This window comes from Kribbella sp. NPDC104218 (genome assembly GCF_055584105.1).
Window position 1 is genome coordinate 893,728 of record NZ_JBVJMQ010000001.1, and the last position, 107,857, is coordinate 1,001,584.

The 107,857-nt window shown below is 69.2% G+C and carries 114 protein-coding genes, 4 tRNA genes and 1 pseudogene (1 of these 119 cut by a window edge); 50 read left to right on the plus strand and 69 right to left on the minus strand.

The window, feature by feature from the left end:
- Positions 1-16: 16 nt before the first annotated feature.
- From rplL to ACZ6ZD_RS04240, 8 genes are all read right to left on the minus strand, one after another.
- Entirely contained in the window at positions 17-406 is a 390-nt protein-coding gene (gene rplL / locus ACZ6ZD_RS04205) for a 50S ribosomal protein L7/L12 (protein WP_171674876.1), read from the minus strand.
- A gap of 59 nt (positions 407-465) precedes the next feature.
- Positions 466-1,083: a 50S ribosomal protein L10 gene (gene rplJ, locus ACZ6ZD_RS04210; protein ID WP_465668176.1), complete on the minus strand. Its 618-nt coding sequence runs from the start codon at positions 1,081-1,083 to the stop codon at positions 466-468.
- A 212-nt stretch (positions 1,084-1,295) separates the two neighbouring features.
- Positions 1,296-2,489 (minus strand): MFS transporter, encoded by a 1,194-nt coding sequence (locus tag ACZ6ZD_RS04215; protein WP_465668178.1) that lies wholly within the window; start codon positions 2,487-2,489, stop codon positions 1,296-1,298.
- A gap of 71 nt (positions 2,490-2,560) precedes the next feature.
- Positions 2,561-3,007, minus strand: a complete 447-nt coding sequence (locus tag ACZ6ZD_RS04220) for a PIN domain-containing protein (protein ID WP_465668180.1) — start codon at positions 3,005-3,007, stop codon at positions 2,561-2,563.
- Positions 2,997-3,266 carry a type II toxin-antitoxin system Phd/YefM family antitoxin gene (locus ACZ6ZD_RS04225; protein ID WP_465668182.1) on the minus strand — a complete coding sequence of 90 codons (270 nt, stop codon included), beginning with the start codon at positions 3,264-3,266 and terminating at the stop codon, positions 2,997-2,999. Before ACZ6ZD_RS04225 ends, ACZ6ZD_RS04220 begins: the two co-directional genes overlap by 11 nt.
- A 61-nt stretch (positions 3,267-3,327) precedes the next feature.
- Positions 3,328-3,744, minus strand: a complete 417-nt coding sequence (locus ACZ6ZD_RS04230) for a RidA family protein (RefSeq protein ID WP_465668184.1) — start codon at positions 3,742-3,744, stop codon at positions 3,328-3,330.
- 3 nt (positions 3,745-3,747) lie between these two features.
- Positions 3,748-4,482 carry an IclR family transcriptional regulator gene (locus ACZ6ZD_RS04235; RefSeq protein WP_465668186.1) on the minus strand — a complete coding sequence of 245 codons (735 nt, stop codon included), beginning with the start codon at positions 4,480-4,482 and terminating at the stop codon, positions 3,748-3,750.
- Positions 4,479-5,447 (minus strand): sugar kinase, encoded by a 969-nt coding sequence (locus ACZ6ZD_RS04240; protein WP_465668188.1) that lies wholly within the window; start codon positions 5,445-5,447, stop codon positions 4,479-4,481. Before ACZ6ZD_RS04240 ends, ACZ6ZD_RS04235 begins: the two co-directional genes overlap by 4 nt.
- A gap of 140 nt (positions 5,448-5,587) precedes the next feature.
- On the opposite strand from ACZ6ZD_RS04240, the gene ACZ6ZD_RS04245 reads away from it, so the two are divergent.
- From ACZ6ZD_RS04245 to ACZ6ZD_RS04255, 3 genes are read left to right on the plus strand one after another with little or no spacing between them, the layout of a single operon-like run.
- Entirely contained in the window at positions 5,588-6,886 is a 1,299-nt protein-coding gene (locus ACZ6ZD_RS04245) for a type III PLP-dependent enzyme domain-containing protein (protein ID WP_465668190.1), read from the plus strand.
- A gap of 1 nt (position 6,887) precedes the next feature.
- Positions 6,888-8,480 (plus strand): N-acyl-D-amino-acid deacylase family protein, encoded by a 1,593-nt coding sequence (locus tag ACZ6ZD_RS04250; protein WP_465668192.1) that lies wholly within the window; start codon positions 6,888-6,890, stop codon positions 8,478-8,480.
- 12 nt (positions 8,481-8,492) lie between these two features.
- On the plus strand, positions 8,493-9,128 hold the full coding sequence (locus ACZ6ZD_RS04255) for a bifunctional 4-hydroxy-2-oxoglutarate aldolase/2-dehydro-3-deoxy-phosphogluconate aldolase (protein ID WP_465668194.1): 636 nt from the start codon (positions 8,493-8,495) through the stop codon (positions 9,126-9,128).
- Here ACZ6ZD_RS04255 and ACZ6ZD_RS04260 read toward each other — a convergent pair.
- The 3 genes from ACZ6ZD_RS04260 to ACZ6ZD_RS04270 are packed head-to-tail and all read right to left on the minus strand — an operon-like array spanning position 9,121 to position 11,662.
- Positions 9,121-9,759: a hypothetical protein gene (locus ACZ6ZD_RS04260; RefSeq protein ID WP_465668196.1), complete on the minus strand. Its 639-nt coding sequence runs from the start codon at positions 9,757-9,759 to the stop codon at positions 9,121-9,123. The genes ACZ6ZD_RS04255 and ACZ6ZD_RS04260 overlap by 8 nt on opposite strands.
- Positions 9,759-10,403, minus strand: a complete 645-nt coding sequence (locus ACZ6ZD_RS04265; RefSeq protein WP_465672614.1) for a response regulator transcription factor — start codon at positions 10,401-10,403, stop codon at positions 9,759-9,761. The genes ACZ6ZD_RS04260 and ACZ6ZD_RS04265 overlap by 1 nt, the downstream gene beginning before the upstream one ends.
- 5 nt (positions 10,404-10,408) lie before the next feature.
- Positions 10,409-11,662, minus strand: coding sequence for a sensor histidine kinase (locus ACZ6ZD_RS04270; protein WP_465668198.1), 1,254 nt, complete (start codon positions 11,660-11,662; stop codon positions 10,409-10,411).
- Positions 11,663-11,796: 134 nt separating this feature from the next.
- Here ACZ6ZD_RS04270 and ACZ6ZD_RS04275 point away from each other — a divergent pair, with 134 nt between their 5' ends.
- Positions 11,797-12,321, plus strand: a complete 525-nt coding sequence (locus ACZ6ZD_RS04275) for a hypothetical protein (protein ID WP_465668200.1) — start codon at positions 11,797-11,799, stop codon at positions 12,319-12,321.
- Here the strand turns inward: ACZ6ZD_RS04275 and srmL are convergent.
- On the minus strand, positions 12,276-13,394 hold the full coding sequence (gene srmL / locus ACZ6ZD_RS04280) for a PheS-related mystery ligase SrmL (RefSeq protein WP_465668202.1): 1,119 nt from the start codon (positions 13,392-13,394) through the stop codon (positions 12,276-12,278). The genes ACZ6ZD_RS04275 and srmL overlap by 46 nt on opposite strands.
- A gap of 195 nt (positions 13,395-13,589) precedes the next feature.
- On the opposite strand from srmL, the gene ACZ6ZD_RS04285 reads away from it, so the two are divergent.
- Positions 13,590-14,624: an alpha-hydroxy acid oxidase gene (locus tag ACZ6ZD_RS04285; RefSeq protein ID WP_465668204.1), complete on the plus strand. Its 1,035-nt coding sequence runs from the start codon at positions 13,590-13,592 to the stop codon at positions 14,622-14,624.
- 56 nt (positions 14,625-14,680) lie between these two features.
- Here the strand turns inward: ACZ6ZD_RS04285 and rplA are convergent, their stop codons facing one another.
- The 5 genes from rplA to ACZ6ZD_RS04310 form a co-directional block, all read right to left on the minus strand.
- Positions 14,681-15,403: a 50S ribosomal protein L1 gene (gene rplA, locus ACZ6ZD_RS04290; protein WP_171674891.1), complete on the minus strand. Its 723-nt coding sequence runs from the start codon at positions 15,401-15,403 to the stop codon at positions 14,681-14,683.
- 82 nt (positions 15,404-15,485) lie between these two features.
- Positions 15,486-15,917, minus strand: coding sequence for a 50S ribosomal protein L11 (gene rplK / locus ACZ6ZD_RS04295; RefSeq protein WP_132411459.1), 432 nt, complete (start codon positions 15,915-15,917; stop codon positions 15,486-15,488).
- 9 nt (positions 15,918-15,926) lie between these two features.
- Positions 15,927-17,036: a transcription termination/antitermination protein NusG gene (gene nusG, locus ACZ6ZD_RS04300; protein ID WP_465668207.1), complete on the minus strand. Its 1,110-nt coding sequence runs from the start codon at positions 17,034-17,036 to the stop codon at positions 15,927-15,929.
- Positions 17,037-17,115: 79 nt separating this feature from the next.
- Positions 17,116-17,358: a preprotein translocase subunit SecE gene (secE, locus tag ACZ6ZD_RS04305; RefSeq protein WP_171674893.1), complete on the minus strand. Its 243-nt coding sequence runs from the start codon at positions 17,356-17,358 to the stop codon at positions 17,116-17,118.
- 55 nt (positions 17,359-17,413) lie between these two features.
- A tRNA-Trp gene (locus ACZ6ZD_RS04310) sits at positions 17,414-17,486 on the minus strand.
- Positions 17,487-17,788: 302 nt separating this feature from the next.
- Between ACZ6ZD_RS04310 and ACZ6ZD_RS04315 the strand changes: the two genes are divergently transcribed.
- The 4 genes from ACZ6ZD_RS04315 to ACZ6ZD_RS04330 all read left to right on the plus strand — a co-directional run bounded on the left by ACZ6ZD_RS04315 (position 17,789) and on the right by ACZ6ZD_RS04330 (position 24,846).
- The gene (locus ACZ6ZD_RS04315) at positions 17,789-18,982 is read left to right on the plus strand and encodes a pyridoxal phosphate-dependent aminotransferase (RefSeq protein ID WP_465668209.1); all 1,194 of its coding nucleotides are present in this window, start codon (positions 17,789-17,791) and stop codon (positions 18,980-18,982) included.
- Positions 18,983-19,045: 63 nt separating this feature from the next.
- Complete coding sequence (locus ACZ6ZD_RS04320) at positions 19,046-22,270, plus strand: S8 family serine peptidase (protein ID WP_465668211.1); 3,225 nt, start codon at positions 19,046-19,048, stop codon at positions 22,268-22,270.
- Positions 22,271-22,330: 60 nt separating this feature from the next.
- Positions 22,331-23,365 (plus strand): adenosine deaminase, encoded by a 1,035-nt coding sequence (locus ACZ6ZD_RS04325; protein WP_465668213.1) that lies wholly within the window; start codon positions 22,331-22,333, stop codon positions 23,363-23,365.
- A gap of 110 nt (positions 23,366-23,475) precedes the next feature.
- Positions 23,476-24,846: a TrpB-like pyridoxal phosphate-dependent enzyme gene (locus tag ACZ6ZD_RS04330; RefSeq protein WP_465668215.1), complete on the plus strand. Its 1,371-nt coding sequence runs from the start codon at positions 23,476-23,478 to the stop codon at positions 24,844-24,846.
- On the opposite strand, the gene ACZ6ZD_RS04335 is transcribed toward ACZ6ZD_RS04330, so the two are convergent.
- A complete protein-coding gene (locus ACZ6ZD_RS04335) occupies positions 24,843-25,343 on the minus strand; it encodes a hypothetical protein (protein WP_465668217.1) in 501 nt (166 codons plus the stop codon). The genes ACZ6ZD_RS04330 and ACZ6ZD_RS04335 overlap by 4 nt on opposite strands.
- Positions 25,344-25,584: 241 nt before the next feature.
- Between ACZ6ZD_RS04335 and ACZ6ZD_RS04340 the strand changes: the two genes are divergently transcribed.
- From ACZ6ZD_RS04340 to ACZ6ZD_RS04350, 3 genes are read left to right on the plus strand one after another with little or no spacing between them, the layout of a single operon-like run.
- Entirely contained in the window at positions 25,585-26,961 is a 1,377-nt protein-coding gene (locus tag ACZ6ZD_RS04340) for a hypothetical protein (RefSeq protein WP_465668219.1), read from the plus strand.
- A complete protein-coding gene (locus tag ACZ6ZD_RS04345) occupies positions 26,951-27,589 on the plus strand; it encodes a 2'-5' RNA ligase family protein (RefSeq protein WP_465668221.1) in 639 nt (212 codons plus the stop codon). The genes ACZ6ZD_RS04340 and ACZ6ZD_RS04345 overlap by 11 nt, the downstream gene beginning before the upstream one ends.
- On the plus strand, positions 27,582-28,244 hold the full coding sequence (locus ACZ6ZD_RS04350) for a hypothetical protein (protein ID WP_465668223.1): 663 nt from the start codon (positions 27,582-27,584) through the stop codon (positions 28,242-28,244). Before ACZ6ZD_RS04345 ends, ACZ6ZD_RS04350 begins: the two co-directional genes overlap by 8 nt.
- A gap of 5 nt (positions 28,245-28,249) precedes the next feature.
- Here ACZ6ZD_RS04350 and ACZ6ZD_RS04355 read toward each other — a convergent pair whose 3' ends face one another.
- From ACZ6ZD_RS04355 to ACZ6ZD_RS04370, 4 genes are all read right to left on the minus strand, one after another.
- Complete coding sequence (locus ACZ6ZD_RS04355) at positions 28,250-30,124, minus strand: peptidase M16 family protein (protein ID WP_465668225.1); 1,875 nt, start codon at positions 30,122-30,124, stop codon at positions 28,250-28,252.
- An 81-nt stretch (positions 30,125-30,205) separates the two neighbouring features.
- The gene (locus tag ACZ6ZD_RS04360; RefSeq protein WP_465668226.1) at positions 30,206-31,225 is read right to left on the minus strand and encodes a UDP-N-acetylmuramate dehydrogenase; all 1,020 of its coding nucleotides are present in this window, start codon (positions 31,223-31,225) and stop codon (positions 30,206-30,208) included.
- Entirely contained in the window at positions 31,222-31,629 is a 408-nt protein-coding gene (locus tag ACZ6ZD_RS04365) for a MaoC family dehydratase (RefSeq protein WP_465668228.1), read from the minus strand. The genes ACZ6ZD_RS04360 and ACZ6ZD_RS04365 overlap by 4 nt, the downstream gene beginning before the upstream one ends.
- On the minus strand, positions 31,626-32,048 hold the full coding sequence (locus ACZ6ZD_RS04370) for an FAS1-like dehydratase domain-containing protein (RefSeq protein ID WP_465668230.1): 423 nt from the start codon (positions 32,046-32,048) through the stop codon (positions 31,626-31,628). The genes ACZ6ZD_RS04365 and ACZ6ZD_RS04370 overlap by 4 nt, the downstream gene beginning before the upstream one ends.
- 80 nt (positions 32,049-32,128) lie before the next feature.
- Between ACZ6ZD_RS04370 and ACZ6ZD_RS04375 the strand changes: the two genes are divergently transcribed.
- The gene (locus tag ACZ6ZD_RS04375; RefSeq protein ID WP_465668232.1) at positions 32,129-32,875 is read left to right on the plus strand and encodes a (2Fe-2S)-binding protein; all 747 of its coding nucleotides are present in this window, start codon (positions 32,129-32,131) and stop codon (positions 32,873-32,875) included.
- 66 nt (positions 32,876-32,941) lie between these two features.
- On the opposite strand, the gene rpmG is transcribed toward ACZ6ZD_RS04375, so the two are convergent.
- From rpmG to ACZ6ZD_RS04445, 14 genes are all read right to left on the minus strand, one after another.
- On the minus strand, positions 32,942-33,109 hold the full coding sequence (gene rpmG, locus ACZ6ZD_RS04380; protein ID WP_131361122.1) for a 50S ribosomal protein L33: 168 nt from the start codon (positions 33,107-33,109) through the stop codon (positions 32,942-32,944).
- 38 nt (positions 33,110-33,147) lie between these two features.
- Positions 33,148-33,221, minus strand: a tRNA-Met gene (locus tag ACZ6ZD_RS04385).
- A 50-nt stretch (positions 33,222-33,271) separates the two neighbouring features.
- A tRNA-Thr gene (locus ACZ6ZD_RS04390) sits at positions 33,272-33,344 on the minus strand.
- Between the two features lie 125 nt (positions 33,345-33,469).
- On the minus strand, positions 33,470-34,513 hold the full coding sequence (locus tag ACZ6ZD_RS04395) for an LLM class flavin-dependent oxidoreductase (RefSeq protein ID WP_465668234.1): 1,044 nt from the start codon (positions 34,511-34,513) through the stop codon (positions 33,470-33,472).
- On the minus strand, positions 34,510-35,289 hold the full coding sequence (locus tag ACZ6ZD_RS04400) for a DUF1684 domain-containing protein (RefSeq protein ID WP_465668236.1): 780 nt from the start codon (positions 35,287-35,289) through the stop codon (positions 34,510-34,512). The genes ACZ6ZD_RS04395 and ACZ6ZD_RS04400 overlap by 4 nt, the downstream gene beginning before the upstream one ends.
- The gene (locus ACZ6ZD_RS04405) at positions 35,286-36,392 is read right to left on the minus strand and encodes an LLM class flavin-dependent oxidoreductase (protein ID WP_465668238.1); all 1,107 of its coding nucleotides are present in this window, start codon (positions 36,390-36,392) and stop codon (positions 35,286-35,288) included. The genes ACZ6ZD_RS04400 and ACZ6ZD_RS04405 overlap by 4 nt, the downstream gene beginning before the upstream one ends.
- Entirely contained in the window at positions 36,382-38,262 is a 1,881-nt protein-coding gene (locus ACZ6ZD_RS04410; protein ID WP_465668240.1) for an FAD/NAD(P)-binding protein, read from the minus strand. The genes ACZ6ZD_RS04405 and ACZ6ZD_RS04410 overlap by 11 nt, the downstream gene beginning before the upstream one ends.
- Positions 38,259-39,575, minus strand: a complete 1,317-nt coding sequence (locus tag ACZ6ZD_RS04415; RefSeq protein ID WP_465668242.1) for an NtaA/DmoA family FMN-dependent monooxygenase — start codon at positions 39,573-39,575, stop codon at positions 38,259-38,261. The genes ACZ6ZD_RS04410 and ACZ6ZD_RS04415 overlap by 4 nt, the downstream gene beginning before the upstream one ends.
- Complete coding sequence (locus ACZ6ZD_RS04420; RefSeq protein ID WP_465668244.1) at positions 39,575-40,654, minus strand: LLM class flavin-dependent oxidoreductase; 1,080 nt, start codon at positions 40,652-40,654, stop codon at positions 39,575-39,577. The genes ACZ6ZD_RS04415 and ACZ6ZD_RS04420 overlap by 1 nt, the downstream gene beginning before the upstream one ends.
- The gene (gene ssuE / locus ACZ6ZD_RS04425; RefSeq protein WP_465668246.1) at positions 40,651-41,706 is read right to left on the minus strand and encodes an NADPH-dependent FMN reductase; all 1,056 of its coding nucleotides are present in this window, start codon (positions 41,704-41,706) and stop codon (positions 40,651-40,653) included. The genes ACZ6ZD_RS04420 and ssuE overlap by 4 nt, the downstream gene beginning before the upstream one ends.
- Before the next feature lie 7 nt (positions 41,707-41,713).
- Positions 41,714-42,670, minus strand: a complete 957-nt coding sequence (locus tag ACZ6ZD_RS04430) for an ABC transporter substrate-binding protein (protein ID WP_465668248.1) — start codon at positions 42,668-42,670, stop codon at positions 41,714-41,716.
- Positions 42,671-42,677: 7 nt separating this feature from the next.
- The gene (locus ACZ6ZD_RS04435) at positions 42,678-43,637 is read right to left on the minus strand and encodes an ABC transporter substrate-binding protein (RefSeq protein ID WP_465668250.1); all 960 of its coding nucleotides are present in this window, start codon (positions 43,635-43,637) and stop codon (positions 42,678-42,680) included.
- 10 nt (positions 43,638-43,647) lie between these two features.
- Entirely contained in the window at positions 43,648-44,400 is a 753-nt protein-coding gene (locus ACZ6ZD_RS04440) for an amino acid ABC transporter ATP-binding protein (protein ID WP_465668252.1), read from the minus strand.
- Positions 44,397-45,287: an amino acid ABC transporter permease gene (locus ACZ6ZD_RS04445; protein ID WP_465668254.1), complete on the minus strand. Its 891-nt coding sequence runs from the start codon at positions 45,285-45,287 to the stop codon at positions 44,397-44,399. Before ACZ6ZD_RS04445 ends, ACZ6ZD_RS04440 begins: the two co-directional genes overlap by 4 nt.
- A 603-nt stretch (positions 45,288-45,890) precedes the next feature.
- Here ACZ6ZD_RS04445 and ACZ6ZD_RS04450 point away from each other — a divergent pair.
- Positions 45,891-46,721 carry a M23 family metallopeptidase gene (locus ACZ6ZD_RS04450; RefSeq protein ID WP_465668256.1) on the plus strand — a complete coding sequence of 277 codons (831 nt, stop codon included), beginning with the start codon at positions 45,891-45,893 and terminating at the stop codon, positions 46,719-46,721.
- A 33-nt stretch (positions 46,722-46,754) separates the two neighbouring features.
- Here the strand turns inward: ACZ6ZD_RS04450 and ACZ6ZD_RS04455 are convergent, their stop codons facing one another.
- From ACZ6ZD_RS04455 to ACZ6ZD_RS04465, 3 genes are read right to left on the minus strand one after another with little or no spacing between them, the layout of a single operon-like run.
- Entirely contained in the window at positions 46,755-47,249 is a 495-nt protein-coding gene (locus ACZ6ZD_RS04455; RefSeq protein WP_465668257.1) for a GNAT family N-acetyltransferase, read from the minus strand.
- 10 nt (positions 47,250-47,259) lie between these two features.
- Positions 47,260-48,354 (minus strand): sensor histidine kinase, encoded by a 1,095-nt coding sequence (locus ACZ6ZD_RS04460; RefSeq protein WP_465668259.1) that lies wholly within the window; start codon positions 48,352-48,354, stop codon positions 47,260-47,262.
- Positions 48,351-49,013 carry a response regulator transcription factor gene (locus ACZ6ZD_RS04465; protein ID WP_465668261.1) on the minus strand — a complete coding sequence of 221 codons (663 nt, stop codon included), beginning with the start codon at positions 49,011-49,013 and terminating at the stop codon, positions 48,351-48,353. Before ACZ6ZD_RS04465 ends, ACZ6ZD_RS04460 begins: the two co-directional genes overlap by 4 nt.
- A gap of 87 nt (positions 49,014-49,100) precedes the next feature.
- Here ACZ6ZD_RS04465 and ACZ6ZD_RS04470 point away from each other — a divergent pair, with 87 nt between their 5' ends.
- Positions 49,101-49,709 (plus strand): M15 family metallopeptidase, encoded by a 609-nt coding sequence (locus tag ACZ6ZD_RS04470; protein ID WP_465668263.1) that lies wholly within the window; start codon positions 49,101-49,103, stop codon positions 49,707-49,709.
- Positions 49,710-49,753: 44 nt separating this feature from the next.
- Here the strand turns inward: ACZ6ZD_RS04470 and ACZ6ZD_RS04475 are convergent, their stop codons facing one another.
- Positions 49,754-50,269 carry a GNAT family N-acetyltransferase gene (locus ACZ6ZD_RS04475; protein WP_465668265.1) on the minus strand — a complete coding sequence of 172 codons (516 nt, stop codon included), beginning with the start codon at positions 50,267-50,269 and terminating at the stop codon, positions 49,754-49,756.
- A gap of 39 nt (positions 50,270-50,308) precedes the next feature.
- Here ACZ6ZD_RS04475 and ACZ6ZD_RS04480 point away from each other — a divergent pair, with 39 nt between their 5' ends.
- The 4 genes from ACZ6ZD_RS04480 (at position 50,309) to ACZ6ZD_RS04495 (ending at position 53,616) form a co-directional block, all read left to right on the plus strand.
- Positions 50,309-50,863: a helix-turn-helix domain-containing protein gene (locus ACZ6ZD_RS04480; RefSeq protein ID WP_465668267.1), complete on the plus strand. Its 555-nt coding sequence runs from the start codon at positions 50,309-50,311 to the stop codon at positions 50,861-50,863.
- Between the two features lie 46 nt (positions 50,864-50,909).
- Positions 50,910-52,094, plus strand: a complete 1,185-nt coding sequence (locus ACZ6ZD_RS04485) for a TerC family protein (protein WP_465668269.1) — start codon at positions 50,910-50,912, stop codon at positions 52,092-52,094.
- A 240-nt stretch (positions 52,095-52,334) separates the two neighbouring features.
- On the plus strand, positions 52,335-53,162 hold the full coding sequence (locus ACZ6ZD_RS04490; RefSeq protein ID WP_465668271.1) for a TrmH family RNA methyltransferase: 828 nt from the start codon (positions 52,335-52,337) through the stop codon (positions 53,160-53,162).
- A 10-nt stretch (positions 53,163-53,172) separates the two neighbouring features.
- Positions 53,173-53,616 (plus strand): VOC family protein, encoded by a 444-nt coding sequence (locus ACZ6ZD_RS04495; RefSeq protein WP_465668273.1) that lies wholly within the window; start codon positions 53,173-53,175, stop codon positions 53,614-53,616.
- Here ACZ6ZD_RS04495 and ACZ6ZD_RS04500 read toward each other — a convergent pair.
- On the minus strand, positions 53,536-54,330 hold the full coding sequence (locus ACZ6ZD_RS04500) for a class I SAM-dependent methyltransferase (protein ID WP_465668275.1): 795 nt from the start codon (positions 54,328-54,330) through the stop codon (positions 53,536-53,538). The genes ACZ6ZD_RS04495 and ACZ6ZD_RS04500 overlap by 81 nt on opposite strands.
- A gap of 149 nt (positions 54,331-54,479) precedes the next feature.
- On the opposite strand from ACZ6ZD_RS04500, the gene ACZ6ZD_RS04505 reads away from it, so the two are divergent.
- From ACZ6ZD_RS04505 to ACZ6ZD_RS04520, 4 genes are all read left to right on the plus strand, one after another.
- Complete coding sequence (locus ACZ6ZD_RS04505) at positions 54,480-55,304, plus strand: alpha/beta hydrolase family protein (protein WP_465668277.1); 825 nt, start codon at positions 54,480-54,482, stop codon at positions 55,302-55,304.
- A gap of 120 nt (positions 55,305-55,424) precedes the next feature.
- Entirely contained in the window at positions 55,425-55,970 is a 546-nt protein-coding gene (locus ACZ6ZD_RS04510) for a P-loop nucleotide/nucleoside kinase family protein (protein ID WP_465668279.1), read from the plus strand.
- 44 nt (positions 55,971-56,014) lie between these two features.
- Entirely contained in the window at positions 56,015-56,698 is a 684-nt protein-coding gene (locus tag ACZ6ZD_RS04515; RefSeq protein WP_465668281.1) for an RraA family protein, read from the plus strand.
- Positions 56,695-57,471 (plus strand): aldo/keto reductase, encoded by a 777-nt coding sequence (locus tag ACZ6ZD_RS04520; RefSeq protein WP_465668283.1) that lies wholly within the window; start codon positions 56,695-56,697, stop codon positions 57,469-57,471. Before ACZ6ZD_RS04515 ends, ACZ6ZD_RS04520 begins: the two co-directional genes overlap by 4 nt.
- A gap of 1 nt (position 57,472) precedes the next feature.
- Here the strand turns inward: ACZ6ZD_RS04520 and ACZ6ZD_RS04525 are convergent, their stop codons facing one another.
- A complete protein-coding gene (locus ACZ6ZD_RS04525) occupies positions 57,473-57,997 on the minus strand; it encodes a YciI family protein (protein ID WP_465668285.1) in 525 nt (174 codons plus the stop codon).
- Positions 57,994-59,118, minus strand: a complete 1,125-nt coding sequence (locus ACZ6ZD_RS04530) for a hypothetical protein (RefSeq protein WP_465668287.1) — start codon at positions 59,116-59,118, stop codon at positions 57,994-57,996. Before ACZ6ZD_RS04530 ends, ACZ6ZD_RS04525 begins: the two co-directional genes overlap by 4 nt.
- Positions 59,119-59,199: 81 nt before the next feature.
- On the opposite strand from ACZ6ZD_RS04530, the gene ACZ6ZD_RS04535 reads away from it, so the two are divergent.
- Positions 59,200-59,643: a GNAT family N-acetyltransferase gene (locus ACZ6ZD_RS04535; RefSeq protein ID WP_465668289.1), complete on the plus strand. Its 444-nt coding sequence runs from the start codon at positions 59,200-59,202 to the stop codon at positions 59,641-59,643.
- On the opposite strand, the gene ACZ6ZD_RS04540 is transcribed toward ACZ6ZD_RS04535, so the two are convergent.
- Together ACZ6ZD_RS04540 and ACZ6ZD_RS04545 are read right to left on the minus strand one after the other, a co-directional pair.
- Positions 59,630-60,418, minus strand: coding sequence for an LLM class flavin-dependent oxidoreductase (locus tag ACZ6ZD_RS04540; protein WP_465668291.1), 789 nt, complete (start codon positions 60,416-60,418; stop codon positions 59,630-59,632). The two genes, ACZ6ZD_RS04535 and ACZ6ZD_RS04540, sit on opposite strands and share 14 nt — an antisense overlap.
- Positions 60,419-60,427: 9 nt before the next feature.
- Positions 60,428-61,183, minus strand: a complete 756-nt coding sequence (locus tag ACZ6ZD_RS04545) for a phytanoyl-CoA dioxygenase family protein (protein ID WP_465668293.1) — start codon at positions 61,181-61,183, stop codon at positions 60,428-60,430.
- Between the two features lie 526 nt (positions 61,184-61,709).
- Between ACZ6ZD_RS04545 and ACZ6ZD_RS04550 the strand changes: the two genes are divergently transcribed.
- Positions 61,710-63,008 carry a hypothetical protein gene (locus ACZ6ZD_RS04550; RefSeq protein ID WP_465668295.1) on the plus strand — a complete coding sequence of 433 codons (1,299 nt, stop codon included), beginning with the start codon at positions 61,710-61,712 and terminating at the stop codon, positions 63,006-63,008.
- Positions 63,009-63,183: 175 nt separating this feature from the next.
- Positions 63,184-63,945 (plus strand): hypothetical protein, encoded by a 762-nt coding sequence (locus ACZ6ZD_RS04555; RefSeq protein ID WP_465668297.1) that lies wholly within the window; start codon positions 63,184-63,186, stop codon positions 63,943-63,945.
- Positions 63,946-64,040: 95 nt separating this feature from the next.
- Here the strand turns inward: ACZ6ZD_RS04555 and ACZ6ZD_RS04560 are convergent.
- A tRNA-Tyr gene (locus ACZ6ZD_RS04560) sits at positions 64,041-64,123 on the minus strand.
- A gap of 83 nt (positions 64,124-64,206) precedes the next feature.
- Between ACZ6ZD_RS04560 and ACZ6ZD_RS04565 the strand changes: the two genes are divergently transcribed.
- Entirely contained in the window at positions 64,207-64,698 is a 492-nt protein-coding gene (locus ACZ6ZD_RS04565; protein ID WP_465668299.1) for a YajQ family cyclic di-GMP-binding protein, read from the plus strand.
- A gap of 87 nt (positions 64,699-64,785) precedes the next feature.
- Positions 64,786-65,721: a phosphotransferase enzyme family protein gene (locus ACZ6ZD_RS04570; RefSeq protein ID WP_465668301.1), complete on the plus strand. Its 936-nt coding sequence runs from the start codon at positions 64,786-64,788 to the stop codon at positions 65,719-65,721.
- Here ACZ6ZD_RS04570 and ACZ6ZD_RS04575 read toward each other — a convergent pair.
- Positions 65,714-66,490, minus strand: coding sequence for a helix-turn-helix domain-containing protein (locus ACZ6ZD_RS04575; protein ID WP_465668302.1), 777 nt, complete (start codon positions 66,488-66,490; stop codon positions 65,714-65,716). The two genes, ACZ6ZD_RS04570 and ACZ6ZD_RS04575, sit on opposite strands and share 8 nt — an antisense overlap.
- A gap of 100 nt (positions 66,491-66,590) precedes the next feature.
- Between ACZ6ZD_RS04575 and ACZ6ZD_RS04580 the strand changes: the two genes are divergently transcribed.
- Genes ACZ6ZD_RS04580 through ACZ6ZD_RS04590 form a run of 3 tightly spaced genes read left to right on the plus strand, consistent with a single transcriptional unit; the run spans position 66,591 to position 68,342 of the window.
- Positions 66,591-67,451, plus strand: coding sequence for a phytanoyl-CoA dioxygenase family protein (locus ACZ6ZD_RS04580; RefSeq protein ID WP_465668304.1), 861 nt, complete (start codon positions 66,591-66,593; stop codon positions 67,449-67,451).
- Positions 67,448-67,729: a hypothetical protein gene (locus tag ACZ6ZD_RS04585; protein WP_465668306.1), complete on the plus strand. Its 282-nt coding sequence runs from the start codon at positions 67,448-67,450 to the stop codon at positions 67,727-67,729. The genes ACZ6ZD_RS04580 and ACZ6ZD_RS04585 overlap by 4 nt, the downstream gene beginning before the upstream one ends.
- Positions 67,730-67,769: 40 nt before the next feature.
- Positions 67,770-68,342: a SecDF P1 head subdomain-containing protein gene (locus ACZ6ZD_RS04590; RefSeq protein WP_465668308.1), complete on the plus strand. Its 573-nt coding sequence runs from the start codon at positions 67,770-67,772 to the stop codon at positions 68,340-68,342.
- 28 nt (positions 68,343-68,370) lie between these two features.
- On the opposite strand, the gene ACZ6ZD_RS04595 is transcribed toward ACZ6ZD_RS04590, so the two are convergent.
- On the minus strand, positions 68,371-69,393 hold the full coding sequence (locus ACZ6ZD_RS04595; RefSeq protein WP_465668310.1) for a lactonase family protein: 1,023 nt from the start codon (positions 69,391-69,393) through the stop codon (positions 68,371-68,373).
- Between the two features lie 85 nt (positions 69,394-69,478).
- Here ACZ6ZD_RS04595 and ACZ6ZD_RS04600 point away from each other — a divergent pair, with 85 nt between their 5' ends.
- Positions 69,479-70,327 (plus strand): arylamine N-acetyltransferase family protein, encoded by an 849-nt coding sequence (locus ACZ6ZD_RS04600; RefSeq protein WP_465668312.1) that lies wholly within the window; start codon positions 69,479-69,481, stop codon positions 70,325-70,327.
- Here the strand turns inward: ACZ6ZD_RS04600 and ACZ6ZD_RS04605 are convergent.
- The 7 genes and pseudogenes from ACZ6ZD_RS04605 to ACZ6ZD_RS04635 all read right to left on the minus strand — a co-directional run.
- Positions 70,308-70,553, minus strand: coding sequence for a hypothetical protein (locus tag ACZ6ZD_RS04605; protein WP_465668314.1), 246 nt, complete (start codon positions 70,551-70,553; stop codon positions 70,308-70,310). The genes ACZ6ZD_RS04600 and ACZ6ZD_RS04605 overlap by 20 nt on opposite strands.
- Positions 70,550-72,001: an NADH-quinone oxidoreductase subunit N gene (locus ACZ6ZD_RS04610; RefSeq protein ID WP_465668316.1), complete on the minus strand. Its 1,452-nt coding sequence runs from the start codon at positions 71,999-72,001 to the stop codon at positions 70,550-70,552. Before ACZ6ZD_RS04610 ends, ACZ6ZD_RS04605 begins: the two co-directional genes overlap by 4 nt.
- Positions 71,998-73,554 carry a complex I subunit 4 family protein gene (locus tag ACZ6ZD_RS04615; protein ID WP_465668318.1) on the minus strand — a complete coding sequence of 519 codons (1,557 nt, stop codon included), beginning with the start codon at positions 73,552-73,554 and terminating at the stop codon, positions 71,998-72,000. The genes ACZ6ZD_RS04610 and ACZ6ZD_RS04615 overlap by 4 nt, the downstream gene beginning before the upstream one ends.
- Positions 73,551-75,314: an NADH-quinone oxidoreductase subunit 5 family protein gene (locus ACZ6ZD_RS04620; protein WP_465668320.1), complete on the minus strand. Its 1,764-nt coding sequence runs from the start codon at positions 75,312-75,314 to the stop codon at positions 73,551-73,553. The genes ACZ6ZD_RS04615 and ACZ6ZD_RS04620 overlap by 4 nt, the downstream gene beginning before the upstream one ends.
- Positions 75,311-75,643, minus strand: coding sequence for an NADH-quinone oxidoreductase subunit NuoK (gene nuoK / locus ACZ6ZD_RS04625; RefSeq protein WP_465668322.1), 333 nt, complete (start codon positions 75,641-75,643; stop codon positions 75,311-75,313). Before nuoK ends, ACZ6ZD_RS04620 begins: the two co-directional genes overlap by 4 nt.
- 1 nt (position 75,644) lies before the next feature.
- Positions 75,645-76,142 (minus strand): NADH-quinone oxidoreductase subunit J family protein, encoded by a 498-nt coding sequence (locus ACZ6ZD_RS04630; protein ID WP_465668324.1) that lies wholly within the window; start codon positions 76,140-76,142, stop codon positions 75,645-75,647.
- 137 nt (positions 76,143-76,279) lie between these two features.
- Positions 76,280-76,495: pseudogene (locus tag ACZ6ZD_RS04635) on the minus strand (4Fe-4S binding protein); the annotation flags it as partial.
- 329 nt (positions 76,496-76,824) lie between these two features.
- Here ACZ6ZD_RS04635 and ACZ6ZD_RS04640 point away from each other — a divergent pair.
- On the plus strand, positions 76,825-77,040 hold the full coding sequence (locus ACZ6ZD_RS04640) for a hypothetical protein (RefSeq protein ID WP_465668326.1): 216 nt from the start codon (positions 76,825-76,827) through the stop codon (positions 77,038-77,040).
- A 111-nt stretch (positions 77,041-77,151) separates the two neighbouring features.
- Here ACZ6ZD_RS04640 and ACZ6ZD_RS04645 read toward each other — a convergent pair whose 3' ends face one another.
- Positions 77,152-78,099: a complex I subunit 1/NuoH family protein gene (locus ACZ6ZD_RS04645; protein WP_465668327.1), complete on the minus strand. Its 948-nt coding sequence runs from the start codon at positions 78,097-78,099 to the stop codon at positions 77,152-77,154.
- Positions 78,100-78,161: 62 nt separating this feature from the next.
- Between ACZ6ZD_RS04645 and ACZ6ZD_RS04650 the strand changes: the two genes are divergently transcribed.
- Positions 78,162-79,346, plus strand: a complete 1,185-nt coding sequence (locus ACZ6ZD_RS04650) for an NmrA family NAD(P)-binding protein (protein WP_465668329.1) — start codon at positions 78,162-78,164, stop codon at positions 79,344-79,346.
- Here ACZ6ZD_RS04650 and ACZ6ZD_RS04655 read toward each other — a convergent pair.
- The 3 genes from ACZ6ZD_RS04655 to ACZ6ZD_RS04665 are packed head-to-tail and all read right to left on the minus strand — an operon-like array spanning position 79,325 to position 81,583.
- The gene (locus ACZ6ZD_RS04655) at positions 79,325-80,068 is read right to left on the minus strand and encodes an NADH-quinone oxidoreductase subunit C (RefSeq protein WP_465668331.1); all 744 of its coding nucleotides are present in this window, start codon (positions 80,066-80,068) and stop codon (positions 79,325-79,327) included. The genes ACZ6ZD_RS04650 and ACZ6ZD_RS04655 overlap by 22 nt on opposite strands.
- Complete coding sequence (locus tag ACZ6ZD_RS04660; protein ID WP_465668333.1) at positions 80,065-80,679, minus strand: NADH-quinone oxidoreductase subunit B; 615 nt, start codon at positions 80,677-80,679, stop codon at positions 80,065-80,067. Before ACZ6ZD_RS04660 ends, ACZ6ZD_RS04655 begins: the two co-directional genes overlap by 4 nt.
- Positions 80,680-80,683: 4 nt before the next feature.
- Positions 80,684-81,583, minus strand: a complete 900-nt coding sequence (locus tag ACZ6ZD_RS04665) for an alpha/beta fold hydrolase (RefSeq protein WP_465668335.1) — start codon at positions 81,581-81,583, stop codon at positions 80,684-80,686.
- A gap of 67 nt (positions 81,584-81,650) precedes the next feature.
- Here ACZ6ZD_RS04665 and ACZ6ZD_RS04670 point away from each other — a divergent pair, with 67 nt between their 5' ends.
- The 5 genes from ACZ6ZD_RS04670 to ACZ6ZD_RS04690 all read left to right on the plus strand — a co-directional run bounded on the left by ACZ6ZD_RS04670 (position 81,651) and on the right by ACZ6ZD_RS04690 (position 87,612).
- Complete coding sequence (locus ACZ6ZD_RS04670) at positions 81,651-83,090, plus strand: purine-cytosine permease family protein (protein WP_465668337.1); 1,440 nt, start codon at positions 81,651-81,653, stop codon at positions 83,088-83,090.
- Complete coding sequence (locus tag ACZ6ZD_RS04675) at positions 83,091-83,783, plus strand: GntR family transcriptional regulator (RefSeq protein WP_465668339.1); 693 nt, start codon at positions 83,091-83,093, stop codon at positions 83,781-83,783.
- A 453-nt stretch (positions 83,784-84,236) separates the two neighbouring features.
- Positions 84,237-84,368, plus strand: coding sequence for a hypothetical protein (locus ACZ6ZD_RS04680; RefSeq protein ID WP_465668341.1), 132 nt, complete (start codon positions 84,237-84,239; stop codon positions 84,366-84,368).
- Positions 84,369-84,388: 20 nt separating this feature from the next.
- On the plus strand, positions 84,389-84,547 hold the full coding sequence (locus tag ACZ6ZD_RS04685; RefSeq protein WP_465668343.1) for a hypothetical protein: 159 nt from the start codon (positions 84,389-84,391) through the stop codon (positions 84,545-84,547).
- 143 nt (positions 84,548-84,690) lie between these two features.
- Complete coding sequence (locus ACZ6ZD_RS04690; RefSeq protein ID WP_465668345.1) at positions 84,691-87,612, plus strand: helix-turn-helix transcriptional regulator; 2,922 nt, start codon at positions 84,691-84,693, stop codon at positions 87,610-87,612.
- Positions 87,613-87,811: 199 nt separating this feature from the next.
- Here the strand turns inward: ACZ6ZD_RS04690 and ACZ6ZD_RS04695 are convergent, their stop codons facing one another.
- The 3 genes from ACZ6ZD_RS04695 to ACZ6ZD_RS04705 form a co-directional block, all read right to left on the minus strand.
- A complete protein-coding gene (locus ACZ6ZD_RS04695) occupies positions 87,812-88,012 on the minus strand; it encodes a hypothetical protein (RefSeq protein ID WP_465668347.1) in 201 nt (66 codons plus the stop codon).
- 232 nt (positions 88,013-88,244) lie between these two features.
- Positions 88,245-88,601 (minus strand): NADH-quinone oxidoreductase subunit A, encoded by a 357-nt coding sequence (locus ACZ6ZD_RS04700; protein WP_465668349.1) that lies wholly within the window; start codon positions 88,599-88,601, stop codon positions 88,245-88,247.
- Positions 88,602-88,611: 10 nt separating this feature from the next.
- A complete protein-coding gene (locus ACZ6ZD_RS04705) occupies positions 88,612-89,442 on the minus strand; it encodes a hypothetical protein (RefSeq protein ID WP_465668351.1) in 831 nt (276 codons plus the stop codon).
- A 214-nt stretch (positions 89,443-89,656) separates the two neighbouring features.
- Here ACZ6ZD_RS04705 and ACZ6ZD_RS04710 point away from each other — a divergent pair, with 214 nt between their 5' ends.
- Together ACZ6ZD_RS04710 and ACZ6ZD_RS04715 are read left to right on the plus strand one after the other, a co-directional pair.
- Positions 89,657-91,621, plus strand: coding sequence for a 2-oxoacid:acceptor oxidoreductase subunit alpha (locus ACZ6ZD_RS04710; protein WP_465668353.1), 1,965 nt, complete (start codon positions 89,657-89,659; stop codon positions 91,619-91,621).
- Positions 91,618-92,691, plus strand: coding sequence for a 2-oxoacid:ferredoxin oxidoreductase subunit beta (locus ACZ6ZD_RS04715; RefSeq protein WP_465668355.1), 1,074 nt, complete (start codon positions 91,618-91,620; stop codon positions 92,689-92,691). The genes ACZ6ZD_RS04710 and ACZ6ZD_RS04715 overlap by 4 nt, the downstream gene beginning before the upstream one ends.
- A 30-nt stretch (positions 92,692-92,721) precedes the next feature.
- Here the strand turns inward: ACZ6ZD_RS04715 and ACZ6ZD_RS04720 are convergent, their stop codons facing one another.
- From ACZ6ZD_RS04720 to ACZ6ZD_RS04730, 3 genes are all read right to left on the minus strand, one after another.
- Entirely contained in the window at positions 92,722-92,973 is a 252-nt protein-coding gene (locus ACZ6ZD_RS04720) for a PIN domain-containing protein (protein WP_465668357.1), read from the minus strand.
- Positions 92,974-93,068: 95 nt separating this feature from the next.
- A complete protein-coding gene (locus tag ACZ6ZD_RS04725) occupies positions 93,069-93,824 on the minus strand; it encodes an HAD family hydrolase (protein WP_465668359.1) in 756 nt (251 codons plus the stop codon).
- A complete protein-coding gene (locus ACZ6ZD_RS04730; protein ID WP_465668361.1) occupies positions 93,821-94,972 on the minus strand; it encodes an alpha-hydroxy-acid oxidizing protein in 1,152 nt (383 codons plus the stop codon). Before ACZ6ZD_RS04730 ends, ACZ6ZD_RS04725 begins: the two co-directional genes overlap by 4 nt.
- 107 nt (positions 94,973-95,079) lie before the next feature.
- Between ACZ6ZD_RS04730 and ACZ6ZD_RS04735 the strand changes: the two genes are divergently transcribed.
- The gene (locus ACZ6ZD_RS04735; RefSeq protein ID WP_465668363.1) at positions 95,080-96,282 is read left to right on the plus strand and encodes an MFS transporter; all 1,203 of its coding nucleotides are present in this window, start codon (positions 95,080-95,082) and stop codon (positions 96,280-96,282) included.
- Here ACZ6ZD_RS04735 and ACZ6ZD_RS04740 read toward each other — a convergent pair.
- A complete protein-coding gene (locus tag ACZ6ZD_RS04740; protein WP_465668365.1) occupies positions 96,264-96,656 on the minus strand; it encodes a nuclear transport factor 2 family protein in 393 nt (130 codons plus the stop codon). The two genes, ACZ6ZD_RS04735 and ACZ6ZD_RS04740, sit on opposite strands and share 19 nt — an antisense overlap.
- 81 nt (positions 96,657-96,737) lie before the next feature.
- On the opposite strand from ACZ6ZD_RS04740, the gene ACZ6ZD_RS04745 reads away from it, so the two are divergent.
- Positions 96,738-97,985, plus strand: coding sequence for a DUF445 domain-containing protein (locus ACZ6ZD_RS04745; RefSeq protein ID WP_465668367.1), 1,248 nt, complete (start codon positions 96,738-96,740; stop codon positions 97,983-97,985).
- Positions 97,986-98,001: 16 nt separating this feature from the next.
- On the opposite strand, the gene ACZ6ZD_RS04750 is transcribed toward ACZ6ZD_RS04745, so the two are convergent.
- Positions 98,002-98,763 carry a D-Ala-D-Ala carboxypeptidase family metallohydrolase gene (locus ACZ6ZD_RS04750; RefSeq protein WP_465668369.1) on the minus strand — a complete coding sequence of 254 codons (762 nt, stop codon included), beginning with the start codon at positions 98,761-98,763 and terminating at the stop codon, positions 98,002-98,004.
- A gap of 188 nt (positions 98,764-98,951) precedes the next feature.
- Here ACZ6ZD_RS04750 and ACZ6ZD_RS04755 point away from each other — a divergent pair, with 188 nt between their 5' ends.
- Complete coding sequence (locus ACZ6ZD_RS04755; protein WP_465668371.1) at positions 98,952-99,455, plus strand: SigE family RNA polymerase sigma factor; 504 nt, start codon at positions 98,952-98,954, stop codon at positions 99,453-99,455.
- A complete protein-coding gene (locus ACZ6ZD_RS04760; protein WP_465668373.1) occupies positions 99,452-100,867 on the plus strand; it encodes a hypothetical protein in 1,416 nt (471 codons plus the stop codon). The genes ACZ6ZD_RS04755 and ACZ6ZD_RS04760 overlap by 4 nt, the downstream gene beginning before the upstream one ends.
- Here ACZ6ZD_RS04760 and ACZ6ZD_RS04765 read toward each other — a convergent pair.
- Positions 100,852-101,619: a sugar phosphate isomerase/epimerase family protein gene (locus ACZ6ZD_RS04765; RefSeq protein ID WP_465668375.1), complete on the minus strand. Its 768-nt coding sequence runs from the start codon at positions 101,617-101,619 to the stop codon at positions 100,852-100,854. The two genes, ACZ6ZD_RS04760 and ACZ6ZD_RS04765, sit on opposite strands and share 16 nt — an antisense overlap.
- A gap of 137 nt (positions 101,620-101,756) precedes the next feature.
- Between ACZ6ZD_RS04765 and rarD the strand changes: the two genes are divergently transcribed.
- Positions 101,757-102,686 carry an EamA family transporter RarD gene (gene rarD, locus ACZ6ZD_RS04770; RefSeq protein WP_465668377.1) on the plus strand — a complete coding sequence of 310 codons (930 nt, stop codon included), beginning with the start codon at positions 101,757-101,759 and terminating at the stop codon, positions 102,684-102,686.
- Positions 102,687-102,727: 41 nt separating this feature from the next.
- Positions 102,728-104,794, plus strand: coding sequence for a PhoX family protein (locus tag ACZ6ZD_RS04775; protein ID WP_465668379.1), 2,067 nt, complete (start codon positions 102,728-102,730; stop codon positions 104,792-104,794).
- Positions 104,795-104,998: 204 nt separating this feature from the next.
- Here the strand turns inward: ACZ6ZD_RS04775 and ACZ6ZD_RS04780 are convergent, their stop codons facing one another.
- Positions 104,999-105,505, minus strand: a complete 507-nt coding sequence (locus ACZ6ZD_RS04780; RefSeq protein WP_465668381.1) for a hypothetical protein — start codon at positions 105,503-105,505, stop codon at positions 104,999-105,001.
- Between the two features lie 85 nt (positions 105,506-105,590).
- Between ACZ6ZD_RS04780 and ACZ6ZD_RS04785 the strand changes: the two genes are divergently transcribed.
- The 3 genes in view from ACZ6ZD_RS04785 to ACZ6ZD_RS04795 are tightly spaced (at most 10 nt apart) and all read left to right on the plus strand, a layout consistent with a single transcriptional unit that may run on beyond the window.
- Positions 105,591-106,073 carry an RrF2 family transcriptional regulator gene (locus ACZ6ZD_RS04785; protein WP_465668383.1) on the plus strand — a complete coding sequence of 161 codons (483 nt, stop codon included), beginning with the start codon at positions 105,591-105,593 and terminating at the stop codon, positions 106,071-106,073.
- A gap of 10 nt (positions 106,074-106,083) precedes the next feature.
- Complete coding sequence (locus ACZ6ZD_RS04790; protein ID WP_465668385.1) at positions 106,084-106,545, plus strand: cupin domain-containing protein; 462 nt, start codon at positions 106,084-106,086, stop codon at positions 106,543-106,545.
- Positions 106,546-106,551: 6 nt separating this feature from the next.
- Positions 106,552-107,857, plus strand: partial view of an MFS transporter gene (locus ACZ6ZD_RS04795; protein WP_465668387.1) — the 5' portion only. Its footprint extends 65 nt past the window's final position; only the first 1,306 of its 1,371 coding nucleotides appear in the window; its start codon is at positions 106,552-106,554; its stop codon lies beyond the right edge, outside the window.

Consider the following 107,857-nt stretch of genomic DNA (forward strand, 5'->3'; position numbering starts at 1 on the left):
CGGAGCGTAACTGAGGTCACTTGAGCGTGACGGTGGCGCCGGCGCCCTCGAGGGCCTCCTTGGCCTTCTCCGCGGCAGCCTTGTCGACCTTCTCCAGGATCGCCTTCGGGGCGGACTCAACCAGGTCCTTGGCCTCCTTCAGCCCAAGGCTGGTGAGACCGCGCACCTCCTTGATGACCTGGATCTTCTTGTCGCCGGCCGACTCCAGGACGACGTCGAACTCGTCCTGCTCGGCGGCCTCCTCGCCACCACCGGCGCCACCGGCGACCGGGGCAGCGGCAACGGCGACCGGAGCGGCGGCGGTGACGCCGAACTCCTCTTCGAATGCCTTAACGAACTCCGACAGCTCCAGCAGGGTCAGTTCCTTGAACTGGCCGAGGAGCTCTTCGGTGCTGAGCTTCGCCATGATGGCGGTCCTTCCTAACGGTGGATCACTGAAATGGGGTGATGCTGGTGAGATCTGCCTCAGCTGTCAGCTGCGGCGGTCTCCTCGGTGCTCGCCTCGGCAGGTGCGTCGACCGTGTCCTGCACGGTCTCCTCGGCCGCGGCCTCGGGAGCCGCAGCCCCGTCCGCCGGCAGCGTGTCCTGCAGCGCCGCGAACAGGCGCGCGGCCTGCGACAGCGGAGCAGCGAACAGCGACACCGCTTGCTGCGGGGCCGCCTTCATCGCACCTGCGAGCTTCGCGAGGAGGACCTCACGCGACTCCAGGTCAGCGAGCTTGCTGATCTCGTCAGAGCTGAGCGGCTTGCCGTCGAGCACGCCGCCCTTGATGACGAGAAGGGGATTCGCCTTGGCGAAGTCACGCAGACCCTTGGCCGCAACCACCGCGTCGCCCTTGATGAAGGCGATGGCCGACGGACCGGCGAGCAGCGAGTCGAACGACTCCACCCCCGCGTCCTTGGCCGCGATCTTGGTCAGCGTGTTCTTCACCACGGCGTAGTTCACGTCGTCACCGAGCGCAGTCCGCAAGTTCTTCAGCTGCGCCACGGTAAGTCCGCGGTACTCGGTCAGCACGGCGCCGTTCGAGCTACGGAACTCGTCCGCCAGCTCCGCGACTGCGGCTGCCTTGTCCGGCCTCGCCATGGGTTCTCCTTCGATTGGCTTACGCGCCGGAGACCCCTGAAAACGAAAACGCCCCTGCACAGGCGGCAAGGGCGTGAACATACACTCACACTTCTCATCACCTGCGCGGGCCGCCCACCTGAGTGGGACTTTCAGCTACCTAGGGCAGCCACCAGCGGTCTTCGGCAAGATTCATTGTGCCCGACCGCATTGCTGAGACCAAATCGGCGGCCTCAGCCGGTGTTCACCGGTTGCGGCCGGGGCGGGATCCAGCGCTGCATCGCGGCCGCGGCGCCCCACCCGACCCCCGCCATGATGACGATCGCCGGGCCCAGCCCGAGAACCGCCGTCGCACCGGCGAGCAACAACGGCCCGGAGCCGTTGCCGGTGTCGGCGAACAAGCGGAAGGCGCCGAGGAACTGCGCCCGGCCGACGGGTGGTGACGCGTCGGCGCCGAGCGTCATGATGACGCCGGCGCCGAGCCCGTTGCCGACCCCCATCAGGAGGGCGACGGCCGTCAGGGTGGCCGTGGAGTGGGTCAGCGGGAGGAGCAGGTGTGCGGAGCCGAGGACGAACATGGACGGCACTGCTACCCACTTGCGGCCCATCCGGTCCATGATCGAGCCGGCTGGGTAGAACAGGAGCATGTCGACCGCGCCCGACAGCCCGAAGACGATGCTGGTCATCTGCGGGTCCAGGCCGATGTGCAAGGCCCACAAGGGGATGACGACCTGTCGTGACGCTCGGACTGCCCCGACCAGGAGCGCTCCGACCCCGAGGGTGCGCAGAACCGGCAGGTGCTCGCGGATCACGCTCCAGGTGGATTGGGCGGCGACCGGCTGGCTGTCGCGGCGTCGGCGTACGTGCTCGATGTCCGGCAGGCTGACCAGCACGATGCAGGCCAGGGCGGCGCCGACCAGGTGCACCCAGTAGGCGCCGTCCGTACCGAGGAAGCGCATCGCGAACGCACCGAGGAACGGCCCGATGAACGAGCCGATCCGCTGGACGCCGCCCAGCGTGGACAGCGCCCGAGCACGCAGCTCGATCGGCACCGCCTCACTCAGGTAGGCCTGCCGAGCCAGCCCCCACACCGACCCGGCCAGCCCGGTCACCCCGATGGCCAGGGCCAGCATCCACACCGTCGGCGCCAGCAGGCACCCGACCAGGGCGAGCGTGACCAACACGGTCGCACCGAGCATCGCCCGGCGTTCGCCGATCTTGTTGGTCAGCGCGCCAGCCGGCACATCACCGATGACCTGCCCCAACCCAGCCGCCGCAACCACCACACCGGCAACAGCAGGCGACGCGCCCAAATGCGTAGCCGAGACCGCGATGACCGGCGCGATAGCGCCCTGCCCGATCCCGTAGAGCAACGCAGGCACATAGACCGACGGCGCGATCTTGAGCAGGGCCGCCGGACTAGCCATCAGTTGCACCATCGCTGGTTTCCTGCATACAAAAACCCTAACGCCCCACCTCGGAGCCCTCCGGCCGCGGCTCAACCACCGGAATGCGGCACGGGTACCACCGTCAGCAACGTCTCCAGGCCTTTGAAGTCGTCCGGATTGACCGTGAACAACGGCAGGCCTTCGGCCACCGCGATACTCGCGATCATCAGGTCGGCGATGCGACCGCGCGGCGACCGGCCGCCGGAAATGACGGCCGCGCACACCCGGCCGTAGATCCGCGCCGCTTCGGTATCGAACGGAATCGGGTCGAACTCGTTCTCCGCGCGCTGCAGGACGTCCATTCGGGACGCGCGTTCGAGGTGCTCGTCGTACGCGTTCTGCTCATCGTTCCGGCGCACCTGGTGCGGCCCCGCGGACAACTCGGCGAGCGTGACAGCGGTGATCGCCATCTCGTCCGGCAGCGAGCTGGGATCGATCCCCGCCCGCAGGATCACCACATTCGTATCGAGGAGACCCTGCGCGTACTCACCGGCCATAGGAGTCGTCGAGTTCGTGATCGGCGAAGGCGTCCTGATCTGCCCGGAACGCTTCCAGCGAGATCGTCGGCGCGGTCCGCGACATCGCCGCGAACTCTTCGCGCGGGACGAACCTGCGCCTGCGCCGCAAGGGGATCAGCTCGCCGATGCGATGACCATCGCGAGTGACGGTGAAGGACTGACCGCCCTGGACGGCGTCCATGATCTCCTTCGATCGCATGCGCAGATCGCGCTGCGTGATCTCGGATTGCCCACTCATACCTGCAGGGTATCCCGTGGTGCCACGTAGTGCTACATATTGCCACTACGTGGCAGGACGGTCAGCTCAGGACGGCGAGGGCGTCGATCTCGACGAGCATGTCGGGCAGCGGGAGGCCGGTGAAGACGGTGGTGCGCGACGGCAGGACGCCGCTCGGGGTGCGGCCGTCGAGGAACTCGGCGTACGCCTCGTTCATGAGGCCGAAGTCCTCGCGCTTGGTCAGGTAGACGCGCAGCATCAGGACGTCGTCGAAGGTGGCGCCGCCGGCGACCAGGATCGCCTCGATGTTCTGCAGGACGCGGGTGGTCTGGGCCTTCACGTCGCCGACGAAGACGAACTCGCTGGTGGCCGGGTCGACCGAGCCCTGGCCGGACACCTGCAGCACGTTGCCCTTGCGGACGCCCTGCGAGAACACGGGCATCGGAGCGGGCGCGTCGGTGGTGGTGACTGCGGTCTTGTCGGACATCTGGTCGGACACCTCTCAGTTGTAATCGGCGCTGATCGCCTTGGTGGTGGCGAGCAGCTCGGGCAGGAGCTCCAGCACCTGCTCATAGTTCAGTAATACATCTGGCACCGATACGGAGACAGCCCCGACCACACGGCCCGCGTGGTCGACGATCGGCGCACCGATGCAGTTCATGAAGGACTCATGCTCACCCTTGTCCTGACCCCAGCCGTTGGCGCGGACGGCGTCCAGCTCGTCACGCAGGGCATCCGGGCCGGTGAGCGTCTGTGGCGTGTAGGCGTGGTAGTCCAGCGAGGCCAGCACCGCCTCCCGCTGGCGCTTCGGCTGTGCGGCCAGCAACACCTTTCCGACCGCAGTGCAGTGCAGCGCGGCCGGTACGCCGACCTGCGAGTACATCCGCACTGTGCGGACGCTGTCGAGCTTGTCGACGTACAGGGCCTCGCCGTTCTCCCAGGCAGCCAGATGGACGGTCTGTCCGGTCTTCTGGTTCAGCTGGCGCAGATGCGGCGCGGCAACCTCTCGGACGACGTGCTGCTCGCGGGCGGCGTCCGCCAACGCGAACAAGCGGGAGCCGAGGCGGTAGCGATGCTGGTCGTCTCGGCGCACAAAGCGGTCCGCCTCCATCGTGCGCAGGAGGCGCAGCACGGTGGTCTTGTGCACACCGAGCTCGGTCGCGAGCTGGTCGAGCGACCGGTCGCCTTCACCGAGGCTGGCCAGGATCTGTAGGGCTCTCGCGAGGCTCTGACTCATAGCTTGGTCGCCGCCCACTCTTCGTCCGAGCAAGCCAGCAGCCTGGCCTTGAGAGCCGGATCCAGCGGCGCTGCGTGGTCTTGCGGCACCGCAAGTACCGCTGCGGCGTTCAGATGTCCAAGGCGGAGTCGCTGCTGCATCGGGAGGCCTTCGAGCGTGCCAGCCAGGAAGCCGGCCGCGAAGGCGTCTCCAGCCCCGACCGGCTCGACGACCTGCACGGTGAGTGCGGGGACGTCGGTCCGGCCCTCAGGAGTCAACGCCGTCGCTGTATGCGCGTCGTTCTTCACGACCAGCACGCACCGACCGCCGAGCCGCTCATGCAGCTCAACAGGGTCGCTGGTGCCAGCAAACACCAGCGCCTCATCAGCACCGATCAGAACGATGTCTGCAGCCTTCAGCAGCTGCCACAACGGCTCCGGGTCTTTGTTGCGCCAGAGCACCGGTCGCCAGTTCAGGTCCACGCTCAGCGTGTAGCCCCCACTGAGCGCGTTGACCATCGCTGCAGTGTCATCCGACAGCGCTGCGGTAATGCCAGTGGTGTGCACGATGCGCGCCGCGGCAAGTCGCTCGGCCACCTCCGGCCGCTCCAGGAACGCCGGGCTCATCGCGGACGCCGCCGAGCCGGTGCGGTAGTAGTGCATCCGGGAGCGCCCGTCGCGGGTTTCCTTCACGTACAGCGCGGTCGGGCGGTCCGGGTCGAGCTCGACCCCGCCAACCTCGACGCCCCGGCTCTGCAGATCTCGTAGTACCTGCTTGCCGAAACCGTCGTCGCCCAGCCGGGAGACCCAGCTGGTCCGGACGCCGAGGCCGGCCAGCCCACCGGCCACATTGCACTCGGCGCCGCCGACCGAACGGTGGAACGTCTCGACGTCCTCCAGCGGCCCGGCCGCGCCCGCGAGCATGATCATCGCCTCGCCGAGACAGACCACCGCGGCCGGATCCGTCTCGGTGCGCGGGTCGGGCATCTGCGCTCCTGGGGCCGGAGTGATGGGATAGGTGCGAAACCTGTGTCGTTGACGCACGTTTGGGCGTGATGCTACAACCGTCAGGTCAGACTACGCAATGAGCGTTGCGTAGTCTGCAACTCGAACCTCCAGGGGAACCGATGCCTGCTTACGATGCCGACGCCGTCGCCGCGCTTGCCGAGGAGCAGGTGACCCGGCGGGACAGGGTGCTGCCGCCCGCGTTCTGGGGCCGGACCGTCGCCGAGGTGCTGGCCGGCCGGCCCCGACTCTCGCAGCTGCCGACGCCGTTGATGACGCTGTCCGCGCCCGGCGTCCAGCACAACATCGAGACGCTCGCCCGCTGGTGCGCCCAGCACGGCGTCGAGCACGCACCGCACGGCAAGACCACGATGGCCCCCGCGCTCTGGGCTCAGCAGCTCGACGCGGGCGCCTGGGCGATCACGCTCGCCAATGTCTTCCACCTCGGCATCGCGCGCCAGTTCGGCGTCCGCCGGGTACTGATCGCGAACTCCGTGGTCTCCCCGCTCCAGCTGCGCTGGATCGCCGACGAGCTCGCCCGCGACCCGGAGTTCGAGGTGATGGTCTGGGCCGACTCCGTCCGGACGGTCGAGATCATGGAGGCCGCGCGCTCGGCGTACGTCGATGCCGACGCGCGCCCGCTCGACGTCATGGTCGAGCTCGGCGGGCTCGGCGGCCGTACCGGCGCTCGCGGCTTGGAGACTGCAGAGGCGGTTGCCCGCGCGGTCGCCGAGGCGTCGACGCTCCGGCTGGTCGGGCTGGCGGGCTATGAGGGCGCGGTCGGCCACGGCGTCGAGGAGACCGGGCTGGGCGAGGTGCGCGCCTTCCTGCGGGAGATGGCCGCGCTGCACGAGCGGCTGGGCAAGCTGTACGACCCGGAGGTCACTCCGATCGTCACCGCGGGCGGAAGCGAGTACTTCGAGCTGGTCGCCGAGGTCCTCGGGCCGCTGGCCCCGGCCGCGCGCGTCGTCGTCCGCTCGGGCGCCTACATCTCGCACGACGACGGCCTGTACCGCCGGGTCTCACCGCTGGGCGAGTCACCGCGGACGGACGGCGAACAGCTCGTCGCGGCGATGCACGGCTGGATGCGGATCACCTCGCAACCCGAGCCCGGGCTGGCGATCTTCGACGCCGGCCGCCGGGACTTCCCGGTCGACCAGGACATGCCCGAGCCGCAGCTGATCCGGCCGCGCGCGGACGGCGACGTCCCCCTTCCCGCAACCGGGATGGCGGTCACCAAGCTGAACGACCAGCACGGCTATCTGCAGTTCGGCGCGACCGGCGTGCAGATCGGCGACGAGCTCCGGCTCGGGCTGTCGCACCCGTGTACGGCGTTCGACAAGTGGGGTCTGATCCCGCTGATCGACGACCCGGACGCCGCTGATCCCGTCGTCGTCGGCCTGATCCGGACGTACTTCTGAGATGGCCGCCGACCTGTTGATCACCGGCGCGACCGTCCTCGATGGGACCGGCACGCCCGGCGTCACCGCGGACGTCGTCGTGGACGCCGGCCGGATCGCGGCGATCGGCGCCGAACGACCGGCCGCCCGGCGGACGATCGACGCCGACGGGCTGGTCCTCTCCCCCGGTTTCATCGACATGCACGCGCACTCCGACCTGCAGATCCTGGCCACCCCGGACCACACGGCCAAGGTCAGCCAGGGCGTCACGCTCGAGGTGCTCGGTCAGGACGGGCTCTCGTTCGCGCCGATCGACGACCCGGCCCGGGCCGCGATCCGCCGTCAGATCGCCGGCTGGAACGGCGAACCGGCCGACTTCGACTTCTCCTGGACGACCGTCGCCGGCTACCTGGACCGGCTCGACCAGGGCATCGCCTGCAACGCGGCCTACCTCGTCCCGCAGGGGACGCTGCGAATGATGGTCGTCGGCACCGAGAACCGCGCGGCGACGCCGGCCGAGCTGGCTCGGATGAAGGCGCTGCTGGCCGATGCGCTGCGCGAGGGCGCGGTCGGGATGAGCAGCGGCCTCACCTACACGCCGGGGATGTTCGCCAGCACCGACGAGCTCGTCGAGCTGTGCCGCGTCGTGGCGCAGTACGGCGGCTACTACGCGCCGCACCAGCGCTCGTACGGCCGGGGCGCGCTGGACGCGTACGGCGAGATGGTCGAGGTGGCCCGGCAGTCCGGCTGCGCGCTGCACCTCACCCACGCCGTGATGAACTTCGCGCCGAACGCGGGCCGCGGCGCCGACCTGATCGCGATGATCGACAAGGCCCTGGCCGACGGGCTCGACGTCACCACCGACACCTACCCTTACTTGCCAGGGGCAACCACTCTGGCGGCGACGCTGCCGAGCTGGACCGCCGAGGGCGGCCCGGACGCGCAGCTCGCCCGGCTCCAGGAGCCGGCCACCCGGGCCCGGATCGCCCACGAGATGGAGCAGGTCGGCTCGGACGGCTGCCACGGCTGCGTGATCGAGTGGGAGACGATCGAGATCGGCGGCGTCCGCAACCCGGCGCTCGGCCACGTCGTCGGCCGGACGGTCGCGGCGCTCGCCGCCGAGACCGGCAAACCGGCGTCCGACGTCTTCTTCGACCTGCTGGTCGCCGACGACCTCGGGACGTCGATCCTGCAGCACGTCGGCCACGAGGAGAACGTGCGCACGATCATGCGGCACCAGAGCCACACCGGCGGCTCCGACGCGATCCTGGTCGGCGGCAAACCGCACCCGCGCTCGTGGGGCACCTTCCCCCGGTATCTAAGTCGCTACGTGCGCGAGCTCGGCGTCCTCGAGCTGGCCGACTGCGTGCACCATCTGACCGGCCGCGCCGCCCGGCGGCTCGGCCTCACCGACCGCGGGCTGGTGCGCGCCGGCTACCACGCCGACCTCGTCCTCTTCGACCCCGCGACCGTCCACGACACCGCCACTTTCGAGAACCCCCGCCAACAAGCCGAAGGCATCCCGTACGTCGTCGTCAACGGCACCCCCGTCATCGACGACGGCCACCGCACCGACGACCTGCCCGGCCGAGCCATCCGTCGTACCGACGGCTGAGAGGAAACAGCTATGAGCACCCTGGACCTGCTGCGCGCGGACCGCGTCCTGACCGTCGTCCGAGCGCCGGAGATCTCGGACGCGCGAGACCTGTGCGCCGCACTGGTCGCCGGCGGCATCCACGTCGTCGAGCTGACCTACACGACGCCGGACCTGCCGCGGCACCTCGAACGCGCCGCCTCGACGTCCGCCGAGACCGGCGCGGTGGTCGGCGCCGGCACGGTCCAGACCGAGAAGCAGGCCCGGGACGCCATCGACGCCGGCGCACAGTTCCTGGTCACGCCAGGCCAGGGTCTGGAAGCCGCCGCCATCGCCGAAGCCGCGCGGACGGCCGGCGTCCCGGTCGTCCTCGGCGCGTTCACCCCCTCCGAAGTGATGACCGCACTCGCCCTCGGCTCGGACGCGGTCAAGATCTTCCCGGCCCACCACCTCGGCCCCAAGTACTTCAAGGACCTCAACGGCCCGTTCCCCGGCGTCCCCCTCGTCCCCTCCGGCGGCATCAACGCAACCAACGCCCGTGACTACCTGGACGCCGGTGCTCTCGCCGTCAGCGCCGGCACCGACGTCGTCGCCCCGGCCGAGGTCGCGGCCGGCGAGTGGCACACCATCACCGAGAAGGCCAAGGCCTTCATCGCAGCGATCAGCTGACCTCGATGCTGCCGTACCTGGTTCGCAAGTAGAGGCGATGCGGCGCGGCCGGATCGTTGGCCGCTTGGATATCAGTGGTGCCCTCGGCCGCGACCGCATCGATGGCGTACGACGTCCCACTGGGTACCCGCAAGCTGATCGCCCCTTCGCCGGCTCTGGCGGACAGCTGTCGGGGCGGCTCGTCGAACTGCATGGTCAGCGAGCCGCGTCGTCCGTCGACAGAAACCTCCGGACTACGCAGCCGACGCATCGTGACCGATGCCTCTGACTGGACCTGCAGCTTCGTCGCCGGAATTTCGACCGTCAGCTCAACCACGCAGTTTCGGTCCGGACAGCTCGCTTCGATCTCCAGCACACCCCCGACAGTGCGGACGTCGATCCGCGGTCGCTGCGCCCCGTACGTCCCGTCGGCGTGAACCCGAACCTGCTGGTCGTCCCTGCCGACCACTTGCGTCGGAACGGCCGAAACGACCCGAACGCCTTTCGGACCGACCGACGCAGCAGTCCGGTACTCGAACGGCAGTTTCCCACTGATCGCCGACACGGTGACCGCTCCGCCGCCGACCACGAGTAGAAGGAGCGGCACCAGGCCGATCAGCAGCATGCGGCGCTGCGCCGTCGTGACTGTCATCAGCCCTCCAGGAAGCGCAGCACGGCCAGTACGCGCCGGTGCTCGCCCTCGGCCGGTGCCAGCCGCAGCTTGGCGAAGATGCTGCTGATGTGTTTCTCCACTGCGCTCTCGCCGACAACAAGTGCCCTGGCGATACCGGTGTTCGACTTGCCTTCGGCCATCGCCCGCAGTACATCCTGCTCTCGCGGACTCAACGCAGCGAGCGGATCGCTCGTCCGCGAGCGCACCAGCAGTTGGGCGATCACCTCCGGATCGAGTGCGGCGCCTCCGCTCGCGACCCGACGCAGTCCGTCGAGGAACTGGTCGACGTCCGCCACCCGGTCCTTGAGCAGATAGCCGACGCCACCGGGGTTCCCGCCGATCAACTCGCTCGCGTAGCGCTCCTCGACGTACTGCGACAACACGAGGACGCCGGTCCCGGGGAACTGTTCGCGGAGTACGAGCGCCGCCCGCAGTCCCTCGTCGGTGAAAGTCGGCGGCATCCGTACGTCGACCACGCACACGTCCGGCCGGTGCTCGGCGACGGCCTTCAGCAACTCGTCACCGTCGCCTACTGCCGCGACGACTTCGCAGTCCTGCTCCTCCAGCAACCGCACGATGCCCTCGCGCAACAGCACCGAGTCCTCGGCGATCACAACTCGCAAGCTGGTCATGTGCACGGCACCTCCGCGATCAGGACGGTCGGACCGCCCACCGGACTACTGAGACCGAGCCACCCGTCGACACCGGCGACCCGATCGGACAGGCCCTGCAGGCCGGTTCCGCCACCCAGGTGCGCACCGCCCTGCCCGTCGTCCGACACCTCGATCCGCAGGGTGTCACCGACGCGGGTGACGCTGACCTGGGCCTGGGCGGCCCGTGCGTGCTTCGCGACGTTGGTGAGCGCTTCGGTCACGACGAAGTAGGCGATCGACTCCACTGTCAGCGACGGCCGCGGCTCTACGTCGACCGTCACCGACACCGGGACCGGCGACCGCGCTGCCACCGCGGACAGCGCCGCGTCCAGACCGCGGTCGGTCAGCACCGGCGGGTGCAGCCCTCGGGTCAGATCACGGATCTCGGCGATCGCCTGCAGGGCTTCGGCGTGCGCCTGCTCGATCAACGTCCGGACCGCCTGCTCGTCCTGACCGAGCCGATTCTTCGCCCGGCCCAGCGTCATCGCCAGCGACACAAGACGCTGCTGGGCGCCGTCGTGCAGGTCGCGCTCCATCCGCCGCCGCTCGGCCTCGACCGAATCAACCACCTGCTGCCTGCTGGCCACCAGTTTGCTGACCCGCTCGGTCAGCGCACTGGTCTCCGAGCGTCCGAGGAGCTGGCCCGCAAGCCACCCGTCGGCCGCCGACGCCGTCCGCATCAGTAGCGGCGTGACCAGCAGGAGGAAGGCTGCTGCGAGTGCGGCGGCGAACACAGCCCGGTCGGCGCTGGCGACCACGAACGGGCCGAGCTGTGCCCGGCCGGCGGCGAACTTCGCGAAGTACAGCGGTAACCCGATCAGGACCAGCGGGACCGACCATGCGGCCACCAGCAGCCCTCCCCACGCGGTTGCTACCGGCAACAAGAGGGCGAAGTACAGGAACTGCCGCCACAGGTTCGGGTCGCGGACCGCGTGTCGGGCGTCGGCCGGGGGCGTCAGCGCGCGGATCTGCTGGCCGCGAGTGATCCGGGCCCGGGCGCGCTCCCACCCGGCCAGTACGTAGACGCACCGGGCCGCGGCGGCACTCAGCGGGATGCCGATGAAGGCCAGCGGCCAAGCGAGCACCACGACAGCGACCGCAGCCAGCACGAGCACACCGGAGGTCAGCACGACAACGGCGTCCCCGACGAGGTGGACCGTTGCCAGCCACAAGTACGGCGAACGCCACAACTGCCACGGCCGCGTCGGAACAGCGTCGATCGTGCTCACCCCGCCAACCTACGATGCGGATGCGGTCCGGCGGCATCCGGCAAACCCACGGCCGCTACCGGGGGTTAACCCCACCCTGATTCGTGGGGTCGCCACAATGCGCGTCCGGGTGCTGCGAGGTGATGCTCGCTGGCATGACGACTCCACTGACCGTGCACCTCGGGGACGCGATCGACGACCGGGTCGCCGAGGCACTCGACGATTACATCGCCGAAGGCCGCCTCGACGGCCGGATCCGCCCGCGCCGCTCACCAGGCGGCATCGCGGCGCTGGTCTCGGCCGGGGTTGCCGCGGTGCTGTTGCCCTGGTGCCTGATCCTGGCCGCGACCCTACCGAGCAGCTACCAGGTCACGCACTGGAAGCTGACCTGGATCGGCCTCGACGTGGCGATCGCGGCCGCGGCCGGGCTGACGGCGTACCTGCTGCACACGCGCAACAAGTACGCCGTCCTGACCTCGATGGTCGCCGGGACACTGCTACTGGCCGACGCGTGGTTCGACGTCAGCACCGCCGGCGCCGGCTTCGACCACACGCTCGCGTTGTCGATGGCGCTCCTCCTGGAGCTCCCGCTGGCCCTGTGCGCGTGGGCCGTCGCCGTCCGCGAGCTGCGGCGTCAGCCGATCAGTTCGAGGACTGGGCCTTCGTGGAGGGCTCGGTAGACCTTGTCGCGGAGCTGGTTCGCCTCTGCGTCGGTGAGGGTGCGGTCGACTGGCCGGAGGACGAGCCTGACCAGGAGGTTCCGTTGCCCGGGGATGAGCTGGAGCCGTTGCCGGGCGGCCGGTGGGAGTTCGTCGTACGTCGTTTCGCCCAGCACGTCGAGCGATTCGGCGGCGTCCGCGTCCGGGCCGAGCGCATCGCGCACCTTGTCGCCGAGCACCTCCGGCGAGACGTCCGCCGAGGCGCCGACGACGACCGACAGGTCCCGGCGGACCGGCGGCATCGTCGACACCGGTCGGTAGGGGGCCAGGTCGAGCATCTGCTCAGCCACCCGCGGATCGGTCGATCGGAGCAGCCGGATGTCGCGGATGCCCTTGCGCAGCATCAGGAGGCGATCGAGGCCGGGGCCCATCGCGAGGCCGGTCCAGCCGTCGTCCAGACCGGCCTTGCGCAGGATGTGCGGCGCGGCGACGCCGCACTCGCCGATCTCGATCCACTCCTCGTCGAGCAGGACGTCGATCTGGCGACCGTGAATCGTGTAGGGATGCACGGCGGGCACGGTCCGATAGGTCTGGCCGGGCAGCACGGTCTCGACCAGGCGAGCGATCATCTCCTCCAGCTCAGGCTCGCCGAGGGTGACATTGCGGCTGATCCGCCAGAGGTCGAGCTGATGCGGCGTCCCGGTGTGCTGCCAGTCGACGGAGTCCCGGCGGTAGCAGATCCCGGCACAGATCAGCAGTACGTCGGAGACGTCGGACGCGGCCAGCTCCCGCAGCGCCGGCGGGATCATCGCCGAGGTGTGGCTGCGCAACACCTCGGTCGCGGAGGCGTAGCGGGTGTAGCGGGCCTCCCGGGTGACCGCACCGGCGGCGTACCCGAGATTGTCGTAGTTGTCCGCGAGCGGGACGACGGGATGGTCGCGGCGAGTCCAGATCTCGGTGTAGGGCCAGGCGCGGCCGAGCGTCGTCCGGATGGAATCGACGATCAGCTGGACGGCGTGCGGGCCTTGGGCCGGATCGGCCAGGTCGCGCAGGGACAGAGCAGCGTGCAGTTCCTCGAGCGTGAGGGCAGACATGAGTATCTCCAAAGATGACGGTCTCGACGGGGGTCTTCACACCCCGACCGGCCACGGTCACCTCAGGAGAGAGCGCAGCAGCGACTCACCCCGTCGGCACCGTCGTGCCGGCCGGGGCGCAGAAATCGCCGCCCGTACTGCGTCATGGGAAAAGTGTACTGACTCCGGTGTCGTCGTGGTGCGACGATGGGCGGCATGCGATGGATCGACACGTTGGAGGGGGCGGCCGCCGAGAAGTTGCCGGAGGCCGTACATCGTTACTACCGCCAGGGCTCGGCCGGGGGGATCAGCGTCGCGGAGGCGGTGTCGGCGTGGTCGACGTACCGGTTCCGGCCGCGCGTCCTGCAGGACGTCTCGGCGATCGACCTGCGGACGACGGTGCTCGGTACGCCGGTGCAGACGCCGGTGCTGGTCGCGCCGTCGACGCTGCAGCGGCTCGCCGATCCGGACGGCGAGATCGCGATGGCCGACGGGGTGCGGGCCGCCGGATCGCTGCTCGGCGTCTCGAGTAACGCGGGCACCAGGTTCGCCGACCTCGGCGCGACCGGCGTGCCGTGGTGGCTGCAGATCTACATCGTCCGGAACCGCTCGATCACCGAGCAGATGCTGGACGCCGCGGTCGCCGGTGGCGCCAAGGCGATCGTGCTCACCGTGGACACCCCGGTGGTCGGCCGCAAGGAGGACGACGGCCCGGTCGTCTGGTCCTACGTCCAGCCGGGGCAGCTGCGGGTCAACGTGCCCGACGGCGACTGGTCCGACGACGACCTCGACAAGGCCGACGACCTCACCCCGGACGTGATCGGCTGGCTGGCCGAGCGCACCGGCCTCCCCGTCGTGGTCAAGGGCGTCCTGCGCGCGGACGACGCCAAACGAATCGCCGACGCGGGCGCGGCCGGCGTCATCGTCTCCAACCACGGCGGCCGCCAGCTCGACGGCTCCGTCTCCACCGCCCACGCGCTCCCCGAGATCGCCGAGGCCCTGGCCGGCACCACCACCGAGCTCTATGTGGACGGCGGCATCCGCCGCGGCGAACACATCCTCGCCGCCCTCGCCCTCGGCGCCCGCGCCGTCTTCCTCGGCCGCCCCGCCCTCTGGGCCCTGGCCGCCGAAGGCCGCACCGGCGTCACCCGCCTCCTCACCGACCTGACCGAGGAGCTCGAACACACCCTCCAACTGGTCGGCGTCCCCCGCCCGAGCGACCTGACCCCCGACCTCGTCGTCCGCCCCTAGAACGAGCGAAGGCCCCGGGAGAAATCCCGGGGCCTTGCTGGATGACGCTGCCTGGATCAGGCGTCCGCGTTCTCCTCGAGGAGGTTGCGGGTGGCGTTCGGGTCGACCTGGACGCCGGGGCCCATGGTCGTCGAGAAGACCGTCTTCTTGATGTAGCGGCCCTTGGAGCTGGCCGGCTTCAACCGGAGGATCTCCTCGAGCGCGGCGCTGTAGTTCTCCACCAGCTGGGCCTCGTCGAAGGACGCCTTGCCGATGATGAAGTGCAGGTTCGCGTGCCGGTCGACCCGGAACTCGATCTTGCCGCCCTTGATGTCGGTGACCGCCTTGGTGACATCGGGGGTGACGGTGCCGGTCTTCGGGTTCGGCATCAGACCACGCGGGCCGAGGACGCGACCGAGGCGGCCGACCTTGCCCATCAGGTCAGGGGTGGCGACGACGGCGTCGAAGTCCAGCCAGCCGTCGGTCACCTTCTTGATCAGGTCGTCGTCACCGACGTAGTCGGCGCCGGCGGCCTTGGCGGCCTCGGCCTTCTCACCGGTGGCGAAGACGAGGACCCGTGCCGTCTTGCCGGTGCCGTGCGGAAGGTTGACGGTGCCGCGCACCATCTGGTCGGCCTTACGGGGGTCGACCCCGAGGCGCATCGCGACGTCCACGGTCGAGTTCAGCTTCTTGCCGGCCGCGGCCTCCTTGGCCAGCCGGACCGCCTCGAGCGGGGAGTACAGGTGATCGAAGTCGATCTTTTCCGCGATCGCGCGGTAAGACTTGCTGCGCTGTGCCATAACTGGTTCCTCTCTGGGGTGTGGTCTCCGGGCGGCGCTACGCCCTGCCACAACTACTGGTGGTGCTGGTACCGCGAGGCGATCAGGCCTCGACGGTCACGCCCATGGAGCGGGCGGTGCCCTCGATGATCTTCATCGCGGCGTCGATGTCCCGGGCGTTCAGGTCCGGCATCTTGGTGGTGGCGATCTCGCGGACCTGGTCCTTGGTGATCTTGCCGACCTTGTCCTTGTGCGGGACGGCCGACCCCTTCTGCAGACCGGCGGCCTTCTTGATCATCTCCGGCGCCGGCGGCGTCTTGGTGACGAACGTGAAGGAGCGGTCTTCGTAGATGGTGATCTCGACCGGGACGACGTTGCCGCGCATGGACTCCGTCTGGGCGTTGTACGCCTTGCAGAACTCCATGATGTTGACGCCGTGCGGACCGAGCGCGGTACCGACCGGCGGGGCCGGCGTCGCTGCGCCGGCCTGGAGCTGCACCTTGACCAGGGCAGCGATCTTCTTCTTGGGAGGCATTTCGGGTCCTTAGACTTTCTGGATCTGGTTGAAGCTGAGTTCCACCGGGGTCTCCCGGCCGAAGATCTCCACCAGCGCCTTGATCCGCTGTGCGTCGGCGTTGATCTCCGTGATCGTGGCGTGCAGGGTCGCGAACGGCCCGTCCACCACCATGACCGAGTCGCCGACCCCGAAGTCGGCCACCTCGACCTTCTTCTTCGCCGCCGTCTTGGCGGGAGCGGCGCCGGCTTCGGCTGCCGCCGCCTCGGCCGCCGCAACGACGGCCGGGGCAAGCATCTTCTCGACCTCTTCGAGGCTGAGCGGGACCGGCTTCTGGCTGTTCCCGACGAAACCGGTCACCGACGGCGTGTGCCGCACGGTCGACCAGGACTCGTCGGTGAGGTCCATCCGGACCAGCACGTAACCGGGGAGGACGGTGCGCTTGACCATCTTGCGCTGACCGTTCTTGATCTCGGCGACCTCTTCGGTCGGCACGATGATCTCGAAGATGTAGTCCTCCATGTTCAGGGAGTTGATCCGGTTCTCCAGGTTGCCCTTGACCCGGTTCTCCATCCCTGAGTACGTGTGGACGACGTACCAGTCGCCGATCTGCGAACGCAGCCGGCCACGCAGCTCCTCGAGCGGGTCCACCGGCTCGGCCGGCTCCTCGTCCTCGTCGTCGTCCTCATCGTCGTCGTCGGAGTCCGCGCCGGCGTTGGAGAAGACCACCTCGTCGACACCGGACTCGGTCTCGACGGCGTCGTCGCCCGCGGTCTCGGCGGACAGCTCCTCGGCGGCGTCGTCGACGTCGTCCTGCGTCACGACCTCGGCGGCCTCGGCAGCGTCCGCGGCGGCGACCACGACGACCGGCTCGGCCGCGGAGTCGTCGGCGTCGGCCGGGCCCTCCTCGGCCTCGTCGTCGGCGACGTACTCCGGCTCCTCGGCGTCCAGGTCGACGTCGTCATCGTCCTCGGCGCCCTCGACGTCGAGATCCGCGAACGGGTCGTCGTCATCGTCGTCGTCGCCGTACAGGTCGTCGGTGTCGTTCTCGTCGAACTCGAGGTCGGAGTCGGATACGTCGAACTCGTCCTCGTTGTCGAGGATCTCGTCGTCGCGCTCGGACACGTCGTACTCCGTCATCTGTGCATCGGGGTTCTGGTCTGGCAGTTGACCGGGCCGGGACCCGGGACCGTCGTTCGTGGGCGGCGGGGGCCTCGGCTCAGCCGAAGACCTTGAGGATCGCCCAGCCGAAAGCGAGGTCGAGAAGCGAGACGATCGCGATGACGAACACCACGAAGGTCAGAACCACCACGAAGTAGGTGGACAGCTGCTTGCGGGTGGGCCAGACGACCTTGCGGAGCTCGGCGACCACCTGGCGGTAGAAACGCAGCAGGCCTCTGCCCTGCTTGCCTTCCGCAGGCTTACCGGCGCCGGACGGTGCCGGGGTGCGCGTCTCCGTCACGACCTACCTCTTTCGCTAGCGGCGGCCTGACCGGCCCTGCGCCGGTCAGGATGTGCAGGGCACGAGGGACTTGAACCCCCAACCTTCGGTTTTGGAGACCGATGCTCTGCCAGTTGAGCTAGTGCCCTCTGCAATCCATCCGGACGCCGCACAGGACCTGAACTCGGGCATGCCGAGTCAGGGCCATCAACGCCCGGACTAGAAGAGTGTACGGGTTCGGAGCCACCTGGTCGAACTCGGCCTGTCGCGCCGCGATCGATCCGGCTCCTGCCCGTACCGCCTCCGTCACCGGACGCCGTACCGCGACCAGAACCATACAGCCTGCACGTCGACCTAACGGACCGGACCCCCTGCGTGTTCCCCGGATCACACCGGTCCGCGTGCCGATATCCCGGCACGGGCCCGGGCGGCCCGGTGCCAGGATGGCCGCATGAGCTCCCGGATCTCGGCGCGGATCGGCGCCATCAGCGAATCGGCCACCCTCGCGGTCGACGGCAAGGCGAAGGCCCTCAAGGCCGCCGGCCGCCCGGTGATCGGCTTCGGCGCCGGTGAGCCGGACTTCCCGACGCCGGAGTACATCGTCGAGGCCGCCGTCGCCGCCGCGCGGGACCCGAAGAACCACCGCTACAGCCCGGCGGGCGGCCTGCCCGAGCTCAAGCAGGCGATCGTCGAGAAGACCGCCCGGGACTCCGGCTACGCGATCGAGGCCGCGCAGGTCCTGGTCACCAACGGCGGCAAGCACGCGGTCTACAACGCGTTCGCGACGCTGCTCGACCCTGGTGACGAGGTGCTGCTGCCGGCGCCGTACTGGACGACGTACCCGGAGGCGATCCAGCTGGCCGGCGGAGTGCCGGTCGAGGTGCTCGCCGACGAATCACAGGGCTACCTGGTCACGGTCGAGCAGCTGGAGGCCGCCCGGACGCCGAAGACCAAGGCGCTGCTGTTCTGCTCGCCGTCCAACCCGACCGGCGCGGTCGACAGCCCGGAGTCGATCGAGGCGATCGGCCGCTGGGCACTGGAGCACGACATCTGGGTGATCACCGACGAGATCTACGAGCACCTGACGTACGACGGCGTCGCGTTCACCTCGCTCCCGGTCGCGGTGCCCGAGCTGGCCGACCGGACCGTCGTCCTGAACGGCGTCGCCAAGACGTACGCGATGACGGGCTGGCGGGTCGGCTGGATGATCGGCCCGAAGGACGTCATCAAGGCCGCGACGAACCTGCAGTCGCACCAGACCTCGAACGTCGCGAACGTCGCCCAGCGGGCCGCCATCGCCGCGCTGACGAACGATCTGAGCGCGGTCGAGGAGATGAAGGTCGCGTTCGACCGGCGCCGGCGGACCATGGTCCGGCTGCTGAACGACATCCCCGGGATCGAGTGCCCGACGCCGACCGGCGCCTTCTACGCGTACCCCTCGGTGAAGGGGCTGCTTGGGCGAGAGATCGCCGGGCGGACTGCGACGACGTCCGCTGAGCTGGCGGAGATCATTCTGGACGAGGCCGAGGTCGCTGTGGTGCCGGGCGAAGCCTTCGGCGCGCCTGGCTACCTGCGGATGTCGTACGCGCTCGGCGACGAGGATTTGGCCGAGGGCATCGGCCGGATCGCCAAATTGCTCAGCTGATGTGACAAGACGCGGCGATGACCGCGTCCAGGGGACATGAGATCTCCTCGTGTACTCCGCCCTGTGGGTGTGGTGCTGGCCGCTGTCGTACTGGTAGCGGCCGGTACGACGCCCAGCACCGGTGCGCCGCCAGCACCTGTCGCCGACTCGAAACTCCGACCAGGCCTCGAATTCACGCTGATCACCGGCGACAAGGTCCGTGTGCTCGGTGATGGCACGGTCCAGACGACTCCAGGTCCTGGACGCGCCGGGACGCGTTTTCGGACCCTGCGGGTCGGTGACGGCATTTCCGTCGTACCACTCGATGCGTTGCCACTGATCGCGCAGAAGCGGCTGGATACTCGGCTGTTCGACCTCACAGCGCTTGCGGAGGCCGGGTACGACGACGCCAGCCGCAAGACGCTGCCGCTGATCGTGGAGGGGCCTGCCGCGGCTCTGCGGGGCACTGCGGCCCGGTCGCTGCCGGCAGTGGGTGCCCTGGCATCGGCACCGGCGAAAGACCAGCTGCCGGAGGTGTTCTCGGGACTCACCAGCTCAGCGATCAAGCGCATCTGGCTCGACGGCCGCCGTCAGCTGCTGCTCGACCACAGCGTCCCGCAGATCGGCGCACCGGCCGCCTGGGCCGCCGGCTACACCGGCCGCGGCGTGAAGGTCGCCGTACTGGACTCCGGTATCGACCCCGCACACCCCGACTTCGCAGGGCGGCTGGTCACTCAGGACTTCACCGGCACCGGGCTGTCCGATGCGGTTGGACACGGGACGCATGTCGGTTCGATCATCGGCGGCTCCGGGGCGGCGTCCGACGGCAAGTACCGCGGCGTCGCGCCGGACGCGCAGCTCCTGTCCGGCAAGGTCTGCGAGGACAGAGGTTGTCCGGAGTCCGCAATTCTGGCCGGCATGGACTGGGCGGTCCGCGAAGGCGCCAAGATCGTCAACCTGAGTCTCGGCGGCGACGACACCCCTGCGATCGACCCGCTGGAGGAGGCGGTCAATCGTCTGACGGCCGAGCACGGCACTCTGTTTGTCATTGCCGCTGGCAACTATGGCTCCCGCGCCCGCTCGATCGACTCCCCTGGCAGCGCGGCGGCCGCACTGACTGTCGGAGCAGTCGACCGGAACGACGCCTTGGCCGACTTCTCCGGCCGTGGCCCGACGACAGACCAGGCGCCGAAGCCGGACGTCACCGCACCAGGTGTGGACATCGTCGCGGCCAAGTCGGCGGACAGCGTCATCGGCGATCCCGTTGGCGACAGCTACCTCAAGCTGAGCGGTACGTCGATGGCCACACCGCACGTCGCCGGCGCAGCGGCCCTTCTGGCGCAGGAACACCCGGACTGGCGCGCTGACCGCCTCAAGGCCGCGCTGATGACCACGGCGAAGCCCCATGCCGATCTGGGTCCGCTGGAGCAGGGCTCCGGTCGCATCGACGTCGCTGCGGCGCGAGGGCTCAAGGTGACCACCGACACCGGCGTACTGGCGTTTGCCGCACAGCAGTGGCCGCATTCGGACGACGTCGCGGAGAGCAAGCGGCTGACCTACTCGAATGCCGGCGACGAGCCGGTGACGCTGCAGCTGAGCACCACGCTGACAGACGAAGCCGGACAGGCCGCACCGGCGGCGGCATTGGCTTTGAGCGCGTCTACCCTCACCGTTCCCGCACGTGGAACTGCTCAGGTGACAGTCACCTCGAACACGAACCACAACGGCGCTGACGGCCTCTACAACGGCCAGGTGCTGGCCAAGGGCGCAGGCGTTGACCTGGCGGTGCGGATGTCGGTCTTCCGTGAGGCCGAGAGCTACAACCTGACGATCAAGCACCTCGACCGCAGCGGCGCACCGACGGCGGACTACGCCGACTTCATCGTCGATCATCAGCTGACGGGCTGGCCGATCTTCGCGCGGGAGGCGGACGGCGTCACCAACCTGCGGCTGCCGAAGGGCAAGTTCGTCCTCGACTCGACGATCGGGACCGGCCGGACCCGCACCGACGGGAGCCTGCTGGTGCAGCCGCTCGTCGATCTCAGTGCGGATCGGACCATCGTGGTCGACGCCCGCCAGGCCAAGCCGGTGTCGGTCTCGGTTCCCGAGCCAACTGCCCGGGAGGCGATGCTCGCCATCAACTACGCGTTTCCCATCCCGGACAGCCGTTGGGGCGGCGGTATCGCCACGGGGGGCGGCGTCCCGATCTACATCACTCAGCTGGGCCCGTCGATCCCCGGACTGGTCAGCATCGCGCGTAGCCAGTGGGCGAACCCGGACGGCGGCGAGTTCTTCGACAACTCGCCGTACTTGTACGCACTGGCCTGGCCGTTACCAGGCAGGGTTTTCGACGGGCTGACCAAGAACGTCCGGCGCAGCGAGCTGGCCGTCGTCCGCGAGACGTTCGCCGCTCAAGCGGATGGCACCAGCGCGGTCCTCAGCGTCACCGGCGAGGGGGCGGAGGAGATGGGCGGGGTCGGCTACGGCTATCCGTACCAGCTGCCGGCCACTCGGACGACGTACGCGCTGGCCAAGGATGTCCAGTGGGGCAGCGATGTCCTTCTGATCAACGGCGATGCCGTAGGCCAGCTCTTCGATCGGCCGACCACTTACCGGGCCGGGCGGACCTACGAAGAGAGCTGGGGACGTGCGGCGCTCGGTCCGGCCGCACTGTCCGGACGGTCGCCGTCGTTCCAGCGGACCGGTGACAGCATGTTCCTGCTGCCCCGACAGGCAGACAGTGGCGACCACTACAGCGCCGAGCTGGGCACTGGAACGATGACGGTGAGCCGGAACGGCAAAGTCATCGTGGAGGGCGAGTTTCCGGACTATCCCGGTGTCTTCCAGGACTTCGAGGTTCCGGCCGGTGCTGCGGACTACCGGGTGCTGTTGGAGAGCACGGGACAACCCTTCCTCGATGTGGCGACGCGAACGCGGACTGAGTGGTCCTTCCGGTCAGACACGACCAGCGGGCCGGCTGGGCTGCCGGCGTGGGCGGTGCGCTTCCGGCCGGCGGTCAACGACCACAACGTGCTGCGCAGCGGCCCGAGCCACCAGCTGCCGATCAGCGTCGAGCATGTGGCCGGTGCGGCCGTCGGCAAGCTGCGGTCACTGACTGTCCAGACGTCGACCGACGACGGAGCTACCTGGCAGGAGGCGAAGCTCCGGACGCTCGGCAACGGCAAGTACGCCGCTACGGTGCCGACTCCGGCCGGTGCGACGTCCGTCTGGCTGAAGGCGAAGGCCGTTGACAGCAAGGGCAATGCCGTCGACCAGGTGATCGAGCGGGCGTACAAGGTCGCGCGCTAGTGACCGTCCGGTACGCACCCGGATTTCGCCGGGTGCGTACCGGGTCTGTAACCTTCGGTAATGACGCAGCGTGATCTGCGGGTGCTACCCAAGGCGCACCTGCATCTTCACTTCTCCGGCTCCATGCGGCATCTGACGCTGGTCGAGCTGGCGGACAAGCACGGTGTCCGGCTCCCCGATGCTCTCCGGACCGAATGGCCACCGGATCTGTCCGCGGCCGACGAACGCGGCTGGTTCCGCTTCCAGCGGCTCTACGACATCGCGCGCTCGGTGCTGCGCACGGAGGACGACGTCCGCCGGCTGGTCCGTGAGGCCGCCGAGGACGACCGGGCCGACGGGTCGCGCTGGCTGGAGATCCAGGTCGATCCGTCCGGGTACGCGGGCCGTTTCCACGGCATCACCGAGTTCACCGACCTGGTCCTGGACGCCGCCCGCGACGCGGCGGCCTCGACCGGCATCGCCGTCCAGGTCATCATCGCCGCGAACCGCACCCGTCACCCCCTCGACGCCCGGACGCTGGCCCGCCTCGCCTCGCAGTACGTCGGCCGCGGCGTCGTCGGCTTCGGCCTCTCCAACGACGAGCGCCGCGGTACGACGTCCGAGTTCGCCCCGGCCTTCCGCATCGCCCGCAACGCGGGCCTCCTCGCCGCCCCGCACGGCGGCGAGCTCTGCGGCCCCGCCACCGTCCGCACCTGCCTCGACGAGCTCGGCGCCGGCCGCATCGGCCACGGCGTCCGCTCCGTAGAAGACCCAGACCTCCTCAAACGCGTAGTCGACGCCCAGGTAGCCCTAGAAGTCTGCCCAGCCTCCAACGTCTCCCTAGGCGTCTACCGCCGCCCCGAAGACGTCCCCCTCCGTCGCCTCTACGAAGCCGGCGCCCGCATCGCCCTAGGCGCCGACGACCCCCTCCTCTTCGGCTCCCGCCTAGCCGAGCAATACGAAACCGCCCGCACCACCCACAACTTCACCGACCCCGAACTGGCCGACCTGGCCCGCTCCTCCATCCTCGCCTCCACCGCACCCCCCGCCACCCAAAAAACCCTCCTCGCCGACATAGACGCCTGGCTAACCCCCACCCCTGCCCCCACGCGCTGAAGCCCCGCCTGGGGCGACCGAGCGCGGGCGTGCTGGGGTCCGGATAAGTGCGGGGAGAGTTCTGGTTCGGGGCATTGTGAGGGGTGGGGGCGGCGACCAGACTTGCGGGTATGACGGCCACCAAGATCTTGTTGCCCGAGGACGAAATGCCGACGCGTTGGTACAACGTGTTGCACGATCTGCCGACGCCGCCGCCGGCGGTGCTGCATCCGGGGACGGGGCAACCGGTCGGGCCGGATGATCTGGCGCCGTTGTTCCCGATGGATCTGATCCTGCAGGAGGTCTCGCAGGAGCAGTACGTCGACATTCCCGGCGAGGTGCTCGATGTGTACCGGCTGTGGCGGCCGAGTCCGCTGTACCGGGCGCACCGGCTGGAGAAGGCGCTCGGTACGCCGGCGCGGATCTACTACAAGTACGAGGGGGTGTCACCGGCCGGGTCACACAAGCCGAACACCGCCGTCCCGCAGGCGTACTACAACGCGAAGTCCGGCGTCCGGAAGCTGACGACCGAGACCGGGGCCGGTCAGTGGGGAACGGCGCTCGCGTTCGCCTGCGCGCAGTTCGGGCTGGAGTGCGAGGTCTGGCAGGTGCGGGCGTCGTACGACCAGAAGCCGTACCGGCGCGCGATGATGGGCGTCTTCGGCGCGACCGTGCATCCGAGCCCGTCCGAGCTGACCGACGCCGGCCGGCGGATCCTGGCCGCGGATCCGGCGTCCACAGGCTCGCTCGGGATCGCGATCAGCGAGGCGGTCGAGGCCGCCGTCCAAGCGCCCGACGTCCACTACGCGCTCGGCTCCGTGCTCAACCACGTGCTGCTGCACCAGACGATCATCGGCGAGGAGGCGCTCATCCAGCTCGCCATGGTCGGTGAGACACCCGACCTGCTGGTCGGCTGCACCGGCGGCGGGTCGAACTTCGGCGGCCTGGCGTTCCCCTTCCTCCGGGAGAAATGGGCCGGCCGGATGTCACCGGTCGTCCGCGCCGTCGAGCCGGCCGCCTGCCCGTCGCTGACCCAGGGCACCTACGCGTACGACTTCGGCGACACCATCGGGATGACCCCGCTGATGAAGATGCACACCCTCGGCCACGACTTCGTCCCCGACCCGATCCACGCCGGCGGCCTGCGCTACCACGGGATGAGCCCGCTGGTCAGTCACCTATACGAGACCGGCGAGATCGAGGCCGTCGCCAAACCCCAGTCCGAGTGCTTCGCGGCCGGCCTCCAGTTCGCCCGGACCGAAGGCATCGTCCCGGCTCCCGAGCCCACCCACGCCCTGGCCGCCGCCATCGAGGAGGCCCTGCTCTGCAAGGAGTCCGGCGAGGCGAAGGTCATCCTCACCGCCCTCTGCGGCCACGGCCACCTCGACCTCGCCGCGTACGACGCCTACCTCAGCGGCGCCATGTCCGACCGCGACTGGGCCGACGCCGACATCCAGGCCGCCGTCGCCCAAGCCCTCACCAAACTCCCCGCGATCGGCTAACCGCGCTTCCACCAGGGCTTGGGCTGTTTGCCCACCACAGCCAGCCACTCGGCCGGCACAGCCCAGCCCTTGGCCCGGATCGCATCGAAGTACGCGACCTTCAACGACTCCGGCAACCAGTACGTCGCCGCCCACCCGTACTCGCTCGCCTCGAAGTACGTCGTCCGCCGTCCCACACTCCACACCGCCGCATGCCGCGCGGAATGCGCCACCCGCACGTAGTCCCACACGGCCCGCGGATCATCCGGGTCGAACTCCCGCTCCGTCCCCCGGAACCGCCCCCGCTCCTCCCGCCCGATCTCCTCGAGCACCCCCTGCACCACCGCCCGGTCGTCCGTCAGCCCCTCCGGCAACCGCAACTCCTCCGGCTCCACCACCAACGCCCCCACCCAAGGCCGCCCCACCGCCAAGAACACCTCCAACAGCGCCAACCCCTCCTCCGCCCGCCCGAACAACCCCAACCCCGCCCGCAACGTACTCACCGCCTCCTCAGCCACACCAAGACCCTAATCCCCCGGGCCATGCCCCACCCTGCCCCGCCCTGCCCCACCCCTCACGCTCAGCAAACCGCGAACACCGCCGCAACGACCATCACAGCCATCGCCCACCCGGCCAAAGGTGGCCGGAAAATCCCTTACAGCGTTGCAAATCGGGGCATTCGAGGGCATCGCGGGGCAGCTGCTCCGGAGCCCCGATTTTCCCGTCGCAGACCGTGTTCGAACACCTACAGTTACCGCCATGCCAGCCGCCAACGACCTACTGCGCAAGGCTCGAGAGCGCACCCCGTCTCTGCGGGCACCCGGCGAGCCGATGTCCCGCGCCGAGCTCGCCGACGCCATCTGCGGCTGGCTCTGGGAGACGACCGAAGTCCGCTACGAGCTGGACGGCCACTACATCGCCAAGATGGAGCGCGGCGCCGTCCGCTGGCCCGGCGCGGCCTACCGCTCGGGCCTTCGCTACATCCTCAATGTTGCCTCCGACAACGAATTGGGCTTCGTGCCGCCGCCCGGCGCCGCCGGTGAGGGCGACCTCGTCCTCCCCTCGACGATCGGCCTCGACGAGGACATCCTGCGGGCCGGCGACGACTCGATCGCCTTCCTCACCTTCGCCGAGGAGTCCAACGCCGGTGAGCTCACCGTCGAACAGCTGAACGCCGATATCGAACGCATCGCCCAGCTCTACTTGCGCACCCCGACCCGGCCGCTGTTCGAACGCTGCCGAGCCGTCCGCGACCGGGCCTTCGCGCTGCTCGCGGGCAAGCAGTCACCCACCCAGTCCCGCGACCTCTACAGCGCAGCCGGCTGGTCGACCACGCTGCTCGCCTGGATGTCCGTCGATCTCGGCCGCCCGGAGATCGCCGAGATCCACGCGCGGACGGCGTGGGCCTGCGCCGAGGCCGCCGACCACAACGAGCTCCGCGCCTGGATCCGGGCGACCCAGCACACGGCAGCCTTCTGGCAGGACGACTTCGCCCGCGCCGGCGAGTACGCGCAGGACGGCCTCCGCTACGCGGCCGGAACCTCACGCGGATTCCTGACCGGCGCCCTCGCGGTCGACCTGGCCCGCTCCGGTCAGCAGAGCATGGCGCGGAGCGCACTCGACGCCGCCCAGAAGGCCTCCTCGGTCGAACCGCATCCATCCGAGATCGCGGGCCCTCTGTTGTGCACCCCCGAGCGCGCCCAAGGTATCTGGACGGACTCCTACCTGGTGCTGGGGGACATCGAAGACAGCCTCAGCCACGCGGACGATTCGATCGCCCGGTTCGAGGCAGCGCCCAACGCGTCCCGCAACCTCGGCTCCGAGCGCATGGTCCGGCTGCAACAAGCAAAGGCCCACCTGATCCTCGGCGAGCTGGACGGCGCCATCGCCGCCCTGGAACCGGTCCTCGGAACCGCGCTGGAGTTCCGGGTCCGCCCCCTCCTGCACCGCATCAGAGAAGTCAGCGCGCTGACCGCCCCCTTCACCCAGACATCCCGAGGGCGCGAGCTCCGCGACCGAGTGCGTGGCTTCCTCGACCGCCCCGACCTCCCCGGCCGCAGACCACCGCAGTACGACCTCGCAGCCGCAGCTCAGTCGCCAGAGACCGTGGAACAGGAGCCGCACCATGCTCAATGAAGTCCGTGACCACTGGTACTGGCGACCAGGCTGGCGCCAGGGACGTTCCTTCTACACCTGGCACATCGTCTTCCCCTACTCCCCCGCACTCGCCACCCTCCGCGACAAGTACGAGCCACTCCTCAACACCCTGCCCGAGCTCACCCCAGTTCCGGCCAGGTGGTTGCACCTCACGCTGCAGGGCATCGGTTTCGCCGACAAGGTCACACCCGGCGAGCTCGACGCCATCGCCGTCGCCACGCGGCCCCGGCTCCAGGCGATCGCCCCCTTCGCTGCCACGGTCGGCCCCGCGATCGTCGATGTCGAGAGCCTCCAGCTCCCGGTTCGTCCCAGCCACGACCTCCGGCGGCTCCGCATCGCGCTCCGCGAAGCGATCAACGAATCCTGCGGCGCCGATGCCGTCCCCGCCTTCCCCGACCTCGACCCCCACATCTCCATCGGCTACTGGAACCGATCCGCGCCGGCTACTCCACTCCGCGACCAGATCGCTCAGTTCGCCGGCCCCGCCACCCAGATCTACATCAACGAGGTCACTCTGCTCGACCTCAATCGCGACCAGCACTGCTACCAATGGACACCCCGCCTGACGCTGGCCCTCGGTCACTTTCCTGGCGGCGCCAATGTCTGACCCAACCGCCCTCATCTCCGCCGACGAAGCCGTCGCACGCGTCGTCCGCGCCCTCCTCGACTACCGCTCCGTCTGGACGACCCACGACCTCGTGGAGTTCAGCCAGGTTCCGACGCCCGCCGTCCGCGCCGTCGTCAACTCCCTGCAAGCCGAATCCCTGATCGACCGCCGCCGCGGCGGCGTCATCGCAGTCCCGGACTGGTTCTTCCTGACCACTTGGTGGTCCAGGACGTCGCCGTTCGCGGCGGCCAACACCTCGTCGCGCTGGGCGATCAACGGCAGTACCCGCCAGCTCTTCGGCCGCATCGCGGCCGCTCCGACCAAACACGCACTCACCGGTGAGCATGCCGCCGCACTATGGACGGCCGCAACGCCCATGGGCCAGCCGGTGATCTACACGCCGGATGCCCAAACCGCCGCGGTGGAGTGGTCGCTCACTCCGGCCGGCCCGGATACTCATCGATCCGCAACGGTCACCCTGACCGAGGCGGAAACCGACACCGTGTACCTCCGCCGCCGCGCCTCCTCGTACGGCGTCCGAGTCGCTGCGCCCACCCAAGTACTCACCGACCTACTGACCGTCGATCCTTCCTCCGAAGCCGCCGACCGACTCGTCATCTGGATGCGTGCCTACGAAACCGCCTGGCGTTACTGAACGTGTCAGGGACGGCGGATCAAACGCTTCGTGGCCAGGACGATCGCGCGGATGAGAAAGGCTGCCCACGCGATCAGCAGCGCGAAGCTGAAGAGGATCAGGATGTGGGAAAGCGGCGGCGGAGCGAACAGGCCGCCGGTGAAGACCAGGACCGCCGCCGCCAGGCAGAGGAGTGCGGGGTGCCCGACCAGCCAGAGGGTCGCTCTGCGACGACGTGTGGGCGGTCCAGGAGGCGCGTTGGTCTTGTAGTCGGTGTAGTCGACACGTAGCTGCCGGCCCCAAGCGATGCCGAAGGCGATGCAGATGTACTTGGCGTAGCCGAGATCGTAGAAGACGGCGGCAAGGAACGAGACCAAGGCGAGAAGGCCGAGGATCAGGGTGACGTGCTGGGCTGGTCGATAGAGCGCGCGGATCCAGCGGTTGGGTGGGCGGGGGACGGAGTCGGCGGGGCGCGCGGGCATGGTGACGCGGAGGGCGGGTGGGACTGCGGTGTCGATGAGGTCGACTGCGCCGGCGCCGCGGCGCCAGAGGGTCGGCTCGACGACAATCTGATAACCGTCGCGGCGGACCAGGGAGCGGCCGCCGTCGGGGAAGGCGATCAGCGCCGCGAGATCGGCGTACCGGGCGGCGACGGTGGTGGTGTCGGTCGTGTAGACGCCCGTGCCGGTGACGATGAGTCGGCTGTCGTCGGCAGGGTTGATCGGGTCGAACCGATGACCGTCCGTCGGTTCGCTACTGGTCGGGATTCGCGGCCAGTGAAGGGTGCTGTCGGAGTCGCCGTCCGGCTCGGCGGTGATCATCAGGCCGGCGAACAGGTCCCGTGCCTCGTCGCGGATCATCGCCGGAGTGACGGCCCGCAGCTCGTCGATGAGCTCCGCGCGGGAGTCCACCCGGCGACCGAGCAGAGATTCGCGGACAGCCATCGTGGGTTGCCACCGGCCGGCCGGATCTTCGTTCATCGCGTCGACGACCCGAGCGGTTTGGTCGCGTAGATCGCCTGCCGAGATCCCGTCGGTCATCAGCCGCCGGACGACGTCCATCGCCTCCTTCGCGGCGCCTGACACCGCCTCGGGCAGCAGATCGATCCCCGCAAAGAGAGCAGCTTGCGTCGCATCGACCGGCTCGTATGCCTGCCAGGCGCTGTATCCGACGCCGGCAGTGCTCCGGAAATGCGCATGGAGTTCGCGCTGCAGCGCCTGCCCCAGCGCCCCGGCGGCCGAGGAGCGGCGCAGTACGCCGGACATCGCGATGCCGTCGTACCGACCGGGAATGCCCGCCGGAGTCCGTTGTTCGCAGGGGATCGCCGTCGGGACCGGTCGGCGTTCACCCGCGGGCAACTCGAGTCGCAAACCCGCAGGCGGCGGTCCGCTCAAGGCCAGCCCCGCGTTCCCACGGACGAACGTCGTGCGCAGTAGCGCGCCGAGATTGTCCGGGTCCGCGTGCGCCAGACCGTACTGCTCGTACGCCGCGAGCCCGGGCCCTTGGGCGCCGTACCGCCAGAGCAGTTGGTTCTGGGCTGCTCCTGGCGAGCTACGCGCCGACTCGGCCTGCAGTACCCGGCGCTCGTGATCGAGGGCGCTCCAGTCCGGATCCGACAGCCAGCCGCAGATCTCGGCGAGGAACCTGGTCACCTCCTCCGGCTCACCTTCAGCGGCGAAAACCGTGTACAGGAGATCGACCTGGCCGTTGACCGGGGTACGGATCGTGTCCCGGCCGTGGAGGGCGAGATGTTCGATCAGGTGCAGGCGGCCGCAAGTGGGCAGGGTCTCGTCGACCATGCCCGCCCGGAACCACAGCGTCGCGTGCAGTTTCCCCTCGCCGGCGACCCAGTGGACAGGAACGCCGTCCACTTCGGTCTGCCTGAGCGCGTCAGCACTCATCCCACCCTCCCCAAATGTCGGACGGATGATGGCACATCGGTCCGCCGCCGGAGAAGTGAATTGCAGCAAGCTGCAGCCGGGTCAGAGGGTGCAGTTGACCAGGACTGGTTCGTTGATGAGGGTGATGGCGAAGGCTTGGTGGACTTGGGCGCGGACGTGGGTGGCCAGGGAGAGGAGGTCTTTGGCGGTGGCGGCGCCTCGGTTGGTGAGGGCGAGGGTGTGTTTGGTGGAGACGGCGGCGGGGCCGAGGGTGAAGCCTTTGGGGATGCCGGCGTGTTCGATGAGCCAGGCGGCGCTGGTTTTGACGCGGCCGTCGGGCTGGGGCCATTGGGGGGCGCCGGCGGGGACCTCGGCGGGGGTGTCGAGGATGGGGTTGGTGAAGAAGGAGCCGGCTGACCAGGTGTCGTGGTCGGCGGGGTCGAGGACCATGCCTTTGGAGTGGCGCAGTGCGAGGACGGCGTCGCGGACGTCGGCCATCGGGGCGCGGGAGTCGGGTTCGACGTCCAGGGTGCGGGCGAGTTCGGCGTAGCCGATGGGGGCCGAGAGGTTGCCGAGTTTGAGCTGGAAGGCGACTTCGAGGACGACGAAGCGCTCGGGGGCGGCCTTGAAGCGTGAGGTGCGGTAGGCGAAACCGCAGTCGGCGGCGAAGAGCGTGCGGATACGGGACTCGGCGCGATCCCAGACGCGGACGGACGCGATCGTCTCGGCGACCTCATGGCCGTAGGCGCCGACGTTCTGGACGGGGGTGGAGCCGGTCAGGCCGGGGATCCCGGACATCGACTCCAGGCCGCTCCACTCCTCGGCGATCGCGCGCTGGACGACGGCGTCCCAGTCCTCGCCGGCCTGGACGTGGACCATCGCGCCGGAGCAGGCATCGGCGTCCACGCGGATGCCCTGGGTGCGGATGCGGATGACGGTGCCGCGGAAACCGTCGTCGCCGATCAGGACGTTGCTGCCGCCGGAGAGCAGCAGCACGGGCTCACCCGCGGCGTCGGCGTCCCGGACGGCGGTGATCAGCTCGTCCTCGGTGGTCACCTCGACGAAGTTGTCGGCCGGCCCACCGATCCGCAGGGTCGTGAAGTCGGCCAGAGAAGTACTCACGGGACGCGCACGACCGCCCTGGCCCGGCCGAGGACCTTCTCGCCGCCGAACAGCGCCGTGATGTCGAACTCGGCCAGCCCGTCGGCCACCTTGGCCGCGGTCGCCGAGAAGACCACCTCGGCGCCGGCGTCGTCGTCCGGGACGACGACCGGCTTGGTGAAGCGGACGCCGTACTCGACCAGGTCGGCCGGGTCGTCGAGCCAGTCGGTGACGACGCGGGCGGCGGAGGCCATCGTCAGCATCCCGTGGGCGATCACGCCGGGCAGGCCGAGCGCGGCCGCCATCCGGTCGCTCCAGTGGATCGGGTTGAAGTCGCCGCTGGCCCCGGCGTACCGGACCAGGTCATCGCGCCGCAGCGTGACGGTCAGCTCGGGGAGGACGTCACCCGCGGAAATCGTCTTCATGCGTCCGCCCGGTTGTGCGAGATCGTGGACGTCGAGGTGGCGATCGGCTCGCCGTCGACGGTGCTGAGGGCGGTTTCGTACATGATCACCTCGACGTCACCGGCCTTGCGGACGGTGGTGATGGTGGCGGTCGCGGCGATGTCGTCCCCGGCCTTGATCGGGCGCGTGTAAGTGAACTTCTGCGCGCCGTGCACGATCCGGTCCAGCCGGAGGCCGAGCTCGGGGTCGTTCAGCAGCTGCTCCAGCGCCAGGCTGCCGAGCACGAACGCGAACGTCGGCGGCGCCACCGCGTCAGCACCCCGGTACGCCGGGTTGGCGTCACCGATCGCGTCGGCGAACTCGCGGATCTTCTCCCGGCCGACCTGGTAGGACTCGGCGGCCGCGTAGCTCCGGCCGACCATCGTGGCGTCGATCGTCATATCGCCAGAGCCTACTGGCAGACTGGGACAGCCCGAGCCGCCACCCGGGAACCGTGAGACCCGACTGGGGAAGGTTGAACGTGACGGCAGTAACGGCGCTGGCCAGGTATGCGCCTCGGTACAAGCTGGAGATCGGCGAGCCGGCGGGCTCGGAGTGGCTCCGGGTGGATCGCATCCTGGAGATGGACGGTCCGGAGCTGACCGAGCTCCTCAAGCGGGACGACGACGCCAGTGGGCACGTCTCCGCGCATGCGAACGCGCTCAGCCTGGTGTCGTTCTACGCGGGCCGCGCGCCTGCGGCGGCGCTACTGCTCTGGGCGCTCGAAGGGCACGTCCTGGACGTCCGGCCGCGCAACCTGTGGGTGAAACCACACGACGGCCACGGGCTGGCCGCGGTCGCCATCCGGTCGGCTGACTACCTGCCCGGTGGGCTGGAGACGCTGTACGACGTCGTCCTGCGTCAGCACCTGCTGCCGCTGTCGGAGGAGCTCCACCGCCGGACGCGGGCCGGGCTGCGGCAGGTCCTCGGTGGGGTTGCGGCCGGGTGCGCGATGGCGTTCTGTGCGGCGACGCGGGAGCACGAGACGGTCGATCCGGCGTTCCTGCTCGAGCGGTGGCAGACGTTCGCGGCGAAAGCACCGGGTGGGCTGGATCACCTCGGCGAGGTGACGACGGCCGCCGGGAAGCTGGTCTACCTGCGGAAAACGTGCTGTCTCTACTACACGAGCGAGGCCGGCGACGGCGCGCTCTGCGGCTCGTGCTGCCTGACGCCGCGGGCCGAGCGGCTGGTCGCGTACGAGGGCGGCCGCCCGATCATCACGGTCTAGAACCGCAGGGCACAGCGAAAGGCCCGCCCCGGTGATCGGAGCGGGCCTCGCGGAGAGCTGCTGAGATCAGCGGGTCTCGCGGTGGTCCGTGTGGTCGTTGCAACGCGCGCAGTACTTCTTCATCTCCAGACGATCCGGGTTGTTCCGCCGGTTCTTCTTGGTGATGTAGTTGCGCTCCTTGCAAACCGTGCACGCCAACGTGATCTTCGGGCGAATATCGGTTGACTTAGCCACTGCTGCCTCTTCTGATCGTCAAGTACTGGATCGGTGGGTAGCGGGGGCGGGAGTCGAACCCGCGACACCACGATTATGAGCCGTGTGCTCTAACCACCTGAGCTACCCCGCCGGGAGAGTTCTCCAGCTCACCCGGCGCACCGGGTGAGCTGTCGATCTCAGAGCCCCTTTACGGAATCGAACCGTAGACCTTCTCCTTACCATGGAGACGCTCTGCCGACTGAGCTAAAGGGGCGGGCCGAGGAGAGAGATTACACGGTCTGCCGCCTCGATGTGAAATCGAGCCAGGCGCACCCTGTGCCCCCCTCTGTCCGACTCGGAAAGCATACCGGGTCCGGAGAGTGCTTCTGACCAATTTCGCTAGTTCCAGACCCGAGATGGGTAACTAGTTCGCAGCACCGGCAGAACGTCTGTGACGAAGCTCTCGACCGAAGCCCGGTTCGCGGCCTCAGACAGCCCGGCGACCTCCAGGGCGACGCCGGACAGCTCGTGCCCGAACGCCTCCTGGTAGCGGCCGAACTTGTCGATCACCTGCTCCGGCGAACCGACCAGCACCGACCCTCGGTCCAGAAAGTCCTCCAGCGTCTTGAACGGCAGCTGGTTGTGCCGGGCACCCGGTGAGTCCATGAACGCGTCGAAGATCGGCCGATAGCCTTCCACCGCTTCCTGGGACGTCTTCTGCACGTACATCCCGTTGAAGCCCGCACCGACGACGGCGTCGGCCGGATCGCGTCCGTAGGCCTCCCAACGCTCCCGGTAGTGCCGGATCAACCCGGCGTACTTCTCCAGCGGGTGGAAGCCGTTGGCCGAGAACAGTGGGTCACCGAAGCGAGCGGCCAATTCGGTGGACTCCGTCGAGGACGCCGACCCGTGCCAGAGCGGAATACCGGACGGGCGGAAGGGCCGCGGCTGGGTGGTCGCATCGACCAGGTCGGGCCGGTAGCGACCCGACCAGGTCACACCGGTCTCCCGGAGCAGTCGGCGGAGCAGCTCGTACTTCTCCCGGTTCCGGTCCCACTGCCCGTCCAGGTCGTACCCGAACAGGGCGTTCTGATCCGGGTCGTTCCCCTTGCCGATGATGACGTCGAGTCGCCCGCCGGAGAGCTGGTCCAGCGTCGCGTAGTCCTCCGCCACCCGTACTGGGTCCAGCAACGACAGCACCGTCACCGTCGTGAGCAGCCGGATCCGTGAGGTCACAGCGGCGATGTACGACAGCACCACCGGTGGGGACGACGAGATGAAGCGCTGTGCGTGCCGCTCACCCACTCCGTACGCGTCGAAGCCCAGCTCCTCAGCCCACTGCGCCTGTTGGACGACGTGCTGGAACCGCTCGGACGTCGACAGCTGCGCGCCGCTGATCGGATCCGGGGAGTTGTCGATCAGCGTGTATGTGCAGAACTTCACCGGACCTTCTTCTCGCCGGCCGTGACCGGCAGGCCGAGCTGGTTGCCGGTGACGGGTGCTGGGCAGGTCCCGAAGGCGGTGAAGGCGAACGGGAGGTTGATGGCTCGGTTGAAGTCGATCAGCACCGACTGATCACGCTCCAGGACGCCGGTGGTCACGGTGCGCCAGGGCGCCGTTTCTGAGCCGTTCGTCGCGTCGTGGAAGGACAGCGACAGCCGCCCGTCCGCTGCCGCCGTCGCGATCAGCTCGTACGCCGAGCCGCCCAGCGCAAGGTGGACCGTACCGACCGCGGTGACGTGTTGCTGGAGGTCGTCGCGTGCAGTGGCAACCTCGATTCGCTCCGGAGCCGCGTACGGCGTGTAGTAGCCCCGAACCACCCAGCTGGCATCCAGCGGGTAAGCGGGCACCCCACTGAACCCAGCACGCGTTTCCGCTCTCGGATCGCGCTGACGGACGGCATACCGGCCGCCGCGCAGTACTAGCTCGATCAGCCGGTCTTCGAAGAACAGCCAGCTCAGTGAGCCGGCCTCGGCGACAGACGCGGACACAGTCCCCTCAACGGGGACACCGTTCAGTTTCAGCTCGCCTGCAGCTCTGACGTGCGCCTGGCCGTCAGCGAACCACCACTCCCCTGGCAGACCAGCCAGCGCGCCAGGCCGGGACGGGAGCCAGTCGAAGCCGACGATCGTCAGCCAGCCGTAGTCGGTGTTCAGGTCCCGCTCACGCGCGGCGTGCCAGGTGTGCCAGTCCTGGTCGAGATCGGAGACGACAGTCATGAGGCCAGATCCTTCCGGGATTCACGGTGGGCGACTTCGGAGCGGACCAACGGGATGACGTAGCGGCCGAAGTCGATCGCGTCGTCGTAGATGTCGTACCCGCGGGCCGAGAAGATGCGGATGCCGAGGTCGTAGTAGTCGAGCAGCGCGGCCGCGACGGTGTCCGGCGTCCCGACAAGAGCTGTCGAGTTGCCGCCGCCACCGGTCAGCCCGGTCGGGCCGGTCCAGAGCGCGCGGTCGTGCCGCTCGCCCTCCGCAACCGCCTGCAGCAGCCGCTGCGACCCGGCGTTCTCGGGCGTCTTCGACCGCAGCCGGGCGGACGCCGGGCGACCGCCCGCTTGAACGTCCTTGATCCGGCCGAGGATCGACTCAGCCTTCGCCCAGGCCAGTTCCTCGGTCGGCGCCAGAATCGGCCGGAAAGCGATCTGAATCGTGGGCCGGTCGGTGCGCCCGGCTTTCAAGGCTTCGGCGTCGATGGTGGCGAGCTGCTCACGCGTCCCGGCCAGCGGCTCACCCCAGAGCGCGAAGATGTCCGCCTCGGCCGCGCCGACGGCGTACGCCGCTGCCGACGAGCCACCGAAGGAGATCCGCGGCCGCGGCTGCTGCAGCGGCTTGATGTCCGCGAGGAACTGCTCGAACTGGTAGTGCTGCCCAGCGAAGTCGAACCGCTCGCCCGAAGTCCAGGCCTGCTTGAGGATCTGGATGAACTCGCGCGTCCGTCCGTACCGGTCGTCCTTGCTGAGGAAGTCGCCTTCGGCGGCCTGATCGGCGGTCGAGCCGCCGGTGATCACGTGGACCTCGAACCGGCCGCCGCTGAGGTGGTCGAGGGTCGCGAAGGTCTTCGCGGTCAGCGTCGGGTAGGCGACGTTCGGCCGGTGCGCCACGACGAGGTTGATCCGCTCGGTCTTCCCCGCGACGTACGCCGCCACCTGGGCCGGGTCGGGTGACCCGGAGTGATAGGCGAACAGGATCCGGTCCCAGCCGTTGTCCTCGTGCGCGCGAGCGAGCTTGGCGGTGTACTCCAGGTCGAGCGCGCCACCGGGTCGGGTGGTGACCTCACTGGCCGGGTTGGTCCCGGCGATGCCCAGGAACTCAACTGGCATGACGTTCTTCCTTCCGTACGGCGGGTGCGAGCAGCGTGAGCAGATTCCGGGCGACGGCGTCGTTCTGCCGGAAGCCGGGACCGTTGAAGTGCGGCCGGGAGAACCCCGACGAGCCGGCCGAGCCGGAGACCGAAGGGCCGAGCAGGAACAAGGCCGGGTGCACGGTCCCGTCGGCGCGGATCGCGCGGCTGTGCGCGTCGGCCTTGAGCTGACCGCCGCCCAGACTCGCCCCGTCCGTAGCGAACAACTCGTCGGCCGCGAGCGTCCCGTCGGCCAGCAGACCGCGCAGCAGCGGATCGGTCGACGCCAGGACGTCGGGCCGCGGCAACCGCGCCTCGACGAACGCCTTGGCCCGGATCTCCCCGGCCACACCAGGCGACCGGGCAACGAACCGATCGTTGTCGATAGCAACATCCAGATCAGGCCCGGCGAACCGGACGATGCCGGCCCGATGCAGCGCGAGCAGCTCCTCCAGCCGGCGCGGCGGCGGACCGCTGGCGACGAACGAGAAGAACCCGTGCCACTCGGTCTCCACCTGCCGAACCCGGTCCTCGTCCGACAACCGGCCCTCGGTGATCGCGATCGACAACACGCTGTAGATGCTCAGCAACGCGTTGAAGACCGCGAGATCAGCCGAGTGCTGCGGGCAGGCGCGCCGGAGCAGATCGGTCTCGATCAACCCGGTCAAGAACTTCTCGAACGACACCCGATCCGCGAAGAACCGTCCGTACAGTGGTCGATCGACTTCGGAGCGGACGAACCGATCGACCGGATCCGGCACCGCTTCCAGGACGGCGGCGGCAAACGAAGGTGCATCCGGCAACGAATCGTCCAGCACCGCCAGAAACCGCTCCCACGGCCAACGAGTTCGTTCGGAGTGGGCGTTGAAGAGCTGCTGGTAGTGCGCGAAGGCCAGCTCCTTGTCGATCAGCGGGCGGACCTGCCGGTCGAAGTCGAGGACGCCGTCGCCCAGCTCGGCGAGCGCGGCCGTGGTCAGGTAGCGGGTCGGGACGGGTTTCGTTCCGGCCACGGTGTAGCCGAGTTTCGCGTGATAGGGCACGCCGCGCCGCGATCCGACGTACAGGATCGGCTCGGTGCCGGAGGGGTGGTAGGTGAGGATGCCGTCGCAGTCGTCGTACCAGCCGCCGCGGGCCTCGGTGAGCAGGACCATCAGGTCGATGAAGGCCTGGCCGAAGCCGCGGACGATCACGTTCTCCCCCGGCAGCAGGCCGCCGAGGCCGACGTCCGCGGTGTAGCCCGGTGGGATGTAGGTCAGACCAGCGGCCGCGGCCTCGGTCGCCCATGCCTGCTCCGATGCCGTCGGCAACCGATCGAGGTAGCCGAGGGCAAGGACCACGAGATCGGCGGGAATCTCCCGACCGGACGCGAGAATCACCCGCTGATCTGCGGTCAGCTCGACGGCTCGCTCCTCGTGCGTGATCACGGTCGCCGGCAGATCGCGGACGACGCGGTCCCAAACCCAGGACAGGTACTCCGCCTGGACCAGTCGGGGCGGGAAGTCCATCGGGCCGGGCAGTTCGAGACCGGCGCGTTCCAGGAGCGTCGCGCCGGGGCCGTTGACCCAGCTCGCGAGATCGGGCCCGGGGATGATCGGGCCCGCGCACTCGACCGAGTCGTCGGTGAAGATCGTGACGTCCGACGTCATCGAGTTCATCCAGAGCAGGCGGGACTGCTCCCGCCGCCAGATCCGGCCGCCGCCGGCCGGGTACGGGTCGACGACGTGGATCTCGACCGGCTGGTCGCCGAGCAGCTCGGGCGCGCTGGCCGCGAACCGCTCGAGCAGACCGACCGTGCGCGGCCCGGCGCCGACGAACACGACCGTCGGCGGGCCTTCCCGGACGGCTCTCATCGGTCCAGACCGAGGTGTGAGCGGAGCGTCGTCCCGGCGTACTCCGAGCGGAAGACGCCGCGTTCACGCAGCAGCGGGACGACGCGGTCGACGAAGTCGTCCAGGCCGCCGGGCGTCAGGTGCGGGACCAGGACGAAGCCGTCGGCGGCGTCCTCCTGGACGTGCCGGTTGAGCTCGGCGGCGACCGTATCGGGTGCGCCGATGAACGTCTGCCGGTTCTGCTGGTTGATGACGGTCTCGCGCAGGGACCAGTTGTTCGCCGCGGCCTGCGCGCGCCACTCGGCGACGACGGCCTCCTGGTCGTTGAAGCCGGTCCGGCCCTGAGTGACCGTCGAGCCCGCGACCGGCGCTTCGGTCGGGAGCGGGCCGTCTGGGTCGTACGCCGAGAGGTCGCGGCCCCAGATCAGCTCGGCGAGCACGATCGCGGTCTGGCCGGACACCTGCTGCTCGCGGATGTGTCGCGCCTTGTCGGCCGCCTCGGCGTCGGTGTCCGCGACGACGACCGTCACCGCGGGCATGATCTTCAGCGACTCCTCCGCGCGGCCGTACTTGGCCAGCCGGGCCTTCACGTCCTTGTAGAAGGTCTGGCCGGCCGCGAACGTCGAGTGCCGGCTGAAGATCACGTCCGCGCCGGACGCCGCGAACTCGCGGCCCTGGTCGCTGTCCCCGGCCTGGATGATCACCGGCCGGCCCTGCGGGGACGGCGGCAGCCCGAACCGGCCCTGGATCGTGAAGTGGTCGCCGTCGTCCGCGAAGGCCCCAGTGCCTTCCCGGGCGAAGACGCCCGCCGCTTGATCCAGGACCAGGTCGCCGGCGTCCCACGAGTCCCAGAGTTTGCGGACGATGCGGAGCGACTCCTGGGCGCGGACGTACCGGTCGGCCTTGTCGAGATAGCCACCGCGGCGGAAGTTCTCGCCGGTGAACGCATCCCACGACGTGACGACGTTCCACGCCGCCCGGCCCGCGGACAGGTGGTCCAGCGTCGCGAGCCGCTTCGCCAGCTCGTACGGCTCGTTGAACGTCGAGTTCACCGTCGCCGCCAGGCCCAGATGCGTCGTCACGGCGGCCAGAGCGCTGAGGACGGTCAGCGACTCCGGCCGCCCGACCACGTCGAGGTCGTGGATCTTCCCCTTCACCTCGCGCAGCCGCAGCCCCTCCGCGAGAAAGAAGAAGTCGAACGTCCCCCGCTCCGCCGTCGCCGCCAGATGCCTGAACGACGCGAAGTCGATCTGCGACCCGGACGCCGGATCCGCCCACACCGTGGTGTTGTTGACGCCGGGAAAGTGCGCCGCCAGATGAATCTGCTTCGTCATCACGCGCTCCCCGCCGCATACCTGTTCGCCGGCCGGCTCAACCCCAGCCGACTCCGCAACGTCCCCGGCCGGGCGTCCCCGACCAGCTTCCTTGCCTTGAGCAATGGAATGAGCTGATCCGCGATGATCGGCACATCAATCTCCAGCGAAGCCGGCCGCAGGTGGACGCCGTCCACTCCCGCGGCCTGCCAGTCGCCAACCAGCGCGGCGAGTCCCGCAGCCGATCCCACATAGTCGAGCTCAACCCCCGCCGCCCGCCGCTCGGCGGCCGACACCTCGTCGTCGAGCAGCACACTCACCGACACCAACACGCGAGGACCAGCCCCCCGCTCGACACCTCCAGCCGCCCCGCCGGTGCGGATCTTCTGGATGCGGGCGGCGAGGTCGGTGGCGCCGGGCAGGAGGACGAGTTCGGCGTCGGCGGCTGATTCGAGGGCTTCGGGTGTGTTCACGCGGATCGCCGTGACTGGGTGGCCTTGGGGAGGTCTGGGGACGATGGAGGGGCCTTTGAGGGTGAAGGTGGGGGAGGTGAAGTTGACGTAGTGGAGGCGGTCGCGGTCGATGAAGCGGCCGGTGGCGGCGTCGCGGATGATCGCGTCGTCGTCCCAGGAGTCCCAGAGGCGGCGGGAGACGTCCAGTACGTAGCGGGCTTCGCGCCAAAGGTCGGCGGGCGGGGCTGGGTCGCGGCGGCCGATGACGGCGGCGGCTTCGGCGGACGTCGAGACGTCGGCGATCCAGCCAGCGCGACCGGCGGAGATGTGGTCGAGGGTGGCGACCGTGGCCTGGACGTGGAAGGGCTCGGTGTGCGTGACGGTGATCGTGGGCAGCAGGCCGATACGGTCGGTCGCGGGGGCGATGCGGGCGGCGAGGCCGAGGGCATCGAGTTGGACGCCGTCCGCGGGCGCTTCGAGCGTGCCGGCGAAGGTGGCGAGGTCGATCCCCGCCGCCTCGGCGCGCTGGACGGCGCGGAGCGCCAGCTCGCCGGTCAGGATGGCGCCCGGATCGACTTCAGGGCCGCGCCACGCACCCGGGTGGCCGCCGGCGCCGTCGATGTCGATCGCGGTGATCAGCCGGCTCATGAGGCCACCTTCAGGGCGAGCGTGAGGTCCTTGGTGAACGGCAGCGGCCCGATCGACTCCGGGTCCGCGTCGACGTCGAACTGCGGCTGGAAGCCGACGGCTCGGTAGAGCGCGGCGGCCTCGGGCTGCCGGGGGCCGGTGGTCAGGTAGAGCTTGCGGTAGCCGAGATCGGCCGCGGCCCGTTCCAGTTCGGCGAGGACTCGGCGTCCGAGCCCTTGGCGGCGGTGCAGGTGCGAGGTCCACATCCGCTTCACCTCGGCCGTCTGGTCGTCGTACCGGCGGATGGCGCCGCCCGCGACCGTCTGGCCGCCGTACCGAAGCAGGACGAACGCTCCTCCGCTGTCGGTGTGGAAGTCGCTCGCCGGGACCTCCGTGAGCTGGGTGTGCTCCGTCGTCCGGCCGTAGCGGGTGCTGTACTCGACGATCAGATCCGCGAGCAGCGGCGCCGCCTCCGGGTCGTCGGGGCGGGCGCGGAGTACTTCGATCCCCGCGGCCTGCACCGGCGTACTGTCGAGCGGCTGCCCACCCTCGACCGTGGCCAGGAACGCCTCGGTCACTTGATAGAGCGGGACGGACGCCGCCTGATCGAGCAGTACGCCGCCGCCATCGTACAGATTGATGTGTGACGACAGCACGAACCAGCCCTGCCCGATCGCACCGGCGCCGAGGCTGGTGAGCACCGGCCGCAGCGCGTAGTCGATCACCAAGACGTGCGCCGGCGTCCCACCCGTTGCCAATGGCAACACAGTCTTACCCTTCAGCGCGTACTGCGGGAGCAGGTCGAGGAACACCTTCAACAGCCCGGCGTACGCCGCCTTGTAGACGGGCGTGGTGACGACGACGGCGTCCGCCGCTTCGAGAGTTTTGACCGCCGCCGCGATCCCGGGGTCGTCGGCGCGGCCATGCAGCAACGGCTCGGCCGGCAGGTCACGCAGCACGATGGGGGTGACCTCGTGCCCGTGGCTGATCAGACGCTTGGTGACGTAGTTGAGGACGGCGTCGGTCCGGGACGGCGCCGACGGGCTGCTGGAGATCGTTGCGATGGTCGCCATGTTTCTCCTACTTCTGCTTGTCCTTGGGAAGACCGGGCGGGTTGACCAACGACTTCGGGACGGCCTCGTCGCTGAGACGCCACTTGGCCAGCACCTTCGCGTAGCTGCCGTCGGCGATCGCCGCGTTCAGCGCGTCGGCGAGGGGCTTGGCCAGGCCGTTGTCCTTCTTCGTCGTGATGCCGACCAGACCCTGGACGGGGTAGCTGGACGAGACCGTGCCGACGATCTCGGTCTGCTTCTGGGTCGCGACGTGGTACGTACCGTTCGGGTTCGGGCCGAGGTAGAGGTCGATCCGGCCGGATTGCAAGGCCAGGTAGGTATCGGCCGACTGCTGGTAGTACTTGAGGTCGGCGGGCGCGCGGCCGGCGTCGGTGTTCTGCTTGTTCCAGTCCAGGAGGATCGCCTCCTGCAACGTGCCCGAGCTGACCGCGACCTTCTTCCCCGCGATCTCGGCCGGCCCGGCGACCTTCAGCCCGGAGCCCGCCTTCGCCTCGAACGCGTGCAACCCGAGCCGGTACGTCGCGAAGTCGTACTTCTCCTTCCGCAACTCCGAGACGCCGATATTCGAGATCCCCACCTGGTACTTGCCCGAGTCGAGCCCGAGGAACAGGTTCTCCCAGCTCGTCGTCTGCACCTCGGCCCGCAGTCCGAGCACACTCGCCACCAGATACGCGATGTCGATCTCCACGCCGATCGGCGTCCGGTTGTCATCCGCAGTGAACCCCAGCGGCGGCAGTCCCCCACCCGTGGACCCGTTGCCCACCACAAGCTTCCCGCTCGCCCGCACCTCCGCCGGCAGCTCAGCCGCAATCGCCTCCACCTTCGCCGACGTAACCCGCACCTGCTCCGCCGAAGTATCAAACGCAACCACCGAAGCATCCCCAACAGGCGCCTCGGACGCCGGATCCGCGCACGCGGCCAGCGTCGCCAGCAGAACCGCACCTACCAGCAGTCTCTTCAACATGGGAGCCTCAGCTCGTGATCGGGAGGCCGGGGGGATTGATCTCCGACTTCTCGACCGACTCGGTGGTGACGTTCCAGCGGGCGAGGACCTTGGCGTAGGAGCCGTCGGCGATGACCGCGGTGAGGGCGGCCTGGTAGGCCTGGACGAGGCCGCTGTCCTTCTTGGTGGTGGCGGCGATCAGGCCTTGCAGGGTGGGGCCGGCGCCGGAGAACTTGCCGATCGACTCGGTCTCGCCCGAGGTACGGATGTGGTAGGCGATCTGCGGGTTCGGGCCGAAGTAGCCGTCGATCCGGCCGGAGGCCAGCGCGAGATAGGTGTCGGTGTTCTGCTGGAAGTACTTGATGTTCGCGGCCGGCAGCCCGGCCTTGACGTTCTCGGCGTTCCAGTCGACGAGGATCTTCTCCTGGTTGGTGCCGGAGCCGACCGCGATCGTCTTCCCGGCGATGTCCTTGCCGGACGCAACCTTCCAGCTACCGCCCTTCTTCGCCTCGAACGCGATGTCGTCCTTGCGGTAGGTCGCGAAGTCGTACTTCTGCTTACGCTTCTCGGTCACCGTGATGTTCGAGAAACCGACGTCGTACTTGGCCGAGTCGAGCCCGAGGAACAGGTTCTCCCAGCTGGTCACCTCGAGCTGCGGGGTCAGTCCGAGCGCGCCCGCGACCAGGTGTGCGATATCGACCTCGAGGCCGATCGGCGTCTTGTTGTCATCGGCGAAGAAGCCGAGCGGCACGCTGCCGCTGCCGTACCCGCCGCCGATGATCAGCGTTCCGCGGTCGCGGATCTTCGCCGGCAGCAAGGCGGCCGCCGCGGCGTTCTTCGTGGTGGTGATCCGGTTCTGTTCGGCGGAGGTGTTCACGCCGGTGTCGCCGCCGGCGGCGGTGGCCGTCGGCTCGGCGCCGCACCCGGCCAGCGCGAGCAACAGCGCTCCGGCGGCAGCGGTGACGGCGAGTAGGGGACTACGTTTCATGACGACTTCCTCAGAGGACTTTGGAGATGAAGGCGCGGGTGCGCTCCTGGGCAGGGTTGTCGAGCACTTCGTGCGGAGGGCCCGACTCGACGATCCGGCCGTCGTCGATGAACACGACGGTGTCCGCGACCTCACGGGCGAAGCCGATCTCGTGGGTGACGATGACCATCGTTGAGCCGTCGCGGGCGAGTTCCTTGATCACGTCGAGGACCTCGCCGACCAGCTCCGGGTCGAGCGCGCTGGTCGGCTCGTCGAACAGCAGCACCTTGGGCCGCAGCGCGAGCGCCCGCGCGATCGCGACCCGTTGCTGCTGACCACCGGACAGCTGCCGTGGGTACACATCGGCCTTGTCGCCGACGCCGACCCGCGTCAGCAGCTCCCGGGCGAACGTCTCGACCTCACTGCGCTTGCGGCGCTGCGCCGAGACCGGCGCCTCGACGACGTTCTGCAGGGCGGTCAGATGCCCGAACAGGTTGAAGTTCTGGAAGACGAACCCGACCTGCGAGCGCTGGTGCAGGATCTCGCGCTCGCGCAGCTCGTACAGCTTGTCGCCGCGCCGCTTGTAGCCGATCAGCTCACCGTCGATCCGGATCAGCCCGCGATCCACCTTCTCCAGATGGTTGATCGACCGCAGCAGCGTCGACTTGCCCGAGCCGGACGGCCCCAGGATCACCGTGACCGTGCCCGCCTCGACGGCCAGGTCGATCCCTTTCAGGACTTCGAGCTCACCGAAACTCTTGTGCACACCGCGGATGTCGATCATCGGGTCGTCCCCCGGTTGAAGTACCGCTCGACGTAGCGCTGCGCGATCGACAGCAGGGTGGTCAGGACGATGTACCAGACGGTCGCCACCATCAGCAGTGGGACGACGCGGCTGTTGCGGCCGTAGATCACCTGCACCTGGTAGAAGAGCTCGGGAATCGCCATCACCGAGACGATCGAGGTGCCCTTGAACAGGCTGATCACCTCGTTCGCGCCGTTCGGCAGGATCGAGCGCATCGCCTGCGGCAGCACGATCCGGAAGAACTGCCGCACCTTCGGGATACCGAGCGCCGCGGCCGCCTCGGTCTGACCGGCGTCCACCGAGATGATGCCGCCGCGGATGATCTCGGCCGCGTACGCCGCCTGGTGCAACGCGAGCCCGAGGACGGCGGCGCCCAGCGGCCCGAACAGGTTGTTCGTGCTGAAGTGCACGAACTCCGGACCGAACGGGATACCGAGGCTCAATTCCTGATACAGGTAAGCGATGTTGAACCAGAACAGCAGCTGCACGATCAGCGGGATCGACCGGAACGCCCAGATGTAGCCCCAGGCAACGACCTGCAGGAACGGGCTGCTGGACAACCGCATCGTCGCGACCACTGCGCCGAGCGCGAACCCGAGCACGGTGCCGTAGATGGTCAGCTGCACGGTCACCCAGAGCGCGCTGAAGATCGTCTTGGTGGTGAAGAACTGGAAGAACGTCGGCCAATCCCAGCCAGGGTTGGTGACGAGCCCGTTGACGAACATCGCCAGCAGGACCAGGACGACGCCGACGCCGACCCAGCGCCACGGATGCCGGCGGGCGACGACGGGCAGGTCATAGTCGGGCAGGACGGCGGACACCGGTGGGCCGGCGGCGTCCTGGGTGGAGCTGAGAGTTGTTGACACGAGCGTTCTCCCTGGCGGTGGGCAGGCTTCGCGGGCACGGCGGCGCCGGCGTCCGACGCTGGACGCCTACCGGTCGTGCGAGGAGTGCGGAGAAGTGGTGCTCAGCGCCGACAGAGTGCGCTGGAGACCCGGAGCAGGTCGATGTGGAGGCGGTAGTACGGCAGTGCGCGCGTCATTCCCGTTCCCTCCTTTTGCCACTGAATCTGCGGGGTCATCCCAGTATGGGACGAACTTGAAAGATCAGTAAGTTGGTAGACAAACCTCTCAATATGTGGACGTCGTATAACGGCCCGGCCGGGCCAAATCGGCGTACAGCACGCCGAAACCCGGGTGACCTCGCTCACGCGGTAATCACCGATTCAAGTAGTCGTTCCCCCGCCTGAGACCGCACACGGCGGGAGACGGCAGTCACTGCGTGTCACCGGATTCGGTGATCCGGTCGCAATCCGCGCTTGAGGCGGCCGTGATCTGCTCGTTATGGTCGATGAGCCGTCGTGGGTTCCCACGGCGATGACTCCCACCTGGAAGGCCATCGTGTCCCCTCACCCTGACGTGCCGGAAGCAGAACGGCCGGCACCGCGTCGCCCGGCTGCATCGCACCGGGTGGCCAAGCACCGTTCCACCCAGCGAAGTCGCACCCGTCGCACCCGCCTGATCGGCCTGACCGCCGCCCTCGCCGCCACCGCAGGCAGCACCGCCGTCGGTTTCGCGGCCGCTCCCGGCCAGGCAGACACCGCCAGCACCGGACTGAGCCCCTCACAGGCCGGCGCACTCACCGCGGCCCGGATCGATCGCCGCGACCTCGGCTCCCGGGACGCCACCCGATTCGACCTGTCCCTGGCCGGCGTCCAGAAGGTCCAGGCCGAGCGCCAGCGCGCGGCCGCCCTGGCCAAGCAGGCTGCGAACGCGACGCTCACCCAGCGCCGTGCCGTGGCTCTCGCCGCCGCCAAGCAGCAGGCTGCGCGACAGGCCGCCGCGAAGGCCAAGGCGCTTGCCAAGGCCAAAGCGATCGCCATCGCCAAGGCGAATGCCGCCCCGCGCGTCGTCCTCCCGACGACCGGCTACCACCTGACGGCCCGCTTCGGTCAGGCCGGCGGCCGCTGGTCGCGTAACCACACCGGTCTCGACTTCGCGGCGGCGTACGGGACGCCGATCCGCGCGGTGATGGCCGGCGAGGTCATCCAGGCCGCCTTCGAAGGCGCCTACGGCCGTCAGGTGAAGGTCCGGCACCCCGACGGCACCGTCACCTCCTACAGCCACATGGCCGAGTTCGACGTCTCGGTCGGCGACCGCGTCACCGCGGGCACGAAGGTCGGCGCCATCGGCCTGACCGGCAACACCACCGGCGCCCACGTCCACTTCGAGGTGCTCCCCGACGGCGAGAACCCGATCAACCCGACGTCCTGGCTGCGCAAGCAGGGCGTCACCCCGTAGGCGGTACCTCCGAAGACCCTCTGATCAGCGCGATCAGAGGGTCTTCGCCATGATCAGCGCGGCCAGCGGGCGGCCTTCGATGATGAACTCGTCGGTCAGCGTGCCTTCGACGACATAGCCGTGCCGTTCGTAGAGGCGGCGTGCGCTCAGGTTGGTGCTGTGCACGTTGAGGCTGATCTTGCGGGCGTCACGCCGGCGTCCCTCGTACGCCGCGGCCGTCAGCAGCGCCGAGGCGACGCCGTGGCCCCGGAACTCGGGCGCGACAGCCAGGCCGTTGATGGCCAGCACGCCGTTGCCCTCGCGGAACTGGTACTTCTCCTGCAGCCGCAGGTACCCGGCGATCAGACCGGCGTACTCCGCGACGAGATGCGACTCCGGGCCGGTGCGCTCGAAGAACCGATCGCCCAGCCCCTCCAGGTACGACGGGAACCCGGACTCCGGGCTCCACGACGTCCGCTCGATTCGCAGCAACTCCGCGTCGTCGTCCTCGATCCCCCACCGGACCACTACCTCACGTTCCGCGCTCACGCGGCCATCTTCACCCGCCGACGAGGTCAGCCACCGGGAGGACGACGATCGCGGTCAGGCCGCCGGTCGGGTTCGGGGTCAGCGAGAGCGTGCCCTGGTGGGTCTCGACGATCCGGGTGACGAGCGCGAGGCCGAGCCCGTGCCCGGCGCCGTACCGGTCCTTCGCGAACGGCTCGACGAACGTGCGGACCTGGTCGAGGTCGAGGACCGGGCCGGTGTTGCGGACGACGAGCCGGCCCGGCGTGAGCTCGACGTCGACCGAGCCGCCGGGGCCGAGGTTGTGCCGGATGGCGTTCTGGACCAGGTTGGTGACGAGTTGGTGCAGCAGCACGTCATTGCCCTCGACAACCGATTCGGCCAGCGCCGAGCGCAGGGTGATCCCGGCGGCCCGCGCCTCGGTGGTCAGCACCGGGAGCGCCGTCCGCACGGTGGTCGCGAGGTCGACCGGGTCGAGCTCGACCTCGCGGTTGTTCAGCGCGGCCAGGCTGAGCAGCGCCTCGACGATGTCGATCCCGCGCTGGTTGGTCTCGGCCAGCCGTTTCACCAGCTCGGGTACGTCCTGGTGGTCGGGGTCGGCCTGGGCCACGTCGAGCATCGTCTTCATCACCGCGTGCGGCGTCCGTAACTCGTGGGAGGCGTTCGCGGCGAACCGGCGGTACTGCTCGAACGAGGCCTGGAGCCGGTCGAGCATCGCGTCGAAGGTGTCGGACAGGTCGGTGAACTCGTCCCGGATGCCGGTCAGGCCGATCCGGTGGTCGAGCGCGCCGGTCGCGGCCCGCTGCGCCGCCGCGGTGATCTCCTGCAGCGGTTTCAGCATCCGCCCGGCCAGGAACCAGCCGCCGATCAGGCCGATGATCGCCAGCAGGCCGATCGCGTACGCCGAGAGCTTGACCGTCAGATCGAGGATCTCGCCGCGGGTCGGGGCAGGCCGCTCGTCGCGCGGGTTGGCGGCGATGAACGGGTAGTTCGGCACGATCCGGAAGACCAGCCACAGGATGCAGGACATCACCGCGCCGGCCACGACCAGCAGGCCCGCGTAGCTCAGCGTCAGGCGCAGCCGAACGGTCAGCCGCGGCCGCCAGCTGATCAGCCCCGGCTCGCTCACGACTCCCCCATCCGGTAGCCGACGCCAGGTACGGTGTGGATGACCCACGGGTCACCGAGCCGCTTACGGACGGCGGAGATGGTGATCCGGACGGCGTTGCTGAACGGGTCGGCGTTCTCGTCCCAGGCCTTCTCCAGCAGCGTCTCCGCGCTGATCACGCCACCGCGAGCGGTCATCAGCACCTCCAGGACGGCGAACTGTTTGCGGGTCAGCTTCACGTAGCGGCCGCCGCGGTAGACCTCGCGACGGAACGGATCGAGGCGGACGCCGGCGTACTCGACCACGGTGGGCGTCGCGACGGCCGGACGCCGGACCAGCGCGCGCAGCCGGACGATCAGCTCGCGCAGCTCGAACGGTTTGGTCAGGTAGTCGTCGGCGCCGAGCTCGAACCCGGTCACCTTGTCGTCCAGATCACCGGCCGCGGTCAGCATCAGCACCCGGCAGCCGATGCCCTGCGCAACGATCTGCCGGCAGACCTCGTCACCGCTCGGGCCGGGGATGTCCCGGTCCAGGACAACGACGTCGTACTCGTTGACGGTCACCGCCTCGAGCGCCGCGTGCCCGTCGAAGGCGAGATCGGCCGCGATCGCCTCCAGCCGCAGCCCGGCCCGGATCGCCTCGGCGAGATAGACCTCGTCCTCGACGACCAGAACCCGCATGGATCCATTGAAGCAGCCCCGGCGTATCGAAAACGTATGCCGAAACGCAGACACTCTGGCAACATCGCGCCAGCTGAACTGAACGGCATGATCGAAACCACTCCTCGCAGAACCACCGTTCTGGCCGGGCTGGCGATCGTCGCCCTGGTCACCAGCTTCGGCATGGCCGCCTGCTCCGCGGTCTCCGCCGGCGAACCTGACGCCGCCGGCTCGACCGGCGCGTCGTCGTCCGGCAGCCCGAGCGGCAAGTCGACCGGCCACCGCTACCCCGGGGCCGCGGACGGCAAGCTGCCCACCGGGACCAGCGCCTTCGACACCGACCTGCCCGGGATCGCCAATCTGGACCCGAAGCTGCGGGCCGCCGTCCAGAAGGCCGAGAAGGCGATGCAGAAGGACGGCATCAAGATGCAGGTGACGACCGGCTGGCGGAGCAAGAAGTACCAGGTCGAGCTGATGGACAAGGCGATCAAGAAGTACGGCAGCCGGAAGAAGGCGAAGGAGTTCGTCGCCGACCCGGACGAGTCGCACCACGTCACCGGGAACGCCGTCGACATCGGGCCGACCGACGCCGACGACTGGCTGATCCGCAAGGGCAACCGGTTCGGCCTGTGCCAGACCTACTCCAACGAGATCTGGCACTTCGAGCTGGTCACGACGCCGGGCGGCGACTGCCCGCCGATGACCACGCCGTCCTGATCCCGCGGTCCTAGCGCGGTTCTGGCACGGTTTCTGGCCCGGTCCTAGCGCGGTTCGGCGGGCGGATCGGCGCGGACGGCGAGTGGGCGTTGCGCCCAGGCGACGTCCCGCCAGGCGCCGAGTTTCCAGCCGATGGCGCGGTAGGTGCCGACCGGCTCGAAGCCGAGCGCGGTGTGCAGGCCGACGCTGGCGTCGTTCGGGAGCGTCATCCCGGCGATCGCCGTCCGGTAGCCGCGGGCGATCAGGCGCTCGAACAGGGCCTCGTAGAGGGCCCGGCCGGCCCCGGTCCGGCGGCGTCCGAGCTCGAGATAGACGCTCACCTCACACGACCACCGGTACGCCGCCCGCGGTTTCATCGGCCCGGCGTACGCGTAACCGGTGACCTGCCCGGCGTCCTCGATCACGACCCAGGCGTGGGTCTCCAGGGCCTGCTTGATCCGCGTCGCCAGCTCGTCGGTGGTCGGCGGCTCGGTCTCGAACGTGATCGCCGTATCGGTGACATAGGGCGCGTAGATCGCCGCGCAGGCCGCGGCGTCCGCCGGGACGGCATCTCTGATCATGTGACGATAGTAGACATATCTGCCGCTATAGTGGCAAGCATGCTCGACGATCTCTCGCTGGCCGCGACCGTGCAAGCGGCCCGGACGGCCCAGGACCTGTCGGTGAGCGCGCTCGCCGAGCGCTCCGAGGTGTCCAGGGCGATGATCGCCAAGATCGAGCGCGGCGAGGCCCAGCCGACCGCGGCCCTGCTCGGCCGGCTCTCCGGCGCCCTCGGGATGACGCTGTCCGAGCTGATCGCCCGCGCGGAGAACACCGGCGAGCTGCTTCGGCGGCAGGCCGACCAGCCGGTCTGGACCGACCCGGTGACGGGCTACTCGCGCCGCGCGGTCTCGCCTGTGACCGAGACCCCGCTCGAGCTGGTCGAGGTCGAGCTACCGACCGGTGCCTCGGTGTCGTATCCGGCCGACGCCTACGTGTTCAAGAGTCAGCAGCTGTGGATCCTCGCCGGGCACCTGCGCTTCCACGAGGGCGACGCCGTCCACGACCTGTACGTCGGCGACTGTCTCCAGCTCAGCCGGCCGACGCCGACCACCTTCCACAACCCCGGCGCGACGCCGTGCCGCTACCTGGTCGCGCTGGTCAAGCTGCGCTGAACCAGCCTTGCTGGAATCGCGGTCGCGGCCGTGGTTGGCTGAGCCCATGACGCTGGTCTGGATACTGACCCTGCTCGGGATCCTCGGGTTGCTGTTGTTCGACTACTTCTTCCACGTCCGGTCCGCGCATGTGCCGACCGTCCGCGAGGCCGCCGTCTGGTCGGCTCTGTACGTCGGGATCGCACTGCTCTTCGGCGTCGGGACGTTCATCTTCGGCGGCGCCGCGATGGGTTCGGAGTACTTCGCCGGCTACGTCACCGAGAAGGCGCTGTCGGTCGACAACCTGTTCGTCTTCCTGATCATCATGACCAGCTTCCGGGTGCCGCGGGCGAACCAGCAGAAGGTGCTGCTGGTCGGCATCGTGGTCTCGCTGATCGCCCGGTCCGGGTTCATCTTCCTCGGCTCGGCGCTGCTGAACTCGTTCGCCTGGGTCTTCTACCTGTTCGGCCTCGCGCTGCTGCTGACGGCCGGCAACATGCTCAAACCCCAGACCGAGGAGTCGCACTCGGCGCAGAACATCGTCGTCCGGCTGGCCCGCTGGATGTTCCGCACCAGCCCGGACTTCGCGGGTGACAAACTCTTCACCCGGATCGACGGCAAGCGCGTGATGACGCCGATGCTGCTGGTGATGGTCGCGATCGGCGGCACCGACCTGATGTTCGCGCTGGACTCGATCCCGGCCATCTTCGGTCTCACCCAGAACGTCTTCGTCGTCTTCACCGCGACCGCCTTCAGCCTGCTCGGCCTGCGCCAGCTCTACTTCCTGCTCGACGGCCTGCTGGACCGGCTGATCTACCTGTCCTTCGGGCTCGCGGTCATCCTCGCCTTCATCGGCGCCAAACTCATCCTGCACGCCCTGCACGAGAACAACCTGCCGTTCATCAACGACGGCGAGCACATCGAGGTCGCCGAGATCAGCACCGGCCTGTCCCTGGCCGTCATCCTCGCCGTCCTGGTCGTCACCATCCTCGCCTCGCTCTTCAGCACCCGCGGCCGCACCCAAACCGCGATGGCCCACATCCGCCGCGACGCCGAGGCCTACCTGGACGCCGACTACACCGACGACCCCGAAGAGCGCGAACGCATCTACCTCCGCCTGCTCCGCGCCCGCGACCACATCATCGACCTGGGCCCCAAAGCCCGCCGCCAAGTCAAGAACGAACCCGAACTCCTAGCCCTCTGCCACCAGGTAGCCGAAACCCACGCCACCCTCCACACCACCCACCCCTGATGCGCGACAGGCGAACCGCCCCCACTCACCAACCTCCTCAAGCGCGACCGGCCCACGCTCAGCAGCACTCCTCGACAGCACTTTTCAGACAGTTGATGAGTGCTGCAGATCCGCCCAACCTTTTCCACAGACGCAGATATCACCAGCCACCCAGGGCCGGCAGTCGTTAGACTTAGTCAGGAAGGACAGGGGGCGCACACCCCGCCCTCGCCCTCGTACCCCGCACCTTAGGCTGGCGGCATGCAGCGGATCTCTTCGCGGAATGCCCGGTTCCAGGTGTGGCAGGCGTATCTGGGGAATCGGAACAAGCGGCAGTGGGCCGGGGAGTTCTTGGTGCACGGGGTGCGGCCGATCTCGCTGGCGGTCGATCACGGGTGGCCGGTGCGGGTGGTGATTCACGATGCGGCCCGGCCGTTGTCGGCGTGGGCCCGGGAGTTGCTGGGTCGGCTGCCTGGGGTGGAGCGGGTGGCGATGGAGCCGGAGTTGCTCGCGGAGCTGGGCGAGAAGGACGAGCCGGAGCTGATCGCGGTGGTCGAGATGCCGGCCGATGAACTGAGCCGGATCCCGGTCGGGCCGGACTTTCTCGGCGTGGTGTTCGACCGGCCGACCGGGCCGGGGAACATCGGGTCGATCATCCGGTCGGCGGATGCGTTCGGCGCGTCGGGGCTGATCGTCACCGGACATGCGGCCGATGTGTACGACCCGAAGGCGGTGCGGGCGACGACCGGGTCGCTGTTCGCGCTGCCCGCCGTCCGCGTGCCGTCGCATCGGGAGGCGCTCGAGTGGGTTCGGGGTGCGGGGGTGCCGATCGTGGTCGCCGGGACCGACGAGACGGGTGACGTCGACATCTTCGACTTCGACTTCACCCGGCCGAGTCTGGTGCTGGTGGGTAATGAGACGAACGGGTTGAGCGCGGCCTGGCGAGAGGCGGCCGATCACCTCGTCCGGATCCCGATCACGGGAGCGGCGAGTTCGCTGAATGCGGCGAATGCGGCGACCGCCGTCCTGTACGAGGTCTCCCGGCAGCGCTCCCATTCGTTCAAGACCGGTACGCCGCCGTCCGCCTAACGTCGCTCGTATGCGAGCACAACCTTTGATCGCCGTCCGCGACGTCGAGGCGAGCAGCGCCTGGTACTGCGCCGTCCTCGGCGGCACGAGCGCGCACGGCGGCCCGGAGTACGAGCGGCTTGTCGTGGACGGCGCACTGGTCCTGCAACTGCATCGGCTGGACGTCGACCACCATCACGGCCCCTTCGCGGACGCCGGGCAGCCGCTGGGGAATGGGGTTGCGATCTGGTTTGCGACCGATGACCTACCGGCCGCGGCCGAGCGGGCGACGGCGATCGGCGCGACCGTGCAGACCGACGTCCATCACAACCCGAACGCCGGACATGACGAGCTGTGGTTGCGAGATCCTGACGGCTATCTGGTCGTGGTCGCGTCAGGCGGTGCAGAGGATTTCGCCGTGCAGGATGGCGATCCAGCCGTCCGGGTGGGCGGACCAGGCGCGCCAGGCAGTTGAGATGCCTTGCAGGGTCTGCTCCGGGACGCCGTCGGCGCGGGCCTGGTCGGCCATCGCGGACTGGAGGATGCGGTCGGCCCACATGCCGCCCCAGAACGCGCGGTCCTCGGGGTTGGCGAAGGTCCAGTTGCTCGCGCCGGCGTCGACCTGTTCGAAGCCGGCCGCGTGAGCCCAGGAGAGCAGACGGCGCCCGGCGTCCGGTTCGCCGCCGTTCGCGCGGGCGAGGCGCTGGTAGAGCGCCATCCATTCGTCGAGCTCCGGTAGAGCGGGGAACCAGGTGAAGGCGGCGTAGTCGGAGTCGCGGGCGGCGACGATGCCGCCGGGTTTGCAGACGCGCCGCATCTCGCGCAACGCCTGCACCGGATCGGCGACATGCTGCAGGACTTGATGCGCGTGGACGACGTCGTACGTGTCGTCGGGCAGGTCGAGCGCGTGGACGTCGCCGACGACGAAGTCGACCGGCAGCTCGGCGCCGTCGAAGGCCTGGCGGGTGATCGCGAGCACCGGCTCGCTCGCCTCGAGCGCCGTCGTCCGCCCGGGCGCGACGAGCCGAGCCAGGTCGGCGGTGATGGTGCCCGGGCCGGCGCCGACGTCCAGGACGGACAGGCCGGGGCGAAGGTGCGGGAGGAGGTAGCCGACCGAGTTCACCGCGGTCCGCCAGCTGTGCGACCGCAGGACCGATTCGTGGTGGCCGTGCGTGTACACGTTATTCATCCCAGGCTCCTTTGCCCTCGCCAACACGCCTCACGGTAGCCCAATGTCTTGCTTCATGAGACATATCGTCTCGTCGATTGAGACAGACTAGTTGCCGGAAGCAATTGCTTCTATCCCTGGAGATCCGACGTACGCGCAAGGGAGCCCCGATGCCCGACCTCGACTACGACTCCGCCCTGCCTCTGAACGCCCGCACCGAGACACTGGCCGAGCGGGACGGCGTCGTCATCGCGGACTGCGGTTACGACAACGCCGAGGGCGATCGCGTCACCGGCTATTTGGTCTTCCCCTCCGGCGCGCTGCTGGCGGCCGGCGACGACCTGGCCGGCGTCGTCTACCAGCATTCGACCGGCGGTCGCGAGGGCTTCCTCGCCGAGGCGATCCAGGTCGCGGAGGCCGGTGGGATCGCGCTCTCGCTGCCGATCGCCGACACCGGCGACGCCGTCCACAACCTGCGCGAGTCGATCTTCGCGATCCGCCGCGGCGCCGACCTGCTGACGGCGTACGGCGCGGATCGGCTCGGCTGCGTCGGGCACTCCTTCGGCGCGATGACGGCCGGCACAGTCAGCGGGATCGACGACCGGTTCCGGTGTTTCGTCTTCGACTCGGGACTGCCGGGTCTGAGCGTGCACTATCGGGAGACGGACTACCCGGAGATCCGGCGGATGCGCGAGTCGATGACGCCGGCGGAGTACGAGCCGCTGCTGGCCTTGCTGGAGCCCTACGACTGCGGGCACTTCGTCGGGATGGCGGCGCCGGCGGCGCTGCTCTTCCAGTCGGCCTGGTTCGACCCGAACGTGAGCCGGGAGAACAGCGAGAAGTACTTCGCCGCGGGGAGCGAGCCGAAGGAGTTCCGCTGGTACGACACCGGCCATGTCATCAACGACGTCGCGGCCTACACCGATCGCGCGCGCTTCCTCGCCGAACACCTCACTCTCCCCGGCCTGCCCGACCGGCTCCGCGCCCGCACCTGACCACCTCAGCCCCAGTCCCACGCCTGTCTCCCCATGGCCACAACGTTAAGACTGCCCACCGACAGTTTTCGCGGCCGCTTTTCGGTGGCGACCGAAACGGCGGACGGCTAGGGTACGGCGGTGCATTCGAAGCCGATGATCGTCGTCGTGAGCGGGCCGCCGGGGACCGGGAAGACGACGCTGGCGCACCGCGTCGCCGCCGCGATCGGGTGCCCGGCGATCTGCCGGGACGAGATCAAGGAGGGGATGGCGCACGCGACGCCCGGGTTCGTCCCGGGGCCGAGTGATCCACTCACGATGCGGACGCTGTCGACGTTCTTCGACGTGATCGGGCTGCTCGTCGGCCGCGGGACGACAGTCGTCGCCGAGGCCGCCTTCCAGGACCAGATCTGGACGCCGGGGCTGACGCCGTTCCTCGGCCGCGCCGACGTGCGGATCCTGCACTGCGTCGTCCCGGCCGAGGTCGCCTTGCGCCGGATCACCGAGCGCGCCGCGAGCGACCCGCGCCGGGCCGCCCACGAGGACGCGGCGATCGCCGCCGAAGCCCGGCTGCGGACCCACAACGCCTTCCAGGCCGTGGATCTGCCGGTTCCGGGCCTCACTGTCGACACCAGTAGGGAGTCCTACGATCCGGCGATTTCCGAGATCGTCGCGTTCTTGTCCTAGGGGCGAGCTAGGGTCGGTTCCACGTCGTCGGAGAGGGGCTGGGGATGCTGGATCGATTCGACACATTGACCACCGCGCATGTGGCGGATGCGTGCCTGCGCGCGGGGCTGCCGGTGCGGACGGCGTCGCTGACCGCGGTGGGCGGCGGGCGCGTCGCGGGCCGGGTGCTGCCGACGCGACATGCGGGGAGCGTCGACGTCTATCTGGAGGCGTTCGAGTCCGCGGCGGCGGGTGACGTGCTCGTCGTCGACAACGGCGGCCGGCGCGACGAGGCGTGTGTCGGCGACATGGTCGCGCTCGAGGCGCAGCATGCCGGCGTCAGCGGGATCGTGATCTGGGGGCTGCATCGCGACACCGTCGACGTCCGCGAGATCGGTCTGCCGGTCTTCAGTCTGGGCGCGCTGCCGACCGGGCCGTTGCGGCTCGACCCGCAGCCGGCCGATGCGTTGTCCTCGGCAACTATCGGCGAGTGGACGGTGACCCGGGACGACGTCGTCCTCGGCGATGAGGACGGCGTGCTGTTCGTGCCGGCCGATCGGGTCGAGGAGCTGTTCGACCTGGCCGAGGGGATCCGCGACACCGAGCGGGCGCAGGCGGCCGAGATCCGGGCCGGGCGCTCACTGCGGGCGCAGGTGCGGTTCGACGAGTTCCTGACCGCGCGCGCCGCCGATCCGTCGCTGACGTTCCGGCAGCATCTGCGAGCGGTCAACGGGGCGGTCGAGGAGTGAGCCGCTGGGAGCTGGGTGACAGGTCGGTCGATCGGCTGGGGTTCGGCACGATGCGGCTGAAACCGGAGACCGGGGTCGCGGTGCTGCGGCGGGCGGTCGAGCTCGGCGTCGACCACTTCGACACGGCCGCGTTCTACGGCCCGGCGAACGAGTTGCTCCGGCGGGCGCTCGCGCCGTCCGGCTCGGAGCTCACGATCGCGACGAAGGTCGGGCCGGGGATGCATCCCGAGCGCGGCTTCTATCAGGCGACCTCCGCGGCCGAGCTCCGCGATCAGGTCGAGGACAACCTGCGCGAGCTCGGCGTCGACGTCCTCGACGTGGTCAACCTGCGGGTCGGCGGCCCTGAGTCGCTGGCGGACCGGTTCGGCGCGCTGGCCGAGCTGCGGGACGCCGGCCTGATCCGGCAGCTCGGCGTGTCGAACGTGACCGCCGAGCAGCTGGAGGAGGCTCGCAGGATCGCGCCGGTGGTCTGCGTTCAGAACGAGTACTCCGTCGATCGGCGCGGTGACGACCCGCTGGTCGACCTGTGCGCGTCGTACGGGATCGCGTACGTCCCGTTCGCCTCGATCGCCGACGGAGTGACCACGGAGGCTGTTCAGGCGGTGGCGGCTGCCCACGGCATCACGACCCAACAGGTCCGTCTCGCCTGGACGTTGCACCGCGCACCCAACATCCTCGCCATCCCGGGCACGAGCCAGGTGGCTCATCTCGAGCAGAACGTCGCCGCCGGCGCCGTAGAGCTCACGCCGGCGGAGCTGAAGACGCTGGAGTGACTCAGCGGCGGCCGCCGAACGTCCACGGGTGGACGTCGGCGGGTGCGGCCTGGGCGAGGTCGGCGGCGGCTTGGGCCGTGGGAGCTTCGACGAGAAGGGCCCGGCCCAGGTGGGCGTCGGCGTCCAGGGCGAGTAGGTCGCCGGACAGGATGACGTGCGGTGAGGTGACTTCGCGCGGGGCGTCCGTGGTGAGGACGAGATAGCGCTGGTACGAGTCGACCGCGTTGGCGAAGTCCCACATGGTGCCAGGGGTGTGGTTGCGGATGCGCGTCAGCTGGACGGAGTCGAAGACGCCGGCCCGGTAGTACGTCTCGTCGTACGCGAACGACCGGGCGGCCTGCACATCGGGGAGGTCCACGATGTGCAGGCTGCCGGTGGTCGCTTCGCCGTCGTCGGTCAGCGTCGGGCCGCGGGCGATGAGCGCCTCGGCGTACCGGTCCATGAAGGCCCAGTGCTCGGGGGTCAGGCGGGCCTTGAGCGCACCCGACCCCACGGCGTCCCGGCCGTAGACGAAGTACTGCGTCATTCGGTCGTGGCCGCCAGGTGGAGACGGAGGATCGTGTCGAAGTCCAGCACCTCGACGCCCTCGGCCGCCTTCAGCTCGTCGGCCCCGACGAGGTCCTGCGAGCCGAGGACGACGAGCTTGCGCGGTGCGGTGATCTCGACGCCGTACTTCGTGGCCGCGAAGGCCCGGTTGTCGGCGTCCTCGAAGTACTCCGTGACGCGGGCGAGCCGGGCCGCGCCGTCCGTGACGGACGACGTCCGCTTGTGGCGCTTTCCCTTCGCGGTGTCGACGAGCGGGAGCCGCAGGTCGCCGACGACATGCGTACCGTCGGCGCGCTCGAGGATGAAGTCGGGCGTGAGGGCCTCGCCGCCGTCCTGCCACTCCAGGTGCGGCTGGCGGATCAGCTTGGTCGCGTCGAACGCCGAGAGCAGGAAGTCCTCGTTCTGGCTGAGGAAAGCCTCGACGGTCGAGTTCGGGACGGCGTGCGCGAGGTAGGTGCTCGCGAAAGCCGGGCCCTGCAGGTCGGCGCCGTTGTCCGCGCGCGGGACGCTCAGCGTGCCGATCGGGTCGGTGTGCGGGGCCGCGGCGGCGAAGTTGCGCAGGAAGTCGAGGTACTTCTCCGCGGGCTCGGAGCGGTGGATCGCCAGCGCGAAGAACACCCAGTGCGCGCGCAGGGCGGAGCCGGCCGAGTGCACGAGCAGCGTGCGGTCGAAGGTGGAGTAGTTCCCCGGAGCGAACTTGAGCAGATCCTCCTGCGGGCCGGTGAACTCCTGCCCGAGCATCCCCTTCACGCCCGGGAACCGGGCGCCGAGCTCCTGCCGGCCGCTCTGCGTGGCGACGGTCGCGTCCTTGAACAGGTTCTCCCCGGGCAGCGTCACGACGGCCGGGCCGCCGGTGACCCCGAAGTACTCCTCGACGCTCGCGACCTTCTGCCGCCGTACCTCCAGGCTCCGGTACTCCCGGCTGATGCCGACCAGCTCCACGATGTTCCAGTCCGGCGCCTCGGTCAGCACCAGCATCCGCGGGTACAGCAGCGGACCCGCCAGCTCCCGACGGTGACTCACCGGTAGGTGCTCGCTGATCCCCTTCAGGTGCTCGCCCCAGAACTGCGTGTTCACCTTCACGAACTCGGTCGGCTTCATCCCATCCCTCTCACCAATGACACGTCTCCGAGACCAACCCTCCCCCAGCGCCCCGCTATTCCCAACCCTAAAGTCCACCCCATGCCCGACCGCACCCGCACCGCGTGGCGACTCCGCCCCGCGACCCCGGCCGACGTCGAACCCATCGCCGCCCTCCGCGCCGTCGTCCTCCGCCCCGACCTCACCCGCCTCGGCCGGTACGACGCCGTCCGCGTCCGCCAGCGCCTCCGCGACGGTTACGACCCCGCCAACACCCGGATCATCGAGGTCACCGGCCGCTTCGCCGGCTCAATCGCCCTCCGCCCGGCGGCCGACGCGGTCTGGCTGGAGCACTTCTACCTCGATCCGACTCTCCAGGGCCGCGGCGTCGGCACCGGCGTCCTGACCCAGGTCCTGGCCACGACCCCCGGCACCATCCGCCTGAACGTCCTCCAGGGCAGCCCGGCCCGCCGCCTCTACGAGCGCCACGGCTTCACCCTCGACTCCGAAGACGCCGTGGACGTCTACCTCGTCAAGCACCCCTAGGCGGACCGGCCGCGATCCGCTCCCGCACCTCCTGCATCCGCTCCGGCGAATGGTGCGGCAACGCCCAGCGCGTCTCCATCCACCAGGTCGCCCCGGCGTCCGCCCACTCCTTGACCTCTCCGCCTGGGGCCGTCTCGCCCTCGGCGATCACCTCGTGCTCCCCCGCACCACGCTCAACCAGCCACTGCTTCAGCTCGCGCAACTCCGCCGGCGACCCCGGACCGCCGTACTGCGGGAGGACGCCGTCGCAGCGCAACACCCGCCGCATCGACTTCGGCCGCGGCCACACCCCGACCACCCAGATCGGAATGCGCTCCTGGACCGGCCTCCCCATCAGGTCGTCGCGCTCACTCTCGTACCGGTAGTGCTGCCCCTGATAACTGAGGCCGCCGCTCCACAGCTCGCGCATCAGGTCGATACCTTCGTCGAGCTGCTCGGCCCGAACCCGCAGATCCAGCTCCTCACCCGTGTTCGGCAGATCCGTCTCGACCGCGCCCACCCCGACCGCGATCGTCGCCCGCCCACCCGAGATCTGGTCCAGCGTCACCACCTGGCTGGCCACCTTCCACGGGCGCCGCCAGGGCAACGGCGTCAGCATCGTCCCCAGCCGAATCCGCTCCGTCCGCGCCGCGATCGCGCACAACAGCCCCCACGGCTCAACCCCGTACGCCGCCTCCCACACGAACACGCCGTCCCAGCCGGCCCCCTCCGCCAGCACCGCCTGCTCCAACTGCTCAGTCGCATTCCCGCCCGGCAAGATGAATCCGTATCTCATCATCCCGTTCTATCCGACGGCTCCGACACTTTCCGTCGTCCGCCAAATGACGCGGCTACGCATCATCCGCGGCGTCTCGCGGGCGTTGGTCGCAATCGAATGCAGGACCCACGGATGCGTGATGTAGACATCTCCAGCCCGGCCAGTCAGCTCCACAACGCGAACCGGGACGCCGTCAATGTCGCCCGCCGGCGTCCATCCCACAGGCCGATCCTCCCGGCAGAGCTGCCGGAACCACTCGTGCGACGTCAGCACGTCGTCACGCCCGAGATCGGGGTTGTCATCCACCAGCCGCTCGATGACGCGATGCGAGCCCGCGATCTGCGGCGTCCCCCCACCGCCAGGCTGCAGATCGTCCAACAACGCCCAAATCTTCACCGCCCCCAACCTCTCCCGCGGCAGACCAAACCCAACATCCACATGCCACATCCGATGCGGAACACCCCACGCCCGCCCCTCAGGCATAGTCACCAACACCTGCCCCTGATGCACAGGCTCCACCCACTCCCCCAACAACTGCCCAAGCGCCTCCCGAACCACCGGCCCCAAAATCACCCCCGCCCCCGGATCCCTCTTAGTAACCCTCAACCGCACCGGCCGCACCGTAGTCCAGGTCGCCCGATCCCCAGGCACCATCCCATACAGCGCCTCCAACTCCCCCCACAACACAGCCCGCATCCGAGCCGCATCCCCCTCACTGAAGGCACCACACAGCCGCACGACTCCGTCTCGCTCAAACTCCCCCAACTCCTCGCGGCTCAACATCCCCCCATGCTGCTCCGCCACCCCCGCCCCCGCACCCGAATTAGCCGCCAGACACAAGAACAGCCACCCAGAGGCGGTGGCACGCGGGTGGCATGGGCAGCCGTAGATCTCCGGTGGGAGCCGGACTTGGCCGGGCAGACGAGAACAGCCCCTGACCTGCGTGTCGCAGGTCAGGGGCTGTTTGCGCCTGTGGCAGGTGCAGGGTTCGAACCTGCGTAGGCATAAGCCGACAGATTTACAGTCCAGACCACGACTTGGCCTCTGACCTGGCGGTATGCCCGTTCGACGAGTCCCAGGGGCAAGATGAGGGCGGCCACCCCATGGAGAAGGTCTCGACGGTGCCACGTCGGCGGCCGGGTCGCCGCCAAGCTTTGGCGGTGCCCACGGTGAGCGAGCCGGGCTCCTGCTTGGAGGCCAGGGACAGCGCTACGTGTGACAGGGACTTCGAGTAGCCAGCCCGAACCACTACACACAGTGGTATCTTCACCCAGAGGGCTACTCTGAGTACTGCCTGTGGGGGGCAACTATGGACTACGTCGAGCACCTAGCAGATTTCGAGTTCGACAAGCTTGTAACAGACATCCGGATCACGTTGGACTCCATGACTCCGGAATATCTCTCGACAGTAGACGCCGAGGACGACGGAATCGTCGAGCGATCTCAGATGATTCTGGACCACTGCCTCGTCGTCGTTGCATCAACCGTTCCACAACTTCTACCCAAGCCGCTCCCGAGCTCACTCAAGACCCGGTTGGAGCAATTGCAGGCCGCTGTAGGCGCACTAGCCGCCCTCGAATCCGTTACTCGACCTGCAGCTGTCGCGTTTACGGACGCGGTCGACGAGGTCGCCGCCGTACTCGCGCAATGGCCATCACAGACCGGCGACTGGCGAGAAGCTGTCACAGAGGCGGCATCGACCTACAGACGATCCGCGGGCCAACAACTCAGCGGATTGAAGGCGGAGATCGAGAAGGCGGCGAGCGATCTCGAGGATACCCGCGCTCTAGCCACACTGTTTGCGGAGAGCGCACAAATCAACACAGATCAAACGACCCAGCGCGTCACTCAGCAGCTTGACGAACTAAGCACGCAGATCATGTCGCTCGATGTTCAACGCACCGCGATTGCCGACCAGGTCGCAAGGTCTGCCGAGCGGGCGGATCAGGCAATCTCGGCGTTTCAGTTGCAATTTTCCGAAGCCCAAGAAGCGAGAGCGAAAGAGTTTCAGAGTTCATTATCTACCATCGTCTCCGAGGCAGACAGCGCACGCGAAACTGCGGAACAATCCGCCGTCAAGTCAGTAGAGGCCATCCAGGCGAAGATCGCGGAGGCCGGAGATCTCGTAAGCGTCTTCGCTGCCGCCGGGACAGCAAATGCATATGGGAAAGAAGCGCGAGAACAGGCAGAGTCAGCAAACAACTGGCGACTCGGCGCAATCGTCCTAGCTGCATTTGCCGCAGTCGCGGCCGGCACTCTACTCATAACCGAGAAAGATGCGGCCACCAACTGGAGCCTGATCATCGGCAAGGTTTCTATCGCCTTAGCACTCGGAGGCTTGGCTAGCTACGCCGCACGCCAGTCCGCACGCCACCGCGGCAGGGAGGAACACGCGCGTCACCTAGAGCTAAACATCGTGACAACCGGCCCACTCCTCCAGGATGTCGATCCATCGAAGCAAGCCGAGGCTCGACTGAAGGTAGTTGAGACAATGCTAATTCAACAGACCCTCGGCGGAGCCTCCGAAAAGTCCGGACCCGCAATCACCGATGATCAGATCAATATTATTGGACGCCTATTCGACATGGCCAAGAAGCTTGGCCAATAACAGCAACTTCAGTGGCTTTACAACATCACCGGAAAGTGAGTGGCAAGCGGACACCCGCGGTCGAGAGTTAAAGGATCGACCGCGTGAACTTGCCAGCGCCCGCAGGTCATAGCGCGGCAAGATCTAGCTGAAAAAGAGCTCCACTCATGCGACCTGAAACCTCGGCAGTTCGAACATGCACGAACCCATGCTCGACGTAGTAGTTGTGGAGCCGAACCGACGCACCGTCGATCTACTCCTGGCCGCGATCGAGGAGTTTTGCCCGTGGATGGTCGCCTACTTCGGCTGCATGTACTTCGCACTAATGCGCCCAGCCGAAGCACGGCATCTCAATCGGGACAATCTCGCCAGCTTGCCGGCGGAAGGATGGGGTGAGTTGCTACTCGACGGATCGACTCAGCAGTCCGGTGAGCGCTGGACGGACGACGGAGCCGTCCGGCAGGAGCGATCGCTGAAACACCGGCCAGTGAATACGACGAGGCGCGTACCGATCCCGCCGGTTCTCGTCCGGCTCCTCAGAAGCCACCTCGACCGCTTCGGCACTGGACCGGATGGCCACCTGTTCGTCACTCGGACTGGCCGGTTCGGGCGACCGGTGCCGCCGGCCTACTGCAAGCCGGTCCATCCGAACACCGTGGGCCGGGTCTGGGCCAAGGCGCGCGGCAAGGTGCTGACGGCGGATCAGATCGCCAAGAAGCTCGCAGCCCGTCCCTACGACCTACGGCACGCCGGCATCACCTACCAGCTCAACGCCGGCGTGACCGCCCTCCAGGTCTCCGAGTGGGCAGGCAACTCGGTCAAGGTCGTGCTGGAGGTCTACGCCGGATGCATCGACGGCCATGCCCAGACCGCACTAGCTGTCCTGCAGCGAGCGGTTGAGCGCGACGAGGCACCCGCGAAGCCGGGCAAGCCCCGCCGAAAACCAGGGCAGAAATAGGGCAGGAACAGCCGTAGACAACCCGTAGCAACCGGACAACACGAAGAAGGCCCCTGACCTGCGTTCTCGCAGGTCAGGGGCCTCTTTTGCGCCTGTGGCGGGTGCAGGGTTCGAACCTGCGTAGGCATAAGCCGACAGATTTACAGTCTGCTCCCTTTGGCCGCTCGGGCAACCCGCCAGGGTGCTGCCGGTTCGTGAACCGGCGTGGGAGACGATACAACAGTAGGTGGGTGTGTCGGCAAATCGGAAAGGGAAGTGGCTGTGGCTTCGGAGTCTTCGTTCGACATCGTGAACAAGGTGGACCGCCAGGAGGTGGACAACGCGGTGAACCAGGCGATCAAGGAGATCGGTCAGCGGTTCGACTTCAAGAACGTGGATGCCCAGCTCAAGTGGTCGGGTGAGTCGATCGAGATGCAGGCGAACACGGAGGAGCGGGTGAACGCCGTTCTGGATGTGTTCAAGGACAAGTTGGTGAAGCGGCAGATCTCGCTGAAGGGGCTGGAGGCGGACGAGGCGAAGCTGTCGGGGAAGATCTACAAGATCACCGCGACGATCGACGCCGGGATCACGCAGGAGAACGCGAAGAAGCTGTCGAAGCTGATTCGCGACGAGGGGCCGAAGGGCGTGAAGGCGCAGATCCAGGGCGATGAGCTGCGGGTCTCGAGCAAGAGCCGGGACGACTTGCAGGCGGTTCAGGCGCTGATCAAGGGGCAGGACCTGGAGTTCGCGGTCCAGTTCGTCAACTACCGCTGAGGTGGGGGTGAGCCGGCGGGTACGCGGTCGGCTCACCTGGCTGTAAACGGGTCGCCGTGGGTGGTTCGGGCGGGCATGCTGGGCGGCGTGGGTGACACGTTGCTGCGGCGGTGGTTGTACGACGACTTCGGGCTGGATGTGGTGGAACTCTCACCCGTCGGGCATGGGGCGGACGTGGCCGCGCAGGTCTGGCGGGCCAGGACGGCGACCAATGTGTACGCCGTGAAGTGGAGTGGCGCCGGGACGAACACGGGGCACCAGGTGGCGGCGTACTTGGGTGACTGCGGGTTGCCTGGGGTGCCGGAGGTGGTGCGGACGGTCGAGGACGGGCTCTGGACGTTTCACGGGGCCAAGAAGCGGCTGACGGTGACGCCGTGGATCGACGGGGTGCGGGCGGCGGAGAGTGGGCTGACGGTCGAGCAGTGGGCGGAGTACGGCGTACTGCTGCGGCGGGTGCATGACACGGAGCCGCCGGCCCGGCTTCGGGACGCGTTGCCGAAGCACAGTCCGATCGATGCGAGCGTTCCGGCCGCGGCGGCCGAGGTGCGTGACCGCCTCCAGTCGCCGGCGGATGCGGTCGAGGAGGAGCTGGCTGGGCTCTGGGCCGCGTTTGCGGACACCATCGCCGAGCTGCTGGCTGCTGACCCTCCTGCGCCCAGCGGGCCGCGAGTGGCCTGTCACGGCGACCCTCACCTCGGGAACGTGCTGGTCGCCGACGGCCAGCTCCACCTGATCGATTGGGACGACGTCGTCCTCGCCCCGCGTGAGCAGGACCTCATGTTCATGCTGGGTGGCATGGGCGACGTCGGCCCCAGCAACCCGACCCAGATCGAGGCCTTCCTCTCCGGCTACGGGCCGCACGACCTCGACCAGGACGCCGTCCGCTACTACCGCCGTCTCCGTGCGCGTGAGGACGTCGTCCTCTGGTCCCACCAGGCTCTGACCGGACCCGACCGCGAGGACTGCGTCCGCATCACCCGAGGCGTCCTCACGGAGGGCCTCGCCGCTCTGGCGGTCAGTTAGGCGTAGCTGCGGCGTCCCGGACCGTTCGGGGGGAGGCGCCTAGCTCTCGGTGGCAGGCCTTGTTGAAGGCCTGGAGGTCGGGGATGCCTACCGAGGCGGCTATGGCTGGGATGGAGAGGGTGGAGGAGGTCAGGAGGTGGCGGGCTCGGGTGAGGCGGCGTTCGCGGATGTAGGCGATGACGGTCGTGCCCAGGTCGGATTGGAAGAGGCGGGTCAGGTGGTTGTGGGAGACGCCGGCAGCTCTGGCTAGGGCTGGGACGGTGAGGGGGTGGGTCAGGTGGGCCTCTATGTGAGCTACTGCGGTGGCTACGGCTGGATGGCGAGGGTCTGCTGCGGACCGGGCGGCGGCCAGGTCTGCCAGGCGCCAGAGGAAGGTCCAGACCTCGGCAGAAACGCGGGCTGAGCCGGAGGGGGACGCTTCGGTGGCGGAACGGAGTAGGGCGGACAGGGCGGGGGCTGCGGCACCAGCGTCCTGTACTGCGGGGAGGTACGACGGCTCTCCGGTCGCGGCGGGGCGGAAGTGCGCGTAGAGGTGTTCTGAGCGCCCGCGGTAGTCGAACTGGACCTGTACGCCGGCCGGCGTCAGCGAGACGTAGCCGGGGGCGACGGCGTACGTCGTGCCGGCGATGGTCAGGTCGGCCGAGTAGGAGTAGAGGTGCAGCTGCCAGAGGTCGGGGAGCTGGAAGATGTCGCGGCGGGAATGGGTGCCGTGGATTCCGGACCCGACGTTGACGACTTCGGGCGGCGCGGCTAGGGGCAGCGCGATCATGGTGAAAAATTACCACCAGTGGTGATCACAACCCACGCAATTCAACGGAGGACCGACCTAGCGTTGTGGAGTAGTAACCACCACCCCGAGAGGGAGAACCATGCCCCATCCGCATCGCAAGAACCTGCTCACCTCGGTTCAGATGGCGCATTTCGTGGCGACGGGGTCGCTCCGGATGGACGCCGTCGTACCGGAGGAGATGAACCGGCAGGCGATCGAGGTCCTCGACAACGGCATCCCCGGCGTCCCCTACGGCACTCCGCTGTCGGAGGCGTTCGCGGACAGCGAGTTCGTGCAGCGGCTGGTCCAGCTGCCTGAGGTCGCCGGTGCGATCCACAGTCTGGTCGGTCCGGAGCCGACGGTCGATCACCACGCCGTTCACATCCGCAAGGCGAACGAGGGTGAGGCGCAGAACCTGCACGGTGACGCGATCATCGACGTCCGGGAAGACGCGTTCGACGTCCAGCTCATGTACTACCCGCAGGACGTGACGCTGGAGATGGGCGGCACGCTCAGCGTCCCCGGTAGCCACCTGCGGCGCACCAACGAGTCCGACACCGGCCGCTACCAGAACCTGCTCGGCCAGACGCGTCTGGTCTGCCCGGCCGGCACGGTCCAGTTCCTGCACCACGGCATCTGGCACGGCGGCCGTAAGAACGACAGCTCCATCGACCGCTACATGTTCAAGATCCGGTTCAACCCCACCGTGCGCCAGGTGCGGCTGTGGAACCTCGAGGACCTGTACGACGAGGAGGTCGCGCGGGAGCTCGGTCAGACGTTCCCGTGGTACGAGAACGCGACCGGCCGGCTGGAGATCTACAACCGGGTGAAGCTGTGGCAGGCGATCACCGGTGACGACACGTTCGACCCGGACTACTGGGTGACGCGTGTGTCCAACCGCCCGCAGCGCGTGGTCTCCCAGCGCAGCGTCAACCCCCACGCCAAGAAGGTGATCGCATGACCGTTCAGCAGCAGACGCTCCGCCAGCAGGTGCTGGTGCTCTACCTGGCCTCCTCCGCGCTGGACGCCCGGGTCGTCGGTTGGTCGACGTACGACGGTACTGGCGAGACGTCGCCGACCACCGGCGACAGCGACGTACCGCCGTACGCCACGGGGCTGGATGCGCTGAAGGACGGCTGGCGGCTGTTCCAGGCCGCGCAGCTGCTCCCGCCGCAGCCGGGGCACGAGTACGACGTGTCGTTCCTCAAGCACGAGTTCTTCTTCGAGAAGCTCGTCTGAGACGCTACTGGGCCATGGCAGCGCGCTAGGGTGCGTTGTCATGGCCCAGTCGTATCCGCCGCCATACGGTCCGCCGGCGCCGCGTCGGCGCGGACCGGTCGTGCTGGTGGTCGCACTGGTCCTGTTGCTGATCACTCTGGTCGTTCTGGTGACAATCGTCGTCGTACGGCGGTTCGACGGGACGTCGGAGCCGAAGCGGGCGGCGGCGGACACGCTGCAGTTCCGGCGGGTGGTAGCGGTGAAGCCGAACGCCTGCACCAACGAGCCTGCTGCCGAGAACGTGCGGTGCGGCTCGGATGGGACGCAGTACACGCTGGGCGCGGTCGAGCTCGACGGCTCGCACGTCACGCGCACTGTGGCTGCAGCTGATCAGTACGGCACCGGTTGGGTCGTCAACCTCACTTTGGATGCCGAAGGCACCCAAGTGTTCGCGAAGCTGACCGCCGACCTGCTCAAGAACAAGCCGCCGGCCAATCAGCTCGCCATCGTCGTCAAGGACCAGGTCGTCTCGGCGCCGACGGTCAACGGTGCCATCACCGCGGGCGAAGTCCAGATCGCCGGTCAGTTCACCAGCGAACAAGCCAAGAAACTCGCCGCCGACATCACCGGTTAGTCCGGGGCCGGAGCCCCGGACCGTGAGGTCAGGCCGGGAGGATGCAGACCGGCTTGGGGTAGGCGGCGGGGTCGCCGGCCTGGGTCAGGAGGCCGTCTTCGAAGGTGAAGGTGGCGATGGTGTCGGAGCGCTCGTTGGCGGCGTAGAGGCGGGTGGCGTCGGCGCTGAAGGCGAGGTGGCGGGGCCAGTTGCCGCCGGAGTCGATGGTTTGGGTGAGGGTGGCGGAGAGCGCGTCGGGGGCGACGGCGAGGACGGCGATGGTGTCGTCGCCTCGGTTGGAGGCGTAGAGGAAGCGGCCGTCGGCGGAGATCAGGAGCTCGGCGGGATAGTTCTCGCCGGGGGTGTCGGCGGGGCGGGTCGAGAGGGTCTGGACGACCTGGAGCTTGCCGTCGGTGTGGGAGCAGACGGTGAGCGTGGAGTCGAGCTCGTTGACGACGTACGCCGCGGCGCCGGTCGGGTGGAAGACCACGTGCCGGGGGCCGGCGCCGGGGTGGACGCGGAGGCGGTCGACCTCTTCGAGGGTGCCCTCCGGGGTGAGGGTGGAGGTGTAGACGGTGTCCGAGCCGAGGTCGACGTCGAAGACGTGGCCGGCGAAGAACGCGACCTGGTGGGCGTGCGGCCCCTCCTGGCGGTCGGCGTTCGGGCCGGTGCCTTCGCGCTGGACGATCTGGGTGGCGGCGCCGAGGGAGCCGTCGGCGGTGATCGGGTGGATCGCGACCGAGCCGGAGCTGTAGTTGGCCGAGAGCAGGTAGGCGCCGGTCGGGTCGATGCCCAGGTGGCACGGGTGCAGCCCCTCGGTCGGCTGGTCGTTCAGGAACTCCAGACCGCCGTCCGGCTGGATCGCGTACGCGCTGACGCGGCCGGTCTCCGGCGGATCGGTGACGGTCTCGTTCGTCACGTACAGGAAGCGCCCGTCGGCCGACCGAACCAGGAACGACGGGTCGACGGCGGTCGCCGCGACCGCGAGCTCGTCGAGCGGACCGAACCCGATCCCCTCGCCGCCACCCGGCTGACTGGTGTAACTCCCGACATAGATCCGCTCAGAGGTCATGACGCATACCCTGCCAGGTCACCGCGGGCCCGGCACGCCCCTGTCCAAACCGAAGAGCAACTGCCCGTGACATAGCCTCGCCGGTATGGATACCTCCGCCTTCCTGCGTCGGATCGGGCTGGACGATCTCGGCGGGCCGCCGCGGCTCGAGGGGCTCGAGCGGGTGCACGAGGCGTTCGTCGATCAGGTGCCGTACGAGTCGATCCAGTACCAGCTGGCGCCTGGTACGCCGCTCGACCTGGAGGAGACCGCGCGGCGGATCATCGGCCGCGAGTCGGGCGGGTACTGCTTCCAATTGAACGGTGTGCTCGGCGTCCTACTCACCCAGCTCGGGTACGGCGTCCGGATGCATCGCGGCGGGGTCGAGACGCCGAACCGGGCCGGCGCGGTCGACGCGAGTCATCTGGTGCTCACTGTTCAGGGGCTGGCCGAGGATCCGGATCGGGTCTGGCTGGTGGACGCCGGGCTCGGCGACGGTCTGATCCGGCCGATCCCGCTGGAGATCGGCCGCGCGCATCAGGAGCCGTTCGAGCTGGGCCTGCGCAGGTCGGGGAAAACGGTCGGTTGGCGGTTGGACCACGACTCCCGCGCGAGCCTGATCGGGATGGACTTCGAGGACGCGACCGTCACACTCGACGCGTTTGCCGCCAAGCATGCCGAGCTGTCGGGCGATCCGCAGTCCCCGTTCCGGCGGACGGCGTCCGCGTTCCGCCGCAAGGCGCACTCGGTCGTCGTACTCCGCTCCGTCGGCCGGACCGAGATCACCCGGGATCACGTCGACAACAGCATCATCGAAACCCCGGCTGACTACTTCGCCCTGCTCGCCGACGAGTTCCACCTCCCCCTCCCCCAGTACGACGCCGCCCAGCGCGATCAGCTGTGGCGCCGGGTCTGGGCCCAGTACGAGGCGTACCTCACCAACGCTGCTGGGTGACGTAGTCGGGCCAGCTCGGGAGGCGGGACGGCGGTTCGTCGGGCCGGATCAGCTCGGTTTCCAGCTGGGCGGGGATGCCGAGGTCGTCGAGTAGCTCGAAGGCCGCGTTGACGACGCGGTCGTAGGACTCGCGGTCCGGGTAGTCGCGGCCGTCGATGACGGCGACGCTGTTCCAGCGATCGTCGCCCCGGAGCTGGACGACGGTCAGGCGTAGCGGCCCGGTCATGTCGCCAGCGCGAAGAGGGTGCTGGGGAGGATGGAGACGACGACGGCGGCCGCGGTGAAGAGGGTGATCATGGCGACGGCGGGGGTTTCGATGTCGACGGCGAAAGGGTCGTCGACCGGGAGGCGGAAGAGTTCGGCGATCCAGCGGAGGTAGACGGCCAGGCCGATCATGACGTTGAGGGCCATCACGATGGCGAGCCAGCCGAGGTGCGCGTCGATGACGGCCTGGAAGGCGGCGAACTTGGTGAAGAGACCGGCCAGGCCCGGCGGCAGCCCCGCGAGCACGACCAGGAAGAAGATCAGCGCGACGCCGAGGCCGGGCTCGGAGCGGACCATGCCGCGGTAGTCGGTCAGTAGGCCGGACGGGCGGTGGCGCTGGACGACGGCGACCGCGCCGAAGGCGCCGAGGGTGACGACGACGTACGCGGCCAGATAGCCGACGACGGCCTGGGCGTCACCGACGGCCAGCGGTGCGAGCAGGAAGCCGACCTGGCCGATGGAGGACCAGGCGAGCAGGCGGACGGCCTCGCGCTGGCGGAGGGCGGCCAGGTTGCCGACGGTCATCGTGACGGCGGCCAGGATCGCGATCACCAGGCGCAGGTCGGAGCCGTCGGGAGCGAGACCGGTGCTGACGAGGACGAGCAGGCCGGCCACACCGGCCGACTTGGAGACGACGGCCAGGAAGGCGGTCACCTCGACCGGGGCGCCGGCGTACGTGTCGGGCAGCCAGCCGTGGAACGGCACCGCCGCGATCTTGAAGGCGAACCCGACGACCACGAACAGCCCGGCGGCGAACGCGACCCGCTGCATGGCCGGGTCGAGGCCGGTCAGCCGGTTCGCGATCGTGGTCAGGTAGAGCGAGCCGGTGACGCCGTACAGGTAGGAGATGCCGAACAGCATCACCGCGGTCGAGAGCACCGAGACCAGGAAGGCTTTCATCGCGGCCTCGGAGCCGCGCCGGTCCCGCCGGAGGGCGACGAGCGCGAAACTCGGCAGCGAGACGACCTCGAGGCCGATCACGACCGTCGCCAGATCACGCGCGCCGGCGAGCGTCGTCGCGCCGACCAGCGCGCAGAGCAGCAGGAAGTGGTACTCCCCGACCGGGATGTCGGAGGCGAGCAGCCGGTACGCCGAGAGCCCGACCACCCCGAGCCCGCCGAGCAGGAGAACGCCCCACAGCCCGGCGGTCAGCGGCTCGAAGACCAGGCTGCACTCGGCCGGCCCCTCGATCGCGGGCCGGCAGAAGGCCGGTTTGAAGTCGTCCCGCTGCGCCCAGACGAAACCCAGGCCGAACAGGATCACCGCACCGGTCAGCAGCGTCACGACGGTATGCCGGAGCTGCGCCGGAGAGCTGCGCCAGAACGCGTCGATGAGCAGCACGGCGACCGCGCCGATCGCCAGCACCAGCGGTACGGCGATCGCCTGCCAGTCCGTCCAGGTCAGCGTCACAGGCTCCCCCACTGGTGCAGAAGCAGGCCGGGCCAGACCCCGAGCAGCACGGTCAGCGTGATCAGCGGCGTCCAGGTGATGAGCTCGATCCGGCTCAGGTCGACCGCGAAGGCGCCGGCCGGGTGCTCAGCCGGATCACCCTGGCAGAGCTTGCGGACCAGCCGCAGGAAGTACGCCGCGGTCAGCACCGTCCCGATCCCGGCGATCACCATGAAGACCAGATAAGTTGCCCGCGGCAATGACGAGGCCGGGTCGTAGGCGCCGAGCAGGACGAGCATCTCGCCCCAGAAACCGGCCAGGCCGGGCAGCCCGAGTGACGCCAGGCAGGCGAACGTCAGCAGGGCCGCGATCCGCGGCAGCCGTGCGTACAGGGCCCGGCCGATGGTCGCGAGGTCGCTGGTGTCGTGGCGGTCCTTGATCGCGCCGGCCAGGAAGAACAGCAGGCCGGTGATGATGCCGTGCGCGATGTTCGCGAACAGCGCGCCCTTCATCCCGGCCGGTGACAGCGTGGCGATCCCGAGGCCGATGAAACCCATGTGGCCGACGCTGGAGTACGCGATCAGGCGTTTCACGTCGGTCTGCCCCAGGCAGGCCAGCGAACCGGCGATGATCGCGACCGTCGAGAACCCGCCCAGGTACGGCGCGATCGTGACGGTCGCATCCGGCAGCACCGGGACCAGGATCCGGATCAGGCCGTACGTACCCAGCTTCAGCAGCACGCCGGCCAGGATCACCGAGCCGACCGTCGGCGCCTTGGCATGCGCATCCGGCAGCCAGATGTGCAGCGGCCAGAGCGGCACCTTCACCGCGAGCCCGACCGCGATCAGCAGCGCGGCGGCCAGCGGTACGCCGTGGCCGCCGAGGACTGGTGAGTTCGTCAGCTGGACCAGGTCGAACGTACCCGCCTGCCGGAAGACCAGCAGGAACCCGAGCAGCATCAGCGCGGACCCGAACACGGTCATCAGCACGAACGTCGTCGCCGCGCGCTTTCGTCCCGGGGCATCGTGGTCGTCGCCCCAGATGTCGATGATCAGCCACATCGGGATCAGCACGATCTCGAAGCAGACGAAGAACAGGACCAGATCCATCGCGCTGAACGCGCCGATCACGCCCGCCTCGATCACCAGCAGCAACGCGATCAGCGACCGCATCCGGCCGATCCGCGGCGTGATCTTCAGCGAGTAGACACAGCACAGGAACGTCAGCAACGCGGTCAGCACGATCAGCGGCACCGAGATCGAGTCGACCCCGACGTGGAACCGGACGCCGAGCGACGGGATCCACGGCACATCGGTGACGCCGTGCAGCGGCTTGACCTGGTCACCAGGCGTCTCGCCGCTGGAGACGTAGGCGAACCAGCCGCTCGCCGGCGTCCAGAGCAGGAGCGAGCCGACGAGTACCAGGCCGGACACGACAGCGCCGTACAGGGCGGCCAGCCGCTCGCCGAGCTGAACGGGCAGGGCCCAGAGCGCGAGCGCGGCCAGCATGGGCAGGGCGAGGATCGCGAGCAGGACGCCGGCCGCGAAGCCGTCGTTCCCCACGGTGACCATCATCCGGCGATCACCCCCGCGAGGACGGCGAGGGCGACGACGCCGACCACCGCCGCGGTGAGGTAGGTCTGGACGTTACCGGTCTGCAGCAGCCGGAAGCCCTGCGATGCCAGCGTGCCGCTGCGGCCGACGGCCCGGACGTACGCTCCGACCACGTCGCGATCCCCCAGCACACTCAGCCTGCTCAACCAGCGGACCGGTACGACGAACAGCGCGTGGTACGCCCGGTCGACCCCGAACTCGCGCTCCAGCAGCACCGGCCGCGGATCCGCGCCACGCGACCACAGCGAGTACGCCGGGAGCACGCCGAAGATCACCAGGACCGTCGACGCGAGCGCGACCACCCAGTTCAGATGCAGGCCGTCGACGTACCCGAGGCCGATGGCGCCCAGCGCGAGCAGGACGAGCGGCGCGAGCATCAACCAGGAAGCGTCCTTGAGCTTCGAGGTGTCCGGATCCTCGAGATCGGCCATCGGGTCGTCGGCCTCGAACGCGCCAACGGCTCCGGCGAGGGCCGGCGTCCGGAAGAAGGTCCACAGCCACAGACGCATGCAGTAGAACGCCGTCAGGCCCGCGGTCAGCCCGACCGAGACCAGCACGGCCCAACCGAGGACGGAACCGCCGTGCGCATGCTCCCAGGCCGCCTCGAGCACGCTGTCCTTGGAGAAGAACCCGGCGAACCCCGGGACGCCGGCCAGCGCCGCGAGACCGATCGTCATCGTGCCGAACGTGACCGGCAGCGCCTTCCGGAGCCGGCCGCGGCGCGTGTAGCGCCGGAGGACGACGAAGGCCGCGCTGCCGACCTGGTGCAGCAGGACGCCGGCGCAGAGGAACAGCAGCCCCTTGAACGCCGCGTGCGTGACGAGGTGGAACAGGGCCGCGTGCCGGCCTTCGCGCGTCCCGAGGGAGAGCGCGGCGAACATGATCGCGAGCTGGCTGACCGTCGACCAGGCGAGCACCCGCTTCACCTCGACGGCGGCCGCGGCGCAGAACGCGGCGAACATCATCGTCACGCAGGCGATGATCGCCAGGACCGTCATCGTGACGGCCGAAGCGGCGAACACGTCGTACAGGCGGGCGATCAGGAAGACGCCGGCCGCGACCATCGTCGCGGCGTGGATCAGCGCGCTGACCGGGCTCGGGCCGGGCATCGCGTCCGGAAGCCAGGTCTGCAAGGGGACCTGGGCCGACTTGCCGACGACGCCGACCAGGAGCAGCAGCGTTCCGGTCGTCAGGAGGCCGGGCGACAGCTGGGCCGGGTCGAGCTCGGAGAGCCGGAAGGTGCCCGCGCCGACGCCGAGGACGAAGATGCCGAACAGGAAGCCGACGTCCGCGAGCCGCGTCATCAGGAACGCCTTGACCGCGCCGGAGCGGGCCTCGCGCCGCTCCCAGTAGTGACTGATCAGCAGGTACGAGCAGGCGCCCATCACCTCCCAGCCGATCAGCAGCAGGAAGAGGCTGTCCGCGACGACGACGGCCGCCATCGCGGCGGTGAAGAGCGTGACGAGCGCGTGGTACGACGCCGCGCGCTCGTGCAGGTACCCGAGGGAGTAGATCTGGACGCACGTCGCGACGACGCCGACGACCGCGAGCAACAGCACGGTCAGGTCGTCGGTGCGGACGGCGAACCCGATCGTCAGGTCACCGATCTGTGAGCTCAAGAAGGCATGCTGGCTCGCGGGGTCGCCGTACAGCAGGGCGGCGATCAGGAGCAGGAGGAGCGCGAAGCCGACGCCGGCCACCCGCCAGACGGTCGCGATCACGTCGGCGACTCCTCGCGGTCATCCGCTTCGACCAGGTCGCGGGCGGCGTCCGCGTCGACGTGCCCGTGGCCGCGGAAGAGCAGCAGGACGATCGCCAGCCCGAGGCCGATCTCGGCGGCGGCCAGCGTGATCACGAAGACCGCGAGCGTCTGGCCGGTGGCCAGGCCGTCGAGGCGCCAGGCGTCGAAGGCGATCAGGTTCAGGTTGACGGCGTTCAGCATCAGCTCGAGCGACATCAGGATGGTGACCGCGTTGCGGCGCGCCAGGACGCCGTACACGCCGAGGCAGAACAGGACGACCGCGAGCAGCAGTGGCAGGACGAGCGGCATCTCAGCGCTCCCCGGATTTCCGCTGGGACAACGCGATCGCGCCGATCAGCGCGGCCAGCAGCAGCACGGAGAGGATCTCGAACGGGAGCACCCAGGTCTTGAAGATCGACGTCCCGACGGTCTCCGCGGAACCGGCCGGCACCGGGCCGATCTTTTCCTTGCCGAAGGCAAGCACTACACCGGTGCCCAGCAGCAGCGCGAGGACGCCGGCGACCGCGGCCGCGAACGGGCTGCGCGCCGTCGTCAACGTGGGCAGCGGATTGGTCGGCGCCTTGGTCAGCATCAGCGCGAACAGGACGAGGACGACGATCGCGCCGACGTACACCAGGATCTGGACCAGCGCGACGAACTCGGCATGCAGGGCGCCGAAGCACCCGGCGACCGCGCCGAGCGTGACCACCAGCCACAAGGCCGCATGGACGATCCGGCGCGACGTCACCACCAGTACGGCCGAAGCCACCGCCAGCACCGCGGCGACGGCGAACAGAGCAGTCGTCACGCGTCGCCCTCCGACGCTGTGACGGACGGCCCCGGATCGATCGGCTGCGGCGCGGGCACCGTCCACATCCAGTCGCGCAGACGCTCCTTCTCGTGCGTCAGGTTGCGCAGCTCGGTCTCGGCGTACTCGAACTCGGGCGACCAGAACAACGCGTCGAACGGGCACGCCTCGATGCAGATCCCGCAGTACATACAAAGACTGAAGTCGATCGCGAACCGATCCAGCACGTTCCGGCTGCGCTCCCGCGCCTGCTCCCCGACCGAGGGCGCCGTCTCCGTGTGCGAGTCGATGTAGATGCACCAGCTGGGGCACTCACGCGCGCACAACATGCACGACGTGCAGTTCTCCTCCATCAGCGCGATCACCCCGCGCGACCGCGGCGGCAGCTCCGGCTGCACCTCCGGATACTGCTCCGTCACCGCCCGACGGCCCAAGGTCTTCGCAGTGACCTTCAGCCCGTCGAACAACCCCTTACCCGGCACACCCACCGCTCCACCTCCCCGTCGACAGTCCCCTACACCGAGGACACTAACCGTTCTCTCCCACCCGACGCGCCGAACCCTACGCACACAGCGTCAGCGAAGCTCCTCTTCGAGCCGAGCAGAGACCTGCCGATACCGACTGACCGGGACGAAATAGCTCAGCGGTTTTCAGGAGGTGGGCTCGGGTTTACCGTCGAGGGATGGGGTGTATCCCGCCGTTGGCCGGGGCTGTCATCGGAGCGCTGGTGATGATGTTCGCCGCGGTCGGGCTGGCGTATTTCGGGAGTCCGGATCGGACCGAGTGGGTGGACTCGGCGGTGGTGATGACTCCGGTGGCGGGGCTGGCCGGGATGATCGTGGGCGGTTTGGTGGGGCTGCTGGTCAGTGGGTGGGGAGCATTACGGCGGAGGCGCTGACTTGGGGCGGACGTCAGACACTCACCAACTCTGGTGACGTGGTGGTGTTCACGCTCAGCTCGGTTGGAATTGGGGCGCAGGGACGAGGTTGGTGAGTGGGGGCGGTTCGCGTCAGAAGACGACGACGCCGACGCCGGTCAGCGCCAGCTGAGCCAGCGCTACTGGGACTAGGACCTGCCAGGCGAGCTTTTGGAGTTGGTCGGCGCGGAGGCGGGGGAAGGAGACGCGGACCCAGATGACGAGGAGGGCGACTAGGGCGGTTTTCAGGATGGTCCAGAGCCAGCCGAGGGAGTCGGGGCCGGGGCCGGACCAGCCGCCGAGGAAGAGCACGGCCGTGAGTGCGGAGAGGACGACGATGCCGGCGTACTCGGCGAGGAGGAAGAGGGCGAAGCGGAGGCCGGTGTATTCGGTGTAGGGGCCGAAGATGACTTCGGAGTCGGCGACGGGCATGTCGAAGGGCGGGCGCTGGAGCTCGGCCAGGCCGGCGATGAAGAAGACGACCAGGCCGGGGAGCTGCCAGAGCAGCCACCAGGGGTTCCAGGCGTCGGCGATGCCGGTGAGGCTGAGCGAGCCGGCGGCGACGGCGACGCTGGCGGCGGACAGGACGAACGGGAGCTCGTAGCTCATCAGCTGCGCCGCTACCCGGAGCCCGCCGAGGAGGCTGTACTTGTTGCCGCTCCCCCAGCCGGCCATCAGCGAGCCCAGGACGCCGATGCTCATCACGGCGAGCACGAAGAACAGGCCGGAGTCCAGCTCGGCGCCGACGATGCCGGGCGCGATCGGGATCGCGGCCAGGGCGGCCAGGTACGGGAGGATGGCAACGTACGGCGCCCACTCGAAGACGCGCTTGTCGGCCGCGGCCGGGGTCACGCTCTCCTTCTGGACGAACTTCACGCCGTCCGCGACCAGCTGCGCCCAGCCGTGGAAACCGCCGGCGTACATCGGGCCGAGCCGGGACTGCATGTGCGCCATCACCTTGTGCTCGGCCTGACCGACCAGCAGCGGAGCCACCAGGAAGGCGACCAGCACGCCGACCACCCGCACCACGAACTCCAGCATGCCCGTCACTCTATCGACTCCGGCTTGACCTGAACCGCCGTTGAGGTCGCAAGCTCGACGACATGAGCACAGTTTTAGTCATCGGAGCCACCGGCCGCGTTGGCCGCCATGTCGTCGAGGGTCTGCGTGCGGAGGGCGTCGCCGTCCGCGCGCTCGTCCGGACGCCGGACCTCGCCGGCCTACACCCGGACGTCGAACTCGTCGTCGGCGATCTCTACGACCCGGACGCCGTCCGCCGGGCAGCGGACGGAGCGGATGCGGCGTTTCTGCTGTGGCCGTCGTTCGCAGCGGACGGCGTTGCGGGGGTAGTGCCGCTGCTGCCGCAGCGGGTCGTTTACCTCTCGGCATTGAGCGCCTCGGACGGCGGGGTGTGGGGCGCGGTCGAGGAGGAGCTGCGGACCGCAGGGAAGGCGTGGACCTTCCTGCGGCCAAGTGGGTTCGCCGTCAACGCACAGGCGTGGGCGGCGGAAATCCGTGCGGGCGACGTCGTCCGGCTGCCGTATCCGAAGGCGGCTCGGTCGTTGATCCACGAGCGGGACATCGCGGCGGTCGCCGTACTGGCGTTGCTGGACGACCGTCACATCGGCCAGAGCTACGAGCTGACCGGGCCGGAGACACTCACTCAGGAGGAGCAGGTCGCTGCGATCGCCGACGCCGTCGGCCGGCCGCTGCGCGTCGAGGAGTTGGCCGGTGACGAGGCGCGGCAACAGCTGCTCGATCTGGGTGCCGACACGGCGCTAGCCGACTCATCCGTCGCCTATTGGGCTTCGCTGGTTGACACCCCTGAGCCGGTCACCACCACAGTCGCCGCGCTGACCGGCCGCCCCGCGCTCAGCTTCGCCGAATGGGCGGTTGAGCACGCCGACCGCTTCCGCGTGTTCAGCACGGCTGAGGTGGCGGAACGGTACGTCGCGGCCTTCCGCGCGGGGCGTCTCGATGCCGCCCTCGCTCTGACCACACCGGACCTGACCCGGGTCGCACCGATCGAACCGGGCGGCTCCGAGCTCGTTGGCCACCAGGCCATCCTCGACAACGCCCGTCGGCTGAACGCGCAGCTGGAGTACATCGGCGTCGAGCTACTCGGCCCGTTCGTGCTGGACGACCAGTTCGCCGTCCGCTTCACCTTCGACGAGCGTCACGTCGACACCGGCGTCCGATCGAGCACGACCAAGATCTCGCTCTACACCGTCGTGCACGGCCTGATCACGCACGAGCAGGTCTTCTACTACTCGCTGCCGCCGGCCTGATCGCGCGGCTCAGCCTCGGGCGGTGGCTCCGTGGGCGCGCTGGCCTGGCGACGGGCGCGGCGTTCGCCTGGGGGGCCGCCGGCCCGGCGGGGGCGGGCTGGTGTGGCGGCAGCTTGGGCGGGGGCCAGCGGGTCTGGGTCGGGCGTCCCGGGCGGGCGGGGGCCCCAGGTTTCGGGGTCCGGGACGCCGGGCGGCAGCGTGCGGCGGCGGCTGGGAGCGCCGCCGGCAGGAGCGTGGTCGGACTCGCCGGGCTCCTTGGCGCCGGGCCAGGGCTTCGCGACGCGGGACGCGAGCACGAACTCCTTGCGCAGCGGGTTGCCCTCGAACCCGTCGGGCAGCAGCAGCGGGACGAGGTTCGGGTGGCCCTCGAAGGTGATGCCGAACATCTCGAAGGTCTCGCGCTCGTGCCAGTTGGCCCCGGCGTACAGGTCGGAGAGCGTGCCGAGCGTCGGCTGGTCGCGCGGGATGAGCGTGCGGACGAGCAGATGCTCGACATGCGCGCCGCCCCAGAAGTCCGCCAGGTGGGAGACGATCCGGAACCCGTCGGTGAGCTCGTCGGAGGCCGACAGGAAGTCGAAGAAGGTGAGGCCGACGGCGTCCCGCAGGACTTCGTGCGCCGCCACCCAGGCCGTCGCCGGGACATCGATCGCGGCCGGGCCGAAGCTGTCCGCCGCGGTCGCCTCGATCCCCGCGCCGGCCAGCGCCTCCAGCGCGTCGCTCATGCCTCGGCCCCCTGGTCACCGGAGGAGCCGGCGGGGGCGCTCGGCGGACGGACGAGCTCGCGGGTGAGGGCGGCCGGGCTCGGATCGTCGTAGCGGTCGGTGAGCTTCTCGCCGGCGATCTTCTCCTGGAGTTTGAGGATGCCCTGGAGGAGCGCTTCGGGCCGCGGCGGGCAGCCGGGGACGTAGACGTCGACCGGGATGATCTGGTCGACGCCCTTGGTGACGCAGTACGAGTCCCAGTACGGGCCGCCGGAGTTGGAGCAGGAGCCGAAGGAGATCACGTACTTGGGCTCGGGCATCTGGTCGTAGAGCCGCTTGATGGCGGGGGCCATCTTGTCGGTGACCGTGCCGGAGACGACCATCAGGTCGGCCTGCCGCGGGCCGGGGGCGAACGGGATGACGCCGAGCCGGATGAAGTCGTGCCGGCCCATCGAGGCCGCGATGAACTCGATCGCGCAGCAGGCCAGGCCGAAGTTGAACACCCAGAGCGAGTACTTGCGGCCCCAGTTCAGCAGGTAGCGGACCGGCTGCGGCGCGAGCTTGGCCAGCGCGCCGACCGCCGGGCGCACGGCCGGCATCGGCAGGTCGGTCGCTGGCGTGGGCTCGGGCATGAGGTCAGCCTAGTCCGGCGATCTCCTCGGCGAAGATTTCCGGGTATTCGAGGGGCCCGTAGTGTCCGACGCCGTCCACGAGTCGGAGGCGGACGTCGCTGAAGAAGTCGTCGAGGCGGTCGGACCAGGCGCGTGGGAAGAGCGGGTCGAACTCCGGCCAGAGGACGACGGTGGGCACGTTGATCCGGTCGTACGACGCGGGCGCGGTTTCGGCTGCGGAGACGGCGACTGCGCCGGCGCCGCCGCGGTACCAGTTGAGCGACGCGGTGAACGCGCCCGGTCGCGAGTAGACCTCGACGAGATGGTCGAGCTCCGGTACGAACCCCGGCCCGGACCAGTGCTGCCAGAAGTGGTTCAAGTACGTGCGGACGGCGTCCGGCTTCCCGTCGATCAGCTCCTCGATCAGCGGCAGCCGGTGGAACGACTGGTACCAGAACTCGCGTTGCGCCTGCTCCGAGAACACTCGCTTCCCGATCCCGGGCAGCGGTGGCGCCACCACCAGACCGTCGATCAGCTCGGGGTGCGTGCGCGCGATGTGCTGCGCCACTCGGCTCCCCACGTCGTACCCCGCCAGCACGGGACGATCGAGACCCAGCTCCTCGATCAGCCCGATCACGCTCCGGGCTTGGCCGGCGGCGCCGAACTGCTGTGGATCAAAGGAGGGAGGAGACGCACCAGGGCCGCCCGGGGGCGTGTGGTCGCCGCCGGGAGCGGGGGTGTGGGAGGCGCCGAAGCCGCGGAGGTCGGGGGTTACGACGTCGTGGGCTCGGTTGGCGAGGAGGGGGGCGAGGAGGCGGTGGTCGGTGCGGTCGCCGGGCCAGCCGTGGAGGAGGACCACCGGAGGGCCGTCGCCGCCGGTGCGGTCGTAGTGGAGTTCGAATCCGTCGACGGGCGCGCTTCGCATGGGGGTCATTGTGATCTACCGTGATTGAACAGGACTGAACAGGTTCATTTCGGGGTGGGGAGACGCGATGAGTGAGCAGGTCGAGAGCCGCGGGTTCGCCGTCGAGAGCAACGGGCTGAACGTGATCGCGGACGCCGATCGGAAGGGGCGGCCGAGTCAGCTGTTCTGGCCGTGGTTCGGGGCGAACGTGTCGGTGCTGGGGCTGAGCTACGGCGCGTTCGCGCTCGGGTTCGGGATCTCGTTCTGGCAGGCGGTCGTGGCCGGGGTGATCGGGATCGTGTTCTCGTTCCTGCTCTGCGGGCTGATCTCGCTCGCGGGTAAGCGCGGCTCGGCGCCGACGCTGGTGCTCAGCCGGGCGGCGTTCGGCGTCCGGGGCAACAAGCTGCCCTCGCTGGTGGCGTGGTTGCTGACGGTCGGCTGGGAGACCGTGCTGACGATTCTCGCGACGCTCGCCACCGCGACGGTCTTCGAGCGCCTCGGCTGGGGCGGCGGGGCGATCACGAAGGTGGTCGCGCTCCTGGTGGTCGGCGTCCTGATCGTCGCCTGCGGAGTGCTCGGCTTCGACCTGATCATGCGCGCGCAGACGGTCATCACGGTGATCACCGGCGTCCTGACGGTCGTCTACATCGCCCTGGTCGCGGAGAAGATCCACTGGAACATGGTGGCGACGCTCCCGAGCGGCTCGACCCAGCAGGTGATCGGCGCGCTCGTCTTCCTGATGACCGGCTTCGGCCTCGGCTGGGTGAACGCGGCCGCCGACTACTCCCGCTACCTGCCGCGCCGCTCGTCCAGCCGCGGCGTGGTCGGCTGGACGACGTTCGGCGGCTCGGTCGCGCCGATCGTGCTGCTGCTGTTCGGTCTGCTGCTGGCCGGCTCGTCGGCCGATCTGAGCGACGCGATCGCGGGCGATCCGATCGGTGCGCTGGCGGCCGCGCTGCCGACCTGGTTCCTGGTGCCGTTCGTGATCGTCGCCGTGCTCGGGCTGGTCGGCGGCGCCGTCCTCGACATCTACTCGTCCGGCCTCGCGCTGCTGTCGATCGGCCTGCCGGCGCCGCGGTACGTGGCCGCGTTCGTCGACGGGCTGGTGATGATCGCGGGCACGATCTACGTGGTGTTCTTCGGCGACGAGTTCCTCGGCGAGTTCCAGGGCTTCCTGATCACGCTCGGCGTCCCGATCGCGGCCTGGTGCGGGATCATGCTGGCCGATATCGCGGCCCGGCGGCGCGACTACGCGGACGCCGACCTGTTCGACCCGCGCGGCCGGTACGGCGACGTCCGGTGGCTGCCGGTCGGGACGATGATCGTTGCCACCGGCATCGGTTGGGGGCTGGTCACCAACTCGGCGGCGTCCTGGCTGACTTGGCAGGGCTATCTGCTCGGGCCGCTCGGCGGCAAGGAGGGCCCGTGGGCGTACGCGAACCTCGGCGTCCTGTTCGCGCTGGTGCTCGGGTTCGTCGTCCAGCTCGTCGCGGGCGCGTCCGCCGTCCGCCGGCAGGAAGCTCTCTAGGTGCCGGAAGGGCTGAAGCACGAGCGGGTCGCCGCCGTCCTGGATCGGGAGTTGCGGGCCGGTCTGGTCCGGCGGGGCGCGCGACTGCCGGGTGAGGTCGAGCTGGCGCGCCGCTTCGGCGTCAGCCGGAACACGATCCGCGCGGCGCTCGCGATCCTCGCGCGGGATGGGCTGATCAGCACCCGCAGCGGGAAGGGATCGTTCGCGGCGTTCGACGGGCGGCCGCTCGACGGTCGCCTCGGCTGGACGCACGCGCCCGCCGACCCCGAGCTGGACGTCGAGGCGCAGACGATCCGGATCGCGCACGAGCGGACGTCGCATCGCGCGCTCCGCACCGAGAAGCTGATCGTGATCGAGCGGCTCCAGCTGGTCGGCGACACCCCGATCGCCTGGGAGCGCAGCTGGGTGCCCGCCCTCGAGCCGCTCCGCGACCTCCCCCGCAAAGGTCTCGTCGACGACTCCATCGCCGTCACCCTCACCCGCGCCGGCCTGCACCCCGACCACTGCAACCAACGCCTCACCACCCGCCCCCTCACCCCCGCCGAGGCCGCCAAACTCGACCGCGCCCCCGGCGTCCTCTTCCTGCACACCGAGCGCACCAGCTGGACCGCCGACGACCGCTTCGCCGAGCATGCCGAATGCCTCCTCGACCCCACCTACTACCAGCTCACCCTGGACTACGGCACCGCCTAAGGACGCCGTCGGGCGTCGCCTAGGGAGATGTGCTGATGTGGGGGTTCGCCTCAGGAGCGCACGGTTGGGACATCGACCAGCTCTTCGGAGGAGCGATGTATCCGTTCAGCAGTGAATTGGTGATGGCTGAGGCTCGGTACCGGCAGGAGAAGTTGCGGCAGGAGTTTCAGCGGCCTTCCCGGTTCCGGCGGAAGGCGAAGGCGCGGCAGCCGGAGGTTTGCGCTCCGGAGTTACGCGCTCGTCCGGCGATGTGATCCCGAACAGTTCTCGTAGTACCGGCGCGGCCGGCTCCAGCACAGGAGCCGGCCGCGCAGTCGTTGGTAGGGGCCTTAGGAGGGCCCTAAGGAGACCTGGGGTGGCGGATAGGGAGGAGTTCGGATGTGCGGGTCCACCTCAGACGAGCAGATTTACACCTGTCGGCAAGGAGCCGGCACCGCGAAAACGGAGGAACACATGTTCAGCGACACCGCATCGGTCCAGGCCGAGATCGCCTACCGCAAGGAGCGCCTCGCCCGGGACTTCCGGACGCACCGGACGACCAACGGCCGGCGCAGCCTCACCCACCTGTTCAGCCGGAAAGCCTGAGAGGAGATAACCACATGTTCATGACTCAGCAGACCATTCAGGCCGAGACCGCCTGGCGCCGCGAGCGGACCACGCGTCTGTTCCGGCAGACCGCCCGCCGGGTGCGGACCGAGGAGCAGGCCGCGAAGCCGGCTCCCCGGCACGCACGCCGCGCTCTGCGACCCACCACGGTCGCGTGATCACGATGCCGGCCGCCCGGATTCAAGCGGCCACCGCCGGCGCCGTCCCCGATCGGAACAGTCCGATCCGGGACGGCGTTCTGGTTGCCGGTGGCGACCATCGGACGGGCTGCCGTCGATTTGTGTCGGCTCCAGGGGCGAAGATGGACAACGTGCCTTGGACCTCGACACCTCTCGTCGGCCGCTCGACCGAGATGGCCACCCTGATCAGCGCCGTCGACGACGCGAAAACGCGGCGGGCCGGCGCCGTCCTGCTGTCCGGGGACGCCGGGGTCGGCAAGACCCGCCTGCTCGACGAGGTCGCGACCGGGGCCCATGAGCGCGGCTTCGGCGTCCTGGTCGGGCACTGCACCGACTTCGGGGACGCCGGCCTGCCGTACCTGGCCTTCTCGGAGATCTTCGGCCGGCTGGCCGGCGACCGGCCGGAGCTGGTCGAGAGCGTCCTGAAGAACTTCCCCGCGATCGGCCGGCTGCTGCCGACGCACCGGCTGATCGGCGCGCAGCCCGTCGCCCAGGAGGGCCAGCTCGACCGGGCCGCGCTGTTCGACGCCGTCCTCGGCGCGTTCACCGCGCTGAGCGCCAGCGAGCCGCTCGTCGTGATCGTCGAGGACGCCCACTGGGCCGACGACTCGACCCGGGACCTGATCGGTTTCCTGATCACCCGCCTGACCTCGCAGCGGCTCGCGCTGATCGTCTCCTACCGCAGCGACGACCTGCACCGCCGGCATCCGCTCCGCCGTCCGATCGCCGAGTGGTCCCGCAATCCGCGCGTCCGCCGGGTCAACCTCCTCCCGCTGGACGCCGCCGAGTCTCGCTCGCTGCTCGACTCGCTGGTGACCGAGCCGCTGCCGGAGACCGAAGTACGCCGGATCCTGGAGCGCGCCGGCGGGAACGCGTTCTTCACCGAGGAGCTGGTCGCGGCCGCGTCGATGGGCGACGGCGAGGCCGTCCCGCCGGATCTGGCCGATCTGCTGCTCGTCCGCCTCGACCCGCTGTCGGACGACGCCCGCCAGGTCGCGCGGGTGATCGCCGTCGCCGGGCGCCGCGTCCCGCACACCCTGCTCACGACGGTCGCGGGCCTGCCCGACCGCCAGCTCGACCAGGCGCTGCGCGAGCTGATCGACGCGCACATCATCGACGTCCCCGGGAACGCCAGCTACTACTTCCGGCACGCCCTGCTCGCCGAGGCCGTGTACGACGACCTCCTGCCCGGTGAGCGCGTCCGGCAGCATGCGGCGTACGTCCAGGCGTTGAAGGACCAGACCGTCGCGGGGACGGCGGCCGAGCTCGCCGGTCACGCGACCCGCTCTCACGACCTGGCGACCGCTTTCGAGGCGCGCGTCCGGGCCGGTCAGGAGGCGCTCACCGTCGCCGCGCCGCAGGAGGGGCTCAAGCACTACGAGATGGCGCTCGAGCTCTTCCCGAACGCAGCCCCCGACAACACGATCGACAAGACCTGGCTGATCGCCGAGACGGCGCTCGCTGCGACGCTGTCCTCGCAGCACCTGCGCGGCGTCAAGCTGCTCCGCAAGGCGCTCGCCGACCTGCCGCCGGACGCGCCGAAGCTGCAGCGCGCCCAGCTGCTGCTGCCGCTCGCGGACATCGCGCTGATCATCGACCAGGACCAAGAGGCCAACGAGGCCGCGACCCAGGCGCTCAAGCAGGTCGCCGACGAGCCGTCGACCCCGTTCAAGGCCCAGATCGCCTCGCTGTACGCGCGGGTCTCGGCCGGGCTCGGCCGCTCGATGGAGGCCGAGCGCTGGGCGCACAAGGCGCTCGAGATCGCCCGCGAGGCCGGTGAGGAGTCCGCCGCCGAGGACGCCGGGATCACGCTCGCCCAGCTGCGCCGCCGCGCCGGCGACCCCGCGACCGCGACCCGCCAGATGGAGGAGGCCGCCGTCCGGGCCCAGCTGGCCGGGGACGCCGCGGCCGAGGTGCGCAGCCGGTTCCTGCTCGGCTCGATCCAGTACGAGGAGGGCGACCTCCAGGCCGCCGAGGCGACGTTCGCCGTCACCTGTCTGCGTGCCGGTGAGCTGGGCCGCCAGTGGGCGGCGTACGGGTTCGACGCGCGGCGGATGCTGGCGCTGACCCAGTTCACCCTCGGCGACTGGGACGCCGTCACCGCGACCACCCGGACCGATTCCGGTACGCCGGGCGCGTCCGCGGCCGCATTGCGCGCGGTCGAGGCCAACGTGCGGGGAGCGCGCGGTGACACCACGGTCGCCGAAGAGCTGGTGATGCTGCGCAAGTGGTGGGATCTGGATGTGCTGGTCCCGGTCATCGGTCTGCAGCCGGCCGTCGAGGCGTACCTGGAGCTGGAGCGGATCCCCGACGCGGAGAAGCTGCTCAGGGACGTCACCGCCCTGTGCGCGGATATCTTTCAAACCGATCTGTTCACCGGCCGGGTCCGGTTCTCGACGCTCGGTCTGCAGGTGCTCTGCCACCGCGCGGTCGGCGAGCCGTCGGCCGCGAAGGAGCTGGTCCAGCGCGGCGCCGAGCTGGTCGCGATCGGGCAGGAGACCGCGGAGAAGGGCCTACCGCCGGGCCGACTGCTCGGTGTCGAGGGCCTGGCCTGGCTGTCGCGGCTCGAGGCCGAGTGGGAGCGGCTGCGCTGGCTGACCGGCATCGACCCGCCGTCCCCGGAGGAGCATGTCGCCGTCTGGCGGCGGACGGCGGAGGCGTTCGGCGGCTACGGCTACGTGTACGAGGAGGCGTGGTCGCGAGCCCGCCTGTCCGACGCGTTCCGCGCGGCCGGTCGCGTTGCCGAGGCCAACGAGCAGACGACGCTGGCCGCGGAGACCGCGCGGGCCCTGGGCGCGAAGTCGTTGCTCGCGGCGCTCGGCGGCGCTGACGGACCGGGGGCCGGCGGCAACGCGCTGACCGCGCGCGAGACCGAGGTACTCAAGCTGCTCGCCGAAGGCCGGACGAACCGGCAGCTGGCCCGTGAGCTGTACATCAGCGAGAAGACGGTCAGCGTGCATGTGTCGAACATCCTCGGCAAGCTCGGCGTCCGCTCCCGCACGGAGGCGGCCGCGGTGGCCCGGCGCGACGGTCTGCTGGACTAAACGACTGACCCAGCACGGGCTGTTGCCCGACACAAGCGACTGACCCAGCACAGGCTGTTGCCGCATCGAACGACTGACCCACGACAGACAGTGCACCGCTCACGAGCGGCGCTGTGCGGGCCACCGATCGTGAGCGGTGCTGGGCGGAGCCCGGGTGGGGACCGGGCATTCCACGTCCTGGCGCGGGCGCCAGGGCTGATCAGCCGTGCCTTCGGTGCCGCCCGGGCTCGGGCGGGACGCGAGTGGCCCGGCGCGGCGCCAGCTCGTCGTCAGGGGCCGCCGGGCGATCGATCCGGGTGATGTCGTCGAAGACGTGCTGCGCGTGCCGGACGCGGGTCAGCAGATAGGTCAGGAGGGCAGCCGCGAGGACTCCGATTGCTACCCAGAGTTGCCAATTCATGGCCTCACCGCCCTGTACGTGTCCCGTACCGCCGCGTAATCACGATAACCGCGAATCGAGCCGTTGGCGACAGCGCGGACGCAGTCCGTTAGCGGTATACCCGATTGTTGCCCAACGCAATTACTTACGGTGATCGGGCAACCACCGGAACGCGACCGGAAGCTGACGATCCGTCACCTCTTGCCTTACGAGACCCAACCGATCCTCAATACGCAGCGCGACCGGATTCGGTTCAGGTCCAGCGCAGGACGCCCTTGCGGTAGGCGTAGAGCAGCCCGACCGCGACGAAGGCGAGGAAGACGAACATCTCGATCAGCGTGGCGACGCCGAGGGCGGCGAACACCGTTGCCCACGGGAACAGGTAGACGGCGTCCACGGCGAAGATGACGTAGAGGTAGGCGAACAGGTAGTACCGGATGTGGACCTGCGCCCAGCCCTCGCCGACCGGGTCGACGCCGGACTCGTACGTCGTCAGCTTGCCCTCGGTCGGGTAGGTGACGGTCAGGGCCTTGTTGAGCGCGAACGCGCCGATCAGGCCGACGAGGCCGAGCGCCACCACCGCTGCGATGACGCCATAGCTCTCGGACACGTGCGACAGCCTAGTTGGTGCAGAGCAGGTAGGAGTCGACCGAGATGTAAGGGCCGTAGCCGGAGGAGACGTCGGTGACCTGCATCCGCAGTCGGGTGACGCCGAGGATCTTGGCCGCGAAGTCCGGCTTCTCGGTCTCCATCTTCATCCGGACCGAGGCGATCGCCTTGGCCCGCGGCCCGTTGTGCACCGAGGTGCGGGCGTCGCCGTCGGTCAGGTTGCCCAGCCAGGACTTGAAGTGGCTGCAGCCGGTCGAGTCGACCTCGCCCCAGACGAAGCCGCCCTTGTCGGCGAGGAAGTCCGCCTCGGAGCGCCGGGGGCCCTCGTTCGGCGGGATGACGGTGAGCTGCGGGTTGGCCTTGCCGCCGGAGGCGAGGACGCCGCGCTTGAACAGCCCGCGCCAGACGTAGTGGTGGAACGTCACGACCGAGGACGTCGCCGCCGGGTACGGCGCCTGGGCGTAGACGGCGAGCCGGTAGTCGCGGACCGATCCGGGCTGCTTGACCGTGACGACGACCGTCGTCCCCTTCGAGAGGCCGTAGCCGATCTCCTGCCACTTCTTGGTCGCCGGGTTCAGCTGGTGCAGCCGGATCCGGGTGCCCTCGGCGGGCGCCGGGACGACCGAGCCGTGCACCGTGATCACGCCGGTGGTCGCGTTACTGGTCTTGATCCCGGTGATCTTCGCGCTCCGGGCCGCGGCGGCCGAGGCCGGCTGGACGACGGACGCCGTACCGGCCGATCGGTCCATGCCGATGGCGGCGTCCGCGGGGGCGATCGGGGCCGCGCAGGCGGTCAGGACGAGCGAGAGGCCGGTGAGCGCGACCACGAGACGGCGAACCATGGAGGACACCCTGCCCCGTCGCCGTCCGCCTCCGCAAGCGAGCGGCTGCTCAGGGTGACGGGCCGGGTGCACAGATCCCGGGTTCCCGGGCGCTCGTCCCAGGCTGTGGACGGCACGGCCGCCCCGTGTTTCCGGGCCGAAGGCGAACTAATATTGGGGTTACCGCCCTGCCCTGGGGGGACCGGTTCGCGCCGGCCCAAGCGCCGACTTGGAGATGACGAGAACAGTGACCATCGAGGTCAAGCAGCTCGACCGCGTCGTGATCCGCTTCGCCGGCGACTCCGGCGACGGGATGCAGCTCACGGGGGACAGGTTCACAGCGGAAACGGCGTCGTTCGGCAACGATCTGTCGACGTTGCCCAACTTCCCCGCGGAGATCCGGGCGCCAGCCGGGACGCTGCCGGGGGTCTCGTCCTTCCAGCTGCACTTCGCCGATCACGACATCCTGACGCCGGGGGACGCGCCCGACGTCCTGATCGCGATGAACCCGGCCGCGCTCAAGGCCAACCTCAAGGACGTCCCGCGCGGCGCCACCGTGATCGTCGACACCGCCGATTTCACCGCCCGGAACCTGAAGCGGATCGGTTACGACGAGAACCCGCTGGAGACCGGTGAGCTCGAGGCGTACCACGTCGTCGCGCTGAACCTGACCGGGATGACGGTGGAGTCGGTCAAGGAGTTCGGGCTGTCCCGCAAGGACGCCTCCCGGGCGAAGAACATGTACGCGCTCGGCCTGGTGTCCTGGTTGTTCCAGCGGCCGGTCGAGTCGACGATCACGTTCCTGGAGACGAAGTTCGCGGGGAAGCCCGAGATCCGGGACGCGAATATCGCCGCCTTCCGGGCCGGGTTCAACTTCGGTGAGACGGCCGAGGAGTTCGCCGTCCGGTACGAGGTGAAACCGGCCAAGATGGCGACCGGGACGTACCGCAACATCTCCGGCAACCTCGCGCTGGCGTACGGCCTGGTGGCGGGCGCGCAGCGGGCCGGGTTGCCGATGGTGCTCGGCGCGTACCCGATCACGCCGGCGTCCGACGTCCTGCACGAGCTGTCCAAGCTGAAGCGGTTCGACGTCACGACGATCCAGGCCGAGGACGAGATCGCCGGCGTCGGCGCGGCCCTCGGCGCTTCGTTCGCGGGCGCGCTCGGCGTGACGACGTCGTCCGGGCCGGGGATCAGCCTGAAGTCGGAGACGATCGGGCTCGGCGTGATGCTCGAGCTGCCGCTGGTGGTCTGCGACATCCAGCGCGCCGGTCCGTCGACCGGGATGCCGACCAAGACCGAGCAGGCCGACCTGCTGCAGGTGATGTTCGGCCGCAACGGCGAGGCGCCGCTGCCGGTGCTCGCGGCGCAGTCCCCCGCGGACTGTTTCGCGATCGCCGTCGAGGCGACCCGGATCGCCGTCACCTACCGGACGCCGGTGATCGTGCTGTCCGACGGCTACCTGGCCAACGGGTCCGAGCCGTGGCAGATCCCGGACGTCGGGACGCTGCCGGTGATCGAACCGAACTTCACCGTCGAGCCGAACGCGACCGGCGCCGACGGCAAGCCGCTCTACCTGCCCTACCTGCGCGACCCGGAGACGCTGGCGCGCGCGTGGGCGATCCCCGGGACGCCGGGGCTGGACCACCGGATCGGCGGGCTGGAGAAGGAGGACAAGACCGGCAACATCTCCTACGACCCGGCCAACCACGACCTGATGATCCGGACCAGGCAGGCCAAGGTCGACGGGATCGCCCGCTCGATCGCGCCGCTGCACGTCGACGACCCGGACGGGACGGCGAAGGTGCTCGTCCTCGGCTGGGGTTCGACGTACGGGCCGATCGGGGCCGGCGTCCGCCGCGTCCGGGCGGTCGGCGGGAAGGTCGCGCAGGCGCACCTGCGGCACCTGAACCCGTTCCCGGCGAACCTCGGCGACGTGCTGCGCAGTTACGACAAGGTGCTGGTCCCGGAGATGAACCTGGGGCAGCTGGCGATGCTGCTGCGGTCGAAGTACCTGATCGACGTCGTCTCGTACGCGCAGGTCCGCGGGATGCCGCTCGGCGCGGCCGAGCTGGCCGAGGTGATCGGCAACCTGGTCGAGGAGACCGAGGGGATCGACGACGACGCCCGCCAGCTCGGGACGGCGGCGGCACAGCTGACGCACTGGGACCACCAGGCGCAGACGGAGGGAGCACGATGAGCACCGTTGATCTGGGGCTGCCGGCCGGTCTGCGCGGAGTACCGGTCGCGGACGCGCCGCAGAACCGCAAGGAGTACGTGTCGGACCAGGAGGTCCGCTGGTGCCCGGGGTGCGGGGACTACGCCGTCCTGGCCGCGTTCCAGGGGTTCCTGCCGGAGCTGGGGATCAAGCGCGAGAACGTCGCGATGGTGTCCGGGATCGGCTGCTCGTCCCGGTTCCCGTACTACCTGTCGACGTACGGGATGCACTCGATCCACGGGCGGGCGCCGGCGATCGCGACCGGGCTCGCGGTGGCGCGGCCCGACCTGAGCGTCTGGGTGGTGACCGGGGACGGCGACGCGCTGTCGATCGGCGGCAACCACCTGATCCACACCCTCCGGCGGAACGTGAACCTGAAGATCCTGCTCTTCAACAACCGGATCTACGGCCTGACCAAGGGCCAGTACTCACCGACGTCCGAGCCGGGCAAGGTGACCAAGTCGACCCCGATGGGCTCGGTGGACACGCCGTTCAACCCGGTCTCGCTGGCCCTCGGCGCGGAGGCCACCTTCGTCGCCCGCACGGTCGACTCCGACCGCAAGCACTTGACCGCGGTCCTGAAGGCCGCCGCCGAACACCGCGGCACCTCGTTCGTCGAGATCTACCAGAACTGCCCGATCTTCAACGACAACGCCTTCGACGCCTTCAAGAACCCCGAGACCCGCGACGACGCGATCATCCCGCTGCGCCACGGCGAGCCGATCCGGTTCGGCGTCGACGGCCGCCTCGGCGTCGTCCGCGACGGCTTCGCCTCCCTCGCCGTCCGCGAGGTCGCCGACCTCCCCGGCGGTGAGTCCGACCTCGTCGTCCACGACGCCCACACCGACGACCCCGCCTACGCCTTCGCCCTCTCCCGCCTCACCGACGCCGGCATCCTGCACCAGGCCCCCATCGGCATCTTCCGCCAAGTAGAACGCCCCGCCTACGACGACCTGGTCCGCCAGCAAATCACCACCGCCCAAGAAACCCAGGGCCCCGGCGACCTCCAGTCCCTCATCACCGGCTCCGACACCTGGACCGTCGAAGCCTGACCCCCGGCAGGTCGCCGTCCGAGCACACGCTCAGACGGCGACCACCTGCACGAGATCGTCCAGGTGCGCGAAGTCCTTCGGATTACGCGTGTAGAGGGCGGCATCGTGCGTGGCCGCCGTGGCCGCGATGACGAGATCGAAGGAGCGGCCTCGCGGCTGTCGGCCGGCCGCCGCGACCGTCGCAGCCATCGCGCCGTACGTACGAGCGATCGCATCGGTGACCGGCAGGGCTTCGAAGGCCCGCTCGATACCGGCCAGGCGACGCAGGCGGACCGCCCCCACTCATCAACCCGTTCGTCGGCCCGCCGGCGGGCGGGTTCTGAGCGTGCGGCGAGACCTTCGGCGTGAGTTGGTGAGTGTTGGCGGTCCGCTGCAGATCAGGGCCTCGACTCCCAGGGGTCCCGCAGCTCGTGGCCGATCTGTTCGCGGTCCAGCGGCCAATCCTCATCTGTGCAGGGACGCAACACCTCGGCGATCTCGTCGGTCCGCCTTGGAAGCAGGTCGAGGAGGGTGTTGGTGGGGCGGGTTAGGTGGCGGGCGGGGAGGCCGGCGGATTGGGGGGCTTGGACGTCGAGGGCTAGGTTGTCGCCGATCATGAGGGTTTGGGCGGGGGTGGTGCCGAGGGCTTGGCAGGTGCGGAGGTAGGTGTCGGGGTGGGGTTTGCTGAGGCCGAGGGACTCGCTGGTGTGGAGGACGTCGACGTAGGGGGTGAGGCCGATGGCTTCCAGTTTGGCGGCTTGCTGGGTGGTGGCGCCGTTGGTGAGGACGGCGGTGCGCCAGTTGTTGCTGCGGGCAAGTTTCAGGGCGGGTTCGGCGTCGGGGTAGGCGATCCAGTTGGTGCGGTAGTGGTGCAGGTAGCGGTCGAAGAGGGTGTCCTGGGCCTGCTCGGTGGGTGGGACGGGGTGGTTCACCAGGGGGAGGAACTCGTGCAGGCGGGCGCGGCGCTGGCCTTGGTGGGTGAGCTCGCCGGCGAGCCAGCGCGGGTAGACGCGGTCCTCGATGGCGAACCACTCGGCGAGGAGGGCGTCGGTGGGGTCGGCGCCGAGCTCGGGGAGCCAGGCGCGGACGGCGGCGGTGGCGGCGCCGGTGTGGTCGAAGAGGGTGTTGTCGAGGTCGAAGATGACGGCTTTCATGCGCGGGTGAGCGAGTCGCGGTTGAGCTCGCGGTGGTTGGCGTAGCCGGCCAGGGCGAGGGTGAGGTCGAGCTCGGCGAGGAAGCAGCGCAGGACGTGTTCGACGCCGGCCTGGCCGGCCAGGGCGAGGCCGTACATCAACGGGCGGCCGAGCAGCACGGCTTTGGCGCCGAGCGCGAGCGCCTTCGCGGCGTCCGCGCCGGTCCGGACGCCGGAGTCGAACAGGACCGTGAGCTGTTCGCCGACGGCGTCCGCGATCGCGGGCAGCGCGTCGAGGGCGGCGATCGCGCCGTCGACCTGACGGCCGCCGTGGTTGGAGACGACGATCCCGTCGGCTCCGTGCTCGGCGGCCAGTTTGGCGTCCTCGACGGCGGTGATGCCCTTGAGGACGATCGGGCCGTCCCAGTTGTCCCGCAGGAAGCCGAGATCGTCCCAGCTCAGGCCGACGTTCGGGAACATCTGCGCCCACTGCATCACCGCGGCGCCCGGGTCGTCCTCGATCGGCTTGGCCAGTTTCGCGACGAACGCCGGGTCGCTGAAGTAGTTCGCGAGCCCTTCACCGGTCAGGAACGGCAGGAAGCCGCGGTCCAGGTCGGCGGGCCGCCAGCCGATCGTCCCGGTGTCGAGCGTGACGACCAGGACGCCGTACCCGCTCGCCTTCGCCCGCCGCAGCAGGCTGAGACAGACGTCGCGATCGGTCGGGTAGTACAGCTGGTACCACTTGCTCTTGGCCTCGATCTGCTCGATCGCATGACTCGCCTGGGTCGAGTGCGTGTACGTGAGCCCGAGCGTGTCCGCCGCCCGCGCGGTCGCCAGCTCGCCGTCCGGATGCGCCAGCGTCTGGACGCCGATCGGCGCGACCAGCACCGGCGCGGGCATCGGCGTCCCGAGGATCGTGCAGCTCAGGTCGCGCTCGGTACTCCCCCGCAGCATCCGCGGCACCAGCCGCCACCGGTCGAACGCGACCAGGTTGGCCCGCGCGGTCGCGCCGCTCCCCGCGCTCGGCACGATGTAGCCCATCGCCTCCGCGGACAGCTTCCCCGCCGCCTGCGACTCCAGCCGCGCCAGATCGGTGGTGATGTCCGGCTTGGTCCCCTGCAGCATTCCCTGCAGGTAGATCTGCAACTGAAAGTCGCCGAAGTTGGCCATGCGCGGATGTTTCCACACTCGACCGCGACCCGGAACCACCGCCCGGTAGTTGACAATTCGCTGGCAACTTTCTGGGAGCAACCGCACCGGGTTTGGGAGACTCAGGTGTGACCACTGCCGTGACGCCTGACAGCCGGAAACTGCCCCGCCAGGTCGGACTGGCGTTGTTCGCGCTGGCGACCGGCGGGTTCGCGATCGGGACCACCGAGTTCGTGACGATGGGCCTGCTGCCGGAGATCGCGGACGGCGTCCGGATCTCGATTCCGACCGCTGGGCACGTCGTTTCGGCGTACGCCGTCGGCGTGGTCGTCGGAGCACCGGTGATCGCGGCGCTCGGCGCGCGGACCGGCCGGAAGCGGCTGCTGCTCGGGCTGATGGCGATGTTCGTGGTCGGCAACATCCTGTCGGCGATCGCGTCGAGCTACGAGCTGCTGATGGCGGCGCGGTTCCTGACCGGGGTGCCGCACGGCGCGTTCTTCGGGATCGGCGCGGTGGTCAGCGCGTCGATGGTGCCGGTGAACCGGCGGGCCTGGGCGGTCTCGATGATCATGGTCGGCCTGCCGGTGGCCAATATCGTCGGCGTCCCGCTGACCACGCTGATGGGTCAGCGGCTGGGGTGGCAGGCGCCGTTCCTGGCGGTCGGCGGGCTCGGGTTGCTGACGCTGGTGGCAGTCTGGTTCTGGGTGACGCCGCAGCCGGTCGGGAACGACGTCAACGTCCGCAGCGAGCTGAGCGCGCTGGCGAAACCGCAGGTGTGGATGGCGTTGCTGGTCGGGATGGTCGGCTTCGGCGGCATGTTCGCGACCTACTCCTACATCACCCCGACCATGACGGAGCTGGCCGGCTTCTCCGCGGCCGCGGTGACGATCGTGCTGGCGACGTACGGCGTCGGCATGACCTGCGGCACGCTGGTCGGCGGCCGGCTCGCGGACCGCGCGCTGATGCCGAGCCTGTACGGCGGCCTGATCGCGGTGACCGTCGTCCTCACCGTCTTCGGCTGGCTGGCGCACACCAAGCCGACCGCGCTGCTCGCGGTCTTCCTGCTGGGCTTCTCGTCGAGCATCCTGATCCCGGCCCTGCAGACGCGCCTGATGGACGTCGCCCACGAGGGTCAGTCGCTCGCCGCGTCGCTCAACCACTCGACGCTGAACGTCGCCAACGCCCTCGGCGCCTGGCTCGGCAGCGTCGTCCTCTCAGCCGGCTACGGCTACGAGTGGCCCAGCCGGGTCGGCGCCGCCCTCGCGGTCGCGGGCCTGATCTTCGCGCTGATCTCCGGCCGGATGGATCGCCGTCAGGGCACGAGCGCCTGAGCGACCGCGAGGCTGTCCTCGTAGAAGTGGTACCGGTTGATCCGCCCGGCGCGGGTCCCGATGTGGATCGCGAACCGGGACTCGATGTCCCGCCCGGTCGCCCGGACCGTCGAGACGAGCTGACCGATGACGACGGCGTCGGTGGTGTCGGCGACGATGCGCTCGACGTCGAACCGTTTGCCGTCCAGGTGGGCGCGCAGCAGACCGAAGTACGTCGCCATCCCGGCGGCCGAGTCGACGTCCGGCACCCACGGCAGGTCGGCGGCGCGCGGGATGAAGAAGTCCACGTCGTCGGCGAAGAGCGCGGCGGCCGCGTCGATCTCGCCGGCGCCGACGTGCTGGAGCAGGGTGCTGGTCAGCTCATGCGGGGTCACGACACCCGATCGTAGGCACTCAGGGGTGAACCAGGACCGCACCTGACCGGATTGCTGGGTATCACCTGGTTGGATCTAGGTATGGCGACAATGACGTTGGGCGCGGCCGACCTGGTCCGGCAGCGTGGGTTGCGGCAGATGCGGATGGTCGCGTTGTCGTTGCTGGTGCTGGCCGCGGTGATCTACGTGGTGACGCTGCACCAGCCCGGCGCGTGGGGTTATGTGAACGCGGCGGCCGAGGCGGCTATGGTCGGCGCGCTGGCGGACTGGTTCGCGGTGACGGCGCTGTTCCGGCGGCCGCTCGGGTTGCCGATCCCGCACACCGCGATCGTGCCGACGCGGAAGGACAGCCTGGCCGAGAGCCTGGAGCAGTTCGTCACCGAGAACTTCCTCTCCGAGGAGGTCGTGGCGGAGAAGATGCGCACGGCCGCGGTGAGCCGGCGCGCAGGTGAGTGGCTGGCCTCCGGGACGCATGCCGAGCGGATCGTCGCCGAAGGCGCCCGGACGATCGGCGCCGCGCTGCCGAAACTCGGGGACGACGACGTCACCGCGTTCGTCCGCGGGTCGTTGCTGCCGCGGTTCGTGCAGGAGCCGCTGAGCCCGATCGCCGGCCACTTCCTCGAATCCGTCGTGGACGACGGCGCCCACCACGCGCTGTTCGACCTGCTGATGGTCGAGGCGCACGACTGGTTACGCGACAACCGCGAACTGCTGGCGGACGTCGTCGGCCCGCGCGCGCCGCGCTGGTCGCCGATGTGGGTCGACCGGCTCGTCGTCGACCGGATCCACCGCGAGGCGGTCGCCTGGCTGGCCGACGTCCGCGACAACCAGGACCACGCCGCCCGGCAGGCGATCGACCGGCTGCTGCGCAAACTCGCCGTCGACCTGCAGAACGATCCCGAGACGATGGCGCGGTTCGAGGCGTTCAAGTCCCGGATGCTGACCCATCCGGACATGGGCTCCAGCCTGACCGCGGTCTGGGACTCGTTGCGCACGGCCCTGATCGACGCGATCTCGGACCCGGCGAGCACGCTGCAGGTGCGCGCGGTGAAGGCGATCCGGGATCTCGGCGACCGGCTGCAGACCGACGACGGCCTGCGGGCGAAGGTCGACGATCGCGCCGCCGAGGCGGTCGGATACGTGATCCGGACCTACGGCAGCGAGATCGTCTCCGTCATCTCCGACACGATCGCCCGCTGGGACGGCCGCGAGGCCGCCGCCCGCATCGAGCTGCACGTCGGCCGCGACCTCCAGTTCATCCGCATCAACGGCACCGTCGTCGGAGCCCTCGTCGGCCTAGCAATTCACACCTTGAGCCAACTGCTCTAGATCCTGCAGGCAGGCGCTAGATGCCGCAGGAGGGGGCGTCCCAGACGTTGGAGGTGCGGATGTCGAGGTGGGTGTGGTCGTTGTGCCCGGGGTAGCCGGGGCCGAAGATGCCGCCGAAGCCGTGGTTGCGGGCTTGTTTGGCCAGCGTGCAGAGGGAGTGGCTGCCGACCAGGTCGGCCGAGCGGCCGTACAGGTGCTGGCTGTTCGAGGCGCCGCCGACCGAGTTGTTGCACGGGATACTGCGGAAGCCGCTGGTCACGTTGATGGCCGCGTCGCCGAGCGCATGCCGCAGCGCCTCCAGCTGCCACATGGTCTGCAGCGCGTTCGCCTTGGTCGCGGCCGCCGACAACGGTCCGCCGTCCCATCCGGAGCCGCCGCAGCCGTCGTCCAGCTCGGCGTAGGTGAAGTGGATCGGCGTGCAGTCGTCGTCCTGCAGCGCGTAGATCTTCGTGTACGTCGCGGAGCCGGCGATCCCGTCCGCGCCGAGCCCGTACGCCGACTGGAAGCGCTGGACGGCGGCCTTCGTCGCCGGGCCGAAGTTCCCGTCGGTGGCCAGGTGGCCGCCGTAGCCGGGGTAGCCGGCGACGCGGATCTGCAACTGCCGCACGTCCTCGCCGGTCATCCCTTGGCTGAGCGTGCGGCCCCAGGTGTAACAACCATCGGCGCGGGCCTCGGTCGCCGTGACGATCTGGGTGGTGACGGTGGCGGCGAGCATCGCCGCGAACAACAGCAGGATGGCGACCACCCGCGGCAGCGGGCGACCAAGAAGCTGGGACATGACAACCTCCGGGGCGGTGAAGGAACTCTGTCATCGGCCAGCATTACGGCAGCATCCACCGGTTGACCAGGCCCAAGAAGAAACTTTCTGCCGAACAGGCAACCAAATCCGGACCCCACCCGGTCAGGCAAGATGTGACCATCCAGAACAGCGCGCTGACTCTGCGTGCCGGGGAAACGGGGCCGCCGGTGACGACATCCGAGGGGTTCGACGCCTTCGTCGACACTCGTTCGGCAGCCCTGCTCCGGACGGCGTACCTGCTCACCCGCGACCACGCCCTGGCCGAGGACCTCTGCCAGACCGCGCTCGCCAAGGCCTGGTTCGCCTGGTCCCGGATCGAGGGCGAGAACCCCGAGCCGTACGTCCGGCGGATCCTGATGAACACCTACACCTCGTGGTGGCGGCGCCGCTGGAACAACGAGATCCCGAGCGCCGAGCTGCCCGACACCGGCGCCAGCAGCAGCGCCGAGGACGGTCAGGACCTGTGGGACGCACTCGGCCGGCTCCCCCGCCGCCAGCGCGCCGTCCTGGTCCTGCGGTACTACGAGGACCTGACCGAAGCCGAGACCGCCCAGCTCCTGGGCGTCTCGGTCGGGACCGTCAAAAGCCAAGCCAGTAAGGCGATCGCCAAGCTCCGCCTCGACCCCGCTCTGCTCACCGAGGCAGCGACCAGCGAGGAGACCTCCCGATGAACCTCCAGGACCTGCGCACCGAGCTCAGCACCCGCGCCGGCCAGGCCGGCGACCAGCCCGACCTGCTGCCCGGCGTCCGGCACAAGATCCGCCGGACCAAGCAGCGCCGCGCGGCCACCGCCGTCGCCTCGATCGCCGCCGTGGCGGCCGTCGCGATCGCCGTCGTTCCCGGCGTCGTCACCAAGACCCAGCCCGACCCGTCGAGTACCGTCCCCGCCGACTACGAGCGGGACGGGATCGCCATCCCCGGCCGGATCGGCGCCGACAAGCTGCTCGGCGGCTGGATCGGCAACCAGAACCAGGACAAGTTCTCCTTCAGCTGGACGCCGACCACCAACCACATCGCCGTCCGGGCCATGTGCACGACGGAGAGCCAGCGGTCGAAGTTCGCGGAGATCCGGATCGGGCAGCGCGTCGTCGCGACCGTCCAGTGCAACGTCGGCGGGAACCTCACCGACGCGTACGGCGAGGAGACCCGGCCGGACTCACCGCTCTGGCTGACCACGCCGGTCGGCCGGGACACGACGGTCACCGCGGACATCATCGACTCCGACTCTCGTGAGCCGGGTGACGACACCGCGCGAATCGCCGTCGGCCTCTACAGCACCACCGGCAGCTCCGACTTCCGAGCCGTGCCGCAACCCGGCCCGCAGGACTTCCAGGACAAGGGCATCGTCTACCGCCGCCAGGTCGGCGGTGACACGCTGCTCGGCGCGGCCGTCTCCGGCCCCGGCGCCAAGGAGGTCCGCTTCAGCTTCACCGGGACGGGCGCGCCGCTGAGGCTGAAGCCGTTCTGCACCGCCGCCGACGGCCCGCTGGCGACGGCGTACCCCTACAGCGTTGCGATGTCGATCGACGGGCAGCCCGAGGTCAGCATGTCCTGCGGCGCGGACTCGACCGATGCGGGCGCAGTCGGCAGCGGCACCTTCGCCACGGCAGTTCCGGCCGGTCGCGAGGTCGAGGCGGTCATCGAACTGCGCGACGGCCGTAAGGGCACCTCGGCCGCTCCCGACAACGCCTTGCTCGCGCTCGGCGTGTATGCCCAGGGGCCGCAGCGCGACGTCGGCGGCCTGCAATTCGACGAGCGGATCGAGATCAACGGGCGGACCTACCGGCTCGACTCGTTCCGGACCGCGCCGGGCCCGCAGAAAGAGGTCACGATCGAGGCGCCGGTGAACCAGGAGTTCGTCCTCGCCTACAGTGGGAAGGACCTCGGCAGCCCGGCGCCGCTGCAGGTCCAGGCCCGGGCCGGCGCCGAGATCGCCCACGGCATTCAGGTCGACGACGGCAATGACGTCGGCGTCGGCAAGGACGTCATCCCGGCCGGCCCGGCGCGAACGGCGGCCGTCGTCGTCACCCAGGGCAAGCCGACGGCCGGGACGCTCGCGATCGCGATCTACTTACCGGTCTGACCCAGCCAGGAGTTCAGGTCGGCGGCGTCGGCGAGGAGCTGCTCGGGTTTGTTGTCCTCGACGAACTCGAGCAACGCGTTGATCTCGCGGGGATCGTTCTGCAGGCGGTGCAGGACCTGCCGCCAGAGCGACTCCCGGGTCGCGAGCGGGCGGCGGGCGCCGTCCGGCTCCCAGGAGAAGACGTGCACGCTGACCAGCCAGGGCAGCAGCGCCTCCAGCTGATCGAGACACTCCTCGTCGCTCGCGCCGATCGGAGGCTGCCAGTACGTCGTCAGGTTCGGGGCGCCGACGTCCATCAGCAAGGTGATCGTGGAGTCGATCTCGTCGGTCAGGGTGTTGCGGTGGAACTCGAGCGCGATCTCGATCCCCGAGCCGGCCGCGACCTCGGCCAGCTCGGCGAGGCCGCGGGTGACCGCCATCCGGTCGCCGACACCGGCATCCGCCGTCCCGACGCTGCCGGCCCAGACGCGGATCCGGGAGGCGCCGAGCGCCTCCGCGGTGGCGACGGTCGCGCGCATCTCCTCGCGGTCGGCCGTGCCGGCGCGCAGGTAGGAGCCGTAGGCGGCCGTCTCCAGGCCGTGCACGGAGGTCAGATTCCGTACGCGCTTCGCGGTGACCAGGTCACCGAGCGGCACGTGGATGTCACCACCCCACTCGATCGCCTTCAGCCCGGCCTTGGCCGTGACCTCCACCACCTCGTCGACCGGCAGCTGCCGGAACGTCACCGAGACCAGACCGGTCCTCACGCTCACACATGCCTCCTCAGGTTCACTCCCCTATCCAACCCCATCAGGCCCGCGTGTCCACGCGATGAGATCCTCCCCACGCTGTCTCACGTCATGAGCAAACCTCTTGGATGCCACTGACGTGCGGACTTAGGGTGCGAAATGTGCCGGAACAACGCAGGGGGTTCGCCTACGGATTGACCGCGTACCTGTTGTGGGGCCTGTTCCCGTTGTACTGGCGATTACTCGACCATTCGGGCCCGATCGAGTTGCTCGCGCACCGCGTGCTCTGGTCGCTGCTCACGATCGTCGTCCTGGTCGCCGTCCTGCGGAAGTTCGGCCAGGTGCGCGCGCTGATCCGCGAGCCGCGGCGGCGCTGGGCGCTGGTCGCCGCGGCGTTCCTGATCTCGATCAACTGGGGCACCTACATCTACGGCGTGGTCAACGGGCACGTGGTCGAGACGTCGCTCGGCTACTTCATCACCCCGCTGTTCGCGGTGTTCCTCGGCGTCATCGTCCTCAAGGAGCGGCTGCGGCCCGCCCAGTGGACGGCGCTCGCGGTCGCGTTCGCCGCGGTCGTCGGGCTGGCGATCGAGCACGGCCGGCCGCCGTGGATCGCGATCATCCTGACCTTTTCGTGGGGGTTCTACGGGCTGATCAAGAAGCAGGCGAACGCCGGCGCGGTCGAGGGGATGGCGGTCGAGTCCGCGACCGTGGTCCCGCTGGCGCTGGCGGCGATCGCCGTCCTCGGCGTCCGGGGCGACTCGACCGTGGCGGACTACGGGATCGGGTACTTCGTCCTCGTACTGCTGACCGGGCCGCTGACCGCCATCCCGCTGCTGTTCTTCGGCGCGGCCGCGACGCGGATCCCGCTGACGACGCTCGGCCTGCTGAACTACGTCGCCCCGATCCTGCAGTTCATCTGCGGGGTGACGATCTTCCACGAGCACATGTCGCCGATGCGCTGGGCCGGGTTCGGGCTGGTCTGGGTGGCACTGCTGATCTTCACCGGGGACGGCCTTCGGCAACGGCGAGTGACGGCGCGGCTCCGGCTGGCTACTAAGGGCAACCTAAGCCGTCCGACGTTCACCTGACCTTCACCCAGGGCCTGCTTGCCCTCCCTAATGTCCCCGGCGTGACCAAGTTTCTGCCGCTGCTCAGCCAGCTCGGTACCCGCCACGGCTCCCGCTCGTTCCGTACCTGTGAGCTGAAGTGCGCCAACCAGTGCGACCACGCTCAGCCGAACACGTCCGGTAACGAGCACATCCAGTCCGTCCTGCGCTCGGCCTTCACCCGCCGCAACGTGCTGAAGGTGGGCGCCGCCGGCGCCGCGGCCGCCGGGGTCGCGACCCTGGCCACCAACCTCCCGGCCACCGCGGACCAGCAGACCTACGGCGGCTACCAGCGTGGGAACGGCGACTTCCCCGGGTTCGCCGGCGGCCACGGCAAGCTGACGCACGCCGCCGTCCCGCCGAACCGCAAGGACGACATCGTCGTCCCGCGCGGTTACCAGCAGGCCGTGATCATCGCCTGGGGCGACCCGGTCGAGTACGGCGCGCCGCGGTTCGACGCGCACCGCCAATCCGCGGCGGCGCAGGCCAAGCAGTTCGGCTACAACAACGACTACACGATGATCGTCCCGCTCCGCGACGAGCGGAAGGCGCTGCTCGTCTGCAACCACGAGTACACCGACGAGTACCTGATGTTCCCGACCGGCAAGTACGACCTGGCCACCCAGGCCAAGATCGGCATCGCGGCGCACGGGATGTCCGTCGTCCAGCTCGAGCGCGTCGGGCGCAGCGGCCAGTGGCGCCGGGACAAGCAGCTATCCCGCTACAACCGGCGGATCACTGCGGCCACCAAGTTCGAGGTGACCGGCCCGGCCGCCGCCGACAAGCGCGTCGGGAAGGTTGCCTACGGCACCTTCGGGAACTGCTCCGGCGGCGTCACCCCGTGGGGCACGGTGCTGTCCGGCGAGGAGAACTTCAACGGGTACTACGACGTCACCGGGACGACGCCGAAGGAGTACGAGGCGTCGTACAAGCGGTACGGCGTCCCGACGACCGTCACCAAGTCGGCCCGGCAGTGGAGTGTCGTCGACCCGCGCTTCGACCTGACCAGGACGCCGACCGAGGTGTTCCGGTCCGGCTGGGTGGTCGAGGTCGACCCGTACGACCCGCACTCGGCGCCGAAGAAGCGGACCATGCTCGGCCGGCTCAAGCACGAGGGCGCCACCACGACGATCACCGCCGACGGGCGGATCGCGGTCTACACCGGTGACGACGAGAAGGGCGAGTACATCTACAAGTTCGTCTCGACCGGCAAGTACGACCCGGACAACCGCAAGCGCAACTTCGGCCTGCTCGACGAGGGCACGCTGTACGTCGCGAAGTTCACCGGCGACGGCGACGCCGACGGCCTGTACGACGGCGTCGGTCAGTGGATCCCGCTGACGAGTGACAAGAAGTCGTTCGTCGACGGGATGTCGGTCGCCGACGTGCTGATCGACACCCGGATCGCGGCCGACAAGGTCTCCCCGACCCGGATGGACCGCCCGGAGGACGTCGAGCGCAACCCGGTCAACGGCCGCGTCTACGCCGCGCTGACCAACAACGACAAGCGCGGCAGCACCCACGCGCTCGACGAGGCCAACCCGATCGGGACGTCGCACGTCCGCGAGAAGCTCGGCGGCCCGCTGATCGAGAAGGCCGGTAACCGCAACGGCTACATCCTGGAGATCACCGAGGAGGGCGACGACGCGGCCAAGACCGGCTTCTTCTGGACCCTGTTCCTGGTCTGCGGCGACCCGGCCGCCCAGGAGACCTACTTCGGCGGCTTCGACAAGTCCAAGGTCAGCCCGATCTCCTGCCCCGACAACGTCGCCTTCGACGGCGCCGGCAACCTCTGGATCTCCACCGACGGCAACGTCCTCGGCTCCAACGACGGCATCTTCACCGTCCCCGTCGCCGGCCCCAACCGCGGCCAGGTCAAGCAGTTCCTCTCCGTCCCCTTCGGCTCCGAAGCCTGCGGCCCCCTCGTCTCCGAAGACGACAAAACCGCCTTCGTCGCCGTCCAGCACCCCGGCGAAACCGACGACGCCACCTTCGAAAAGCCCACCTCCACCTGGCCCCACACCCACAAGTTCCCCCGCCCCGCCATCGCCTGCGTCTGGCGCCCCGACAACGCCCGCGTCGGCAGCTGACCCCCTAACCGCACAACAACGAACGCCCGGCAGGTTCTCCTGGCCGGGCGTTCGGACGTGCGTGTAGTGCTGGTCAGCAGCGGTTGACGGAGTGGAACGAGGCGGTGTGGAAAGCTCCGACGATCCAGCCGCTCACGCCGGTGCTGTGATCGGTTGGCGATCTCTTCGAAGCAGACAGATTGGTTCTCCCCGACGGGGCGGCTATTACGGAGTCACTGCCGGAGGCGACGCCTTGCCTGCCCGGACCGCCCGCCGCGTCTTGTGCGGCATCTCCTTGCGGACCGTTCGGAGTACGTCGGCCAGCGCGGCGTGGATCGCATCGTGACGCTGCCGAAGCTCCGGCAGTTCGTTGACGTAGTTGAGGTTTTCGACCGAATCGCGGATGGCGTCGAACCTCTCGTCGAGATCCTCGGCCCCGCTCAGGAAGATCGCCTGTCCGATAGCTGAACGGGCACGTACGTCGCACCGATACGCTTCCTGCCGCAGCAACTCTCGCTCTGCTTCCGGCTTCTGCTTGATCCGGGCCCGAGCTCGACCGAACATCACCCGTTCGTACTCGTACAGCGCCTCGACGCAGGCACCGTACACCTGCACTTGCGCCTCGAGCATCTGCGCTTCGCGAGCGCTCTTGCGTTGCCAGTACGCCGACAACCACACACCGCCGATCGTCGCGGCGAACCCCATACCCGCGACGATCACAGTCGAATCCATAGCCGAGCACCCTAGACCGAACTCGTCCTTCACCAGAAGCCCGGCGGGTTGACCAATTCTATTCAGGATATTTAGTATCCAGGTTATGCGGATGAACGAGGGGGTCGAGTGGGCTATGCACAGCTGTGTGAATCTCAGTTGGGTTCCGGGGGAGGCGGTGACGGCCAAGCATCTTGCCGCGTTCTACGAGTTGCCGACGGCTTACTTGAACAAGCAGCTTCAGGCGTTGGCGCGGGCGGGCATTCTGACGTCGGTGTCGGGGCCGAAGGGGGGCTTTCAGTTGGCTCGCGATCCTGAGGACATCAGCTTGCTGGACATCGTGGTGGCGATCGACGGGCCGGACGACGCGTTCCGCTGCCGGGAGATCCTCCGGGCGGGGCCTGGGGGGAACTCGAAGACCGACTATGTGAAGAGCTGCCATATCTCTCGGGCGATGCGCGCCGCTGAGCTGACTTATCGTCGCGAGCTTGCTGGGACGACGATCGCTCAGATCGCCGCCGGCGTCGTGGCGGAGTCGCCCGCCGCGCCTGGCAACACCCGCAATCGCTTCGCCAACCTCAAGTCCTGAAAGGACCGCCATGACTTTTCTGATCCGGGCCGCCGACGCCGAGTCTCTCCCTGCGAGCGGGGTCACCCTGCTGGCCGACGTGCCGCGACTTGGCCTGAGCACCCATCGGTCGGTCTTCCGGCCTGGTGCCGCCGGCGCGCCACCGCATCAGCATCACCAGGCCACTGAGCTCTTCTTCATGCTGTCCGGACAGCTCCGCGTCCTGCTCGACGAAGAGCTGGTGACGCTCCGGCCGGGCGACACCCTCGTCGTCCCGCCGCGCACCACGCACGCCTTCGAGGCTCTCGACGGCGACGCGGAGGTCTTCTTCACCCTGACCAACGCCAAGCCGCGCTTCGACTACTACCGCCTGCTCGAATCCGCCTACCGCGGCGAGACCTCGTGGGCCGCCGTCGCTGCCACCAGCGACCAGTTCGACAACCACTACGCGGAAAGTCGCGCATGGGACAACCGCCTTTCCGTTCGGAGCTGATTCTGGATGTTTGATGTCCGAAATAAACCGTTGATCCTCGCGCTGCTCGCGTTCGCGCAGCTGATCATCGCGATCGACTACACGATCGTCTTCGTCGCCGTCCCCGATATCGGGCGCGAGCTCGGCTTCGCGCCGCACAACCTGCAATGGGTGGTCAGCGCGTACGCCGTCCCGTTCGGCGGTCTGCTGCTCCTCGGCGGACGGATGTGCGACCTGCTCGGCCGCCGCCGGATGTTCGTCGCCGGGCTACTCCTGTACGGCGTCTCGTCACTCGCCGGCGGTCTCGCCACCGAACCGTGGCTGCTGATCACGGCCCGCGCGGTCCAGGGTTTCGGCGGCGCCGTCCTGGCGCCGGCGACGCTCTCGCTCCTCGGCACTTTGTTTGCCGAGGGCAAAGAACGGAACCGGGCGTTCTCGATCTGGGGCGCGGCCGGCGGGTCCGGGATGGCGCTGGGCTCGCTGCTCGGCGGCGTCCTCACCCAGTCCTTCGGCTGGCCCGCGGTGTTCACGGTCAACGTCCCGCTCGCGGCCATCGGCATCGCAGCGGCCGTCGTCCTGCTTCCCCGATCCGAAGGTGAGCAGACCCGGCGCCGGTTCGACGTACCGGGGGCGGTGACGGGGACGGCGGGGATCACGGCGATCGTGTTCGCGCTGGTCCAGGGCCCGGCGACCGGGTGGAGTACGCCGAGCGCGGTCGCGGCCGTCGCCGGCGTCGTACTCCTCGCGGCCTTCGTCCGGATCGAGCAGCTGTCTGCGGACCCGCTGCTCCCGTTGGGTCTGCTGGCCCGGCGCAACCTCCGCGTCGGCGTCACAGTCATCACCCTGTTCGCCGCGACCCTGGGCCCACTCCTGTACTTCGAAACCGTCTATTTCCAGGACATCCGCGGCTACACCGCCCTGCAAACCGGTCTCGCCTATCTGGTCCCGACCGTCGCCATCTTCATCGGCGCCAACCTCGGCGGCCGCATCGCCAACCGCGTCGGCCTCCAGCTCACCCTGGGCGCCAGTCTCGTCCTGGCGGCAGCAGGCGCAGCTCTCCTCGGCTTCACCCTTTCACCTAGTACGTCGTACGCCGCTCTCGTCCCGGCCTTCCTCCTCCTCGGCCTCGGCCAAGGCAGCGCCTTCACCACCATGTACGCCGTCACCTCCACCGGCGTCCCCGCCGAACTCCAAGGCATTGGCTCCGGCCTCGCCTCCACCGGCCAGCAAGTAGGTAACGCCGTCGGCCTGGCTGTCCTGGTAGCCATCGCCAACCAGCACACGAACCCCACGACCGGCATCCGCCTGGCCGTCCATCTCGCCGCCCTAGGCG

Excerpts from the sequence above, each read along its gene's own strand:
- ACZ6ZD_RS04545 (WP_465668293.1), bottom strand. The coding sequence starts at position 61,183 with ATGTTGAGCCGCGAGGAGTTGGGGGAGTTTGAGCGAGACGGAGTCGTG.
- ACZ6ZD_RS04405 (WP_465668238.1), bottom strand. The coding sequence starts at position 36,392 with ATGCCAGTTGAGTTCCTGGGCATCGCCGGGACCAACCCGGCCAGTGAG.
- ACZ6ZD_RS04470 (WP_465668263.1), top strand. The coding sequence starts at position 49,101 with ATGATCGAAACCACTCCTCGCAGAACCACCGTTCTGGCCGGGCTGGCG.
- ACZ6ZD_RS04485 (WP_465668269.1), top strand. The coding sequence starts at position 50,910 with ATGACGCTGGTCTGGATACTGACCCTGCTCGGGATCCTCGGGTTGCTG.
- ACZ6ZD_RS04465 (WP_465668261.1), bottom strand. The coding sequence starts at position 49,013 with ATGCGGGTTCTGGTCGTCGAGGACGAGGTCTATCTCGCCGAGGCGATC.
- ACZ6ZD_RS04415 (WP_465668242.1), bottom strand. The coding sequence starts at position 39,575 with ATGACGAAGCAGATTCATCTGGCGGCGCACTTTCCCGGCGTCAACAAC.
- ACZ6ZD_RS04655 (WP_465668331.1), bottom strand. The coding sequence starts at position 80,068 with ATGAGCGACGCGCTGGAGGCGCTGGCCGGCGCGGGGATCGAGGCGACC.
- ACZ6ZD_RS04245 (WP_465668190.1), top strand. The coding sequence starts at position 5,588 with ATGCCTGCTTACGATGCCGACGCCGTCGCCGCGCTTGCCGAGGAGCAG.
- ACZ6ZD_RS04745 (WP_465668367.1), top strand. The coding sequence starts at position 96,738 with ATGGCGACAATGACGTTGGGCGCGGCCGACCTGGTCCGGCAGCGTGGG.
- ACZ6ZD_RS04225 (WP_465668182.1), bottom strand. The coding sequence starts at position 3,266 with ATGAGTGGGCAATCCGAGATCACGCAGCGCGATCTGCGCATGCGATCG.
- ACZ6ZD_RS04325 (WP_465668213.1), top strand. The coding sequence starts at position 22,331 with ATGACGCAGCGTGATCTGCGGGTGCTACCCAAGGCGCACCTGCATCTT.
- ACZ6ZD_RS04585 (WP_465668306.1), top strand. The coding sequence starts at position 67,448 with ATGACCGTTCAGCAGCAGACGCTCCGCCAGCAGGTGCTGGTGCTCTAC.
- ACZ6ZD_RS04780 (WP_465668381.1), bottom strand. The coding sequence starts at position 105,505 with ATGGATTCGACTGTGATCGTCGCGGGTATGGGGTTCGCCGCGACGATC.
- ACZ6ZD_RS04695 (WP_465668347.1), bottom strand. The coding sequence starts at position 88,012 with ATGAATTGGCAACTCTGGGTAGCAATCGGAGTCCTCGCGGCTGCCCTC.
- ACZ6ZD_RS04475 (WP_465668265.1), bottom strand. The coding sequence starts at position 50,269 with ATGATCAGAGATGCCGTCCCGGCGGACGCCGCGGCCTGCGCGGCGATC.
- ssuE (WP_465668246.1), bottom strand. The coding sequence starts at position 41,706 with ATGGCGACCATCGCAACGATCTCCAGCAGCCCGTCGGCGCCGTCCCGG.
- rplJ (WP_465668176.1), bottom strand. The coding sequence starts at position 1,083 with ATGGCGAGGCCGGACAAGGCAGCCGCAGTCGCGGAGCTGGCGGACGAG.
- ACZ6ZD_RS04550 (WP_465668295.1), top strand. The coding sequence starts at position 61,710 with ATGGACTACGTCGAGCACCTAGCAGATTTCGAGTTCGACAAGCTTGTA.
- ACZ6ZD_RS04715 (WP_465668355.1), top strand. The coding sequence starts at position 91,618 with ATGAGCACCGTTGATCTGGGGCTGCCGGCCGGTCTGCGCGGAGTACCG.
- ACZ6ZD_RS04505 (WP_465668277.1), top strand. The coding sequence starts at position 54,480 with ATGCCCGACCTCGACTACGACTCCGCCCTGCCTCTGAACGCCCGCACC.
- ACZ6ZD_RS04575 (WP_465668302.1), bottom strand. The coding sequence starts at position 66,490 with ATGATCGCGCTGCCCCTAGCCGCGCCGCCCGAAGTCGTCAACGTCGGG.
- nuoK (WP_465668322.1), bottom strand. The coding sequence starts at position 75,643 with ATGCCGCTCGTCCTGCCACTGCTGCTCGCGGTCGTCCTGTTCTGCCTC.
- ACZ6ZD_RS04410 (WP_465668240.1), bottom strand. The coding sequence starts at position 38,262 with ATGAGAGCCGTCCGGGAAGGCCCGCCGACGGTCGTGTTCGTCGGCGCC.
- ACZ6ZD_RS04685 (WP_465668343.1), top strand. The coding sequence starts at position 84,389 with ATGACTCAGCAGACCATTCAGGCCGAGACCGCCTGGCGCCGCGAGCGG.
- ACZ6ZD_RS04260 (WP_465668196.1), bottom strand. The coding sequence starts at position 9,759 with ATGACAGTCACGACGGCGCAGCGCCGCATGCTGCTGATCGGCCTGGTG.
- ACZ6ZD_RS04605 (WP_465668314.1), bottom strand. The coding sequence starts at position 70,553 with ATGACCGGGCCGCTACGCCTGACCGTCGTCCAGCTCCGGGGCGACGAT.
- nusG (WP_465668207.1), bottom strand. The coding sequence starts at position 17,036 with ATGACGGAGTACGACGTGTCCGAGCGCGACGACGAGATCCTCGACAAC.
- ACZ6ZD_RS04435 (WP_465668250.1), bottom strand. The coding sequence starts at position 43,637 with ATGAAACGTAGTCCCCTACTCGCCGTCACCGCTGCCGCCGGAGCGCTG.
- ACZ6ZD_RS04365 (WP_465668228.1), bottom strand. The coding sequence starts at position 31,629 with ATGAAGACGATTTCCGCGGGTGACGTCCTCCCCGAGCTGACCGTCACG.
- ACZ6ZD_RS04670 (WP_465668337.1), top strand. The coding sequence starts at position 81,651 with ATGAGTGAGCAGGTCGAGAGCCGCGGGTTCGCCGTCGAGAGCAACGGG.
- ACZ6ZD_RS04540 (WP_465668291.1), bottom strand. The coding sequence starts at position 60,418 with ATGAGATACGGATTCATCTTGCCGGGCGGGAATGCGACTGAGCAGTTG.
- ACZ6ZD_RS04750 (WP_465668369.1), bottom strand. The coding sequence starts at position 98,763 with ATGTCCCAGCTTCTTGGTCGCCCGCTGCCGCGGGTGGTCGCCATCCTG.
- ACZ6ZD_RS04645 (WP_465668327.1), bottom strand. The coding sequence starts at position 78,099 with ATGCTGGAGTTCGTGGTGCGGGTGGTCGGCGTGCTGGTCGCCTTCCTG.
- ACZ6ZD_RS04215 (WP_465668178.1), bottom strand. The coding sequence starts at position 2,489 with ATGGCTAGTCCGGCGGCCCTGCTCAAGATCGCGCCGTCGGTCTATGTG.
- srmL (WP_465668202.1), bottom strand. The coding sequence starts at position 13,394 with ATGTCTGCCCTCACGCTCGAGGAACTGCACGCTGCTCTGTCCCTGCGC.
- ACZ6ZD_RS04790 (WP_465668385.1), top strand. The coding sequence starts at position 106,084 with ATGACTTTTCTGATCCGGGCCGCCGACGCCGAGTCTCTCCCTGCGAGC.
- ACZ6ZD_RS04580 (WP_465668304.1), top strand. The coding sequence starts at position 66,591 with ATGCCCCATCCGCATCGCAAGAACCTGCTCACCTCGGTTCAGATGGCG.
- rplA (WP_171674891.1), bottom strand. The coding sequence starts at position 15,403 with ATGGCACAGCGCAGCAAGTCTTACCGCGCGATCGCGGAAAAGATCGAC.
- ACZ6ZD_RS04345 (WP_465668221.1), top strand. The coding sequence starts at position 26,951 with ATGCTCAATGAAGTCCGTGACCACTGGTACTGGCGACCAGGCTGGCGC.
- ACZ6ZD_RS04530 (WP_465668287.1), bottom strand. The coding sequence starts at position 59,118 with ATGAAGCCGACCGAGTTCGTGAAGGTGAACACGCAGTTCTGGGGCGAG.
- ACZ6ZD_RS04430 (WP_465668248.1), bottom strand. The coding sequence starts at position 42,670 with ATGTTGAAGAGACTGCTGGTAGGTGCGGTTCTGCTGGCGACGCTGGCC.
- ACZ6ZD_RS04400 (WP_465668236.1), bottom strand. The coding sequence starts at position 35,289 with ATGACTGTCGTCTCCGATCTCGACCAGGACTGGCACACCTGGCACGCC.
- ACZ6ZD_RS04595 (WP_465668310.1), bottom strand. The coding sequence starts at position 69,393 with ATGACCTCTGAGCGGATCTATGTCGGGAGTTACACCAGTCAGCCGGGT.
- ACZ6ZD_RS04650 (WP_465668329.1), top strand. The coding sequence starts at position 78,162 with ATGAGCACAGTTTTAGTCATCGGAGCCACCGGCCGCGTTGGCCGCCAT.
- ACZ6ZD_RS04275 (WP_465668200.1), top strand. The coding sequence starts at position 11,797 with ATGACGACTCCACTGACCGTGCACCTCGGGGACGCGATCGACGACCGG.
- ACZ6ZD_RS04240 (WP_465668188.1), bottom strand. The coding sequence starts at position 5,447 with ATGCCCGACCCGCGCACCGAGACGGATCCGGCCGCGGTGGTCTGTCTC.
- rplL (WP_171674876.1), bottom strand. The coding sequence starts at position 406 with ATGGCGAAGCTCAGCACCGAAGAGCTCCTCGGCCAGTTCAAGGAACTG.
- ACZ6ZD_RS04500 (WP_465668275.1), bottom strand. The coding sequence starts at position 54,330 with ATGAATAACGTGTACACGCACGGCCACCACGAATCGGTCCTGCGGTCG.
- ACZ6ZD_RS04725 (WP_465668359.1), bottom strand. The coding sequence starts at position 93,824 with ATGAAAGCCGTCATCTTCGACCTCGACAACACCCTCTTCGACCACACC.
- ACZ6ZD_RS04440 (WP_465668252.1), bottom strand. The coding sequence starts at position 44,400 with ATGATCGACATCCGCGGTGTGCACAAGAGTTTCGGTGAGCTCGAAGTC.
- ACZ6ZD_RS04330 (WP_465668215.1), top strand. The coding sequence starts at position 23,476 with ATGACGGCCACCAAGATCTTGTTGCCCGAGGACGAAATGCCGACGCGT.
- ACZ6ZD_RS04340 (WP_465668219.1), top strand. The coding sequence starts at position 25,585 with ATGCCAGCCGCCAACGACCTACTGCGCAAGGCTCGAGAGCGCACCCCG.
- ACZ6ZD_RS04285 (WP_465668204.1), top strand. The coding sequence starts at position 13,590 with ATGCGATGGATCGACACGTTGGAGGGGGCGGCCGCCGAGAAGTTGCCG.
- ACZ6ZD_RS04235 (WP_465668186.1), bottom strand. The coding sequence starts at position 4,482 with ATGAGTCAGAGCCTCGCGAGAGCCCTACAGATCCTGGCCAGCCTCGGT.
- ACZ6ZD_RS04590 (WP_465668308.1), top strand. The coding sequence starts at position 67,770 with ATGGCCCAGTCGTATCCGCCGCCATACGGTCCGCCGGCGCCGCGTCGG.
- ACZ6ZD_RS04350 (WP_465668223.1), top strand. The coding sequence starts at position 27,582 with ATGTCTGACCCAACCGCCCTCATCTCCGCCGACGAAGCCGTCGCACGC.
- rplK (WP_132411459.1), bottom strand. The coding sequence starts at position 15,917 with ATGCCTCCCAAGAAGAAGATCGCTGCCCTGGTCAAGGTGCAGCTCCAG.
- ACZ6ZD_RS04690 (WP_465668345.1), top strand. The coding sequence starts at position 84,691 with ATGGACAACGTGCCTTGGACCTCGACACCTCTCGTCGGCCGCTCGACC.
- ACZ6ZD_RS04760 (WP_465668373.1), top strand. The coding sequence starts at position 99,452 with ATGAACCTCCAGGACCTGCGCACCGAGCTCAGCACCCGCGCCGGCCAG.
- ACZ6ZD_RS04730 (WP_465668361.1), bottom strand. The coding sequence starts at position 94,972 with ATGGCCAACTTCGGCGACTTTCAGTTGCAGATCTACCTGCAGGGAATG.
- ACZ6ZD_RS04515 (WP_465668281.1), top strand. The coding sequence starts at position 56,015 with ATGCTGGATCGATTCGACACATTGACCACCGCGCATGTGGCGGATGCG.
- ACZ6ZD_RS04255 (WP_465668194.1), top strand. The coding sequence starts at position 8,493 with ATGAGCACCCTGGACCTGCTGCGCGCGGACCGCGTCCTGACCGTCGTC.
- ACZ6ZD_RS04680 (WP_465668341.1), top strand. The coding sequence starts at position 84,237 with ATGTTCAGCGACACCGCATCGGTCCAGGCCGAGATCGCCTACCGCAAG.
- ACZ6ZD_RS04535 (WP_465668289.1), top strand. The coding sequence starts at position 59,200 with ATGCCCGACCGCACCCGCACCGCGTGGCGACTCCGCCCCGCGACCCCG.
- ACZ6ZD_RS04785 (WP_465668383.1), top strand. The coding sequence starts at position 105,591 with ATGCGGATGAACGAGGGGGTCGAGTGGGCTATGCACAGCTGTGTGAAT.
- ACZ6ZD_RS04490 (WP_465668271.1), top strand. The coding sequence starts at position 52,335 with ATGCAGCGGATCTCTTCGCGGAATGCCCGGTTCCAGGTGTGGCAGGCG.
- ACZ6ZD_RS04495 (WP_465668273.1), top strand. The coding sequence starts at position 53,173 with ATGCGAGCACAACCTTTGATCGCCGTCCGCGACGTCGAGGCGAGCAGC.
- ACZ6ZD_RS04615 (WP_465668318.1), bottom strand. The coding sequence starts at position 73,554 with ATGATGGTCACCGTGGGGAACGACGGCTTCGCGGCCGGCGTCCTGCTC.
- ACZ6ZD_RS04640 (WP_465668326.1), top strand. The coding sequence starts at position 76,825 with ATGGGGTGTATCCCGCCGTTGGCCGGGGCTGTCATCGGAGCGCTGGTG.
- ACZ6ZD_RS04355 (WP_465668225.1), bottom strand. The coding sequence starts at position 30,124 with ATGAGTGCTGACGCGCTCAGGCAGACCGAAGTGGACGGCGTTCCTGTC.
- ACZ6ZD_RS04660 (WP_465668333.1), bottom strand. The coding sequence starts at position 80,679 with ATGCCCGAGCCCACGCCAGCGACCGACCTGCCGATGCCGGCCGTGCGC.
- ACZ6ZD_RS04710 (WP_465668353.1), top strand. The coding sequence starts at position 89,657 with ATGACGAGAACAGTGACCATCGAGGTCAAGCAGCTCGACCGCGTCGTG.
- ACZ6ZD_RS04420 (WP_465668244.1), bottom strand. The coding sequence starts at position 40,654 with ATGAGCCGGCTGATCACCGCGATCGACATCGACGGCGCCGGCGGCCAC.
- ACZ6ZD_RS04525 (WP_465668285.1), bottom strand. The coding sequence starts at position 57,997 with ATGACGCAGTACTTCGTCTACGGCCGGGACGCCGTGGGGTCGGGTGCG.
- ACZ6ZD_RS04705 (WP_465668351.1), bottom strand. The coding sequence starts at position 89,442 with ATGGTTCGCCGTCTCGTGGTCGCGCTCACCGGCCTCTCGCTCGTCCTG.
- ACZ6ZD_RS04600 (WP_465668312.1), top strand. The coding sequence starts at position 69,479 with ATGGATACCTCCGCCTTCCTGCGTCGGATCGGGCTGGACGATCTCGGC.
- ACZ6ZD_RS04370 (WP_465668230.1), bottom strand. The coding sequence starts at position 32,048 with ATGACGATCGACGCCACGATGGTCGGCCGGAGCTACGCGGCCGCCGAG.
- ACZ6ZD_RS04250 (WP_465668192.1), top strand. The coding sequence starts at position 6,888 with ATGGCCGCCGACCTGTTGATCACCGGCGCGACCGTCCTCGATGGGACC.
- ACZ6ZD_RS04555 (WP_465668297.1), top strand. The coding sequence starts at position 63,184 with ATGCACGAACCCATGCTCGACGTAGTAGTTGTGGAGCCGAACCGACGC.
- ACZ6ZD_RS04480 (WP_465668267.1), top strand. The coding sequence starts at position 50,309 with ATGCTCGACGATCTCTCGCTGGCCGCGACCGTGCAAGCGGCCCGGACG.
- ACZ6ZD_RS04315 (WP_465668209.1), top strand. The coding sequence starts at position 17,789 with ATGAGCTCCCGGATCTCGGCGCGGATCGGCGCCATCAGCGAATCGGCC.
- ACZ6ZD_RS04665 (WP_465668335.1), bottom strand. The coding sequence starts at position 81,583 with ATGCGAAGCGCGCCCGTCGACGGATTCGAACTCCACTACGACCGCACC.
- ACZ6ZD_RS04220 (WP_465668180.1), bottom strand. The coding sequence starts at position 3,007 with ATGGCCGGTGAGTACGCGCAGGGTCTCCTCGATACGAATGTGGTGATC.